Raw genomic sequence first — 86,250 nt, 5'->3', positions numbered from 1 at the left:
TCAGACCCAAGCGCCCATCCCGGTTGCCCTGGCCGTCCCCGATCGCGTAGTCGTCATAATTCGATCGCGCCGCATAGTTGGGCAGCTTTTCACCGTCCTGGGTAAGGGTGAAATGCCCCTGGATTTCAGCCTTGTACTGATGCTCTGGAACCTGCGGGGGACAGAACCAGTGCGCAGCAATCGTCGCGTAGACCGCCCTGAAGATATGGGTGTAGAGGTTATCTTTATCGCTCCGGTTAGGCACCAGACCGCTGTAATACTCATCGCATTTCTGAGCGATCGCGAGGCTGTAGCGACGATTCACTGCCTGCTTGAGCTGCCGGGAAGACGCCCCCTGCTGTTTCAGGTCAGCGATCGCCTGTCCCGATTGCAGCTTTTTGATCGCCGTCAACACCTTCTTTGCTGGGGCTAGCGTAGGAATTTCTATAGTGATATCGACATCGTCAGCCTTCTTCGCCATCTGGCTAAAATTCAGGCTCCACGGCGACTTAAGCGAGAACTTTGAGAGTAAGATTTCACTGATGCGGCGACCGATGAGTACCGCCAAACCAGCTCCGACATCAGACCACTCATCGCTCTCTAGCAGGTTTTCAGCAATTTTGACCAGATGGTTAACCGCATCGGGATGCAGGTATTGCGTTTCTCGCCGCGCCACCCGACCCCGCTGCTGATCATTCAGCCTTCTATAGTCATCGGTCGAGAGGGCGACTAGCTCGATAGCGGGATGATTCGGCTCTAATACCTTTAACGCTTGGACGACATTAGAGCGATAATTTTTCTGCCTGGCTGGCGTATTCAGCATGCGTGAGGCGAACTCCTCTTCCAGTTCGCTGGCAAGTTCATGTGGCGTGATTTGCCCTTGCTCCAGCAGTGCTAGGTAGCGGCGGATAAATTGCTCTAGCCACTTGGTTGACGCTTTTCCAGCGGCGACAGCCAGCCAGTTCTCGGGAGGGGTAGTCGTCATCACGGAGAATGGAGTGAAGGGAGTAAATACTAACTAAAGGAATGTGAAGAGAAGCAGACCGATCAGCCACATGACTCCGACTTTGACACCGACCGCAACTCCAGCTTTAAGGCCATCCATCGCATCTAAATCGCGCCTGCCTTGAAAGTGTCAAAGTGTCGTTGAAGGGCCAAGAAGCCCTCTCTGAATAAAGTTAAGCATGACACTTCTGGGGCAACACTCCTCTACTATATCTTTTTTATCGAAATTGCGGCTTCCATATCCAAAAAAGATAATGCAAAATCAAACGGCGATGACGACTAGAAGCCCTACCCCGTTCGCCTCAAGTGTTAGGGAATAAAATAACACCCAATTCCCTTGACTCATTCCCTAACAAATCGAAGATTCAGAAGCCCTCGAACAGGCTTAACTGCACGGGCTTGGGGGGAGAAATGATGTCAATCCCTCCAGGGCGGGTAGAGCCAGCAAAATGCCAATCTCATCAGCGATCGCTTCCTTCAGCGCATCATCAATCGCGCCAAATTGCTGCAACCGATACCAGCGGCCTTTTGTGCCTTCAAAGTGATGCAACAAATCCTTCAAGCGCTTGTCCACTTCTTTTTCTTTGCCTTGCGCGGTCGAACTTCGGCCTGTGGATTAGGAGTGGTCGTGAACTTCACAACAGGGGTTTCGGGAGCAAACAAGTCCGGCTGCACGACTTGATCTGATTTCACGCCGTCATCCTTGCCTCTGGCGTTGGCGAAGCCTCTCGGAACGAGAATCGCACGGCTCTACAAGCCGCTAATTTTTGGCGAATCTCCGCTCGTGCGGCCAGTGCTTCAGGCGTATGGGGGTCGTAGACCGTAGTATCGGGCTGAAATTCTTCCAACTCCGCCCGACGCTCACCCGTGGTCCTTGCCAGTTCGATGATGCGATCAAGGGGCGGAAACCGAGGCTCACGCCGCATGCATAGCCGCACTCCACGCTCAAACTGAGCATCACTCAGATGCTCGAATTCGCCGTAGTAGCACTCGGCGAGATCATCGCTAATGCCCCGCCCGTAGTGCTCGCCCAGCAAATCAATCCATTTTCCGAAGAATTCTAAATCAAGCATTTTGCGCCTCCTGCTGTGCTTGTTTTTGTCGCATCCGTTTCACAAATGCCTGCCTGTCGATGCCATACTTCTTGCGCCGAACAGGTATCTCGCCCACCCCGGCGCGATCGCGCTTCCGTTGCAGCGCCAGCCAGCAATAGGGCGTCGGATGGTCAGAGTCCTCGGCCTTGCCCGTGAAGAACCGAATCCCATCGGGCGGAGATGTCGGTTGCTGCCCTGCCTGCACCTGGGCTAACTTGCTCTCGACGTAGTAAATCAGCCCTTCCTCCACCTCGGCGGGAGACATCTGGTGTTCCCCAGCCCACTCGCTAATCAGCCACGCATAACCGCGTCTGAATGCTTGCGGGTCGCAGTAGTGCCCCCGCAGTTGCACAATGAACGGTGCCCAGCGCTCTCGCAGGCGATCGCACCGCGACTCGAATTCCGGGTCCAGTTCCAGCCGCCGCTCGTAGGCGTCTGCTGCCTGCTTAGTCTTGCCCTTGGGCTTGCGTTTCTTGCGCTGAGACACGCCGTGCCTGGAACTTTTGCCCTCTCCCGAACCTTTAGGTTCTCCAGTCGGATTGCTGTGAAACGGTCTCGGGGAATCCGGCGTTGGCAAGCAATCTTCTGTTCGTCCGGCTTGCCCGATTGGAATAACTTTTTGAACAGGCGAAGGAGACAAGGTTCCCCCTTGGGGGGCTTGGGGGGTCTTTGGTTCTATTGATGGTTCTATTGATGGTTTAAATGACGGATTGGGTGATCCATCGATCACCCCTGAGATGATCTCCTGATCACCCCTGGGGTGATCCCCATTGCTCCCCTGGGGTGATCCATCGATCACCCCTAAAGCACCATCAGGGGTGTAATCTTTGCACCCCCGGATTGCATCTCCATCTTCGTCGGGGGTGTAATCTTTGCACCCCTGGTTTGTGCCTCCATCTTCGTTAGGGGTGTAATCTTTGCACCCCTGTTCAAGTTTCTGTTCTTTACCCGCTTTGTAGGCTTCGTAGCTTTGCTTGGGCTGTGCCTTACTCCAGTCAAACTTCAGGTGGGCGGGTTCGTTGTGAGTTGCAGGCTTCGTTTCGACAACAACGCCAGAGGCTTTAAGCCGTTTCAAGATGAGTTGCACGTTGCGTCGGGCATATCCGGTTTTCCAGGCAATGCGGTCAAGGGCGGGACGAATGCCCTCGCCATCGTCATGGGCATGGTCGGCCAAGGCCAGCATCACGGCCTGCTCTGGATGCGGAAACTCATGTTCCCAAACCTTCACCATCTGCAAAATACTCATTGCAATTTCGTTCCTTACTGTCGCTGCGAGCAGCGATCGCCCCCCACAAGAGAGAGATCGCCTGTGGTCATGCCAAACGGCGTCGGTCGAGGGGAGCAATCGAGAACCCCCGATCGCTCAAGAATTTGTGGCAGTCCCGACCGCCAGAAAACAGGCGGGACTGCCAAGGCGCTCCATTGACCCAGATATTGGCCCGACTGATGAGCAACTTGGCAGGATACTGAACGCCCGCATGTTCAACGGCCCACTTCAGCGGTCGATGATTGGGAGCGTACTGCCACCCGTAGGCGTTGGCAACGCCTACGGTGGCGGCAAACTTGCCATTGTCGAGGGCATAGGACAAATGCGGGTAGACGGTGATGGTGCCCTCTGGCGACCAAAGATGGCCCAGGCGTTCCGGGTAGCGGCCAGCCCAGTAGTGGATCAGCCACTTTTTCCAGTTAGCAGGAAGAACTTTCATTGTGCTCTCCCTGCTGCTTGGTGGGACTCACAACGACCAGATCCCAAGAAGCATTGGGCAACTGCTTAATCCGTTCAGAGATGGCCGTCAAATCAGCCGCGCCATCCAGCGTCAGATGCTCACGGATTCTTGCATCCGCCAGCAGCAGTTCATCACCTTTAGTCGCCAGGATGCCCACGGCAAGACCTTTTAAGGGATCAGGCAAGAAATCGTCAGTCGGCAAGATCATGACGAAGTAGCCTCGGCGTTGATATTCTCTCGCCAGTCTCTCTAGCCATTGTGTTTCCAGATCTGTGTGAAAAGTCGAGGTTTCCATTGACCACCTCTCCATAAAAAGGTCGCAGCATCAAAGCGAAAGCGATCAAGACAGGAGCCTCAATCGTCGTCATCGGCGAGGAGCGAGGCTAGCACCAACAGCGCCAGCACGACCTCACTCGTGTCGTCATCCATCAGTGCAACAAACATCTGATAGCGATCCAAAACGATTGCCACACCCACCGGGACAGTGATTCTCATGGCGCTCTCCTCAACAAATGCAAGGCTTCTAAGTTGGCGTCGGTGCGACGCTTCTGGTCTTCCCTAACGTTAGGCATAGAGTTGCCCAGACCAGGGGCATTCAGCGCCCCCGTGGTTGGTTCAATAAAGCTCTCGGCACGCGCCTCAATGATTTGCACCGGTGTCGGGTCTGGCGTGGGCAGTAACCGGACAAAATCCTGACCCGCCAGCGGTGCTTGGTTCCACAGATCGAGGGCCGTTAGCAATGCGGCCTCTGAAAGCGGTTGCCCAAACTTGCCCACCGCCTGCGCCTGGATTTCCCGCTCTGCATTCCGCAGCCGTTGCAACTGCTTTTGGTCAGCCTCCTGGGGGGAGTTGGCCCCGTGCTGATAGCTAAAGAAGCCTAAGTTGTTGGCCCCATTGCCGGGGTCAATGTGCCCGTGGTAGTCGGCATCGGGGTTTAGCTTGCGATCGACGGTGCCTTCCGCCTTGCCAATCGCCTTCATCAGCACCTCATCGCTGAGGGTAGGTTCTGTCAGGGCTACAGGTTCTGGGGCGGCGAGTCCGGTTTCCCACAGCGCCATAATTTCTCTTATGATGGGTAGCGTCTGGTCGCGGTTGGTACTTTCGCCGCCCTTGGGGGTGATCTCGACATGGAGATGTTCACCTGTACTGTTGCCCGTGCTGCCCTGCTCAGCAATGGGCTGACCCAACTTCACCGCATCCCCCGTCGCCACATAGACCTGGGCGAAATGGGCAATGAAGATTTCTGTGCCGTTGTGGCATTGGATATCGACGATGTTTCCATAGCCCCCATGCCAGCCGGTATCGATTACCGTTCCCCCGCAAGGCGCAGGGACATCCACCTGCACTGAATCAGTCGCCGGGTCCATCAGGGTGAGGTCATAGCTGCCCGGTGGCGATTCATCGAGAAAGTACGGGGTCACAATCCTCAACGGCACAAAGGCGAAGTGATCCCCCGGTGGCTGTAGCAGTGGCTCTATCTCAAAAATCGTCCAACTGGGAACGATAGTGCGACCGAAGGCCCTGATCTCCGGCGTAGCGAGGCGCATCCCCTCATGGAGCCAGACATCACTGACCTGATTGACCGGCGACACCAGCATGAAGGCAATGGGGGGCGCGACCGCCACGCCCACCAGTAGCCACCCCACCAGCCCGCTGTTCTGCTTGGCGGCCTGAAACGCCATGGGCGCAACTACCACGGCTTGACCTCCTGCAAGTCGAGTGTCTGGTCTAGAAAAAAGACTTTGTAGGTGAATTGACCTGGTGCCAGCGCATCCGAGACGGCTAGCACCCAAGCCAACGCAATCACGAAGAGCTTGAGTGCCATAGCGGTTACGGCTCCTCGGTTGACCATTCCCGCGTGTGGACGACCACCGGCATCTGACGGCCATCGGTGCCGACGATGGTGGCAGCGACATTCTCCGTCGGCTGGCGCGCGACATCAGCAGCGGCACGGCCCCAAGAACCGACATCTCCGGTTCGGACTTCGGCACTTCCCGGAGTGCCGACCAAAAGATGAGCAGCCCCGGAAATCAGGAACCAACTCGCGGCCATGCCACCGACCACGCCTAGTCCCCGCAAAATCGTTTTAGTGGGATGAGTCAGTGCCCACCAAACGCCATAGAAGCCCGTTGATATTTCACCCACAAAGGATTGCCGTTGATAGGTCACATTCTCCATTGGAATCGTTTGATATGGGTCGTTTCGTCTACCCATGAGTTCACCTCGTATGGTTAAGTTTGCAGTAGTTCCCAATCAGTCCCCAAGGGCTGGGGACTAGCTGGGGACTTGGGGACCATCGGGGACTCAGCCCAATCGCTAGAGTCCAATAAAATCAATAGTCCCCAGGTCCCCAGTCCCCAGCATTATTCGAGCCAGTCGGGAAAATCCTCCCAATCAGGCAGTACCCTGAAACCTTGCTTATCTGTGTCTGTCCATTCCGCGATAGCGGCGGCTACCAGTTCAGACAAAATGGAGCGAACATCCTCACGGGAATTGAAATCATTCTTGCGTCCCCAGTTCTGTTTGAGGGAATTAACGTCGCTTTGCCGATAGCCTTTTCGTCTTAGATAAGCAAGCAAATTAGCGGCGTCTTCATTACTTCTTAATTCGTCCCATTTGGGGTCGGGGTAACTGTTGTCATCTTCCTCAGAACTCGGTGCAGTTGGCCCTTCATAAAGCTGGTTCAGAGCGTCGATAAATTCTGGCGAGTCAAAGCGACGGGCAATCTGATCCCGCAGCTCTGCCAGCCTGCCTTTGACAATCACCTCATCCAGCGGGTCGTCATCCAAACCGAGGCCCAGATAGTCGAGCAGGTCGCTGATGTCTTGCTGCAATCGACCGGGGCTAATGGAATCTGGGATCGAGACCCGCTGAAAGTTTTCTTTAGTCGGCTCCGCCCCCGGCACTTTGAATTTGCCTTTCCCGCTCCAGGTCAGCTCGCCAAATTCATCAGCCTCACCTTTGACCTGTAGGACGGCGGCGGTTTTCATCAGTGAGGCCAGCGCCCCGGTTTCCAGATTCCCCCCGGCAGTTCCTTTTTTATCGCCGTGCAGCAGCAGGATAATGGCATTGCCACATTTGCGAGCCTGTCGGATCGCGTGGGAAGCGATGGGGGCGGTCAGCACTCTCAGCTCATCCGGTTCGGAGGGGTCAGACCAACCAGTAAATTCATCCACGATGATGGTTTGGCGCTGCCGCTTGTCGCTCTGGTAGGGGGCGTAGCCTACCTTGAGTTTTTCCCACGCGATCGCGATTTGCTCCCCCGGTGCCACTTTGGTCAACGTGGTGGAGCCGTAGAGCTTGCCCGTGCTCCAGGTGCCCTGACTCAGGTTGTTGTCTCCATGGGGGTCAAGAATCGCCACCGGCCAACTCCAGAGTAGGAGGCGCATGACGGCGATCGCGTTGGCAATGGTGCTCTTGCCCGACCCACTGGGACCAATGATGACGACTGAGAAGGCTTGCATACAGGACTTGAGCCACGGGCAAGCAGAGAGCAGCGTCAGGATTTTTTGCTGGACGCTAGCCAGCACTTCATCTTCCGGGGGGAACAGCGCTAAGGTCTTGCCGCCAGGCAAGGCGGCTTGCACGACCGACTCCGGTTTGACGCCACGGGGTTCTGAGTCGCTGAGCCAGAGCCCTAAGCCCGATGTCGTCAGGCCAGCGACAAACAGCCCTAGCCCCAAGCCCCGCCCCATCAGGCCGTCTTGGGGCACGATGACCGCCTGCTGCAAGGAGCCATATCGATGAATGGCCCTGAGTTGGTCGGCTTGCTGAAACTGGGGGTTCTGATAAGCCATGACGCCCCCGCCAACCATCAGCGACAGCCCCAAACCGGACAGGCTGCGGGCCGTCCAGCGCTGGTGTGAAGTCGATAAGTATTTCATCAGTTGGCATCCTCCTCCAGGTTGGCGGCATCGCCCGGTTGGGTCGCTGGTGCTGCCTGGAGCTTTTGCAGTTCCAACTGCGCGGACGGCATCATCTGCTTCAGCAGATAGACGGCATAGCGCTGATTGGTTAGCCCTTGCAGCGTTTCGGTGCCGTTGGTGCGGGTGTATTGAACGGGAAACAAGGCTCGCATCGCGGCGTGGTAGCGCACCGTGCCCTCTAGCATCTGCATCGGGTCGTCTTCAGTCACCCCAGCCCGGTACATCTCGACGGCATCCCCGGCGTAGCGCAGGATCACGCATTCCCAGTCAGCCAGCACCGCTAAGCAGCCCTTCAGGTCAATATCAGCAGCCGGGTCGTTGAGTTCGACATTGCCCTCTGCCGCTTCCTTTTTGGCAAACTCAGTCAGCCGTTCGGACTCGCGGGCAATCGGGTAATCCAGGTCTTTCGAGATCTGGAGCTGGAGCCAGCGGTCATACTCGGGCAGGATGTCTCGCATCTTGACAGCGGCGATTGCGGGGTCGGTGCTCTCGTCGATGCCTGCCAGGGCCAGCGGGTCAAACGTGACCATGTTGTAGTCAGACACGTTAGACTCGACGGATTCTGGCTCAGCGGTTCTGAAACCACTGGCGACGATCAGGCCGATTCCCACCAGGGCAGCGATCGCGATGGGAACTCCCAAAACCAACCGCTGAGGGGCATTCTGGATTTTTTTGTAAGCGAGGGCAATTGGCCCCGGTGCGGCTTTCTGGAGGGCGATGGGGGAGAGGGAATCAACGGGTTCTTGTGACATGATGTGGATGCTCCTGAGAGAGAAGAATCAGCGATCTCGGCGATTATTCACGGCTTTAACTGCCGCCAGCGCCAGCAGCGTGAGGCAGTAAGCCCAGGCGAGGGCGTGAATCACGGGCGCGAGCCAGTTCAGCACCACCAGGCCAGCCGAGATCAGCACCGCAGCGGCGATACCCTGTCCGGCAATCAGGGTTGGGGAAGCGTCGTAGAGATAACGAACCCACCAGGTCCAGCCGTCCCAGCCATCGAGGGCACGGTGCTTGAGGTCGATCCACTTGCGCCCAAGCCAGTGCTTGAAGCTGATTCGTTTAATGCGCCAGGAAAGGGGGAGTCGCATGATGGTTAAAGCTCCGGTTGTTCGCCTCGAACGGGGGACTCGTCCGCGATCGCTCGGATGAGTTGCTGTCCGATGTCCAGCAAGGTTCTGCCTTGATACTCCAGACCGCGATAACTGGCCTCATAGATAGAGAGATGGTCATTGCGCTCGACGGCAATGCCCGCCTCGGCAAAGAGGGCGTTCAGCCCGTCAAGCGTGAGTGAGCGGTTCTGAGTTGTCGGCATCATTACTCCAAGTGCTCATTGAGACAGTCAATTGCGGTATCGATGCTGGCAGCAGCGGTCTCTAGGTAAGCGTCCTGAAGGTCTCCGGCCAGACAGTATTCGAGATAACCCAGTTCGATGACCAGGCGTTTAGCCATCGCTCTTAGGCGACGTTGATTAACGGTGGAACGAGGGATAGATGCAGAAATTGTTGGCATGAGAAGTCTCCTTTCTGGGAGAAGTTGACGGTAGATCGAGGGCGGCTCTAGGCAGAGAAAACAGCAGGCTCAGGCAAACTCAGGTCCTGCAGCAGACTGTCGGCTTTCTCGCCCAGAAAATGAGGCACATGGCCGTGCCTCAGAAGTTGCTGAAAATCAGCGATCGCTTCGTTTAGCTCTGAGCTGTCGTAGATGCGCGGGACCAGGGATTCTGTCATGATCCAGAAGCGCTGATAGTCCTGGAGGGCGGGAGCTAACGTCGTAGCGGTTGAGGCATTGGTGGGCATCGTTTGAGTTCCTAAAGTTTTCGTCCGTTTTTCCGGCCTTTAAGTTGGCGCTCAAGCTGCCGGGCTTCTTGTTCTGAATCGCAGAGCCAGAGACGGACTACGGTAAATGCGATTCTTCGGTCCTTGGCAACCTTCAGCAGCTTGGGTTCTGGATTGCTCTGGTGTCGTTTCAGGCGTTCTAGAAGGTTGGCGGCGCTGCCGAGATAGTGCTGGCAGGTATGCCTTGGACTGATGGGTCACTCGAAGTGGAGCAGATAGCAGCCCGGTCGGGATACAGCATCGCCGCGATCGCTGCCGTGCGCCCGTGCTTCTCGACTAATGCGTTTCCCACGGCACCGAGGCCGTGTTGGTCAACCAGTGTGTTCAGGGTGGCCTCAAGGTCGAGCGTTGCGGTGGATTGGGGGTTGAGGGTCGTTGTGGTCATAGATTTTGGGGGTAGAGAGCAGGAAGGGAAGGGCGATCGCAAGGGCGATCGCTCCCAGAAAAAGGGGGAAGCTTACGAAGCGCTTGCGGTTTGGGCGGCGGCTTGGGGCTTTCCCAGGTCTTGCAATAGCTCCATCGACTCTTTCAATTCAGTGGCTTGCTCGCTCTGCTGGTAGGCCATCTCACGAGACTTGCGGCGATAATGCTGAGCTTGGGCCTTCAGGTCATCAACCTTTTCTGTAACCTTTTCGTGGGCCTTCTTTGACTGTCTGAGCTTCTGTTGGCGGCGGACAATGTCAGCATTCATGCCTTCAATCAATCGATCGACATGGTCGATGAATTGATCGACAACAGCCATAGGGTCATCAATGTCAATGCAAGTCACCGAGTTGTCCCTGAAATTTTCCAGGGAGTAAGACTGCTGGCTGAGGTCAGGAAGAATGAGAGGCGTACTGTGGTTACCAACCTCGACAGAAACGGGTACCGAAACGGCCTCTTCAAAAAGATCAGGAACTTTTGCTTGTGAAGCCCTGTTACGAGGTTCGCCTGCATACCGAAGAAGAATGTCGCGCTCCTCGTCGTTGAAGTAACGGGTCTTGCCAATAATTTCGCCAACTTCTCCACCTTCGGCTTGCTTTGCCTGACGCAGCCATTCTTGGACAGCCCTTTTATTGACTCCATGAGCCGCAGCAATGGAGGCCAAAGTGTGTGGTTTGAGTACGTTTTGCATATGTCTCACTTATGAAAACACCAATGTGTTGCATACGTTCTTTGCATGCGATTTCTGTTCTTTGAATGTGAATCTAGCACACTTTTCATAGATGTGTGCTATTTTTGTGGTGCTAGTTCCAAAAAACATATGCCTATGACAAAATTGTTCGCATGTATACACGCGAATGACATGCCTGAAACGCTTCGGATCAATTTCATATATATGAGACCTGAGATCATGGAGCGCTTCAACAGTGCCTCAGAGCATGTTGGATGGCCTTACAGAACGCTCGTTCAGCAAGTCATCCATGCTTTTTTTGGAAAACATAGGGCCTTTTACATTGAAGCTGCCATCAAAGATGCCGAAGCACGGGGCATGCAGGAGTCCGACTACTATCGAATTTTGAGAGATGAGTCGGAGGATGAGTTGAACCGCTACATATCTGGTCGTCCGGGTTTTGGGCCTGCTCCCCTTGATCCTATTGAACCAATATCTACAAGTAGTGAGTTCAAGCAAAAGTACAACACAATCACTTTGAGCAACTACAACTATGTCTTGCTTCGGGTTGCTCGAATTGTGGATACAGGTCCACTCACACAGGTGGTTTCTCGTATAGTCGATTATCACTTCTCAAATTATTGGGAGTCGAATTATCTCTTCCAAATTGAAAGGGATCAAGCTTGCAAGTTTAAGTAGCAGAGACAGTCACAAGTCAAATTGCCAAAGATCTCTTGAAAGAAGCCATCGCAACTTTAGATAGGAGAGACATCATGAATGAATCCGCTGTCAACAAAGCGCTATCAGCCATATTGAGTACCTTGGGGGTACCTGACACGACATTGCATCAAGAAGCACTTGAGGCTTACCAATCCGGTGATGCCGATAAGCTGCGATTACTCGCTGCAACTAATCTAGGGGATCACTTTTGCCGCAGCTTGGGTTATGCCGTCTCTGCTAAAACCAAACCGGGACTGCCGACGGTAGCCGTCGTATTGGCTGAAGCCGCTAGGGCCGCTGCCGACTTTACACGGGAAAGGGAGATGCAGAAGTTGAGCAAAGCGATCGCAGACGCCTTGGAATCTCAACCCGATATGGCAACCGTTTAACAGAGCAGATGTGGTGCATATGTAGTGCGCGCTTGCAGCATAGTGTCTCTCATATGCAACGCATACCATGAAACATATGGTGATGTTGTAAATGACGGATTGGTCCATATCAAACCTGCCTGCATAGGGGCAGCAGACAGATTAATATCTTGACCGCATGGGCGATCGCATCGAGCAGATAGCCGCTGGTTTGCCAGTGGAACGGATGCAGAAAATCGAAGACTTCTGCAAGTTGGGAAACGAGATCGCAGCCGTTAACCGAGCTTTTGAAACGACAACTCGCGGTCGGATCGTCGTGAGATACAGCGTCTACAGGAAGCCAATCAGCGCGGCCCTGGTGAGTTTTGAGCCGCAGACCGAATTTTCTTAAACGAACGTCTTCAGGACGAATGCGATTGTTGATCGGCATTTGACCGCTCAGTAAGACGACAAGATTTAGAGCCAGTAACCATATTTCGCCTTGCCATCACCCAGACAGGGGTGGGGCTCGTGTTGTCGTGCCAATTTTCATTCCCCTTCAAGTCGCCAGCGGCGGCTCACTCTTTGACCTACCTATCCAGAAAGGAGTTGTATTCATGAACATCACCCAGCTAATCTTTTTGCGTCCCCGACGAGAGACACCACAGTCTTATAAAGACGAGGGCCATTCCCTCGAAATCGGCCTGATTCCTTTGCAGGCAGGGGATACTCGCCGCTGGGACGACGAGGTGTGGCAGGTTGCTCACATCGAAACCTATGCCCCCTCCATCGTGACCAATAACCGCTTCCATGTAGCGGTATTGACGCCTGATGGCACCATTGCCAAGCCCAATCCGCTGCGAGTCGGCGACCATCGCTTGATGTATCTGTGCATCAGCAACGAAGACTTTGCTTTGGCTTGGCCTGAGCCTAACGAATGCTTGCCCGAAGTTGGTTGTGAAGCTCCTCCGTTGGAAGGCTGGCAGGTAGAGCGGATGCAGGAGTTTGTGAGCGATCGCCCCGAAGCTCTCTATGATCGCGTCCTCGTGTGTTGGTGCATTCCGATCCAGGCAACAGCCAACTCCACTGCAGCTTAATTTGGGTTTCCATAGTGTTAGGGAATATATTTATCCTCTGAGATGTCGTTTGTTCCCTAACACTTTTGGAATACGCAGCGCGATTGCGATTCGAAGATTAATTCAGCGTTAGGATGGAGCGGCGGCTGAGCGACTTCAGCACACAGATTTCGGTAAGGTGGCAACCTCGATCCAGCATCCAGCAGGAGGGCGATCTGAATGATTCAGGGACTCGAAAAACCCAAAGCTTCAGAAGACAAGGTCACTTTTTACTGTGATCGCACCTGGGAGCAGTTCAAGTATCTTCAGAAGGGTTTAGAGGGCTCTCCCGGTGTGCGTCTATTCTTTTACGAGGGAGTGGTTGAAGTCCTCATGCCAGGGCAGCTCCATGAGATTTTCAAGAGAGTCATTAGCTCTCTACTAGACGCTTTTTTCTTACCCTTCAATATCAATGTGACGCCGACCGGATCAGTCACTCAAGAGCAAGAAGGGGTCGCTGCTGCACAGGCAGATGATTCATTCTGTTTTGGAGACGTTAAACCGATTCCAGACCTATCGATTGAGGTGATTTTCACCAGTGGCTCCATCGCTAAATTGAAGCGTTACCAAGCGTTAGGAGTACCTGAAGTGTGGTTCTGGGAAGATGGGCTTTTCACCCTACATCGCTTGGGTGAAAATGGGTACATCAGAATCGATAAGAGCCAGATTCCTCAACTGGAGCAGTTGGACATCGCTCTGTTATCCCGCTGTGTCTTAGTGGGCGAAACAGACTGGCTGGCAGCCGTTCGGACATTCCGAGAAGAGATTGAAAATGACGCAAGCACTCGATAAGCCAATTAAACGCATCACCTGGACGCGCGATCGCTACATTGCGGCTTATCGTGCTGGCTTACTACCGGAGCCAACTGAACTCATTGCCGGGGATATCGTCGAAGTGCCAACGCCCGACCCAGTCCACGAAACTGCCATTCGATTGCTGATAAAGCTACTCCAGCAGGCGCTATCGGAGCAGCGTGAACTAACCTGCGAAAAAGGTACGCCTATTGCGCTATCACCGAATGACCAACCAGCCGCCGATTTGGTGATTATCCCAGATGCCCCCCTGCGGTTTATCGAAGATCACCCCACGCCTGATGACGTCTACCTGGTGGTCGAAGTCGCCAACTCACATCCAGAGCGCGATCGCAAAATCAAGCTTCCCCAATATGCTGCGGGCAACATTCAGGACTATTGGGTTGCCGACTTGCAACGCCGCGAATTATTGGTGTGCCGTCATCCAGTAAGTCGTGACTATACCCTCAAGCAGGTCTGGCAAGGCGAACAAATTAGCCTGTTGCGATTGCCTGAGATTCACATTAACCTGAAGCCGTTTCAGGATTGGTTGGCGGGGTTAGACAGCTAAAAAATGACTTACAACAACGAACGACTCGACCGAATTGAAGCCCAGCAAGAAATAAATGCTTAGACAATCGCAAGGATCTCTGAGCAGCAAGAGGCCAACATCCAGGCGATCGCTGCTCTCGCTGAACAATTAACTATCTGGCGGCTTCCACCGATCAAACCAAGAGTGCTCGTCTAGCCAGTAACTACCGGGCCGTTTACGACTGGTGCGACAAGGAGAACGAAACCATTACGGATGAGGCCCGCAAGTATCGCCCCGCCCTATTCGTGAACAAGGGCAAGCGGGAGGTGATTGAGCTGCCGCCGTTGGGTGAATTTGGTTTTGACAAGTTGGAGCCCAGCCAGCCCTACGACTTCGAGGAATTCAAAGCTTATGAGTATGCCGGGGCCAGAAGCCTCGATCAGGCGCTGCTGATGGCCTCCAAAGAGCAGGTAGAGCGCACCAGCCTGTTGCCAAGGCGATCGCCAAATGCGGCCCAAACTGCCATCAACAATGGCTTGGGCTGAGGCGCGATCCAAACCTACCAAAGCAATGGGAATGTGGCTGTCGCCGTCGATCCAAAGGTTTTGCCCAAAACCGAAGGAGCACCGACTTGCCCGATTTGCGGGGATACGCTTAAGCCCAACGGCAAGGGTCGGGGCAAGTAAACCGGCCTGAAGCAGTTCGCCTGCCGCAGACAGGATCACACTTCCCAGATGAGTGAAAAGACCTACTATCAGAGTTGCTAAGAGGCTACTGCAGGAGTGAGAGACCCCTTGTTATGGAATCTAACACCGTACTCTAAGCGTGATAGTTGTGGTCTTGGTGCAACTCTACCCCTACTTCTGAGAGATGTCAGGGAATTTACATTTGACCTGCACTTCGAAGCTGCCTTCAGCGGAACCTTCAGCAAGAATCGGGAAACCACTTTTGCCAGAAACTTTGAGGTTGAACTTTAAGCAAATTTCTTCAACTTGTGCATCCCCTAAATCCTTAAATGCCCCTAATGCATACTTGGCATAGCCGCGAATTGTATCATGAACGTCTTTTAACTTAACCGTGATCTCATCTTGCAATCCATAAGATTCTCTATCATCATCTATTGGTTCCGGGAGAGATAGCTCGGAATATTCAGAATACTCGACAATCATTGAGTAGCGTGTTCCATCTTCTTCTTCGAGTATGAATGGCTTTAAATCAGACATAGAAAGGCAGCCTCAATCATTTGTACTGGCATCCAAGTGTAAAACTTTATACGATGGAACGTAATATTCGCAATTTACATCAATGCCTAGATATGCACTCATCATTGGAATCTCTGACTACTCGCCCCCTTTTACAAGGTTAAGCAAGACTGAAGGGGACGCTGAAACTCTAGCTGAAACATTAACGAAATATGGAGACTTCCAAGATGTAAAACTATTAAAAGGAAAGGTTACGTACCAGCAACTATGTCAGGAAATCAAGACTTTTGGGCAGCGTGCTGATGGCACTGAGGCACTGCTCTATTTCACAGGTCATGGCTTCCCTGTATCTAGAGGGCTCGGAGGTGTAGAAGTTCACCTAGCTGCTTCTGACTGTCTGGTAAAGCTTGATAGTAATAGGGATATAGTTTCTCAAGAAAGAGGTCTCTCCCTCAGCGAATTAAACAATTTTATTCAAGATACTAGTTTGAGTAGCCTGGCTATATTTCTTGACTGCTGCCATGGTGGCTCTGCTATAGAGGATAGCTGGATAATATCTGCACTAAGTGCAATACAAAAAAGAAATTATTTTTTACTCGCTGCTTGTAGAGAATTTGAGCAAGCTTGGGCATCTAAAAGTTCACAGCATAGCGTGTTCTCTGGTGCTTTATTTCAAGGACTTTCTCAAGATAATGCTGATAAAAGCAGTGGGGAAATTAGCTGTGATTCATTATTTTCTTTTGTCAAAAAAGCCTTAAGGGGCTCGGGTCAAGAACCTATTAGCCTTGCGGTAGGTGGACATCTCAGAATTGTCACTTATCCATGTGAACAAGATATAGATAAGCATATGCTGCTACGACATCAGAATTCTGCAGACATCTCCGATGTTTCCAAAGGTACAAAGATTATGGAATTAAAGATGCAAGCTGGAGAAATTTTTAGCCAGAATATAGACCATACTAAAGACTGTGTAGCATCTGCGGAGGCAATTGGTATTGCTTGGCTTCAAAAGCATAAATCAGACAGGGCAACAGCTCAATATGAACACATTAGAATGCTAGTAAGAACCGAGTGCATAGAAGCTTTTAATGCAACCAATAAGGATGATGAAGAGTTTGGAGAAGAGATGTTTAACTATGTTTGGAATAAGCTCAAAACACTTTATCAGATAGATGAAAAGAATCTATTCGGCTGTAGATTTGAACATTTACTTGGCTTTGCTGGAATTTTGACTGAGGAATGCAAGGTCTGGTGGAGTAAAACTTTTGATATCCGAGAAAATTTATAGAAATGGAGCTTTTTTATTCACTTTTAGAACTTGACGAAAATGACGATCTTCATCTGAGCAGATTGTTAATTTTGATTAGGGCATTTTCAGGAAGAAATAATCTAAAAACTATTGATGGTCTTACCAAGTTAGCTAAACTCGATTTTCTCCTTAGATATCCTGTTTACCTTGATCGTGCGATTGAAAAATGGATTAAGAAAGACCGTCCGGACGTCAATATTCAAGACTATGAGCGTAAAAGCATTGAGTCAAGCATGGTTAGATTTCGCTATGGGCCGTGGGATTTTAGATATAGACGACTGCTGAATATACTGGTAGCAAAAGGATTAGTGCGTGTTAACAGTGATGGAAAAACAATTCAAATAGGGTTGACCAGCTCAGGTTTAGAGATGGCTAATGAGCTTGCTTCTAGTGATATATTTAGCGACTTTTCAGAAAGAGCAAGTATCTTAAAGAAACATTTTGACTGGAAAGCTAGAACACTCATGGAGCGTATATACGAGACTTTTCCGGAAATTGCGACCCTTCGCTATGGAGAGCCTATAGAATGATGGAAATAAAAGTCTTAAGCTTAACTTTACAGTGCCGGAGAAGGCCTATTGTTATTGATTTCAGCGATCATATAACTTTTTTTCATGGTCCTACTTCTGTAGGGAAATCTTCGATCGGAAAATTTATAAGCTTCTGCTTTGGCGGAGACTATGTTTCTGGTCATGCATTTGACCAGGAGCTAGTTTCTGTCATGCTTTCTGCTCGTATTAATAATAATGAGGTTTATTTTGAAAGAGCTGCAAGAAGATCGAGACAAGTACAGGTAACCTGGCGAACACCTTCGGATGAAGTTATAAGTGTCTTAGCTCCAATTGACCCGGAATCCACCCCAATAATTGAGAATTCTGTTTATAACCTGAGTGACTTATTGTTTTTCTTAGTTGGTTCTGAACCGATTATGGTCAAGCGGAGTAAATTTGATGAAGGGTCTCCACTTATTCGCCTAAGTTTTAGAGATATTTTCTGGTACTGCCATCTTGTCCAAACAGATTTGGACTCATCCTTTTTTAATTTAGAACATCCATTTAAAAGGCTTAAGAGCCGCGATGTAATGCGTTTCTTTGTAGGACTTTATAGTGATAAATTAAACGGGCTGGAGATTGAAATAGAGGAAGTTAGAAAACAAAGAATTGGACGATTAGAAGCAGCCAAGCAAGTAACGGAATTCCTACGACAATTCGGTTATTCATCGACAAACTTAATTAGTGAAGAGGTTGACAGCCTTCAACAAGAATTAGATGAATCAAAATCATCTCTGACATCCTCTAGGCAAAGCTATCTAAGTGAAACTCATTTTGCTGATGAGCTTAGAAGTCAACTCAGAGAGTTATCGAGACAAATATCTAACGAAGAAATATCTTCACAAGATTTATTGGATAAAATCGCTGATCAAGAATCATTAAAGGCTGAACTAATTTCAACTAAAGTCAAACTCACGCGCGTAGATATTGCCTCGCCTGTGCTCTCCAAAGTGACATTTGAACTATGCCCATGCTGCGGAACTAGTGTAAATAGCCCTAGCTATCCTGAAGAAGGAAGATGTACGCTTTGTGGACGCTATCCTACTTTTCATGAAGAAGCTTCTACCAATATCCAGGCCCGAAATAATCTCACTCTCAGTGACATAAACTTACGTATTTCTGAACTAGACAGATCTATTAGTAAGCACCGAGAAGCGTTACTAAATCAAGAGGATTTAATAGCTCACTACAAATCAGAAAAAGCCATTTTGGATCGAAGGCTAAGTGAAGAGCTTACACAGTATGATTCGGCTTATTTATCCCAAACTCGCGAAATAGAACGGCATATAGCAACCTTAGAAGAAAAAATACGAAATTTAGAGAAAGTCTCCCAATTGCCAGAGGCAATTTCAAACTTAGAGAGAGAAATAGCAGATCTATCCAATAAAGAAGACGAATTAATAGAAGAGATAAAACAAGAAAAAAATAGTTTAACGGAGGTAGACAGAAGAGTTTCTAAGATTGAAAGTTATTTTCTAGAAGCCTTGATTGAAACTGACATTCCATATATTGATCAAAATGATAGGGTTGAAATCAATCGAACGACTTGGATTCCCTCTATTATCAAAAGTGAATCTCCGGAAGAGAAGCAGGATTTCTACAGCGTCTCAGATGGGATTAGACCTCTTTGGAACATTGATTATGCCCTAGCTGTCCACAGAGTCTCTGAAGAATTTCATCTTCCGTTGCCAACACTCTTGATTATTGATAGCCCTATGAAGAACATAGGAAATCGTTTAGACAGAGATATCGTTATAAACTTTTACAAGTATTTATATCAGCTTTCAGAGGGGCCACTAGCAAACACTCAGTTTTTGATCATGGATCAAGAGTTTATTGAGCCAGATGATCAAGATCTTGATCTTTCTGAAAGACTCATGACACGTGATGACCCTAGTTACCCACCCTTGATTCCATATTATCAAGAACCTCAGTGAGGCCAATACACTCAGTTGCGTCGAAACTAATACAAGCTCGTATTTCTTGATGTTGGCAAAGCGCCTTAGCCCAGTACCACCCTGTAGATTTTTAGTCCCTAGCCTGATTAAGCTCAAGAAACTTTAACCACTGTTCCGCCAATACTTTTAATAACCCATCGCATCTCATAAAAGCCATTCCTCGAATTCAACTGCAAAAAAAGTCGCATGTCCACGTTCTAAAGTCTTCGGGTATTACTTTGTTGCCGATATAAGCTCAAATACATGGATTCTCTATATCACGGCAGCCTGAACCACCTCTTGCTGCCGAACTTGCAAAATACCTTTCGCGGTCTCTTCAGCCGCTGTTTGGGCTAGCACTTGCCAATCATCCTCAGTGAACATTTTCGCCAACATGGAGATCGCTTGCGATCGCACAGTTTTCTGCTCAGGAGCAATCTGCTGGGCATCTTCTGCCAGTAAAGCCTCCAGCCAGGTGGCTTGTTCGGGGGTGGGCTGCTGAAGATGCTCAAACAGTCGTCGTTGAGCTTCGATGTAGACGGCCTCGAAGCTCAAGCCCAATTTCCAAGATTGCAGCCATGCTTTCAGCTTTGGCAACAAAATCGATAGCAGCTGCACCTGACGGCGCTGCTGACGAAAAGCGGCTGGGGTCACAGTGGCTAACTGTTCAACGTAGCCTTTTAAGCCCAGACCGGCTTCAACCTGCCCGCCGCACTCGGCTTCAATCGCCTCCGTTTCTCGCACCCAGGCGTCATCGTTGAGCAAATCCAGTAAGTTGCCCGTTTTTTCGAGGTGCTGAGCCAAAATCTCGTCGTTCATGGAAGCTGCCTAACGTTGTAATGCCGGGTATTCGAAGTATACCAATCCGTCTTTATCCGGGTCGGGGCCATAGTCGGCCATATTGTTGAGGTGATAAAAGGCTTCAGTTCCAGGGAGTGAGTGCAGGCCGACGCGCCCCCCGTATCCAAGTTCTACGCTGCGCTGACGGGCCAGCAAAAGGAGTGTTCGCCCCACGCCTGCCAGGTAGGGGGGATCTTCAATGGGCCGACGATTCCACGGGGCCGAAGCCAGGTACTCAACGTAGACCAGGGGCGATCGCGCTGACAACCACAATCGGTGCCACTGGGTTTCCAGTAGCATGACGCCCTGCACCAGCTCCTCCCACTCAATGGCGTAGGCTTCGTAGCAGCTATCGTTCACAGCTAAGCGCAGTTTGTAGGCCCAATCCCAACTGATAACGGGTTCCTGAGCGGCTTGGAGAATGGCTCGCCAAAAGATATCAATTTGCTCCACATGTGCCAGCGCGAGGGTACAGAAGGTGGCGGTTACGGTTTCGTTGGGCGACTTTTGGAGCGAAACAGGGCGGAACATAGAGGCCGTAATGCTGACGTTTCATAGCCTATCAAGGTCTAGTCTGGACACAGCGGCGGATAACAAAGAAAAACTTTCAGTAAAAATAACTCTTATGATTGAGCAAAACCGCCTGTTTTCAGTCGTGGAATCCCATCCTTTCTGCTTAGAGGATACTTGCTCAAGGACTGAAGATCTCCTCATCCATTATGAGGATTAGTACTCAACGTGATTGATAAAGCTGACATCGAACACCGCGATCGCGTGCTGCGAGCTTACTTTGAAGGGCGCGATTGGGACGGGAACAACGAACACGCGCTCAAACGTAAATTGGTGATGAATAGCCCTGAGCTTTTGCCTGACTATGCCTTCATCATTGATGACGAATGGGAGGCTGAGCAAAATCGAGGAGAACAAGGCAAAGGCGATTTGATTTTCACCAATGGTGAAGGCTGCTTTGCTGTAGTGGAGGTGAAGTGGATTGATCTAGAACGTACCGGCAAACAAGTTCGCACTCGACGAAATGAGAAACGCCAGAATGTAACAGCGCAGGCGGAAAGGTATCGCAATGTCTTGGCCACAAAGCTAGGTTCAAATTTTCACGTTGAAGGGTACTACTTCACGAGTGATGATGAAACGCAAGTCTTCAAAATCTGAAGCCTGGAAGCTGTCTAATTTAAGCAGCATTTTCCTCTAGGAAGCCGGAAAGTATTGCTGATATTGAAGTGCGACGTTATTTGCGAAGCGATCGCGGACCTCCTCTGGCCCCAAAATTGCGCAATTAGCCCCATAGCGGCGCACTTCCCGAAAGAACCAGAACGTAGAGTGGATGCGCCTGACCACCTGGCGCACTTGCTGGTCAGGCAACCACTCGTTCACCAAATCAGTATCTGTACGGGTGCGATAGCCAAATGCGAGTTGGTTCAGCAGGTGAAATTCAACTTCTATGTGGCCCAGTTCTGGTTGCCAGTGGCCTTCAGCAGGAGAAATGGTGGCCTCACTGGGAATGCGGTCAATGCAGAGCGACCAGTTGTGTTGCAAAGGTGCTATGTCGTGGTTACCTTCGGTTTCATCGCACCAGCGATCCAGATACTGCCGGTCTTCATGGCGCTCAATTTTGGCATAGCGAATGGTTAAGGTCATTAATTCGATCTGCAGCGTCCTGATAAGTCAGGCAAAAAGGGCGCTGCCGCCGAATAAAGTCATCGAGATGGACTCGCCAGGGAGCACTGGGTTGCTCTAACCATTGCTCAATTTTCTGGCGAAGCGGAATGTTCAGTTCACTCCGTTCAACGAGCAATTGAGCAATTTCTGTAGCTTTGCTGAGTTCACCTAAATCTTTGAGGAGGTTGAGGGCACTATTGAGGGTGTCAATACGATCGCGGCTCCAGTCGTGGTTAGCAGCGAGGCGCAGCTTGCCCTGGGAGATCGCCTTGAGTAGTGCTAACTGTGAGTTCTATTGATGACTGCTGTTGAAGACATTGCTTTGGCTACCCATCAGCAAGCACTGAGATTGAAACCTGGGCAAATTGTACAGGTGCGATCGCGCCAATATCTGGTCGAGGAAGTCACTCCCCCAAAAGAAGCGGAGGGCGACCATATTGTGAGCCTGGCTTGCCTAGAGGACGATGCCCAGGGCAAGGCGCTGGAGGTATTTTGGGAGCGGGAAATTGATGCTCAGGTGCTCGAAACGGATTCCTGGGAGTCGGTGGCGAGTAAAGGCTTTGACGACCCACGCTACTTTTCGGCCTATCTCCATGCTTTACGGTGGAACTGCGTTACCTCGACCCAGCCGAAGCTCTTTCAGGCACCTTATCGGGCGGGCATTGAGGTCAAGACTTATCAGTTAGAACCCCTGCGAAAGGCCCTGCGGATGCCCCGGGTGAACCTGTTCATTGCCGACGATGTGGGCTTGGGCAAAACCATTGAAGCCGGACTGATTCTGCGGGAAATGCTGATGCGCCAGAAGATCAAGCGCGTTGTGATTTCCTGTCCGCCGTCGGTGGTGCGCCAGTGGCAGGAGGAAATGGAGAGCCGCTTTGGCCTCACCTTCGTGATTTTCGATCGCGACTTCATGGCGGCTAAGCGGCGGCAGCGGGGCTATGGCATCAATCCCTGGAAGACCCATACCCGCTTCATCATTTCCCATTCCCTGCTGCGCGATGAGACCTATGCGGCTCCCTTGCGGGACTGGCTGGGGGACTTCTCTGCTGGGGGGCTGTTCATCTTAGATGAGGCCCACAACGCCGCTCCCGCTAGTGGATCGCGCTATGCCATTGACTCGCAGCTCACCAAAGTCGTGCGGGACTTAGCCACCCGGTTTGAGCATCGGCTGTTCCTATCGGCGACGCCCCACAACGGACACTCCAATAGCTTTGCGGCGCTACTGGAAATCCTGGACCCGCAGCGATTTTGTCGCGGGGTGCCGGTGCGGAGTAAGAAGCTGCTGGATGCGGTGATGGTGCGGCGGCTGAAGCAGGATTTGCGGGAGATTAACGAACCGGACTTTCCGAAGCGGGAAGTAGTGCCCGTCGTGATTGATGGACTGCCAGAGGATGCGCCAGAGCTGAAACTGTCTCGCCTACTGCAACGGTATCGCCAGCTCCGGGAGCAGCGGCTCAAGGAGATGCCGCGCTCGACTCAGACAGCGGCGATGCTGGTAATGACCAACCTACAAAAGCGGTTGCTCTCTTCCATCGAAGCTTTCGCGCGGACGCTGCGGGTACATTGGCAGGCTGTTGAGCGACAGGCGGAGCAACAACAGGTGGTAATGAGCCGCACCTTGTCACTGCTGCAAGAGTCGGCAGGATCCGATGACGATCGCGCTGACCTCAATGAAGACGAGGTGATGGCGGAAGAAGATACCCAGATGGAGAAGGCGACTTATGCTGCCGGGGCAGGTATTGCTCAGGAGGAGTTGGAGCTGCTGGCGGCGATGAGTCAGATTGCGGAGCAGGCCAAGCATCAGCCTGACAGCCGCATTCGCAAGCTAGAAACCTGGATTCAAGAAAATCTCTGTCCTGATTTGGGGGAGTCTGACGCTCAATGGCTGAATCGGCGGGTGCTGATCTTCACGGAGTACACCGACACCAAGCGCTATCTGGAGCAGCAGCTTAAGACCATCATTGCCGGGTCGGATCAGGAGCACGATCGCATCGGTACGTTCCACGGGGGCATGGGGGACGATCGCCGCGAGGAAATCAAGGCGGCCTTTAACGCCGACCCAGCTCAGCATCCCCTGCGGATTCTGATTGCGACGGATGCAGCGCGGGAGGGCGTTAACCTGCAGAACTACTGCGCGGATTTATTCCATTTTGATGTGCCGTGGAATCCCAGCCGCATGGAACAGCGCAACGGACGTATCGACCGGAAGTTGCAACGATCTCACATGGTGCATTGTCACTATTTCGTGCTGCTCCAGCGCCCGGAGGATCGGGTGATTGATGTGCTGGTGCAGAAAACCCAGCGCATCCATGAGGAATTGGGCAGCCTCTCTCCAGTGATTGCAAAAAATGTCAACAAACTGCTGGAGACGGGAATCAGGGAAGCTGAGGAGGAAGCATTAAAGGGCTCCATTAACCAAGCGGATACTGCCGATGAAACTTCCCAGGTCGGAGGTCGCGCGATTAAGGAGGAGTTAGAGGCGGTTCGGCTACGCCAGGATAAGCTGCGGCAGCAGCAGGTGGAGCTGGAAACCATTCTGCAGGACTCGCGGGATTGGTTGGGCCTCAGCGATCGCCATTTCCGGGATGCGCTCTCAGTGTCGCTGGAGTTGATGGGGGCAACGGGACTGCAGCCCTTGTCAGCCGAGGAGGCGGTGGACAACGAAGAACGTAGTCGCTGGAAGGTACCGGCGCTGGACCAAAGAATGGGAGCCGATCCGACCTGGGCAAACACGCTGGACACCCTGCGGGCACCGCGACAGCGGGGGCAAAAACTTTGGGAATGGCGTAAAGAAGCCCCAATTCGTCCGATTGTGTTCCGCGATCCGGGGTCGCTGGATGGCGAGGTGGTGCATCTGCACCTAGAGCACCGGATGGTGCAACGGCTCTTGGGGCGATTTCTGTCCCAGGGCTTCCTCCATGATGAGCTGACGCGGGCCTGTGTGGTGCGTACCGATGATCCGATTCCTCGGGTGCTAGTGCTGGGGCGGTTGTCGCTGTATGGCGATCGCGCGGCGCGACTCCACGATGAAATTATCACCATTGCGGCGGAGTGGATGGATCCGGAAGCCCGTGGCCGCAGTAAGTTGCGACCGCTGACGGAGGGAGAAAAGCGGGATGTGCTGAAAATCCTGGAAGATTCCCTGGCCAGTCGACGCTTGCAGGAGGTGCCGCCGAACCGCTTGGCGCAGATGAAGCAGTACACCGCTCAGGATGTGGAGGAGTTGTTACCTCACCTAGAGCGGCGATCGCAGCAGCTTACCGAAAGTGCCAAGCGCAAGCTGGAGAAGCGGGGAGAGCGGGAAGCGGCAGAGATGACACAATTGCTGGAGGAACAGCGTAATCGCATTCTCCAACAGTTTCAGCAGTACGAAACGCAGCAGCTCAATCTGTTTAACCCGGAGGAGCGGCGGCAGATCGACAGCGATCGCCGCCACTGGGAAAGCCGGGTAGCGCAGTTGGAGCAGGAGATTTTGACAGAGCCGGAACGGATTCAGCAGACCTATCAGGTCAAGGCGGAGCGGGTAGAGCCGGTGGGGGTTGTGTATTTGTGGCCAGTATCTAGCTAAGGGGGCACAAAACGATGGAAGTGGCCAGATCCATATATCTAGGTAAGAAGATTCGTGCTGATGACTCCAGAGTAAATTCCCGCTCTTATCGAGAGATGGGACTTAGATGTATCTACTGTGGAGAGCCAGTTTTTTATAGAGCTGGAGATCAAAGAAGGTCTCACTTCGCACACTTTCCCAGCATTGATCCTCAGAAATACGAGGAATGTTTGCTCAGGCAACAAAATAAGGGGGGTGGACCTTCCTTTAAGGAACCGTGGTGGCAAGAGAAGGGGGGAGAGCAAAGATTCTATTTATTTCAAGAACACTTTATATATATTCTTCGGACAGCTATTCCCGATTTGGACATCAGTCCTCTAAAAGTAGAACCACAAGAAACCGAGTTGAATGAGTTACAATCTAGAGCACTTCAACATGCGAGAGATAATCTAGAGGCGTTTTTAAGGTATGAACGCATTTTTGGCAGAAAGCGAACAATTTTAGAGAGAGAAATTGTTGGCGAGGCATTTGACTACTTGACAGTAAGTTCATCTAGAAACCTATTCAAGGTCATCACGAATCATATTTTAAACAGAACTTACAACAGCAGATTTCTGTTCGATGAAGATATACTTTGCTGTCATGTATTGGGATCTCTAGAAGCAATTAACTGGCTCAAGCTCTTTGAGCAAATTCATCCTCCCTCTAACAACGATATTTTACATTCTCTAAAGCATTCAAAGAGTTTTGTTAGACAAGTCAACGGTTCATCTATCCAGTCAATTTATCTCGACAAAGGCAACCTTTGGTTGTCGTCGGGCAAGTGCTCAGGCATAAGCCATGAAACCAGAATCGGCAAAATCAATCACTTAAAGCTAATCAAAGCTGGATGGATATCTAGAATTACATATAAAAGAGTCGAAATTCCTCATCGAAATCGAATTAGCGTTTCAGGAATACATGATCTTTATGAATCTTACAAAAAGTATCTAGAGTGTGATTTTGTTCCGGGCTGGAAGATTTCCCTCGGACGATATCTTGTTGACAATCAAGATGAGAAGTTCAGTCAAGAACCCTCTGAAGGCGATCTTCTGATTGTAGATAGGAACAATAGCTCTTGTGTACGGACAAGAGAAGCGAGGATTGTGCTGATGCGGACAGCTAAAAGCAGCTATCTCAACCTTGCAAAGATAGACTTTATTTCATTGAAATCATCTTTTGAAGACAGAAAAATATATGAATTCAATGATTTCTTGATTTTTTCTGATACTTATAAAGTCGAGCTGATAAAAAATCCATCTATTGCAGTTTCTATCAATGACTTAGTGCATGAAATACATCGCTTAATCAAAACATAAAAATGCGCTTCAAATGCATAGTAAAAGCAAATTTTCCTATTGATTGATCCTGGACTCAGGCAAACCACTTTCACAGATAAAAGTCGTAATAATGCCCTCTAAAGACCTCGACATACTTAGACACCAAGAATGGCTCGGCCTGCTGCAGCCGGTGGGCTTAGTGGTATCGCCGCCAGCACTGATTAAAGCTCAGGCGGTAATTGATCGGGGGCGGCTGGTGGACCTTCAGGAGCGATTGCGGGAGGTGCTCTCTACGGAGGTCTTGCACCGTCGTAAGGATGACGGACTGGCCTGGATTGAGAACTTCTCGGCCTTTACCGAAAAGGTGCTGGGCTGGTACCCAGAGGATTTGGTGCCAGCGGCGGACTTGCCGGACAGTCTTTCAGCGGTGTTGCCCAGCTATGGCGAGACCCTGCGGCCCACCTACGGCGTCAAAGACCCGGACAGTGACGAGTGGGTTCTGCTGATTCAGGAGATGGCACCGGGACTGCCCTTGGATGAGGATGACCCGGCAGCAGTGGCGGGGCAGGGGTGGAAGGCGAGTTTTCAGGCGAAGTTTGAGCGGTTGCTGCGGGAGACGGGCATTGCGGCGGGGCTACTGGTGAATGGCACAGACATTCGGCTGGTGTATGCCCCCAGTGGTGAGTCATCGGGGTATCTGACCTTTCCGGTACAGGCGATGTCGGAGGTGCCGGGGCGACTGATTCTGGGGGCGCTGGACTTGCTCCTGGGGGCAGACCGCCTGTTTAACGTGCCGGAAAATCAGCGGTTGAATCGTCTGCTGGTGGAGAGCCGCAACTATCAAGCGGAAGTTTCCACCAAGTTGGCAGAGCAGGTGCTCGATGCCCTGTGGGAGCTGCTGCGGGGCTTCCAGGCGGCGGATGCGGCAGTTAACGGCAGCTTAGTGCGGGAGCTATCAGAAACGGACTCCCAACATATCTACGGCGGCCTCATCACAACTCTGATGCGTCTGGTGTTCCTCCTGTATGCCGAAGACGAGGGGCTGATGCCCGATGACCCGGTGTATCAGCAGAACTATGCGGTCTCCGGCCTCTATGAAAAGCTGCGGGAAGACGCGGGCAGCTATCCGGACACGATGGATCAGCGCTATGGCGCTTGGGCGACGTTGCTGAGCTTGTTTCGGCTGGTGTACGACGGTGGGGGAGCCTATGAAGAATATCTCCCTGCCCGCCACGGGCAACTGTTTGACCCCGACGAGTATCCGTTTTTAGAAGGGCGACCTCAGGGCAGCCAGTATCAGGTCTATGGCCGGGTGGAAGCGCCTCGCATCCCCGACGGCACCATCTACCGGATGCTCGACAAGCTGCTGATGCTGGATGGGGAACGGCTCTCTTACCGTGCCCTGGATGTGGAGCAGATTGGCTCAGTGTATGAGGCGATCATGGGCTACGAGGTGGAGGTAGCCGAGGGGCGGTCCATTGCGGTGAAGCCCAAGGATGTGGTGGTCAATGTAGAGGCACTGCTGGCTACCCCGGCGAAGGATCGGGCCAAGGGACTAAAGGATGAGGCGGAGTGCAAGGTCACAGGCAAGGGGCTGACAGCGCTGAAGCAGGCTGAAACCGTGGAAGACATTGTGGCGGCACTGGAGCGGCGGGTATCGTCTCGGACGCCGAACCTGTTGTCCCCCGGCAGCCTGTACCTGCAACCAGGGGAAGAACGCCGCCGCACGGGCTCGCACTACACTCCACGAAAGCTGACCCAGCCGATTGTGGAAACTACCCTGCGGCCAGTGCGGGAGGCGTTGGGGCCACACCCCACCCCTGATCAGATTTTGGCGCTGAAGGTGTGCGACCTGGCGATGGGGTCAGCAGCGTTTTTGGTAGAAGCCTGTCGGCAACTGGCGGAAACGCTAGTGGCAGCCTGGGACATCCACGGTCAGCCTGCCGACCTGCCGGATGCGGTGGAGCCGGTAGTCTATGCCCGTCGTCTCGTGGCCCAACGCTGCCTCTACGGGGTAGACAAGAACCCCTTTGCCGTGAACTTGGCAAAGCTGTCACTGTGGCTGGTGACCCTAGCGAAGGATTTACCATTCACTTTTGTGGACCATGCGCTCAAGTGTGGAGATTCATTGGTAGGCATATCCAGAAAAGAAATTAACTCCTTCGTGAACAATGCAGTCTATAGACCAACTTTTGATGATTACCAGAAACGGGATCAGGTTGATCAACCTGTTGCCAAAGTACGTCAATTTCGCGAGCTAATTCAGGCGTCTGACGCATTAACAGACGAAGATGATGCTCAAAAGCGGAAGAATCAACAGGCCGCAGAGGCAGCATGCGTAGGGGTTCGACTGGCAGCAGACTTGATGGTGGCAGCGTTTCTTGAAGGTACCACCAAGAAAGACCGCAAGGAGAAACTAGAGGACTTTGCCACCAAGCTATTACTTTTTGAGCAGGAGTTTTCCGAAGAAAATCTAGCAAGTCAACGTCTCTCAGCAGATTTGGCTATTGCCGCACACATTGAGGGAAGAACTTCTAGGCAGCGTGATGAAAGGCGGAGAGAGTTTGCAGGAAAACTGGTTGCTTTCAAAGAGCATCAGATACCGGCCTATGAAGTTCTCGAAATTTCGGAGAGATTGAGGACAGGTTCAAAGGGGATACTTCCGTTTAACTGGGAAATTGAATTTCCAGAGGTGTTTGATCGGGAGAATCCTGGGTTTGATGCGATCGTTGGAAATCCGCCGTTTATGGGTGGCTCTAAAGTATCTGAGAAATATGGAAAATCTTATTTGACATATCTTTTGGAAATCACACCTGAATCAAGGGGAAAAGGAGATTTAGTAGCTTTTTTCTTGAGAAAGGCATTTACCCTTGTTCGAGAAAAAGGGTGCTTAGGCTTAATAACAACAAAAACCATTGCCCAAGGAGACACAAGATTTACGGGGTTGAGATGGGTTCGTATTAATGGCGGAAAAATCTACAATGCAACAAAAAGACTACGATGGCCTGGAAAGGCTGCTGTAGTCGTCAGCGTGATTCATGTGACAAAGGACATTCATCCGAGAGTCACAAACTGCATGGATGGAAAATCTACTAAAGTTATATCTGCTTATCTTTGCGAAGTTGACATCGACGAAAATCCCACGCCTCTAAAGGAAAACAAAAATAGAGTTTTTAGCGGCAGCAACATAAATGGAAAAGGGTTTGTTTTATCTCCTGAGCAAGCCGAAGAATTCATTAATTTAAACGCTCAAAATTCTCAAAAAATAAAACCCTATATTGGAGGCGATGAACTAAACACCAATCCTAAGCTTTTGCATTCAAGATATGTAATTGATTTTGGAGATGACGAAATCGAGCAGGTTGAGGTTCATCCCGAGCTATTTGAGCACTTGAATCAAACTGTCAGAATTCAAAGGCAAAGCAGTTCAGAGAATCGGTTGAAGGAGTATTGGTGGCGTCACTCTAGACCAGCGCGTGAGCTTTACACACGCTGCAAGAATATGCGCCAAATTCTAGCAAGTTCCAGGCATAGTCCTTACATCTGTTTTGGCTTTCAGAACTCAGACCGTGTTTTCTCTGATGCGCTTACCCTTTTTGCCTTTGACCAATATTCTGGCTTTTCTGTATTGCAGTCTCAAGTTCACGATATATGGGCTATTTTCTTTGGTTCATCAATTGGTGATACTTTCCGATATATTCCAGAAGATTGCTTTGAAACCTTCCCCTTCCCCGAAAACTGGGAAACCGCCCCTACCCTCGAAGCAGTTGGCAAAACCTACTACGAATACCGCGCCGACCTCATGGTGCGTAACAACCAGGGCCTCACCGACACCTACAACTGCTTCCACGACCCCGAAGAACGCCACCCCCACATCCTCAAACTCCGCGACCTGCATAACCAAATGGATCGCGCCGTCCTCAACGCCTACGGCTGGCCCGACATCGACACTACCTGCGGCTTCGCCCTTGACTACCTCGACACCGACCCCGACGACCTCCCTCCCGAGGCACAAGACCGCATTGTCTCCGGGGACCTCTTTTTTCCCACCCCCGACGAAGCCGCCGCCTTCGACAGCCTGGTGCGCACCGGCAAGCGCAAACTCCCCTGGCGCTACCGCTGGCCCGAAGTCACCCATGACGAAGTTCTCGCCCGCCTCCTCGATTTAAATCAACAACGATACCTAGAGGAGGTGCGCGGCCATAAGGCAGCGGGTACCCTGAAAAAGGGGGAAAAACAATCTGCTCGCTCCAAACAGAAATCCCCCAGACTCCAAGCCAATGCCCCCACCATCCCCGGCCTTGAAATCTAAGTTATGGAACCACCTCTGTTAGTCAGCCATTCCACTCAAAGACCAATGCAAGTTGATTTTTCATGGCGACGGTTTTCTGCGTTGAGGCAGAGAATAACGGGTGTATTAACGACACTGTTGATGATCAACTGGGCAGCTTTTCTGAGCATCTATACCTTTGAGGTGCAATATTCCTGCAAACCGCTAGTTGGCGCTTCTGCCTGCAGTCCCTGTGCTGAAGTGGATGCTCCTCATTCTTTTTGGCAAGACATCAATATCTTTGTGAAGGAAGAGAGCCTACCAACCTGCCCCAAGCAGTTGAGATCAACTCAATCAGGAGATGAAATTAACATTACTGGTTCTGGTGGCAAAAGCACCCCCGATACTTCTGAAACCAATCGTGCAGACGGCGGTGGTAGCAGCAATGGAGATGACTTTCGGCCACTTATTCCGCCACAAAAGATGATTGAAGGCTCTTTGGCTGGCTCCGTTGTAGCTGTAGGTGCAGTTGTTGCTGGGGCTCCGGCGATGATTGCCATTGGTGTTGGTGTGGCTGTCTGGCTTGCCGCTAGCGCGTTACTGGCCTCTAACTCCTAAAACAGTTTAATTTGAGGTAGTCCTAAAAAGGTAAGGATGGCTGTAATTCTCTTTCTGAAAGAGTTTCGACGAGTGAAGCTAGCTCCTGAGTGCTGAATTATCCTGGTTATTCACAGGATTTCCACCGAAAATCCACGGGAGAATGAGTGTCCTAGCCTTCAACGAGTATATATACTTGGCACCTTTGAGCGGGATGTAAATCTTGATATCCCTTGCTGCATATAAGATTTAGCCATCCTTACCTGTAGGGCACTACCTAATTTGAGACTTCGAGCTGATCAACAAACCTAAGCAAACCAAAAACATGACCCATTCCTCATCCGATGCTTCGCAAAATATCATCCGCTTTAGCTGGCCGATTTTTGTCCAGCGACTGACGCAGGCCAGTCTAATTATTTTTTGTATCGGAGCTGTACTCATTCTGCTTTGGCACTTCAATGGCAGCGTGGATGCAGTCTTTCCTGACGGTGCTGATCCCCTAGCATTCCTGGGTGGAGCAATTGCCCTAGTGGTTCTCACTTTGATGGGGGTTCCTGTAATGGCAGCGACCGCTGCTGGGGTGGCTATTTGGCTGGCAATTCAAAACTTTCTCTAATGCCGCAGTAAATGATATACGGCATCTAAAACTTATGAACTTAATCGAAGTTAAGCAAGTATCTAAAAGCTTTCCAGAGGGCATGTTTGGTAAGCGCACCATCTTAAATGACGTAGATTTGACCGTCCGTCAGGGTGACTTTGTTGTGCTGCGCGGTGCGAATGGCGCTGGCAAAAGCACCCTCATCAAAATTATTCTCGGTTTACAAGAACCCGACAGTGGTAGCGTGGAACTGTTTGGGAGATCGCCCAAAACACCAGAATCCAAGCTGCGTGTAGGAACCATCTTTCAGGAAGTGACGCCTCCGAACAGTCTGAAGGTCAAAGAACTCATTAATCTGATTCGTAGTTATTATCCCGACCCTAAACCCACTCAAGAGATCCTGAGAACCGTTGGCTTGGAAGATAAACAAAATGCCTTTCCGAGTGATTTATCAGGAGGGCAAAAGCAGCGACTTTACTTTGCGATCGCCTTGGTGGGTAATCCCCAACTACTGATTCTGGATGAGCCTACTCGAAATTTAGATGATGAAGGCCAAAAAACGTTTTGGGAACAAGTGCAGCGCTGCCAGAAAGACGGTGTCACGATTCTGATGGTGACTCACATTAAGGCTGAGCAAAGCGTATTGCAGAACTCTGCGACACATATTCTCACCTTGGCTGATGGAAAACTAAGCTATGACAAGCGTCCCAATTTGGCTTCGGCAAACCAGCCGACCTGCGTGCCAGTGACGACCAAACAGGCCAACCCAGTGGGCGTTTTATTCATGCAGACTAAAGCAGAAATTTTGCAACTCATCAGAACGCCTATTTATCTAGTTGGAGTGTTGCTTTTTTCTGGTATGGCTAGTCTCTTTCCAGCCGATGATTCCCATACATTGAAGCTTTTGCTCGTATTGTTTGGTGCAATCAGCCTGTTAATGTTCTCAGTTGATCGCCTGGGCAAACGGATTGCCATTGAACGAGTGGAGGGCTGGCTAAAACTTCTAAAAGTCACACCGCTACAACCTAGCTTGTATCTAGTTGCCAAGTTATTCATGACAATGGTGGTTTTGATGACCAGCCTGGCCACGATTTTTGGTATCGGTATTTATAAGTTTGGCATTGTTCAGTCAGTCGCTGAATGGAGTCTCTTGAGTTCTAGTTTGCTGTTGGGCATTATCCCGTTTGCAATGGCTGGAATTGCCCTCGGCTACATCGTGCCACCCAAAGCCTTAGACGCAATTACCGGCTTATTAATTCCGGTTGCGCTGATTAGTAGTGGACTATTTGCAGACCAAATGCCGACTTCGCTGAATGATGTGATCGTGCTCTTGCCGTTTGTCCACTACAAAGGGTTGATCGAATTTGCGGCGGGTATTGCTAACGACCATCAATTGATGCTCCACATTCTGTGGCTTGCGTTTTACAGCGTTTTGGGTGGCCTCATTGCTAAACAAGCCTATCAGCGAGACGCTCTAGCCCAGTAAAACGTAACTTCATCTACTTATACAATTATCGAAATTTCCATTCCTTATCATGCCTACCAGAATCCATGGTGCTGAATATCCCATCGAGAAGGTCTTCTGTGATGACTTTGTTTTCTCGATCCCGCTTTACCAGCGCCCCTACGCCTGGGAAACAGAGCAGGCCGAAGCTTTGTTAGATGATTTGCTTGGCTTTTTAGGAGAGAGCGAGATTCCCATCGAAGAGCTAAACCCTTACTTTCTGGGCAGTATCGTTTTAATCAAATCAGATGGGTCAGCAGAAGCAGAAGTGGTTGATGGGCAGCAACGTCTAACCACACTGACTATTCTTTTATCAGTTCTGCGAGAAGTTGTACCCGACGAAGTGGCGCTAGAGTTGACCGCTTATCTGTATGAAAAAGGGAGCCGAGTACGGCGGACTCCTAATCGTTACAGGTTGACCCTGCGAGAACGGGATATTAAGTTTTTCCGTACCTGTATTCAGGATGAGGGTGGCATCAGCAAGCTCATCGAGATCAAAGATGCATTTCTCCCCGATAGCCAAGCTCACATACGCGATAACGCCTTACACCTGCTTAAGAGATTGCAAGAACTCTCTGAGGAGCAGTGTTTAAGGCTTACCCAATTTGTGGTCACAGGGTGCCTATTGGTAGTGGTTTCGACGCCAGATATGGAATCGGCATACCGGATCTTCTCCGTCCTCAATGATCGCGGCTTGGACCTCTCCCATACCGATATTCTCAAGTCAGAAATCATTGGCAAAATTCCCGAAGCCCGGCAGGAGCAATACAACAAGCTGTGGGAAGACACCGAAGAAAAACTAGGGCGAGACACCTTCCGTGACTTGTTCTCACATATTCGGATGATGTATCGCAAAGCCAAATCGCAGGACACTGTGCTCAAAGAGATTCGGCAATATGTCAAACCGACTGAGCATCCTACACATTTCATTGATGATGTCTTGTACCCGGCAGCCCAAGCCTATGCCGATATTCGGGATTGTGCTTACGAAAGTCATCAACACGCGGAGGCGATCAATACCTGTTTTCGATACCTCAACCGAGTGGACAACGTAGATTGGCTCCCCCCTGCGATCGCCTACCTTTCTCGCCACCCAAATCAGCCTGCCCAATTGCTGTGGTTTTTCACCCAACTTGATCGCTTAGCATCGGGCCTAATGATTCGCCGGGCCAACATTAACGAACGGATGCGGCGCTATGCCACGTTGCTTACTTGGATTGAAGAAGACAAAGATCTCCAAAGTCCAGAGTCACCGCTCCATTTGACTGAAGAAGAATGCCGTAACGTGATTCAACGCCTCGATGGCCCGCTGTATCTAGAGAGTAAAATCCGCCTGTATGTCTTGCTGCGTTTAGATACTTATCTGTCTGGCGGCGAAGCTGTTTACAACTTTCCCCGCATCACCGTCGAGCATGTCTTACCTCAAAAACCTAAGCCTAATAGTGAGTGGCTGGAATGGTTTGGCGACGAGGAAAGCCGCCAAAGCTATGTTCATCGTTTGGGCAATTTGGTGTTGCTATCCCGCTACAAAAATAGCAGTGCGAGTAACTACGACTTTGAAACTAAGAAGCAAAGGTATTTTGGCGGTAAAGACGGTGTGTCGCCTTTCGTGATCACAACCCAGGTACTCAAGGAAACCGAGTGGACGCCTGGTGTGGTTGAGCGACGGCAAGAAGAACTCATTGGTTATTTGGCTAAACTTTGGCGATTGGATGAACACGTTCCGGTGATGGCACTGCAAGCTTAGCGTCCTGGTCTTCGCAAACGAGGTGTAAACGTTAGATTTTAAGCACAGTCAGCTTTTCCAGCCCCCGACCATGAATACCAAACTCGTAGAATCCCTCGTCGAAGCGGTGCAGTCCTTACCCCCAGAGGACTATGCCCTCTTTCAAACCACCCTCAGCGATCGCATGGTGAGCAAAACCCCTGGCGTTGCGGGCAGCCTCGCCTGCATTCGCAACACCCGCATCGCCGTATGGACACTCATCTCCTTACAGAAACAGGGAGCTGACGATGCGGAACTGCTGCACAACTTTCCCGGCCTTACTCCCCTCGATTTGATCGCCGCCCGAGCCTACTACGCAGCGCACTCCGACGAAATTGATCAAGAGATTGCTGACGACACCGACGAGGACGGTGGGCATGGCTAGGTTTTACTCCAACGAAAATCTGCCCATCGACCTGGTCAACGCTCTACGCGCACTCGACCATGACGTGCTCACCTCCTATGAAGCGGAACAAGCCAACCAGAGAATTCCTGATGCCGACGTTTTGACCTATGCCACCACGAAAAACCGCATTGTCATCACCCTCAACCGCAAAGACTTCATTGCCTTACATCAGAGCGGTCTGCACCATAGCGGCATCATCATCTGCAAAGAAGACCGCGACTATGTTGGACAAGCCCAAGCGCTGCATGACTACCTTGTGAATTCTGGGGATGAATTAAGCGATCGCCTCTTGCGGGTGCAAAAGCAAAATCGTCCCCAAGCCGACCAACAAATTTTCGTCATCCGGGAATACTCCCAATAGCGCCATTTACCATCGCTCGTCGCCATGAGGTCTTACTATGACCACGTCCGCTGACATTCGCGCCACCCTCGTCGATGCCCTCAATATCGACCTCGTCGGCCCCGCCCCCAACAACTCAACCCACGCTGAGGAAGTGCTCAACCAGGCTCCTTCCAAGTGGTATCTCACCGGCTTTTTGGCTCCCTTTGGCGCACCGCCCGACCTCCGCTCCGACGACGACAGCGACGACGCCCTCCCCGAAGAAGTTACCCAAACCGACACCAGCGAAGACAGCAAAAACCCGGATAAACCCGCTGCCCGCAAAGTCCTCTTTCCCTCATCTATGGGGCTGAGCTTTCTCATCTCCGCCGCCACCCAGACCGTTGAAGCGACGATGACCTGGGGCGACTATCTGCCCATCGAACCGAGCCTTGAGGAAGCCTTTGAAGACGATCAGCAAGAGCGGAGCAAGCGCAAGAAAAAGCCTGAACACTGGCAGCGAGTACCTCAGCGAGTCGTCCTACCCGTCAAGATTGAAGCCAGCCCAGAACCCTACGCCATTGATATTCCCGGCGGCAGCGGTCTCAACCTGGTGGTCACCTGCCGCCCCGTCTGCGGCGACCAGTTTCCCCTCGGCACTCAATCTGTCTCCGTCTTTTTGGTGAACTATCGGCAGGCCGCGAAAGGCGATCGCGACGCGACCTTTGCCTTCCAAACCCACCTCTGTCTCAAGTGTGCCGAAGGCTTTGTACCCCGCTCCGACCCGCGTGGCTACAACACCACTGACCCAGACGAGGCCATTGCCGCCCTGCAATATCGCGAAGATTACGAGTTTGCCGTGGGTCACAATGTATCCGCGATCGCCAATGGCGTCGAAGGGGATCACTGCACCGAAGTCTGCACCACCTGGATTCCCACTGCCGAAGTGCCCCGAGTCGCACCCACCCCTCTCCCCAATGTGAAGCTGGGCATGGAAGCGCTCGCCGCTGTGCCCGATTACATCACTTTACGCGGCATGATTGGCCCTCTAGTGACCCAATATCGTGCCTGGATCGAGACTCAACGCACCATCGCCATCCAGCCCCAAGCGGCTGCCGATGTGTCCAAGCATCTGATGGATCAGGCTAGCCACGCTTGCGATCGCATCGAAGCCGGACTGAAATCCCTCGAAAATCCCCAGGAGCTAGAAGCCTTCAAGCTAATGAATCGGGTGATCGCGATCGGGCGACGACGACAGCTCAGTCAAGAGTTAGGACACCCACCAGAGAGCTTTGAGCCGCCAGCGTGGCGTCCGTTCCAACTCGCTTTTATTTTGCTTAATCTGACGGGCATTGCCGAACCAGAGCACCGCGATCGAGAAACCGTCGATCTCCTATTCTTCCCCACAGGGGGTGGTAAAACCGAAGCCTATCTGGGTCTAGCAGCGTTCACGCTGGTGTTACGACGGCTCCATAATCCCGCCATTCAATCTGGTGGGGTCAGTGTGCTGATGCGCTATACCCTCCGCCTGCTTACCCTCGACCAGCTAGAGCGGGCCTCCCGACTCATTTGTGCTCTAGAGCTGGAACGCCAAAAAGATCCTGACAAGCTGGGCAAGTGGCCTTTTGAAATCGGTCTGTGGGTCGGCCAGAGCGCCACGCCCAACCGGATGGGTAAACGCGGTGACAAAGACGACTATTCTGCCCGCACCCGCACCCTCGCCTTCAAAAGTGACAGCAAGAGCAAGCCATCGCCCATTCCCCTAGAGCGGTGTCCCTGGTGCGGGGAGACGTTTACAACCAACTCCTTCCAACTATTGCCCAACGAAGACGCTCCGAAAAACCTGAAGGTTATGTGCGTCAATCGTGGTTGTGACTTCCGCAGCCGCAATCCCCTGCCCATTTTGGCAGTGGACGAACCCATCTATCGCCGTCTGCCCTGCTTCATCATCGCTACCGTCGATAAATTTGCAGGCCTGCCCTGGTTTGGGCAAACGGGGAACTTATTTGGCCGTGTCACCCATTATCAGGAGCAAGAAGGTTTCTACGGTCCCGGTGATGCCACTAAAGCGGGTCGCCCCCTCGAAGGCTTCCTGCCTCCCCCTGATCTGATCATTCAGGACGAGTTGCACCTGATTTCGGGACCACTCGGCACAATGGTGGGACTGTATGAGACGGCGATCGACGCCCTGTGCTGTCGTGATGGGGATAACGGCCAAGCCATCCGCCCTAAGGTCATTGCTTCTACGGCTACCGTTCGTCGTGCTAGCCGTCAAATTCAGGCCCTCTTTAGTCGTAGCCATGTCGATATCTTCCCGCCTCCTGGCCCTGATCGCCACAACTCCTTCTTCGCGAAAACCGACTTTGAATCACCAGGACGCTTATATCTGGGGGTTGCGGCCCAGGGACGCAGCCTTAAGGTAGTGCTCCTCAAGTCTTATCTGCCGTTACTTGCTGCCGCACAAAAGCAGTGGGACATCGCGCGCGCGCAGAAACTCAAACCGAATCCTGCCGATCCGTATATGACGCTGATGGGTTACTTCAACTCCCTGCGAGAACTGGGCGGTAGTCGTCGCATTGTGGAAGACGAAGTCAATTCCCGATTGACGCGATACCATGAGCACCTGCGCGAAGGTGAGCTAGTCGGTCCCTTCCACGGGCGCAAAATCGACGAAGAACCGGAAGAACTGACCTCACGGGTCGGGACTGATAAGATTGCCAATACCAAACGCCGCCTTGCCTTACCCTTTAGCGATAAAGAGCGAGTCGATGTCGCACTGGCCACCAACATGATTTCTGTGGGTCTCGATATCGTGCGATTGGGGCTGATGGTGGTGCTGGGGCAGCCCAAGACTGCCGCCGAGTACATTCAGTCCACCAGCCGGGTGGGTCGTGATCCTAGTCGTCCCGGTCTGGTGGTGACGCTGATGAATATTCATCGACCGCGCGATCGCTCCCACTACGAACGCTTCCAAACCTGGCACAACAGCTTTTACCGCGCCGTCGAGGCGACCAGTGTAACGCCCTTTTCGCCTCGCGCTCTCGATCGGGGCCTCGCCGGTGTCACTGTCGCCCTCGCTCGCCTCGGCATTCAGGAGATGACGACCCCTTTGGGCGCATCCAACATCACGGACCAGCGAGCCGCTGTTGAAGCCATGGTTGAGACCATCGCCCGTCGTGCTGAAGGTCACAGCCCCGACTTGGATGCCGAAACCTCCAATGCGCTGAGAACCAGCGTGCGATCACAGGTTATCGACCTGCTCGACAATTGGGAGCGCATCTACCAGCGGAATCAACGGCTGCAATACCACACAGAAACTGACCTGGCAGCCCCCTTGCTAGTGGATCCCTTTGCTCCAGACGCCGATCAAAAACCGGCTGATGAGCAAAAGTTCAAGACCCAGCGCAGCATGCGCGACGTAGAGGCCACCGTCAATCTCTGGATTCGTGACCCATACAGCCTTGAAGACGTGGAGGCCGAAAACTAATGGCAAAGTCGAAAAAGTCCCAGAAAAAGCCCAGCGGCGAACTCCGCCAAAGCCAAATGCTCACTACCTTTGGCCCCGGTGCCATGGTGGATTTGCCTCAGCGATCAGTCATCATCTCTGGTCTTAGCTTCTGGAAAGGCGACAAACAGTATATCCGAGAAGAACGTCTCGCTTATAAAGTCGCGAAAAGCCTCCAGGACAAATTACCAGAAGGCCAAGAAATTCACCTCTTCACACCACCGAGGCAGTCTAATGATCCGCAGGCGGGACATACAGGCGTTGATGCTTTCGTTTTCCCAACTTGGTTTCTCGCCCAGGTTGATCGCACCTTTGAGCGCGAAGGCAAAATCTACCGCACTCGTCCACTCGTCCCCTGGGGAGCCGTGAAGGGAGGCTTGAATTTTGAAGGTAAACGGATTCCCGCTGTTCCCGTCCGCTTCGTCCAAGCCTGCACCAACGGGCATCTCAGCGATATCAACTGGAATGCCTTTGCCCATGATGACTTTGATGCCAAGTGTCGAGGGCAACTTTGGCTGGATGAAGCGGGCTCCGGCAACGACTTCGAGGAAATCTTTGTCCGCTGCGAACAGTGCGGTCAGCGCCGTCCACTATCTCAAGCGAAGGTGCCAAACTCCAAAGTTCTGGGAGCCTGTAGCGGCCACCGGCCCTGGTTAGGCCCAAGGGGAAACGAACCCTGCCGTCGTAGTCAGATCTCGGCTGAGACGGGCGATCGCATCGAAACTGATCAGCCAGAATATAATCGCCTGCTGGTGCGATCAGCCAGTAATGCATATTTCAGCCAAATTCTCAGCGTCATCTCCATGCCGGATAAAGAGGCGGAGCTGAAAAAGGCCGTGGATCGCTTTTTCCTGGAAGACCTGCAGTTTGCTGAGGACATCAGCGACGTCAAAAAGGAACTGAAGAAACCGAAGTTTGTCGACTTGGTTGAGTTCGGTGCGGAAGCTGTCTGGGCTGAAGTCCAGCGCCGCAAAGCCAATCAACATGCGCCTGAGAAAAGTATCAAACAGGTTGAACTAGAAGCGCTCTTATCCTGCCCTCAGGAGAAAGGCAAAGAAGCGCCCTCGGATGACAAGGTCTTTCAGGGCTATGCCCGATGTCCGAGCTCGTTAGCGCCCCAATGGCAGAGCGTGATTGATCAAGTCGTACTGGTCCATCGCTTGCGAGAGGTGGTAGCGCTGATTGGCTTCACTCGCTTTGAGGCCGCCATGCCTAACATCGAGGGTGAAATTGACGATCTAGAAATTGGTGTCCGTCGTGCCACTCTGGATTTTGAGCCGAAATGGGTACCCGCGATCGAGAACTTGGGCGAGGGCGTCTTCATCAGCTTCAAATCCGACCTCATCACAACCTGGCTTGACAAACCTGCCGTTCAGTTGCGAGCCAAAGAGCTTGAGCAAGGCTATCGGAAATGGGCGGAAAGCCATGGCATTCCTAGCGAAAAAATGAAGTTCCCAGGCGTTGCTTACATCATGCTCCACTCGCTTTCCCATCTCCTGATCACTTCAGTTTCTTTAGAGTGTGGCTACGCTTCTAGCGCGATTCGAGAGCGCATCTATGCCTTTCCCGATATCGGTTATGGCATCTTGCTGCACACCGGCACCTCCGGCTCGGAAGGTACGCTAGGCGGTTTAGTCGAAGTGGGCAGACGGATTGAACACCACTTATCTAAAGCGTTAGAACAGGGACGCCTTTGCTCTAACGATCCCGTTTGTGCTCAGCACAAACCCGATAGTCCTCAGGAAGATCGCTTCCTGCATGGTGCAGCCTGCCATGGATGCTTGCTCATCGCTGAAACATCCTGTGAGCGGCGTAACGAAATGCTGGATCGGGCTTTGGTCACGAGTACCGTGGAGGGTCTGGGGGCCGAATTTTTCCCAGATAGTCTTCTGTGAAGTCCTCTTTTCTGAAGCTCAGTCGTCCGGCTCTCGACGGTATCGCCGATGCTCTCGATGCTGGTCGGCTCAGTCTGCCAGTAACACCCGTAGCAATTTGTAGCTATGTGATTGATGGCAGCCTGCCAGAAGTCATGACCGAGCTCAATCAGCTTTATGAGCAAGGAATGGCGATCGGTCACATTGCTTACATGCTCAGGCTATTGGCGTCAGAACGTGCCCAGTCCCAAGCCCAACAAGACCGGGTTGATTTAGTGTGGACAGGACCAGAGGTGCCCGGTACCGAAAGCCGTGATACCGGCATTGTCGTCCGCGAACTCTTCAGCAGTGCCCAATCGAATATATTGATTTCTAGCTTCTCTGTCGATCAAGGTCCTAAGGGACATGCCCTTTTCCGCCCACTTGCTCAGCGCATGGATGCTAATCCTGATCTCCGAGTCCGGATGTTTCTCAACGTGCAACGGAAGTACCAAGATACGACTCCTGCAACCGTTCTGCTGCAGCGATTTACAGAAATCTTCCGCAACCATGTCTGGCCTGGCCAACGTCTTCCCGAAGTCTTTCACGATCCTCGTACAATGCTGATGACGGAGCGATCTAACGCCTGTCTACATGCTAAATGTGTAGTCGTTGACGAAGAACGCTTCCTCATCACTTCTGCCAATTTCTCTGAAGCTGCCCATGAGCGCAATATCGAAGCTGGGATTCTGATGACTGATAAAGTTGTTGCCCGTGCCATACGCTCTCAATTTGAAATGCTGGTTGCCTGTGAAGCCCTGAAGCGGGTTCCCGGACTCTGAAAAATCACATGCGACGACGGTAGCTAACATAGCTAGGATATTTGGCCCCCTGAAAGCCTTTCCAGGAGAAGTTTCTCGTTTTTCTTTCTTCGTTCTCCCGTCTTTGGTTATGTCTAGACTTAGAAATTCTTTCTTTGGAAAAAAGATGAGACTGGTGCAATTTTCAGTGATCGCCCTTGTTACACCATGCCCCCCTCTGCAACACCTTAACTGTTGAGATTTCAGGGCTAGCTGCAACAAGCCGAGGTGCGATATCACTGCGGTATCGCCCAACCTCCGAGGATTGCTGCCATGAACAACACTACACTCACCACTACTCATCCAGCCGCTCGCCAGCGTCGTCTTCGAGCGATCGTCAAACGCCTGGTCGTTGAACTGGGCTATCTCGAACACTGTCTCGCCGAAGGCCTGCAAGATACCAACGTACAGACTGCTGCTGCTGGCATTGATACCGCGATCGACTGCCTGAACGAGCATTTGTCTCGCTAGTCGCTAAACTGACTACCACTATCTGCCAACAGCGTCCCCTTGCCCCGTGGTGAGGGACTTTTTTACGGGTTATGAAGCCGCTGCGTGACCTGCCTCACCGGCACTCAGGTCTTCCTGCGATCACCCTCAGCTTTCTCAGAAAGCGATTAACTCAGGCTTATTTTCAGGTCAGGCAGGGCTCAGGGGCGGACTCCACTATAGAACTCAAGATGATTGAAACGCTAAATCACCCCCAAACAAAGGAGTTCAAATCATGAAACGCATTGCATTCGCCCTCACTGCTCTGACCGCTGTTACCATTGCCATCGCCCCCGCTAGCTACGCTGCCCCTGATTTCGACGAACTACGCCGCGAAAACCTCGACGAAGACGCCGTCAACTTTGACGAGTTACGTCGTGAGAACCTCGACAAGGATGCGGTTGAAACGGTTCAAGTCAAAGCGATTGACTTCGATGAACTACGCCGCGAAAACTTAGATAAAGACGCGGTTGACTTCGATGAACTACGCCGCGAAAACCTCGACAAAGATGCCGTCCACGAAGTTGTGGCCGCCGTTGACTTTGATGAGTTGCGTCGTGAGAACCTGGACAAAGACGCGATTGATTTCGACGAACTGCGCCGCGAAAATCTAGAAAAAGACGCCATCGCCACCGTTTAGACGGTAGACTCTCTCCTCCTTGCCAACGACGTTCCGTCCCACACACACCTTTGCCCCCTCAATGTCACCATTCAGGGGGCTTTATTGAAGCTTGGTGCCCGAACTCCATGAGAGTCAATCATCTAGCACCAAAAGGCTCTGATCGCCCATGCGATCAGAGCCTTTCTTCATTGGAAGAGAGATCACTTTTACCGAGATCAAAATTATGCTGAGACGAAATATTCAGAATAATTTTGTTGAGGATAAATGAATTAAGTAAGAGTTGAGAACTCAAGAATAATATTTAAAAGAATAACAGCACCCAGAACGGTTCTTTTGAGTGACCTCCTCACCGAGGTCGAGCTTTCTTAGAGCGGTGGCGGTAATCGCTTTTTCAAGGCTGGGCCTTGCGATACCCACATCCTAGCTCTCTGCTGTCAATTCGAGGAAATATCAAATACCTGATTGGATGCTGTTATTGTTGATGACGTTTCAGACGTTAAATCGATATCAAACCTCCTCTTTAACGTGAACTGAACGGTCATTTGATGTCGAAGCGCTTCGCTTCTTGACTATTAGAATAAACCTGCTGAAGCGTCATTCTTTCAGACTGCAAACAAAGTTCATTCTTTCATTTGATGACGTCGTCTCCCCTGGTTGGGGTGATCTCGCCTGAGTGTGCTGCATGGCCCGCGATCGCTCCGGAAACTGGTCTCACGAGGCTGCAGACCGCTGACGATATAACTGAAGCATCTGATTGATTTGTTGGCACGCTTCAGCATAAGAGCAGCCTTGATGCTGTTGTCGCCAAGCCACCAGGGCTGAGTAGCTGGTTTGCTGACGCATCAGGTCATGAAATTCATCGGGAAGAGGAGTCATCGAATCCCTACTTGTGAAAGCCCTGTAGCTGCGGGTCAAGGCCCGGTGTCTCTCCATTGTGCGGGCACCGAGTGTGTAAAGCCGGACAATGTTAGCGATCTGGGGGAGCTAAGCTCGCTTCGGTGAGGGTGGTGGGCGCAAGCCCTGGCCTTCTGCGGGGGCGGTGCCGTGTCGTGGTACGCTGAAAGGCGCGACCGCCTGAGGTAAAAGGGAAAGCTGTAAGCCTTCCGGCCAAGCATCATCAATCGAGAGTTGTCCGAAGAATTCCGCTTTGAGCCGCCGCTGCTTGGCTCGAAACTGACTATCGAATTGGAGATGACAGACCGTACAAAGGGCCTTGAGATTGCTGGGGTCTTGATTGCTAGGCTGCTGATCGAGATGGGCGACTGTGAGCAGGTAGCGCCGGGGAGCCGCTTCAAACTTTGCCGAAAGTGGTGTTTGCTGCTGCCGCCACCGCTTCACCCGCTCCAGAAAATCGGCCAACAGTTCACTGGGCTGACGACAAGGCCGCTGACACTGCTGACAACACCACTGGGCCTGATGCTTAATCTGGAGCGCCAGGCTTTCCCAATTGTCTGGATACCTGGCCCGAATGATTGGCATGGCAACCGACGTCACTCACCGCCCGTAGGATAGCTGACTCAGGAGAAGATAGAGCATTTGATCTAAGACATGCAACATATCCAAAAAGGATGCTCGGCGTTGGCGGAGCCGCTCCTGCGGAGTATCGTTGGCGAAAAGCTTTAGCGCTGCCTAATCGAGGACATTTCGCCAGCCAACCTTTAAAACAAAAAGTCGGGTTGAAGAGTTCCCAAGGAAGCCTTCAGCCCGACTGGTGCTCAAAGAGCACACGCGAGTCTACAGGATGTTTTTAGAATGGCTCAGACAATTCATCCCCACCATAGGGATAAGTTCAGATTTATTCAGGTATCACTCAAAAACCAGTATTTATACGCAATTTCAACTCAAATAACAACATAGCGACAGTTCCAAATCAAACACCCCCAATGCCTAGTGCATCAGGGGTGTTTGCTGTAGCGGGCTCTGTATATTCGCGGTGTGGTCTGAGCACCAGGTGAATTCATCATGACCGAGCATGGTCACCACGGTAAAGAGGAAGCCCATAGATTTATGGAAACGAGATAAAAACCGATGCTGGTATGAAGTTTGTCGCTGAGCTTGACGATGGCGGCGACTGCAGCGACCGGCCAACGAAACCTCAAGCACCCGTCAACTCATCGCCTGGGGATTGAGCCGCCCCTGCGTCTGATCGTGGTAAACCAGTCATCCGCGCTCACATCCAATCCCGTCATCATCCCCATCAAAGCCATGCGGGTCAAAATCGGTTAACTCCTCAGGTTTATCAGCATCAGTCGGCAGGTAAACGCGAAAACGCCTATCGGCAATGTCTCCACAGTCTAAATCTGGTGGTGCTGGCGGAATGCAAACTTCGGCATAAGCTGGGTCACAGTCCGGCTCCGTCGCGTTCGGTTGAGCGATCGCGACAATTGATAATTGCATTGAAGCAGTCAGGCTGGCGAGCACTAATTCCATGTAGATGGGCAAACTGTTTTCGACATGACTATGGTTCCCCTTTTCAGGGAGGTGCAACTCATATGCTGGTGCGACATGGGCTGACAGTCCTGTTAATGGTGATCGCAGCGACTGGCTGTCAGCCTCACGAATCAGCGCCTGAGCCGGTCGCGGTGAGAGCGGTCGTCGATGGCGACACGCTGGAAGTTTACTTTGGTGAAACGCCTAAAACCGTAGACCTGTGCGGCATAAACGCACCCGAGCTAGAAGCACCGCTGGGGATAGAGGCAAAAGCGGCTCTGGAGTCCCTCGTTTACCGCGAAGGTGGGCAAGTTCACCTTGTGGTGACTGGACGCGGAAAAGACGGCGTCACAGTTGCGGAAGCCTGGTTTTTGAGCATGCCAGGGGAAATCGAAATCCACCTCAATTCAGAAATGCTGCTTCAGGGACTAGCGGTGGTGAATCCTGACGACGTCGAGACCTGCCCGAACTCGAACATTTACGTGGGGGCAGAAAACCGGGCGCAAGAGAACGCGGTCGGCATCTGGGAACGGTAGACAGCAAATCGCGCTGAGCCCACCTGAGGCAAGAGGGTGGCAACTAACGACTTTGTTTAGGCTGCCAGATGCGAACCGTAGGAATCTCATCCCAATGGGTAGTGTAGCGCTGCGAAAAATACTCCGATCGCATCTGCCACGACGGATTGAGGCCCATCGCCCCGAACTTCACCGCATCCGGCTGTAGCTTACGGTTCAAACCGTCAATGGTGGCCATCAAGCGATCTCGCTTTTCGGTGTTAACCGGAGCGCTAAAGAGATTGCCCTGGACTGCCCCAGCCGGGGATAACTCAGTGGCAATCACTTTTGCCTTGAGATATTCATATCCCGGCTTAAACGCTGCCTCGGCCAACTGCATCGCCATTGGTATCAAGACAGCGGTGTCATTAGTGGGTGGGTCTAGTTCCACCGAGCGGGCAGCGGCATACTGATTTTGCTCACGGTAATAGCTGGTGCGCATCGACACGGCAAACTGACGAGCCACCAACCCATCATCCCGCAGCTTTTCCGCACAGCGAGTGGTGTAAGTCGCCACCGCCTCTTTGATGTCTGACAATTCAGTGACCAAATGACCGAAGGAACGCGACACAATCCGCATCGTCTTCGGGGCCGCTACCGGCTCCATTGGAAAGCAGGGAACGCCGCGTAGTTCCATAACCGTCCGCCGCGTTAAGATGCCAAACTTCTTCTTGATCAGCTTTTCGTTAGCCTGTTTGAGATCCAGCACCTGCTTGATGCCGAGGGCATTGAGTTTGGCCCGTAGGTTCTTGCCGATGCCCCAGACCTCACCGATGTCGATCACGGCCAAGACAGCATCAATATCCTCTAACGTCTCGAAGTCGAGCACGCCCTCGATATCTGGGTTGCGCTTCGCCACCTGCGCCGCCAACTTGGCTAACGTCTTCGTCTTAGCGATGCCCACTGAAACCGGAATGCCGGTCCACTGCTGCACTGTAGTACGCATCTGCTGACCGTAGTCCGTCAGGTCACGATTAACAAAACCCTGTAGCCCCAGAAAAGCCTCATCAATGGAGTACTGCTCGACTTCAGGACTGAAGTGCTGCAGGGTCTCAATAACCCGCCTGGACATGTCTTTGTAAAGCACCGGATTGGATGAGAACACATGCAATTCTCCCCGCTCCACCAAGTCCTTGATCGAGAAGAGCGTCGCCTGCATTTTGACAATCTGCTTGGCCTCGGGCGATCGCGCGACGACACAGCCGTCATTGTTGGAGAGCACTGCGACTGGCTGACCTTCGAGATCAGGCCGAAAGACCTTTTCACAGGAGGCAAAAAACGAATTGCAGTCCACCAAAGCAAACATGTTGGGTTAGACCTGGCGAATGATATGGGTCACGACTCCCCAGACTTCCAGCGAGGTGACAGTACCCTGATGAAAATCCTCTACTGGCACCCAATGAGCGCCGTGCTGCTGCACTCGCAGCACCTGCATCTGGCCATCGATGATTCCGACAACCAAGGAGTGATTCTGAACCGTTAAAGACCGATCAACCACCAGCAGATCGCCGGGTAAGACTGCCGCATCCGCTGCGGCATCGCCATCCACGCGCATGAAGAAAATGGCTGCGGGGTTGTGGATTAAATGACGATTGAGATCGAGGCTCTGTTCGATGGCATCGCCGGGGACGGGAAAGCCCATTGACCTGGTCCATTGAGTGAATCGTGTATCCGTCGGCATCCAAGCTAGACTCGCGGGCGACTGCTACCCCTTGCCCTATTCTGCCCTTTCCTGACGGCTTTGATACCTAACTTTCGTACTCACCCCCTGCCCTGTGACAACAAGCGCGTCAGAATCTTCCTCTTGCATCCGATAAGGACAAGTTCTCAAGTTCCTAGCTTCTTCAACCACTTCTGAAGCGCTACAGCCACCAGCTCATTGAGCGTCACCCTGGTTTGTGGACCGCCCAAGACTGCTCGGTAGTATCCCTCAATCCTCACCGGTGTCATCGAGCGATGGCTCGCATTCGAAATTAAATACTTCCTAGGCCATTTGCTCTTGGGAGTAGCTTCCCACTCTGCCTGCAGACGCATGTTCCCCAAGCCCTTGGGAACATGACCGACGTACGTGACCATGCTGTCTTGCAGCCAAAGCCTTAAGCGACCAGTACGCTCCGGCTTACGTGGAGATATGACATGAGTCGGCAACGTTAGCCAGAGAAAGACCACTGGCTGCTGCTGGCTGCGGTGAAAACAGATTTCTGCACAGAGCTTTGTCTTGCCCGTGCCATACTGAATGGTCGTCTTGCTGACCATTTCCTGCATTCGGGAATGAAAACTTAGGATCTGCTCCCGTGCCGCTAAAATCGCCTGCTGATCCGCCGCGGAACAGCCTCCTAACCACTTCATTAATAAATCTGGTACTAACGGTAAATCGCTTCGCTGCGGCCCCAACTCAACTTCTCGAAACGGCAGCGTCATCCTTGTAGAAGGACGCTCAGCATCCTCAAACTGGAGCTCAAGAAAGAACGATTCCTCTTTAACTACCCTGACGCGAATGAACTCAAAAGATAAACGACTGTATTGCCGGTCAATCTCATTGTGGCGGTGAAAAGTCGGCGCGATCGCAATCAGCCGAAGCGGTTGGGTGTAATCAATATGCTCTGAAAGTGGCCTCTCTTCAAGCAGATTGGCGTAATACCGAGTCAGCTGTTGAACGATGTAGCGGTCTTCAGTGTTCTTCAACTCTAGAATGGCTAGCTGCCCTGTAGGTGAGAGTGCCAAAATGTCGCAGATTTCACCCATCACTGCATATTGCCGTCGAAAGGGCTTGAGCTGAAGTAGAGTTTCTAGGCGTTCCCAAATCAAGTCTTCGAGGGCTAACTCACTGGTAAATTCCCAACTTTTCCCCACTGGTTGAAGCGAGACGTTGCTTAGTTCTATACCCATCAGTCTGCCAGCTTAATCTCCCTCAGCTTAGAAAACCCACCAACAAAGCTAAACCTAACGCAGTTGGGCATCCTAAAAGCAAAGCCGCAACCCCACTCTATGGCAACTCTGATTCCGGCCTATGGCAGCTGCGCCACCCGCATGACCGCTGGAGAGCGTCGGTTAGCCCAATGCCTCAGAGCCAAACTCGATGACGACTATTTGCTCTGGTACGACGTTCCCGTTGGCCCCCAATACCGGCATCCTGATTTTATTCTGCTGCACCCGTGCCGAGGTCTCTTTGTTCTGGAAGTCAAAGACTGGAAGCTAGAAACCATTCGCAAAGTCAACCCGGAGCAATTTCTAATCGCTCCTCATGGGCAGCCCAAGCACGTTCAAAATCCCCTACAGCAAGCCCGTGATTACGTCTTGGAGATGTGTTCGCTGCTAGAGCAAGACTCGCAGCTCGTGCAGCCTCAAGGTCGTTACCAAGGCAAACTTCTCTGCCCCTATGCCTATGGAGTCGTTCTGCCTCAGATCACACGCCGCCAGTTTGACTCCCAACCAGTCTTGGCCGAAGTCATTCCGTCTCATCTCGTGATTTGTAAAGACGAAATGACCGAGAGCGTCGATCCAGGACACTTTCAGCAGCGGCTTTGGACTATGAGCCACTACGACTTTGGCAACACCCTTACCAATGAGCAGATTGACCGCATCCGCTGGCACCTCTACCCTGATCTGCGCATCTCAGCCAAGCAGCTCTCTTTCTTCGACGATGAACCTACCGAAACCCTCCAAACTGCGATTCCACAGATCCTCAAGGTAATGGACTTGCAGCAAGAACAACTCGCTCGCAGCCTCGGGGAAGGGCATCGGGTGATTCATGGGGTGGCCGGTTCGGGCAAGACCTTGATTCTGGCTTATCGCTGTCAGCACCTGGCGGAAACCCTACAGTCGGTTTTGGTGCTGTGCTTTAACGTGGCTCTGGCTTCCAGACTGCGAATGCTGATGGAAGAAAAGGGTCTCGACCGCATCGTCACAGTGCGCCACTTCCATGGCTGGTGCATGGATCAGCTCAAGCAGCATCGGCTACCGCGTCCCGACGGAAACAAGTACAGGGGAGGCGCTTTCATTGAGCAATTGGAAAAGTCCGTGGTGGCCGCCGTCGATGCCGGACAGATTCCAGCGGGGCAATATGGCGCGGTCATGGTGGATGAAGGCCATGATTTTGAACCAGAATGGCTGAAACTGGTGGCTCAAATGGTGAGCCCTTCCACTGATTCCTTGCTAGTGCTCTATGACGACGCCCAGAATCTCTACGGGCAACGCGCGAGCCGTCAGTTCAGCTTTAAAAGTGTCGGCATCAAGGCCCAGGGCCGCACTACGATTCTGAAGCTCAACTATCGGAATACGGCTCAAGTGTTGATGCTGGCCTATGAGTTTGCTAGAGAGGTGATGGAACCGCTGAATGTCGCCGATGAGGATATGCCACCGCTGATTATGCCCAACAGTGCCGGACGAGAGGGGCCAGTACCCGAGTTGATGAAATGTTCGGGGTTTGGGCAGGAGATTATGCGGATTCGCGATCGCGCCCAGCAGTTGCAAGAGCGGGGCATTCCCTGGAATGAGATGGCGATTCTCTACCGCAGCAAATGGATGGGGGAGCGGATCTTTCGGGAGTTAACGAAGGCGGAGCTGCCGGTGGCCTGGATCAACAAGGATCGCGACAGCCGCAACTTTGACCCCTCAGAGCGAAGCATTAAGCTGATGACGATGCACGCGAGCAAGGGGCTGGAGTTTCCGGTAGTGTTTATTCCAGGGTTAGGATATTTGCCGAACCCGCATCAAGCGATGTCCCTCCGGGACGGCTCCGCCAACGCGGAAGAGGCACGATTGCTCTATGTGGCGATGACGAGGGCAATTGAGGTGTTGGTGTTGACGTGCGATCGCCGGTCAAGGTTTGTCGAGCGGATTGAGGGGGCTTTGAAGAAGGTGGTATAGGTAGATGTGTCACTCCCTCTATCTGTCTATTAGTCTGCTTTTGGCTTATCTGCTAATGGGATGCCCTGGTCCCCTCAGCCAAAATCTTCATAGCTAACCTGAGTTCGGGATAAGGAATCGCTCAAACCGTTGCATTATGTTGGCTTCTAGAAAATCAACTGTCCCAAGCTTTCTCAATAAGCCCCAGTATTGAGAATATTCTCGTTAGTGACTCTTATTGCAAAAATGGTGAAGAAGGAGTTTCTGGTAAGTTCTTGCACTGCCTGGCTTTTGGGGCTTTACTTAACCCGAACTGACGTTAGCTAAAAGGAAATGATGAGCATTAGGGCTTGAGCTAGCATTGAGGCATCGTCGCCGATGGTGGATACCATGTCCAACCCCCCTTCTTCCCAATCCATCAATATTCATGGCAGTCACGTTTCTGGAGCACAAATTGGGCAGGCTGAACGGGATGTCACCCAAGTACAAACTGATCACTCCGTGGCGAAAGGTGTTGCAAATACCCAGGCCGAGGCAATTGATCTCTTGGCAGTGCTAGAAGCTCACATACAAAAAAGTCTCCTTCCTGTTGAGCAGCGTGATAAAGCCCTGAGCTATCTCAGTGCCGCTAAAACGGAAGCCGCTAGTGAGTCTCCTGATAAGGACTTTGCCGCCATGAGCTTGAAAAAGCTCGCAGGCGTGCTCCAGGATGCAAACGAATCCATCGAAACCAGTCAAAGTATCTGGGCAAATGTGAAACCTTTGCTCGAAAAGCTACTGCCATGGCTTGGGGTAGCAGCAAGCTTCTTCGTCTAGCTTTTTCGTCTCACTGCATTCCATGCATTTCGGATTCAGAAACTGTGGTTCTCGAACAGTTCCCCCTGAAACGCCTGACAAAAAGAGCACATGATGAATGACCCTACACCACCGGAATCTGATCAGGATCTCAACATTCGGGATAGCTCAGTAGAGGATGCTCAAGTCGGTCAGGCTCGCGGGAACCTGACGCAAATAAAAAATTCAGTCATCCACTTTGTCCAAAAACCAGTCAGTATAGCGGTTTCTGCCCTGATAGCGATCGTGGGTAGTATTGGCATTATTGTGGCCGGACGGCAAAACAATGTCATCAACATTGAGGGCGGTGTGGGGGAAGGAGCTACCGTTGCCAATCAGCTCCAGATTTTTCAGGGCGATTCTCCCGAAGAGAAGCGGCGCAAGATCAATCAAGCCAAAGCCCTCATAGCAGAGGAGGTCTTCACTAATATCACAAACCTGGATGCACGGCTGAATCTATTGCCTGTTGCCTTGACGGGGGACAGTAGCGATGACTTTGATGCACGACTCGGGACAGTCCGGGAGCAAGTCGCCCCAGCATTGAGTCAAACATTTGAAGGGAGTTATCAGCAATTAATTCAAAAGCAGGCGATCGCCGCCCTGCGGAGTGCCTTTGCCAGTTATCCCCTCTATGAGGTGCGGGAACCCCTCATCCAGGTACTGCTAGATGGCAACGTTAACGCCTCACGGGTCGAAGCCTTCTACAGCCGCTTGACAGAGGTCCGAGACGCTTCAGAGTCGCTGTTACAAGAGTTGTCAGAGGCTGCCGAGGTCAAGCACTCAAATAATCCAGACTTAGTAACCCACCATGAAAAACGGGTAAAGCTGGCGATCCGCAAGCTGGAGAATCGATCACAACTCGCCCACCTATCAGCGTTAATGCTGTTAGACAATTTGGAGAGTCCTCTCGCCGATGCCAAAGCCAAGCTCAGCACTCTCAAGGTGCTGGCACCTCGTGAACTGCTCCCCCAGCAGGAGGTAGCTCCCCTCATGGCAACCGCCGTATCGGAGGGCGAACAGTTAGTGGTACAACGCGCTGCCCTACTGGAAGAAGCGAAAAAACTGCGAGATGCCGCCCTAGACGATTATGCTCAGGTCAATGAATCACTTGTAATTCAAGACTCTGATCCCTGGAATATTGTGGTGGCTAAGGCGATCAGTTTACGGCAGCTAGGCCGCACATCGGAGGCGATCGCAGCATTTTCTCGCTATGCCGATATGTTTGCCGACAGCGATCCAACTGCTCGCCAGTATGTTCGCACGGCACAGCAACTGACACTGCAACTGGAACAGCTAGCAATCACGGGCGGTGTCTATCTCTATGAAATAGTTCCCAATGGAGCAGCAGATCGAATTGGACTGCAAACGGGGGACATTATCGTGCGCTACGGTGATCGCCCCATCGCTACCATGCCAGATCTCGTTAATGCCTTGCAAACTGCCACTCCCCGTGAGCCAATCTCACTCACCTGGCTACGGATGGCGGAAACTGGCACCTTTCAACGCCAGACTCATCAGGTGCCGAGCGGACCGTTAGGGGCAGGCATGATGCCCATTTAGGGTGCTATGCCTGCCCTATCCTGGTACCGATAGCTGACGACCATTGTCCTGCGGCTGAATGCCGAGAATGTAGGGCACTGCTGACTTTGCCCACGCTGACAGAGACGTATAGGTGGCGGCGGCTTCACCAAAGCAGGTTTCCAGCATTTCAGTATGGATGATGCCTGGGTTTAGCGCCACCGCTGCCATGCCGTCCGGCAGTTCCTGAGCAATCGCCTGAGTTAACCCTTCCACGGCCCATTTGGTGGCGCAGTAGGGAGCCACTCCTGGCGAGGTAGAGCGTCCCCAACCGGAGCTGAAGTTGATGATGAGGCCCGATCGCTGCTCCAGCATCGGCGGCACAAAATGGCGAATAACGTTAATCATGCCGTTGAGATTGACCTTAATCACCGCCTCACAGTCGGCTACGGGCACGGCCCATAGCGGAGCCGGGGTATTGATTAGCCCCGCATTGTTGATCACCAGATCAGGTACACCATTGTGGTTTAGAACCTGCTGACACCATTGACTAACACTGGCATCATCGGCGATGTCAATAGCCGCAAACTGGTGTGGTAACGGGTAGGCTTGCGTGAGTTCATCCATTTTGGCGGCATTGCGGGCACAGCCCGAGACCCGATGCCCTTGGGCGATGAAGGCTTCTGTCATCACCCGCCCTAGCCCCTGGCTGACCCCGGTAATGACAATATGTTTATTCATGGCTCGCTGGGCTGGGATTGATGGAGTGCCCAATGATCCTAACGGATGTTGCCATCATGCTCCTACATCCTTATCCTCACTAAAGTCTTGCAGAATCACCTCGGCCACGGCCTCAGGTGCATCAATGTGAGGCGCATGGTCAGCCCCGGCGATCCACTCCAAACGACTGCGAGCGATCGCTTGTTTAAACTTCCAGGCATCTTCAGTGCCGAGTGTGTTGTCGCGCGTGCCCCAAAGGATCAAGGTGGGCTGTTGGATAGCAGCAATATGCTGAGTCAAGTAGCCATAGCCACCACTCTGGGTAAATGAAACGATGGCTTGCTTCCAGCCGGGCATCGCTTGATGGAGCATGGCACACAGAATTTTGTCCGTTTGGCTTGAGCTGGTAAACGGCAGCATTGCCGTTGCCTGAAACGCCATGCTTTTACGCAACCGCAGCCAGTCGGCTCCCCAGTTCAGCAGCGAGGCATCCAGATACTGACCCAGCGGAAAACTGCCAGAAAAGCCGACACTATCCACCAGAATGAGTCGCTCTACACAGTCCGGATGCCTCAGCGCAAAGTCAATGGCGATCGCCCCGCCCAGCGAAGCCCCCAGCAGTAAGACCGGACGGTTAATTAACTGCTGCCAAGTGGCGTAAAGATGCTGGCGAATCGTGCTGGGTGCGATCGCGATAGACGGCAGAGAGGCTGTGAAGCCAAATCCCAACACATCAAGTGCATAGGTGGCTTTGTGGGGAGCCAGGTAAGGAATCAAGTGGCGAAATTCTAAGGCAGAGCTGTCAAACACAGGGAGCAGGATCAGAGGCGCTGAGTCGTCTGGTGTAGGCTTGCCGGTCGCCATCACGGCGGTCGGTACCGGCACCGGAGGAGCGCCAGTCACCAGATCAGAGACCGTGATGGGTTGGCGTTGCAGGTGATTGAGGAAGGCAATGGCATCGCCGTTCTGAATCTGCTGAGCCAGGAGCGGCAGAAACGGTTCGAGGTCAGACTTCGGAATGATGCGGTTAAAGGACATATCCAAATACACTCACCAGCTGACGTCGCTTGAACATCTTCCTGCTTTTGAGCGAGAGAAACATCAATGCTGCTTTATCGAACGGTCCCTATACCAGTCTGATCATCATTGATTCAGCAACGCTCAATTTGGTATTGCATCCATCACTACACCGCAGCCTTACAGTTTTAGGACTCCTCTTGTGCTCACTCTTCAAGCAATCGAGCCTGTTGTCTCCTCCTCAGCCGCTAGTGTCTGACTAACAACGATCTCTCGTCGCAACAGAATTAACAGCGCCAAGGCAATCACCGCGCTTAAAACGAAGTACAGCCAGAGCTTTGCGCCAACTGCCGTGGGATGGTCCAATGCCCACCCGCCGAGACTAGGCCCAATCAGGAAGCCGATCGCCCAGCATTGCGACTCTAGCGAGAAGTAAATGCCCCGCAGAGAGGCGGGCGCTAACTCACCGACTAAAGCCGATGCGGACGGGCCATACAGGACATCAGCGATCGCTAAACAGGCCATGGCGCTCACAACGGCCACTAGTGCTACTTGGGGGACGGCATGAGGCAGCCAAATCATGACAAATCCCAAGCACCACACGATCAGGGCAGCGATCAACAAACTGCTATGCGATCGCGAGCGGAATACGCGAGTTAGCGGTAATTGCAGGCAGATTTTAAGGATCACATGCCAAACGAAAAAGTAGCTAATAAACTGCCCTGAGAACCCGGTCTCAGTGTTGCCCCCCGGCATAAAATTAGCTAAATAAAGCGGTAAGGTGCTGCTGGATTGCGCGGCATAGATGGGAAAGAACAGGTTGGCGAGGAGATAGATTGCAAATGCGCGATCGCGTAAAGCTTTTCCCCAATCGGCCCAGGCAGTCAAAGGTGCGTCTGTGTGACGGGTTTCCGCAATTGTGAACCAGATGACGGCGCTAAATAAGAGATAGAGTACTCCTTTAGCGATGAAGAGAACCGGATAACTGCCAGCAGCAGCAATATACTGCCCCGCCATTAACGCGCCTACCGCCAGGCCCAAATGATCCGCAAGACGGGCCAGGGCCATCGCTTCAGTAAGATGTTCTGGCTCGGTCAAATCAGTGGTGACCGTCAAGGTGGCGGGCCAATAGAGGCTAATGCCTAAGCCCAACAGTAAATTGCCCGCTACCAATACAGCGAACGTGTGGGCAGAGGCTAGGAGGAAGCTGCCTAAAGCAGCAATGACAGCTGACAACAGTAGCGTGCCGCGACGCCCCAATTTAGGCGAGTTTAGAGCATTGCCGGCAAAAAATCGGCCAACGAGACCTGAGACCCCGATACTGCCCTGAGCCAGGCCCACTTGGGTCGGTGAAAAGCCTAATTCGTTTACGAAGTAAATTGAGGCATAGACTAGCGTGAAGCCCTGACCAATGAACAGCATCAGTTGACCGAAAGAGAGAATCCAAATTTCTCGTTTGAGGGGAGGCAGCCATGCTCTCAGCTGTTGTAAAGGCTGAGATAGGGCGGAAAGATTCTCCATAAGTGTTTTTTAGTTAGGGCTTGGACATGGGGGTGGTTATTAGCCTAACGTGAGCGAGCCTACGGGCTTTTTCCTGACAGTATATGGACTCTGGGAAGCACGTTCGATCGCATCGACTGATAAATCTGGTGGATCAACTCAATCGTCGGTTTGGCCCTGAGACAGTGCGAAGCGCGGCGGCAGGAAGGGAGCAAGGGTGGCAGACACGATTCTCCTTCGGAGACGTTGCACGAACGCCCCAGGACACAACTCGTTGGGATGAGTTGATGAAGGCTGATTGAAATTTAGTGTAATTTGTAGTGTAATTCCTTTCCTTTACCGAGATAGGTCGTTTGCACTAATTCAAGGTTTACGCTAAAACTTACACTAAATATTGAGGTTGATGTTGTGCCCCGACGCATTGATCCTAAATGTCTGGACTGCGCTCAGTTATCCGTAGCTGAGGCACGCCAACAACACGGTCCAGAGGGAGACGGTTGCTGGGACGAGAGCCGTTGCCACCGCAGGCGATCGCACTATCGCAATCGTCGGGATAACAATGCCTCACGGCGGAGTCTCTATCAGCAGAGGCAATGCACAAGAAAGCCGGAGACGCTGGTAGTGCCTGTCGCTTTAAAGCCTGTGGCCTACTTGTATCTATATCGCCAGAAGCGGCAGGATGCCCCACTCCACGCCATCGCTGTTTCGGTATGGAAAGGCGACCAGCAGGTTTTGCAGGTAAAGCCGATTCATTGCGCGGGGATGCGGAATCAGCAGATTCAGGGATACTTGACGGATGTCCTCAAAACCCTTCGTGAGCAGTTTGGTATTACGAAGTTTGAGCCGGAAATCCGAATGGAGCCCACGGAATGTCCCATCAGACCCTGCCCATTGAAGCCAAAGACGACGGCAGAGTTAGCTCATGACCCATCCGCCTGAACAGCTAGAACTGGCACTTGAAGATGCCGCTGAAACCCCTGCCATAGCTAACTTGAAAGCTCTTTGCCAGCAGTTTGAAGTAGCCTCATCTCAATTGTCTATTCAGGAGCAGTTGACTTTGGGGAGTCAGGTGTTCGAGCGTCTAGCCGAGATTTATCAAGCCAAGGCTGAATGGCTTTTGGAGGAATGGGAGAATACCCATGACCCCCAAGACCCTAACGTACCGGGAGACTGGCTCCAGGGCTTTGTGCGGCAGTCACAACACGTTGACCTGTCAGACCTAACGGCCCCTGTCCAACGGCGTCCTCGCACAGCCTCTAGCAAGACGAAGAAGGCATCAGGAACGGTGGTGGGCGAAGTGCCTAAAGAAAACGTCCTGAAGATGTTGGACGAGGTGGAACTGGCAGAGCAAAAAGCAGCCGCGATCGCCGTTGCCCATGAAGAACGAATTGAGGAATGGGTAGCGGACATCCACGCCTGGTTTCAGGTTCACCCTCACCCAATTCCGCTACTAGACCTCCGACAGGCTTTAGATTGGCCGTTGGTGCAGCTCTGGCTCAGCCTACTGCTGGGGGGATTTGAGCTGGAAGCAATAGAGCCGTCTTTCTATAGTCTCCAAATCCTCGTATCGACCTGTCCGCAATAGGTCAAGAACCTGGCTGCGCCTTGCCCAGGTACTTCGACCGCAGCTTGCCGCCCTGCCAGTACCGCAAATAGAGATAGGGGCCGTGCTGCTTATTGCCACGAGGAATGTACTTCGCTTCGATATGCCCTCTCGCTCCCTTTGTCCTTGCCTGCTCAAATTCATCTTTCCCACCGCCATCATCATCCGCAGCATCTTTGGGATTCACCTGGGAAGGTTCCAGCGCTTCAATCAATCCTGCGAGCGCTGCCTGTAGCGCTCGCAGGTCGGATGACTTCCAAGTTGAGAGAGAGGGGAGAAGCTTGTCGGTCGGGGACTTAGGGGACATAATTTGTTAGGGAACATTCTTAATCATTATACTCCCAGATATTCCCTAACACTTCACTAACGTGAAGTCTTAGATTGTCCTCACCACTGAATCACCTTCCGATCAACTGTGCTTCGACTCAACATACTTACCAAGCTTGTTTAGCCTTTCATAGATGTCGAGAAACATGCGTCGGGCACGAGTATCTTCTTGAACAAGAGGCGACTGACTCAATTCTTGCATTCTTGTGATGGACTGCTCATAAATTGAATTAGGATTTTGTGTAAAAGCGTTTTCCAGCTCAACACCTGTGGACTTATCCTCTTTGGTAAGTTTGACAATAAGCGCTTGCAAGTCCTTCTTACTGAGGAGACTCCCTTCTTTCAACAAGCGATTGTGAAAGCGACTATCAACTTTATTGATCAAGAGAGCATTGGTCGGGCTGATCTGTCCAGCTTCTAATGCCCTGCGAATCTTTTGGGCTAGATCTAGAAATTTCAAACGGCTGTTAACCATCGTTCCCAGTGTGACACCGATAGAGTTAAGGACGCCGTGAGCGACCTGCGCCTTTTGATGATGCACTTCATCACGGTCATCAGGATTTGTTTTGCCGATCGCATCATTCTGCATAGCAAATAGCAGACTCTTTACTCCGGCTTCACTCAGATTCAATTTCAGACACAGTAGATCAACAACCGATATCGCCTGCTCTAGAGGACTAATTTTCTCCTTCAAGGCATCTGTCGTCAGGGCATAGGCCAGGGCCTCATCATCCGAGATATTCTGCCTCACATAAGCTTTGATTTTGGATAATCCGGCGACTTTGTGAGCCTCATGCCGCCTAGCCCCATCCATGATTTCGTAGCCATCAGGGGTATGTCGCACAACAATGGGCTCTTTTAATCCATCTTCCTTAATGGACTCAGCCAAATCTTGAAGTGCAACTGGCTCAAAATATTTTCGCGGTTGATCAACTGATTGGTTGCCGGAACGAATTGATAGCGGTTTGATAGCATCAACGGGGAGCTCAGCCCAGCCATCACCACCTCCATTACTATTGGCCAGCCCTTCAAGCTGAGCCTTTAATGTTTCAATTTCGGTATCCTTTTCCTGCAAAAGAGTTTGCGTTTGAGAGCCTACAGCTCCAGCGACCAAAGTAGAAATCTTCCTTTTCTCTCGCACCATCCTAATTTTCTCCCGCAAGGTTGTTGGCAATCTCTTGAGCAATCGACGCAAAAACCGTGTTTATCCCCTCTCCTGGTCGATAAATTCCCAGAGGTAAACCATAATCTGCCGCATTGCCAAGCAGTCTGGTTTCTCGAATGGGATCAAACAACTTAATCGGATCGGGTAGGCTCTGCAAAATACTTGGCAAAGTTTCCGACTCGTCTGCAACACCTTCACCCATATGGTTGCGGTGCATAGCTGCATCCTTCTGATAGGCATTCGGGACAATGCCCAAGATCTGAGGGGGTGGGTTTAACCTGAGCTTACTGCGATATTGATACACCCAATCAATCAACTTAAATCCAGCATTAATTGCTTTGGTATTTGGATGCAGGACAATCAAAACATGAGTACAGGCAGCCAAAGCCAACTCATGATATCGCTCGATTGTTCCTGGGCAGTCGAAAATCAGAACATCATGCTTTAGTGGATAGTCTTCGAGCGCATCCGATAGCAGATACACCCCTCTCGGCTCCTGATCAATACGCTTAACGGCCTCGTATAGAGGCAATCCCCCTAAGCAGGCAGAGACCCCAGCAATCTTATCCTCCCAAATAGGAAGCAATGGCCAATCCCCCTTGAATTCTGAAGGAGCCAGGACATGGGCTAAAGTTTGTTCTGCCGAGGGATCTTCCAATCCTGTAAACAATGCCAAAGAACCATTCGGATCGCAGTCCACAAGTACCGTCGCCATCTCCATTCGCGCCAGCTGGTAAGCCGTGTTCACTGCTACTGTGCTCTTCCCTGTGCCGCCAGCACTGCTCATAATCGCAACTCTAAGTTGTTTTCGCTTCATTCCAACTCACCTAGCGTATAAATCCAGATTTTCACAGGCAGCAATCTCCCTGGATTCACAACGTATAAATCCAGATTTATACAGAATTATAGGTTCAACTTGCAAAGTATAAATCCAGATTTATACAAACTCACAAAATTGCTATCGCATCACGACTTGGTAAGTTACGAGCAGAGAAAATTCAGCGTTGGCGATCACTTATCGCTAAGTCGGCATGAGCACCTCCATAATCTGAGCGATGGACCGCCCTTGAGCTAGAAGCCTCTGCGTCATCTCTAGGAGTTGCTGCAAGGCTTCTCGACCCAAGGTGTAGAGCCGTTGGCCGATGGTTTGCTCGTGGTTTGGAGCAAAGTCAAACCGTTCCGATGATTGCCCAGAGGCCGGTGTGGCTTGGAGCAACGACTGCGCCACGCAACTCAGACAGAAGTGGCGTTTCACCGCTTCCTCCTTGCGTAGCTGAGCCGCCTCAAAGCCCACAATTTGCTTGGCAAACTCATGAAAGGTCTCAATCGGCCAGCGATAACTCCAGGTGGCAAAGGTGCGACTGCTGTCCCAATGCAGGGCATCGGTCAACAAAAATCGCGGGGTATCGCTCAGTTCAGCGGTTTCATGCACGATAACGAGCCGTTTCGAGCCATACTTTTTCAACCGCACGGTCTTGGTAAAAGCCCAAATTTCTCGTTTCCGGCCGTTGCGGCAAGTGACCACTTTGGGGCGAAAGCTCTCGGGATGTTCGAGACGCAACCGCTGGGCGACCCCATCCACCCGCTGCCACTGCCCTTGCCAGAGAATCAGGCGAGAGCTTTCAATCTCACTCACCCAGTGCTTGCCAGAGGCTTCAATCAATTCAGTTAACGGCCTTGAGAGCACCCCACAATCGAAGGCATAGTCCGCTTGCGGAAACTCGCCTTCGGCTTCCAACTGTCGCACCATATCAACGGCCATCTCGGTGCGCTTGCGGTAAGCTAAGCGGTTCTTTTGATAGTGCAGCAGTTCCTCTAGGCGCTGATGCACTTGCTCCATCTGCTCATAGCTTTCTTGAGCGGTCATCTCTAAGTACGCCAACTCTTCTCGCTGGTAGTTCGGAAACTGCACCTCAACGGCGACCCCATCGACCCGATGCGGATTGGCAATCGCCGCTGTCACCACCGTTTGATACCGACTCCAGCAACGATTGACGTAATCATAAGCCGCTTTCGCGCCGTAGATGTTCTTGCTGTAGGGATGATGGGCAAAGGTCCAATCCAGGCTCAGCACCGCCCTGCCGCGACCCCGATGCGCGGGAGCGACGACCTGACGATGCCGTTGCATCAAGTCCTCGCAATTCCATCCCGCGGACTCAAACACTGCCGCATGCATCGCCCGACGCTGAACCCCCTCGCCCTCAGGCCACACCCACTGGGCATGGATCCCTTGCAACGTCTTATTTGGACTCAACAATAGACCCGTCAGATAACGGCTCACTTGGGCAAAGCCAGCGATGCGGCAGAACACCGCACGATACGGTTGTAAGTGCTTTCTCAGCGTTTGAGGAATCTGAACCAACGGCAGCATGGAGACAACCCCACTCGGATACTGGTGCTGATTTCCTAACACAGCAATGCTCTCGCTTTTTTCTTTCTTCAGAACATGCCAAGTCGTGTCGCATTGCATCTCTAGGATTTTTTCTAGAGATGCACCACGCTTATTCGCATTACTCCGCCCACTCTCGACCTAGGAACTGTGCGAGGAGTTGAGGTAGATGCTGTGCTTGCGTCCCAGATCCAGTACTGCTGTGCTGTCGCCTTGAGGCTCTAGAAAATTTTTCTGGAGAAAACTTATGGTTATCTCAAGGGAGAAACTGCCACCACTGCACTTTCTCCATGAAGCGGAAGAAAACGCTTTCTTCCAAATGGCGCAAGAGCTAGCACCTCGATTCAAGCCTCATGTGCTTTCCAGTGGCGCGGGCGTTGATAGCAATGCTCTGCTGGTTCGCTACTGCGAAATGTCGGATGCAGAGCGAGGATTCCCACTCTGTAATCTGGTCGTCATCCACGCCGTCGTGGGTGGGGAGTCTGTCGAGACAAAGCGGATCATGGAGGAAACTATCTTCCCGCTATGTCGTGAGCACAATATCTGGTTTATCCAAGCCCACCGCAACGGTGAGTTTGAACGACACGGCATCACGGTGCTGTCCTCCACGCGGCAACCCGTCGAATACTTTCAGCGGGGCTCCTACAGCTTGCTACTGGAGCTGATCATGTCGGGTACTGTGCCGCAGCGAAATGGTTCAAAGCGGCTCTGTACATTGAAATTCAAGGGGTGGGTGATTGACGAGATCGCTTCCTATCTGTTTGGGGATAGTCCCCGTGAGCGGTTCATCGGGTTTAACGCGGATGAGGCAAAGCGGGCAGCAAAGGATCAAAGCGTCACAGTGCAGACACCCATTTACGAGGTGGGGTTTAATGCGGACGAGGTGAGTCGCCTCAAGGAAAAGAACTTTGGTGATCAGCCTTACGACTATTCCATCGCTTTCAATGCCAATGAAGCCAGTCGGATCAAGGAAAGCCCTGAACGCCAACAGGTGTTTCGATTTCCGCTGATCGAGATGGGGTTGGGGCGAAAGTGGTGTGAAGATTATCTAGATGCTTTCCTGGTGCGCCAAACTTCAGGTCGCATCACCCGAGGCAAAAAGTCCTACTGCGTCAATTCCTGTCCATTCTCCGAGTGCAATGGCAAGAAACGCCTGAAGGGGAATAACACCCATTCTGACCTCCGTGAGGATTGGCTAAACGAGCCGGAGTATGGCGGTGAAGCTGCATTCATCGAGCATATTTCACTGGGCTTGAACGTGAATCAACCTCTCTACGGACGTAAGACGGTTATTGAGGCGCTGTTGGAGAGCAATAACGGTAAGGCTGTCGAGCACTATTACCACCTGCTTGACGGTAACGATTGGCCCGCCTGGGTGGCCGAGCGACTGACTGACGAAATCGGCATCCAGCGCGAATATGGCGGTGAGCTAGCAGCTCGTCAGGCTCAGTATCTTCTGGAGGGTAAAACCTGGGCTGTCTATTGCGTGCGAAGAATCTTTGACGGCAAAGCCAAGGCTCCCTACCGCCAAACTCGGATTCTTCATCAAGGGACGCAGCAGAGCAGCCAGGAATATCTACGTGAGCTAAGCGATCGCTACGGCAAACGTCCGGTTCACGAGAAGTTATCCCTGCGGCTTTGGACAATTCCCCGACCCGAGCCAATTATCACAGTCAGTGTCGGGCGAAATGGCAAACCCAGGAAGAAGGTGGAAAAGCCCAAGCCGCCTTTCGTTGAAGAACAGTTTGTCGTACTGCCAGCCGCGCCATACGAAAAGCAGCGCATTTTAGACGAAGCCTATGACCTGAAGTGGGCAATGATCACCGGCCAAGTTCCCAACGTTTTAGGAGAAAATCATGACGATCGCAATCCCGGTTTCCGAATCTCTCGCAAAGCTCGTTCAGCTAAGCGGCGAAAAGCGAATTGAGCTGCCCGTTGTTCAAGGGTGGCAGTCCGGCAACTTTTACTGGATGACTAACATTCGTATGTCTGAGCTTGCCGAATACTTTCGCCCGTTCTTTGAGCGTGAGCGAGACGGCAAAAAGCGGCCCCTTACTCTGGCCCAGAGAACGCTCAATCCATCGAGAGTCAAGAAGGTAGCTCAATACATCTTGAAAGGGTGCTTGCCTCATGAGAGCTATGTCCTTCCCCCGGTAACTGTGACCGTAGATATTTCACAGAATGAAACCTTTGAGTTTTGTGGAGTGGAGTTTGAGGATGACGTTGGGATCTCATCGTTAGAAGCCTTTACCCCGGAGTTTGGTACTCTGTCACTGCCAGCTTCAGCCACGCTTTGGCTGGCAGATGGACAGCATCGCATAAGGGGGGCTATTGAAGCCCATTTAAGGGGGGAGCCCCTCGTACAGCAGGAGACGCTCGGGGTGATGCTGATCCCTGATGCGGACGGACGGCGGCGTAAACAGATGTTCTTGGACATCAATAAACATGCCGCGAAACCATCACAGAGTATCATCGCCCTCTTTGATAGTGGAGATCCCTACTGTGAGATTGCCCGAGCCGTCTTGATGGGGGTTCCCATCTTTGAGGGGCGGACAGCGCTAGAGGCGACGAATGCCAAAGGCGATGACCTCTTTACGATGAATACCTTGAAAGAGTGCTCGAAGTTGCTTTGCAAGGGGCTGGAAGGGGACTTATCCAAGTTGGCTGTGTCCTTCTGGAAGGCCGTCAGTAAGCATCACCCCGATTGGCAAACCGTTGATGCGAATACTAACGCCGAAACCTTAAGAGCAGAGACCATGAGTTTCCATGCGATTTCTCTGAATGCCCTGAGCGTTCTAGGGAATCATCAGCATCGAAAAGGATGTGGCCTAACCTGGCTGAAACGTCTCAATCAGGTGAATTGGAGTGCTTATAATCCAGACCTGGAGAGGGTGTGTCGCTTCGGTGGTCGCATCACCAAGAACACGCGGACGGCGGCTGCCCTGGCTGCCTACTTTGCCCAACAGATGAATATCGAGCTGGATTAATCCGCGTTCGCGTAGCCGTTTCGACCTTAATTCGGAACGGCTATGTTTTTATACGAAACCCCTCCAAAACAATCAACTCAGCAGATTATGCCGAGTCGAGTCGAGCTGCGATCGCTGCATGAGAAACTGGAAGCGATCGCAGCAGCGCTGGAGCTGTCCCCCACGGCCCAACGGATGTTGACCGATCCGCAGACCAACTTTCAGTGTCGGCTTCGGCGGAGCCTGATGCGCCTAAGAACGGCGAGACTCGAAGTTGAACACGCCGCCGCGATCGTAAAGAGCCTACTTTCCTGAAGTGGCGCTATCGCTCTGAGGCTCTAGACCGAAGGGCCAGGGATGCTCTCTGCCGCTGCTCAGATCTCCCCATCAGGTAAAAGTGCCTTGTGCCGCCCGAAGTGCTGACGGTCACCCACCAGGGTGCAGTGCTCTCACTCTCAACAGCAACGCTCCTAACAACATCACCATCTCTGATCTGCATCTCTTCGCGAGGTGCAGATATTTTTGGCTGTCGCCACGCTGCTCTGATGTCTCGCATAAGAGTTCATAGCTATGACTAATGCAATTGTTCGCCTGCCTCAGACCAGTATTGAGCAAATCAATACGGCGGTTGACCATTACAACACCCTTGTCCTGTTTATCCAGCGCTCTCTGCGGGAAGGGCTTGATTACGGAACAATTAAAGGCTGCGGTGACAAACCCGTCCTGTTTAAGCCAGGGGCAGAAAAGATTGCCACCCTGTTTGGGTTACGTGAGTCGTTTGAGCGACTTGAGGCGATTAAAGACTGGACTGGGCAACAATTCAAAGAGCCCTTTTTTAACTTTGAATACAAATGCACTCTCAGAGACCGTTTAGGCGATGTGGTGGCAGAGTGTGTTGCCAGTTGTAACTCATGGGAGGAGAAGTATCGCTACCGTACATCTGGGCGGACTTGCCCAAAATGTGGAGCGGCAGCCATTAAGCGCAGTAACTACCCCGATAAGCAAACTGGCGATAAAGGTTGGTACTGCCACACAAAGTCTGGTGGATGCAACGCCAAGTTCCAGAGCGATGACCCTCAAATCATCTCGCAGCAACAGGGCAAAGTGCCCAACGATCGTGTCTTCGATCAGGTCAACACCATCGACAAAATGGCCCAAAAGCGGTCCTTCGTCGGATCGGTGATACTGGCCGCAAATGCCAGCAATTTCTTTGCGGTCGAACATAGCGAAATTCAGACCCTTGACGCAGACTTCGAGCCTTTGGAAGACGTCAGTAGCGCGGCTCGTCTAGAGCGGATGCCCATCGAGGGCGAAGAGATGGATCAGGGGCAGCTCAATCGAGATCGCATCCGACTGGTCATTGAGAGGACTGGACACACGCTGGCACAGGTCAAACAGATGGCGGGCAAGACCGCCGATCAGCTCAACGATGAGGAGATGCAGAGCTTGATTGAGCAACTCCTAATTGAGTGGGGGCGAACCCGGCACCATGTCTCAGTTCAGATTGCCCGACAACTGATTAATAAGATTAGAGCCGAACAGCCAAGAATCACTGACAACAACCTGATTCATCGCTTTGCCCTGCGCTGTAGTGAAGCCCTATCCGAGCAAGTCCCTGTCCGGCGTCAAGCCACGACTGTTAACGGAGTCGGCATTGACTGACGACATCAAAGCATGAAACGGCATCTCTGATTTTCAGGGATGCCGTTTTCTGTGCGCTTAGGCGCAGCGGGCATGAAATCTCTTTCGCATATTTAAGGACACTATGAACACCCACACTACCCATACTCTCCTTGCAGAGACTATTCAAATTGGCAAAATCCTCTTTGCTAGTGGTTTATTCAAGGAATTGGAAAATGAGGAGCAGGCTGTTGCCATAATCTTGCGAGGCCAGGAACTCGGTATTCAACCAGTTGCCTCACTGATGAAAGGGAAAACCCTTGTCGCAGCTCCCTGTCACGATGCCACATCGCCCAAATCCAACGCCCAGCACATCAGCGACTTGCTGAATGAACTTGGGGTTGTCGAACTGGCTGCTCGCAGGTCCGTGGCAACCCAGTATCTTGGTGCCCGCAAAGCTGCCGACCTTTCTCAAAAGGAACTAGAGGAGGCTCTAGCCGCCATTCGTGAGGCATACACTCCGGAAGAGGAAGCAGCCGAAGAAGTCGAAACCGTTGTGGTTGAAGACGATACTGAACCTATTCAGACCCCGGAATCTGCTGCAATTCCTTCTACGATCAAAGCCTCTGACGAAGATGAACCGACCACCGCGAGAGCCGCTATCTCAGTCGCACTCGACAGAGCAGGCATCACTGATGCTGATTGTCGTCAATCCATCGTCAAGAAACAGCTTCTTGCTGTCCGACGCCGCAAGGTGGAAAGTCTCACACCTGAAGAACTGGCAACAGTCGTCGAAGGCATCGCAGCAGCGGCATAAGCCTCATTATCAATAGTTTTGCTTCTATTCAGCCATCCGTCTGGGTGGCTGTTTTTTGGGCTATCGCCGTGCAGGGCTGACCTATAAAGGCGAAAGATTATGCCTAAAGTAAAAACCTCCTGCGGCCCCCGTGACAAGCTGTTGCGGCTGGAGCAGGAATTAAACCAAATCTTCCTAGAGAGAGCAGACCTTATCCGCATCATCCTGCTCTCACTGCTGACTTGCCAGCACTGCTTAATCTTTGGCAAACCGGGCGCGGCTAAAAGTAGCCTGGTTCGCGCCATTGCTTCAGCCATTTCAGGCGGTTGCTTTCAAGTGCAACTGGGCAAGGACACGACTACGGATCAGCTCTTTGGGCCGATTAGAGTGTCTGAACTGCCCAACGACCGACTGTGCCGAGCCTTCGAGAACTTCATGCCAGGGAAGCCGTTGGCTTTTCTGGATGAAATTGACAAGGCCAACAGCGTGATCCTCAACGCCCTCTACACGGCGATGGAGGAACGGCTGTTTCTCAACGATGGTGAGATGTGCGACATGCCCCTCATTAGCCTGTTTGGGGCGGCAAACAGTATCTCCCAGCTTCAAACCGAAGCCCTCGCGCCACTGCTAGACCGCTTCCTGTTCCGCATTGAGGTGGACTGGATGCAGTCAGACTCCAATTTTCTGGAGTTTGTCCGGCGTCGTGCCACGGGTGACAGTCCATTCATCACGACTGTCCTCAGCATCACTGAACTTCAGCAGATGCAGGCAGCGGCCAGCAATACTGACTTTCCTCCCGACATGCAGGAGGCGATCGCTCGCCTTCGCAAAGAACTTGCTGTTGAGGATATTCATGCCTCGGATCGGCGGTGGGGTAGCTGCGTCGATTTACTGCAAGCAACGGCGTTCCTCAACGGCAACAGCGCAGTGACCGGCGCAGACTTCGCCGTCCTCAAGCATGTGCTCTGGACGGACAAAAAGCAAATTTTAGTCATCGAGAGAACGCTGAAGCCTTTGCTGAAGCTGCGGCCCTTAAAAGCGAAATCGCAGTTCAAGCAAGCGCTTGATCCGGTGATCGATAGGGCAACCCAGGCCATGCAGAACTTTGATATCGACACTGCAATAGGTCAAGCCGCGATCGCGCTGACCGATTTGCAGGGACTCAAGGATGGCCTGGCCCAGGTGCCGCAGACCCAGGAAATTTGCCAAGCGTTGACGGTGATTGACCAGAAGATCACCCAGCTCGAAACGCATCGCCAAATGATCACTCACTAAGGAGCAAACCATGACTTTGCAGATTCAACCAATCCCTTCTAACTGGACATCCCAGGTAGCATCACTGTGCTATGTCTTGTCCCAATGGGATCGGGACACCTGGAAGGACTACTTGCAGGCTTTCCCCGATTTTGCAGCCGCTATCGACATTGGTGAGCAACGGATAAAGGGCTGGGAACTATTCGCAGAGGAGATGTTTCACCGCCTCTACACAGCACCCCAACCGATTCCCCACGATCAACTCCGACCCGAAGCGCTCTGGGGGCATGTCCTCCACCAGCTCATCAATGAGTCTGTGGACATCGGCGAACTTCAGATTGCCTGCCGAAATAACAAACTGGCAGCCGGGGAAGCTACTTGTAAGCTCTGTGAGTGGGCGATTGAGAAACTGCCCCAACCGCCCCGTAGCTTTAACCCGCAAAAGGCTGAAGAACTAGAGGCGGAGTTTGTGCGTCTCCAGACTGAGCTCACAGCACGGGAGGAAGCTCACAAGCGTCTCAAGCTGGAACGACAAGCGGAAACCGACTCGCAAAGGTTAGCAGCTTTGCAACAGCAGCTTGAACAGCTCGACTTTGACGTCGCTGGCCTCAAGAAAGCGGTTCAGAAGATCAAAACCAAGATGGGGCGAGTCGATAAAGCGGCCCAAGCCTTCGCTGAGAAGATTGGCGAGGCAATGGCCGAGGAAATCGCCAATGCAGTGTATCAAGCCCTGAACAGGGTGTATGAGCAACGCATGGCTCTGATTGGCTTTGGCTGGGGAGATGGCCTGGGCACCCTCAAGTGTCCTGGTACGGCCCAACAGAAAGAGCGAGTCGCCCAACGCCTGATGAGCAATCAGCGGTTCCGTCAAATCGCTGAAGCTGCGGGTCGCTTCCAGGCGATCGCGGCCCTCCGGCAGGGGGTAAAGCGCTCCAAACAAGTGCCCGACCAGATTGCTGATACCAGCACGGGCAACGATCTCGCCAAGCTAGCTCCCTCTGAGTTAGTCCGAGTCGCCCTCGATGCGGCCCGCACCCATTTCATGAAAGACTTCGCCGAGGAGTCCCTGATGCAACAGGAGTTCGATGGCAGTAGTGATGACGGTCAACAAGGCCCCGTCGTCATCTGTCTCGACAAGTCTGGTTCGATGGATGGGCCGAATGAGGTTGAATCAACCGGCTTGATGCTGGCCTTGGTGGGTATCGCCCAGAGCCAGAACCGAAAAGCACGGGTCATTCTCTATGACTCGCAGGTGCGGCACGTCAAGGACATTGACCCATTAACGGCCTCTCCAGCTGATCGGCTCGATCTGGCAGATCGGCAGTACGGGGGCGGCACCGACTTCATGAAACCGCTTTCTGAAGCTCTCGACGCCCTGGATAAACACGCGGACCTGAAAGAGGCCGATGTCGTGTTCATTACGGATGGCGAGGCCGATGTGACCGAAAGCTTCTCCCAGAAATGGCGAGAAGCCCAGCAGCGCTTGAACTTCAAGGTCTATACGCTGCTCGTCGGCAGCTATGTCAACACTGAAGTTTTAGATCGCTTCAGCGACATAAATATCCATGTCAGAGATTTGAGCGACCCTCAAGTTCATCAGGTCTTTGACATCTGAATTCGACCACTAATCGGGAGTGCAGCAGGGCCACACTCCCGATTTTTCGCATGAGGACATTCCAGTGAAACCCTTAGTTATTTTGCTAACGAACATTCTGAACCGCCCTGAAATTCCTGAACGACTGGGACTCTACGAAGATCGGGTAGAAGTGGCCGTTTTAGACGCTCAAGGCAACCTCTCTATCGAGGAGCGCCTATCCAAAAGCATCAACTTAATGGCAATCTTGCCAATCTCCCATTTCCTGATCTCCGGTAGCCCCGTGGGTTATGCCTACTGGCTGAGCCAATCAGAGAGCGGTTTTCCGACTCTCCGAAAACTCAAAGCCACGCGGTTCCCGTGGGGGAATTTACTGGAAGAGGGGTACTGGGAAGAAGTGGATGTGCCAGGCTTCAATAAGCCCTATGCCCACCTGATTGAGGGGCTAATGCAAGAGCTTCAGCCATTCCATACGCTGCTAGTTTGCGACAGTGACTTAGATCGGGAAACGTCCAAAGACTTGGGCTTTGCTCATCAGGGAGGCGTCTGCGAACAGTCTAGCGACGAGTGGCTAGAGCGCAAGACCCCTGAGCCGTGGCAACAACAGACTACACAAGCCGTACAAAATACTCCGGTAGCTTCAGGTTCAGCCTCTCGCTATTTCGAGTGTGTCAACTATTCCGAAAACGCTTCCAAGTTTTGGGAAATAACGATGCGTTCTGATGGGCTGGGCTTCCAAACCCGATATGGACGGATTGGCACGAAAGGCCAATCTAGACTGAAGGTCTTCGCCAACCAGTTCGCCTGTCAAGCGGCATATGACGACATCATCAAGGCGAAACTCCGCAAAGGCTATGTCGAATCGTGATTGTCACCGACGCCCTGACCAACGCTTCTCATCTGGGAAGCGTCTTTTTTTGCGCGGCTGGGCTATCTGAGCGACCTTCCTTCAGGCAGAAGCAACATGAAGTATGTCTTTCGGGCATCGGCTCCACCGAGGAGCGCGACATACTCATCAAGGCTGGGGTGACACGCATCCTAGTTGACCCCACCGATTTGCACAACGCCAAGGGCATGAATGCCCAAGCCGCTCTCGACTCTGGGGCCTATCGCGCCTCAAAAACGGAACAACAATTGATGTCGATCGCGATCGTTCGAGTTTGTCGTCGCACCTGATGAACTTGGCGACATGGACGAAACCCTTGCCAACTGGAACCGCTGCAAAAACTGCGGTCTACCCCTGGTCCCGGTTTGGCAATGGGGCGCGGATATCGCCGTTTTGCATCAGTTTCTCGAAGAATCCGCCCTTGCCGGAATTGGGGCTTGCGTCCCGTGGTTGCATATCGATCAGAGTCGGAAACGGTCAAAAAAGGATATCGACATAGATTATAAGTATCGAGGCAATCCAGAGCCATCTAGACGAGCACGGATTCGCCCTCTCCAAGTCCGCGATCGCCGAAGCCCATCAATTCATCGAGTAAAATTTTGGCCCTTTCGCTTACGCCTGGAAGGGATGACAAGCAATTCAGCTAGCACTATGGATATTCATGATTTGGTTCAGACCCAGGATCATCAAATTGGCGAGGTCGTAGGTTTTACGGGACTTCCCAAGGGTTTCGTCTTGGTTAGAGTTGAGGGCCGCAGACATAAGCTTGCGCCTCGTCAACTACGCGCAGTCCAGTGCTGTTAAACGGCACACGATTCCCATCTCAGCTATGCCTTTCTGAGCAGTCGTCCGTGAAGACGACTGCTTCTTTTTTGGCTATCGCCGCGCAGGGGCGACCCTTCATAGGCGAATCATTATGCTACTTCAACAACAACATGAGCCCACTTGTGATGCGGCTCAGGAAAACGGAATTTTAGACCTCGTGCGGCAGTTGGGCCGCATCTTTTGGCGGAACTGTAAACTTCACCGCAGTCACGCCCGGAAATTAATGCAAACAGCCTTTGGCGGTTCCGACGCTGAGGGCCTGTGGTCATGGAAAGAGGTCTATGACCTTCAAGAATCGGCCTTTGTTTTCATGCTCCCCTACTTCGCAGAGGACATGAAAACTCAAGGCACCTCGGCGATCGCCGCCCTGCAGCAGTTCGCCCGACTAGAAGCGTTGGGTCTGACTCATACGCGACGCAACGAAGAAGCGATCGCCCTGCAACAGTTCTCAACACCGCTGCAACTGGCGTATGTAGCCTCTCACTGTGCGCGGGTTACACCAACCGATCTAGTTCTAGAACCCTCAGCCGGAACGGGCATCTTAGCCCAGTTCTGCGCCGTGCGCGGGGCTCAAGTGGTTCTGAATGAGTTGAGCGATCGCCGATTTGAACTATTGCGCCTGTTGTTTCCACAAACGGCGGTGCATCAGTTCAATGCTGAGCATATCCACGACCTGATGCCGGGGCATGTTCAACCTTCCGTAGTGGTCATGAACCCACCGTTTTCTGCCTCTCCCAGACAAGATCGGCGTAATCCTGATGCCACCGGCAACCATGTACGTTCTGCGTTTCTGCGGTTAGTACCGGGTGGTCGCCTGGTGTTGGTTTCGGGACGTTGGTTTTCGCCGGACTCCAAATTCTGGAGAACTGCGTTTTCTGGTTTAGAGGATCAGGTCTGCGTCCGCGCCACTGTGGTCTTCTCTGGGGATACCTATCTCAAGCACGGTACCTCCATCGAAACTCGCTTAACCGTTATCGATAAAGTAGCTCCCATCGGAACCCCAATGTCCCTAGACATCGGAACCGAGTGGATGATTACTCAGATCGACAGCAAAACTGCCAAGGTGCGATCGCTGGAACTGGCGAAAGTGGCTCATCTACTCCGGTCACTCCCGCCCCGCAGTGAGCTGCAACTCCGGTCATTGCCTCTCCGCGATGAGCCGCAGCCAGCCAAACCTCAAGCGGCTAAAGCCAAGGCCAAAGCACAGCCGAAACCAACTCCACAACCCACTGAAGTGAATCCTGGCCCGTTCTGGGATGACGTGATCGACGTGGAGTATGAGGAAGTGCCCCCGACCACCACACAAACTCAGGCAGTTTTGTATGAGGTCTATCAACCTCAGCGCATCTCTATCCAGGGGGCGCAGAAGCATCCTACGACCTTGTGTGAGTCAGTCGCGCTCTCCGCAGTGCGGCCACCGATGCCTAGCTATCGGCCTAAGTTGCCAAAAGCGGTGGTTGAGGGCCTGCTCTCAGAAGCACAGCTAGAGAGCGTCGTCTATGCAGGCGAAGCCCACAGCCAGCTTCTTGGCGGCTGTTACAAAGTTGACGAAACGCTGGACAAGATCGAGGTTGCCAGCAGTGGCGACCCGGATGCCGTGCAATTTCGGTGCGGTTGGTTCCTCGGTGACGGCACGGGTTCCGGCAAAGGCCGTCAGGTGGCTGGTATCGTTCTGGACAACTGGCTCCAGGGGCGCACGAAAGCCCTATGGTTGTCTAAGTCCGACAAGCTGATTGAAGATGCGCGGCGGGATTGGAAAGCCCTTGGTGGTGACGAGTCCAAGGTCGTCTCACTCTCGAAGTTCAAGCTGGGTGCTGACATCCCCATTAGCGAAGGCATCTTGTTCACGACCTATGCAACCCTGCGGGGTGGCAGTCGGGGCGGCAAGAAGTCTCGGTTAGAGCAAATCACTGACTGGCTGGGTGCTGACTTTGAGGGTGTCATTGCCTTTGATGAGGCGCACTCGATGGGGAACGCGATCGCCCAAGAAGGGAGTCGCGGCATCCAGGAAGCCTCCCAACAGGGGCTCACAGGTCTGCGTCTACAAAATGCACTGCCCGATGCGCGGGTGGTCTACGTGTCAGCGACAGGTGCCTCTAAGGTGTCCAACCTCGCTTACGCTTCCCGCCTGGGCCTGTGGCAAACTGGCGACTTTCCGTTTCCTAACCGCTCTGACTTTATCTCGGCCATTGAGTCCGGTGGGGTGGCCGCAATGGAAGTGGTGTGTCGCGACCTGAAGGCGTTGGGCCTGTACTTCGCTCGAAACATCAGTTTCGAGGGCGTGGAGTATGATGCCCTGGCCGTTCCCCTGACGCCTGATCAAATCAAGATCTACGACACCTATTCCGAAGTGTTCCAGGTGATTCACACCCACCTGGAAGAGGCGCTGGCGGTCAGCGGCGCAAACTTGAACCGCTCGGCTAAAGGCGCGGCGCGGTCGGCCTTCGAGTCGAACAAGCAGCGGTTCTTCAACCACCTGCTGACCTCAATGAAATGCCCCAGCCTGCTTCAGGCAATGGAGGCAGATCTAGCAGAGGGGTTGGCCCCAGTGATCCAATTGGTTTCGACCAATGAGGAGATGATCAAACGCCGTCTATCAGAGGTGCCCACCGAGGAGTGGGATGACCTCAACATTGATGTGACCCCACGAGAGAACATCATGACCTACTTGTTCAATGCGTTCCCTGTGTATCTCTATGAGGCATACACAACCGAAGATGGTCAGGTGCGTTCCAGTTTGGTGCAAGACGCTGACGGCAATCCCGTGATCTGCCGTGAAGCGGAAGACCAGCGAGACGCCCTAGTTGGCAAAGTGGCGTCATTGCCAGCCCTATCCGGTGCATTAGAGCAAATTCTGCACCATTTTGGTCATGATCGGGTCGCAGAAGTCACCGGGCGTTCCGTGCGGATTCTCAGTGATCCAGATGGGCGACAGTATGTGGCGAAGCGTCCGGCATCGGCGAATCTCTCAGAAACCCAATCCTTCATGGATGGAGAGAAGGATGTCCTGATCTTCAGCGGGGCCGGGAATACCGGACGCTCTTACCATGCCGACTTGGGCTGTCAGAATACGCGCAGGCGGGTGCATTACCTGCTTGAAGCGGGATGGCAGGCCGATGGCGCGATCCAAGGGCTCGGTCGGTCTCACCGTACCAACCAAGCTACAGCGCCGATCTTTCGGCCTGTGGTGACAGACGTACGCGGCGAGCGGCGATTCATCTCGACAATTGCCAGGCGACTCGATGCACTAGGGGCACTCACCCGAGGGCAGCGGCAGACCGGAGGACAGGGACTCTTTGACTCCAAAGACAACCTGGAATCTCTCTATGCCCAATCCGCACTACGGGAACTGTTCCGACTGCTGTATGCCGAGCAAGTAGACTGTTGCTCCCTGGCACAGTTTGAAAGGGCTACAGGGCTAACCCTGACCTCCAAAGAAGGGGGATTGCGGGAGGACTTGCCCAGTATGGCGCAGTTCCTGAACCGCATCCTGGCCTTGCCAATTCAGCTCCAGAATGACCTCTTTGAAGTCTTCGAGATGCTGGTCGAAACACGGGTGGAAGCGGCGATCGCTACTGGCACCTTCGAGAGTGGCGTTGAAACCATCCAGGCGGACAAGCTGGCGGTGGTGGATCGCAACGTGGTCTACACTCATGTCTCCGGCAGCGAAACCTTCTGCGTGGAGGTCGAGCGAAGCTGGCGGACGGAGTATACCAGCGTTCAAGAAGCCCTGGAGCTGCAGAAGAGATGGGAAGGCCGCTTGATGGTCAACCAGAAGTCTGGACGGGCGGCAGTCGTCATCCCAACCTCATCGGCGATGAGTGATTCGGGGGCGGTCATCCCTCGCGCGGCGCTGGTGCGTCCCATCATCCGTACCAAGCTGACTGTGGCCGAACTAGAAAACAGCACCTGGGAAGATGCTTCTGCATCTGAATGGCAGCGCTGCTGGCAGGACGAAGTGAGCCGAATTCCTGAATTCACCAGCGATCGGATCTTCCTGATCTGTGGCTTACTGCTGCCGATCTGGAACTCGCTAGACCGGGAAAACATGCGGGTCTACCGCTTGCAAACCGATGATGGCGAACGCCTCCTCGGTCGGGTGGTGGAGTTGCACAAGATGCAGGCGATCGCCAAGTCTCTGGGCGTTCATCAGGTCGAACTCACGGCTTCCGAGATGTTCGACACGGTGCTGAATCAGAAGCAACACCTACCTCTGCCGGGCGGGTTGTCGCTGAAATCCTCGTTGCTCATGGACGAGCGGCGACTGGAAATCACCGGCACCGTCTCGGATGGGCTGTGCGAACAGCTCAAGGCCGCAGGCTGCTTCACCGAGATCATCTCCTGGCGGCGACGGGTCTTTGTCCCAACCGACGAGACTCGCGGCCCGGAAGTTCTGGAGGCAGTGGTCAAGCTACTGAGTTAATTCACCTGCAATCGTTACATGGCAGTCATCCCTCGGGGTGGCCGCTTTCTTTTGGGCTATCGCCGCGCATGGCTGAAACTTCTATCAATTAAAAGCCATGCGTAAACAAACCGCTAAATCCAAAGCCTGTGACAAATTTCAAATCGTTGCCGACAACCTGCTGGCTCTTATGCAATCAGGCACCATACCCTGGCGCAAACCGTGGAGCACTGTTCCCACCTGCAACGCAGTGACCGGGCATCAGTATGAGGGACTTAACCCGCTGTTGGCCCAGGTTGATGTACTCGCACATGGGTATCAATACCCTCTGTTCGCTGGGTTCAAACAAGCCCAGGAAAAGGGTTGGAAGCTCCGCAAAGGCAGCAAAGCCACCTGGCTCCGCTGGGGCGGTACCGTTCGTAAGGAAGAGGAAGATCCGGTAACGGGGGAAACAGAGGAAAAATTCTTCACCACGATCAAGTGGCTCCAGGTCTTTAACCTGGACTGCTTCGACGATAGTGAATCCTCTCATCCGATCTCTGAGGTGATCGATCGCTATCGAGGCCCAGAGAACCCTGACCCCCGAATTGATGATGCAGAATGGCTCATCTTCTCCCAAGATGCCGACATTCAGCATGGTGGGAGCAAAGCCTGCTACTCGCCCAGCCGCGATCAAATTCGCTTACCTCGCTTCGCGGATTTCTCCAGTGCTGAACTGTACTACAGTACAGCGATTCACGAGTTGATCCACCGAACAGGGCACGAATCCCGCCTCAATCGGGACATTCGCAATAAGTTCGGTACCTCGGAGTATGCCTTTGAGGAAATGGTTGCAGAGCTGGGTGCTTCTTTCATCTGCAACGAACTGGATATCACCCCAGCGCTGGAGCACCATGCCAGCTTTCTCGAAGACTGGATGGAGCTAATCGGCACAGACAATAAGGCGTTCTTCAGGGCCACGACCCTCGCGCAGAAGGCCGCAAACCTGCTGCTAGAGAATGCTGCTGTCGATCTCGAAGTGGCTTGATGCCCTATTCCCGATGCCCCACGTGGGGCATCCCTTTTTGCTTTCGCTTTGCGGTTGGGACGTTTAAGAAGAGGTCAGGTTATGGCTGATCTGGAAAGCCGCATTGTCGAAGCCGCTAGGGATTTAATTCGCGCCCAAAAGCGTGAGCTACATCTAGAGCCATTTTTCAATGTGCTGGAGAATGCCGTTTCTCAAGCTAGTGATGACGAGTTTGACGAATGGTGCGCCCAGGTTGATGAGATCGTCTCGAAGTGCATGGGCGATCGCGGCATCGATGAGGAAAGACGAATGGAGTGGGACTACAGCGCTCATTTCAATGAAGGGCTAACTCGCGCTGAGGGGGCAGACCGGCTTTATCAGTTCCTCCTAGAGGCTGAGCAATGAGGTATTTCGTTGTGATTTCCCATAATGATGTGATGTCCTACAAGGGGACGGTACTGGTTCACGCAGCCGATATGGTGGATGCTGGTGAGATTGCGGCTGGCATTGATCCCGACGCAACTAAGATCATGACCTTCGAGCTGTTCATGACCTAGACATTTCCTCATTCAGCCTGCTCTAGCCGGGGAGTGCTGCTGAATGAGGATTTTTCATGGCTCAGGCTAAATTTACAGCAGGGCAACTGGTTCGCGTCACCGACATCAGCAGTCTTGCCTATGGGCGAATTGCAATGGTGATGGGCGGCGGGCAGCCCACCCAGGCCAAGGTTCGGTTTGTTGATCTGCCAAGGATAGTTGAACCGACCGACGATCCGTTAATTGCGGTTATGGCCATAGAGACCTTCAACAATGGGCAATTAGAGGCGGTTGAGGATGTCCCCATTGCCGATTTCTACGCTGCTGGAGAAATTTACGAACAGAATGGGGAGCGAGAATACGCTTGCTATTGCCTGGCTCATGGAAAGGCTGGGCAGCTAGATGCAGTTGCTGATGAGATCGCCAGGGGATGGTACACAAGCGGCGGCGAATGGAAGGAGCCCGAAGACGCTTATGTCTTCGATGACTTCACTCAGACGTATCCTCAGGGCTGGAGAGAAATCTCGTTGGCTGAGTACATTCGATTTCGTCAGGTTTTGCCCGATTGCACTCCCGGTTGTTAACCATAAGCTCTCGCCCTGGTGCCAGAAAGCTTTCTCACAAAGGTTTCTAGTTATTTTTAGGGGAGACTTGTCGATGGCAGCCATCAGAGAACTGGATTGGTCTGCTCATCTTGGCAAGCAGACCCGCATATATCGAAATTTGCAAAATGGGCGCATGTCCATCCAAGCCAAATCGCCCAAAAGCTGGAAAGTCGTTGGGCATGTGCTCGACTGCGTTCTAGGGGATGTCAAATTCCATGTGGTCGAATCAACCCGCCAGCGGGTGCTTACGCAGCAGCGGCGAACGGTTCACGCCTGGGGTCAGGGGACACTGATTGGAGTGAGCGACCTCGATATCTATGCGCCGATTGACCTGACCTACAACCCGTTTCTTAGCGATCGCTTCCTGGAGCGCGGTACTCAGAACCGTATCATCTATTGCAAATATCTGGTGATGAGAAATAACCAAGTTTGGCTCACGCCGGATGCGGTTGATGATGCCCGTTGTTGCCCCCTGCTGCGGCTTGTATGGAATCGTCCGAGAGGGTAGCGTGAAGAAAGTGTTAGGGAACAGGCAAGGGGACAATTAGCCCTTCTATTCCCTAACACTTTGAGGCGATCGCTCAGTCGCTTTCGCGGCGCTGAACTGCTATTCGATTAGGAGTTCAGCATGTATTTCGACTATGCCCTGGAACAAGAACGCACTGAAGCTAATGACGCGGCCCGGTGCGAAGCTGAGGAGGCAGGCATTCAAGCTGCACGGAATCTGGGAGCGGCTGATGCCACTTTCGTCCGAGAACTCCCTACATACGCTAATGGAGCCCTTATCCACCACAGTCCTCACAGACACTTTTGCTGGAGCGATGTGGATACCCCCGAACAGTCCCGTGCCTCCAACGAATTCTAGATTTTCACACCTTCCCCCTGGCTTCCGAAAGGAGGCCAGCTCTCTTTTCGCTGTTGCGCTGCATGGCTGACCTATCAATCCATACAAGTCATGCGTGTAAAAGACTGCGCTGCCCCTTACAGGCCAGCAGCCCAAACCACAACTTTATCAGCCCTGATCGATACCGTCCTGGGGTATTCCTTGGGGCAAGAAATCCTCGCTAATCTAATCGACGAGGATGAGCAAGTCTCACCGCAAAACCTGCGCGATCGCTTGCGGGTTGCCATCCGAGCTGGAGCGCTACCCCGGTTGACCCCGAAGCGGCTAGAGAAACTCCAGGCTGCGCTAGAGTTGGGCCGACAGCTCTACGTCGAAGAGACTCCGCTGGGAGAAGCCCTCGATACTCCCGATAAAGCGGTAGCCGTTTTCAACTGCATCGCCTGGGAACCGACCGAGAAATTCGCGATCGCTTGTTTGGATATCAAGCATCGCCTTCTCTGTTGCCGCATTCTCTCGTCGGGAACGGCGACTCAGACGATCGTTCATCCGAGGGAAATCTTTTCAGTCGTCATGCAGGCAGGGGGGACACGGTGCGTCATCGCGCACAACCATCCCAGCGGCAGCACTGAACCCTCGCAAGATGACATCGAACTCACGAGGCAACTTCTGGACGCTGCCAAGGTGATGGACATCCCCATCCTGGATCATTTAGTTGTTTCGCACGGAGACTATATGTCCCTGCGAGCAACGACTGGTCTGTGGACGGACTAATCAAACCGCCACCCTCAAGCAATCTTAAGGGTGGCGGTTCTTTCGTTAATCGACCGATAAGCGTAAAGAATCATTGCATGGGACAACTGAGAGATATCTCCCCGATAGGTTTGGCGGGCTCTGAGAAAGGCGATCGCCCCTTGCTGGTGACTGCATGTAGGGCCGGTCCCGTTATCGGCAAAGGAGACGGCTAACGCCTAGCAGCAATGGAAATTCCAAAAGGAAATTGGCTATGTCTATCAACAACGCTACGATTATTGGTCATCTCGGTGGCGACCCTGAAGTTAAGTACTTCGAGTCCGGTTCTTGCACTGCTCGCCTGACGGTATACGTCAATGAAAAATTCACGAAGAACGGCGAAACTCAAGAACAAACCCATCGCATTCCCGTAGAAGCTTGGGGTAAGACCGCTGAGTTCTGTGCTGACTATCTGCGCCAGGGAGCGCATGTGGCTGTCACTGGCTCATTGGCAGAAAATCGTTGGACTGATCAGGCGACTGGCGACAACCGCTCGCGGCTCGTAGTCAAAGCCCAGCGCGTCGAAAACCTGACGCCGAAAGCTAAAGACCAAGACGACGACGGCGAACCGGAGTTTTAGACTCCCACTTTCCCTGCTCTCAACTCAGATTGAGGTTGGGGAATTTTTTGTTCCTCGGAGTATGGACTCCAGGACAGAACTGAAAAGTTGGTCTCACAATAGAGTCAAGATTTAATGCAGGCAACAAACCATGGCCACTCCAGATCACCTTTCTGACCGCGAGATTTATTTAACTGAACTTGGCAGCAGTAATGAAGACGTAGAAGCCCTGCTGTCCGGTGGCGCTGACATTGATGAACTGATCGCTGCTGGGGTGCTCAATGATAATGAGCCATCCTCCCAGGATGATGAAAAGGAAGGGAACGAAGCTGAGTCATCTACGTTCACCCGTGAAGAAGTCCTAGCTGAAATGGCATACGAGCAGAAATTTATCGGCTCTCATGGGCATGGCTATCGCCCAATCAGCCTCTAATCTACCTATCGCATAGAGGAATATGGTCAGCTTTCAGATCGGCCAGATTGACACAAAGACAGGTCAAGACCTGTACGACACGATTGGCGGAACGCAACAACGCCAATTCAAAGAGGTTGAGCACTCTTACCTGGAGCATTGGCTTGAGACGAACGGAATTGAAGCCGAGTTCTTTACCGGGAAGTTTTACGGCAGTGTAAATGATGCGGATCGCCAGCGCCTTGAGAGCGAGGGCAAGGTCTTAGCCTTTACCAACGGCAAGTCTGGATACTTCACTGACCCAGAAACTGCCCGACTAATGACCGAGGGCGATACCGAACGAGGCATTGCACCAATCTACGCTGCCGATAAAAACTCACCTCATAATTTTGTTGCCTATGGCAGCTTGGTGGCTTCAGATGGCATCGCTTCAACCGCGATTCCACAGGCGCGAATTCTAATCATTGACGACGAGCAGCGATCTCACGGGGATACGCAGCTACTCGACAAGCACGGCCACCCCATACCCCAAGCAGCGATCGAAAAGCTCTATGACAAGATGGGCGACGGCACCATGCTGGTGCCCCACCAAACCATGAAGGCCCTCATCACGGATGCAGAGCGCGACACCATCACCGCTAAAGCCTTTGAGAAAGCCGGGGTAGACCCGAACATCATCGCCATTGGGCAAGACCTGGATCAAGTAGATGCGGCCACCGCCACTGTAGAGCAGCAAATCAATGGACTGGCCGAACGCACAGTATCGCAGTTTCGAGCGGCAACGCCCGATCTTCCCGGCATCGCTAAGGGCACCATGGGCGCTAGTCGCTGGTGTAATCGCTTAGGGGTAGACGCGATCATCTCCACCAATGACATCAAAGGCGATGATGGTAGGCTCTCAACTCCGGGCATTCAGGAGGTTTCGCAGCTTTGGGTGAATCGCAAGTCGGACGGGGAATACGGCCAACAGGCAGTGGGGCCGCAGGTGAAAGGCTGTATCCCAGAAGCGACCCTGCGCGAGTTCAACCCGCGCATTAAAGCTCAGGTCACAGAACTGGCAGCGATCGCAGATGATCTGGCTCAACTCAAGCAGCATTATGTAGAGCGAAAAGATCGGCAACAAGAACGTTCCCAGTCTGCTGATGATCTGAGCGAGGACGCCCCCAAAGCCAAATCAGAGTGGCTATACGAAACCCTCAAAGCGGATAAGTATGGGCAGCTCACTGGCTTCAAACGGATCAATACAGCCCTCGAACGAGATATTAAGGGGGAGTGGCAGGAAAGCGCGGTCAGAGGTATCTCCGTCCCCTCCGCAATGGCTCAACATCATTCACAAGTGAAACCGTGGGAAGTGTGCAATAAAGACCTGCCCCACGGCGCGGTGGTAGCTTACTATCGCTCCCCCTTCCCGAACGTGGGCGCAGCGGCGATCGCGATTAACAACACTGAAGACTTAAAAGATCAGGACAGAGAAGCCTTTTCTAAAATGGGAGTGGCCTACCTCAATCCCTGGACAGCAAAGCACATTGCCATTACTGACTTCGACCGAGATGCCAATGGCTATTTTGTCGGCTACGAAGCGACGGTGGCCGACCTCCCCCAGCAGCTCCGCCAGCAGTTAGCGGAAACCAAAAGCTTACCTCCAGCAGAACAATACGAAGCGGGGCGGGCCGCGATCGGACAATTTATTGAGCGCATGGAGCAGGGGCAGGAAAACCGCCTCATCCCGGCTGAGTACCCCTTAGCGGTAAAAGAGTTCGTGGAGCGCACGGCACCGGACAAGAAGCCTCCGGAGATTGAGAAGCAGAAGAAGGTAAAGCACCCGTGGTATGAAAGCGAATCACATTCGACAGCCACCTGGAGAGCCTGGGAGATCACCGCCGATAATCAGACGGGGAAAGTTGCCAACGCCGGGATGACCTTGCAAAGCTTTGCCCTGGAGATGACTTACACTCCTCCTGATCAACAAGAGGAACTACTCCGGCAGGTCGCGACTTCATTTGCCAAGCAACTGCGGCAGGCCAATGCTGGGAAACTGACCATTCCAGATGACGAGCAATTGCAAGCAAAGGGGTTTCCTGCATATCACTTCAAAGAACGAATGGAGCGGGTGGCAAAAGCTCACAACCAATTAGCAACCCTCTCGAATCCTCAAGAACGGCAAGCGTTTGTTAGGCAAAAGCTCAGCTATGCTGCCGACCTTCTCTCCAATGCTGTAGACGGACCCAATGCGGTAAACCTGCAAACGGCTGTAGACACGGCGAAAAGCTCCAGAGGCATCGACGAATCCCACCATACTTTTATCCGAGGGTTGGCCTATAAGGATCACGAACTCCGGCAGCATCAGAAAGACCCAAATACTTACACTAATGGGCAGTTGATGCCCACCAACACCCAGGAGCCAATTGGGTGGAATGTCGAAGCCGTCAACGCCGTCTACAAAGATGTTCACTTACCGGAGCTGCGGCATGAAGCTTTCCGCGATCTCTTTCCCAAGACCGCGACACCGGAGCAGGAAGAGAAAGCCCTAAAGATCGCTCGCACCTACAACGATCGCATCGCCAACTACCAGACGGCCAAAGACCGCCTACGGGAAAAACGCGCTGAAGATGAGCAACCCACGTTGCTAGTCACCTCCTCTAGCGGGAAAAGCCTTACCCTTCAAAACATCAAAGACAAAGATGGAGAGCTACCCATCTGGAGAGCTAATGGCCCCCAACCAGACTGGGAAATTGCCATCAGACCAAACCACCTGAGTAAATCAGAGCAGTTTGTCGCTTCACTGACCTACACCGCCGCTGGTGGCGATCGCGTGACCTCTCCCCTCGGCACGGTAGCCCCTGAGTCGGTCCGTGAGCATCACTTGCCCGAACGCCTACAACAACGGCCCAACCACACCCTGACCATCCCGCAGCCCACGGCCCAGATTCAGGCTCCTTACGCCCAGCAGAATGACCTTGACGAAATGATGGAGCGGGCGACTCAGTATGTGGATAATGCGATCGCCGAGATTCCTAAAGCGGAGCGGCAAGACTACCTCTCATCGCTATGGCGACATAGCGAAGGCATGGGACTGGCCCTCAAGAAATTCACGCCGGAGATTGTCGATCGCCTCTCTACCGTCCCCGAAATTACCCTGACGGGCCTTCAGCACAGCAGTAATGAAGCCGGACAGATTCCCCCCGGCGAGTACACGGCTCGCTTCAGTAAGTACAGCTACAAAAAGAACGGCGAAACGCGCACGACTTCATCGGTGGCGATCGTCACGGAAGACGGCGAAGAAAAGCAGTTTGGGGCACTCTCGGCTCGCTCCATGCACCTACCCATCAGCACCACAGTCAGGGCCAATATCCAGATAGCCCCCTCCGGCAAGATTGCCAAGATGCAGGTGCTTGACTTAGCCCCAGAACCCGAACCACAGACAGTAGAACCACTACGAGCCTTGGGATCCCCGATGGAGGTGCCAGCGATCGCAACCACTAGCTTCCCCGACCCGGCATCGATGGCCGCAGAGTCACAGGGTAATTATCAGCCCACTTCTGCGAAGCCAGCGCACAAGCCAGCCGACTTGACTCAACCGGGGGATGATGGCATCACGCCAACTGGCAAACCGATTAAGATGGCCTTCCCGCTCATGCTGCACGGGGAGAAGAACCCCTTGCCTGTCAATACCTGCCTTGAAGCGATGCGCGGTTATGGGCGCACTCATACCACTCGCAGCTACGAACCCTACAAAGCCTATGGCTTCAAAGAGGGCAACATTGCGATCGCCTATTCTGGCGATAAACAGGTAGCGTTTCGAGTGGGGCCGCAATACCGCATCACTCCAGCGATGATGGATGATCCGACTTACCAGCAGCAGTGGGCCGCACAGGAGAAGCACAGTCCTAAGGTGCTGCGAACCTTCAAGGGAAAAACCGCATGGGGCCTCAAGATGGCACCGTTGGGCGACTACCAGGACGGACAAATCACACCCTTCCCGGATCGCTCCGGTGAAATTTACTCACCTTCCCGTGAAGAACTCCGGCAATGGTGTGCGGTCGAGATCGCTAGCGGCAACGAACCTTTGACCGCTGAAATCATGACGAAGGGCAAGCAGCTCAATGCTCTCTACACCCAGGAAACGGGCAGCAGAGAAAAACCGCCGATGGACTACCGCAATGCTTCACTGGTGATTAGCCAGAGCGATCGGCAGCACATGCAGGATTCGATCGCAGCGGGAAAACAAACGCTGGAAGTAGCAGGGAGATCGCGGCAAGCTTGCAAGGTATCGGCAGAACTGGCGTAGCGATCGCCGAAAGTGTTAGAGAATATTTGAGGAAAAGTACATCGATTTATACCCTAACGACTCAAAATCTAATGGCAAAATGTAGCGGCAGTAGGTAATCTTTGCAACTCCACCTGCAGATTTCATCCGTCCGCGGCCATACCGTGTTAGCTGACAGGCCTCTCCTTGACTTGGTGTGGAACAAGGCTAGAGAAAAGTCCGAGGCTCCTGGTTCGGCGTTCCAGCAAAGCTTAATCTCACACGAACTCAGAGAGAGCCGCTGACAGTAAATCCAAATGTTTAAGGCCAATAGCACGCAGTTATAAAAATTTCCAGATGATTTATGCCCTTTTGGGCCGAACTGCTTGTAGTCTCAGATTAACCGCATTCCCCACAATTGCTTCCAGTCGCTCACTCTTTAGCTCCCACACTGCTTCAGGCTCTGTAATACCTGATTGATGTAAAGCAAGATAACTTCCTCTCTCAAGACGAATAGGAAGGTTGAGTAAGCCTAGTACCTGACGGCAGAAATAAAGGAACTATTCATGAGGTGAGTGGTTTGCCCGTGTAATTCCACTTAAAAGGCTTGGCCATGGTGCGATTGAAGTAATCGACAAAGGCCAGAATCTTCTTCTTGAGATGAGCTTGACTC

90 protein-coding genes are annotated in these 86,250 nt (G+C 52.5%); 51 read left to right on the top strand and 39 right to left on the bottom strand.

The annotated features are described in order from the left end of the window. From PN498_RS26800 to PN498_RS26710, 20 genes are all read right to left on the bottom strand, one after another. Window positions 1–964 (bottom strand): protelomerase family protein (locus PN498_RS26800; RefSeq protein WP_272066531.1); only part of this gene is annotated, 964 nt, incomplete at its 3' end. Window positions 965–1,369: 405 nt separating this feature from the next. After that, window positions 1,370–1,558 carry a hypothetical protein gene (locus PN498_RS26795; protein ID WP_272066530.1) on the bottom strand — a complete coding sequence of 63 codons (189 nt, stop codon included), beginning with the start codon at window positions 1,556–1,558 and terminating at the stop codon, window positions 1,370–1,372. Continuing rightward, on the bottom strand, window positions 1,543–1,677 hold the full coding sequence (locus tag PN498_RS26790; RefSeq protein ID WP_272066529.1) for a hypothetical protein: 135 nt from the start codon (window positions 1,675–1,677) through the stop codon (window positions 1,543–1,545). The genes PN498_RS26795 and PN498_RS26790 overlap by 16 nt, the downstream gene beginning before the upstream one ends. Next, window positions 1,674–2,057 (bottom strand): hypothetical protein, encoded by a 384-nt coding sequence (locus PN498_RS26785; protein ID WP_272066528.1) that lies wholly within the window; start codon window positions 2,055–2,057, stop codon window positions 1,674–1,676. Before PN498_RS26785 ends, PN498_RS26790 begins: the two co-directional genes overlap by 4 nt. Further along, window positions 2,050–3,324 (bottom strand): hypothetical protein, encoded by a 1,275-nt coding sequence (locus PN498_RS26780; protein ID WP_272066527.1) that lies wholly within the window; start codon window positions 3,322–3,324, stop codon window positions 2,050–2,052. The genes PN498_RS26785 and PN498_RS26780 overlap by 8 nt, the downstream gene beginning before the upstream one ends. A gap of 67 nt (window positions 3,325–3,391) precedes the next feature. Beyond that, entirely contained in the window at window positions 3,392–3,784 is a 393-nt protein-coding gene (locus tag PN498_RS26775) for a hypothetical protein (protein ID WP_272066526.1), read from the bottom strand. Continuing rightward, window positions 3,765–4,100: a hypothetical protein gene (locus tag PN498_RS26770; protein WP_272066525.1), complete on the bottom strand. Its 336-nt coding sequence runs from the start codon at window positions 4,098–4,100 to the stop codon at window positions 3,765–3,767. The genes PN498_RS26775 and PN498_RS26770 overlap by 20 nt, the downstream gene beginning before the upstream one ends. 59 nt (window positions 4,101–4,159) lie before the next feature. Continuing rightward, window positions 4,160–4,300 carry a hypothetical protein gene (locus PN498_RS26765; protein WP_272066524.1) on the bottom strand — a complete coding sequence of 47 codons (141 nt, stop codon included), beginning with the start codon at window positions 4,298–4,300 and terminating at the stop codon, window positions 4,160–4,162. Next, on the bottom strand, window positions 4,297–5,502 hold the full coding sequence (locus PN498_RS26760; RefSeq protein ID WP_272066523.1) for a M23 family metallopeptidase: 1,206 nt from the start codon (window positions 5,500–5,502) through the stop codon (window positions 4,297–4,299). The genes PN498_RS26765 and PN498_RS26760 overlap by 4 nt, the downstream gene beginning before the upstream one ends. Continuing rightward, window positions 5,496–5,630, bottom strand: a complete 135-nt coding sequence (locus tag PN498_RS26755; protein WP_272066522.1) for a hypothetical protein — start codon at window positions 5,628–5,630, stop codon at window positions 5,496–5,498. The genes PN498_RS26760 and PN498_RS26755 overlap by 7 nt, the downstream gene beginning before the upstream one ends. Window positions 5,631–5,635: 5 nt before the next feature. Beyond that, complete coding sequence (locus tag PN498_RS26750; RefSeq protein WP_272066521.1) at window positions 5,636–6,019, bottom strand: hypothetical protein; 384 nt, start codon at window positions 6,017–6,019, stop codon at window positions 5,636–5,638. A 149-nt stretch (window positions 6,020–6,168) separates the two neighbouring features. Next, window positions 6,169–7,689, bottom strand: coding sequence for a hypothetical protein (locus PN498_RS26745; RefSeq protein WP_272066520.1), 1,521 nt, complete (start codon window positions 7,687–7,689; stop codon window positions 6,169–6,171). Beyond that, window positions 7,689–8,483, bottom strand: coding sequence for a hypothetical protein (locus PN498_RS26740; protein WP_272066519.1), 795 nt, complete (start codon window positions 8,481–8,483; stop codon window positions 7,689–7,691). The genes PN498_RS26745 and PN498_RS26740 overlap by 1 nt, the downstream gene beginning before the upstream one ends. Window positions 8,484–8,510: 27 nt before the next feature. Next, window positions 8,511–8,819 (bottom strand): hypothetical protein, encoded by a 309-nt coding sequence (locus PN498_RS26735; RefSeq protein ID WP_272066518.1) that lies wholly within the window; start codon window positions 8,817–8,819, stop codon window positions 8,511–8,513. 5 nt (window positions 8,820–8,824) lie between these two features. Next, window positions 8,825–9,046: a hypothetical protein gene (locus PN498_RS26730; RefSeq protein ID WP_272066517.1), complete on the bottom strand. Its 222-nt coding sequence runs from the start codon at window positions 9,044–9,046 to the stop codon at window positions 8,825–8,827. Continuing rightward, on the bottom strand, window positions 9,046–9,240 hold the full coding sequence (locus PN498_RS26725) for a hypothetical protein (RefSeq protein WP_272066516.1): 195 nt from the start codon (window positions 9,238–9,240) through the stop codon (window positions 9,046–9,048). The genes PN498_RS26730 and PN498_RS26725 overlap by 1 nt, the downstream gene beginning before the upstream one ends. A 47-nt stretch (window positions 9,241–9,287) precedes the next feature. Then, window positions 9,288–9,527: a hypothetical protein gene (locus tag PN498_RS26720; protein ID WP_272066515.1), complete on the bottom strand. Its 240-nt coding sequence runs from the start codon at window positions 9,525–9,527 to the stop codon at window positions 9,288–9,290. Window positions 9,528–9,538: 11 nt separating this feature from the next. Continuing rightward, window positions 9,539–9,700, bottom strand: coding sequence for a hypothetical protein (locus PN498_RS28690; RefSeq protein WP_442951452.1), 162 nt, complete (start codon window positions 9,698–9,700; stop codon window positions 9,539–9,541). A 5-nt stretch (window positions 9,701–9,705) separates the two neighbouring features. Then, entirely contained in the window at window positions 9,706–9,951 is a 246-nt protein-coding gene (locus PN498_RS26715) for a hypothetical protein (RefSeq protein ID WP_272066514.1), read from the bottom strand. A gap of 72 nt (window positions 9,952–10,023) precedes the next feature. After that, window positions 10,024–10,680 carry a hypothetical protein gene (locus PN498_RS26710; protein ID WP_272066513.1) on the bottom strand — a complete coding sequence of 219 codons (657 nt, stop codon included), beginning with the start codon at window positions 10,678–10,680 and terminating at the stop codon, window positions 10,024–10,026. 219 nt (window positions 10,681–10,899) lie between these two features. Here PN498_RS26710 and PN498_RS26705 point away from each other — a divergent pair, with 219 nt between their 5' ends. Next, complete coding sequence (locus tag PN498_RS26705) at window positions 10,900–11,358, top strand: hypothetical protein (RefSeq protein WP_272066512.1); 459 nt, start codon at window positions 10,900–10,902, stop codon at window positions 11,356–11,358. A gap of 74 nt (window positions 11,359–11,432) precedes the next feature. After that, a complete protein-coding gene (locus tag PN498_RS26700) occupies window positions 11,433–11,768 on the top strand; it encodes a hypothetical protein (RefSeq protein ID WP_272066511.1) in 336 nt (111 codons plus the stop codon). 109 nt (window positions 11,769–11,877) lie between these two features. Here PN498_RS26700 and PN498_RS26695 read toward each other — a convergent pair whose 3' ends face one another. Beyond that, window positions 11,878–12,177 carry a hypothetical protein gene (locus PN498_RS26695; RefSeq protein ID WP_272066510.1) on the bottom strand — a complete coding sequence of 100 codons (300 nt, stop codon included), beginning with the start codon at window positions 12,175–12,177 and terminating at the stop codon, window positions 11,878–11,880. 166 nt (window positions 12,178–12,343) lie between these two features. Between PN498_RS26695 and PN498_RS26690 the strand changes: the two genes are divergently transcribed. The 3 genes from PN498_RS26690 to PN498_RS26680 all read left to right on the top strand — a co-directional run bounded on the left by PN498_RS26690 (window position 12,344) and on the right by PN498_RS26680 (window position 14,204). Beyond that, window positions 12,344–12,823: a hypothetical protein gene (locus PN498_RS26690; RefSeq protein WP_272066509.1), complete on the top strand. Its 480-nt coding sequence runs from the start codon at window positions 12,344–12,346 to the stop codon at window positions 12,821–12,823. A 198-nt stretch (window positions 12,824–13,021) separates the two neighbouring features. Then, window positions 13,022–13,633 (top strand): Uma2 family endonuclease, encoded by a 612-nt coding sequence (locus tag PN498_RS26685; RefSeq protein ID WP_272066508.1) that lies wholly within the window; start codon window positions 13,022–13,024, stop codon window positions 13,631–13,633. Continuing rightward, window positions 13,614–14,204 (top strand): Uma2 family endonuclease, encoded by a 591-nt coding sequence (locus PN498_RS26680; RefSeq protein WP_272066507.1) that lies wholly within the window; start codon window positions 13,614–13,616, stop codon window positions 14,202–14,204. The genes PN498_RS26685 and PN498_RS26680 overlap by 20 nt, the downstream gene beginning before the upstream one ends. 260 nt (window positions 14,205–14,464) lie before the next feature. Here the strand turns inward: PN498_RS26680 and PN498_RS26675 are convergent, their stop codons facing one another. Further along, complete coding sequence (locus tag PN498_RS26675; protein ID WP_272066506.1) at window positions 14,465–14,890, bottom strand: hypothetical protein; 426 nt, start codon at window positions 14,888–14,890, stop codon at window positions 14,465–14,467. A 132-nt stretch (window positions 14,891–15,022) separates the two neighbouring features. After that, window positions 15,023–15,388, bottom strand: a complete 366-nt coding sequence (locus PN498_RS26670) for a CU044_2847 family protein (RefSeq protein ID WP_272066505.1) — start codon at window positions 15,386–15,388, stop codon at window positions 15,023–15,025. 82 nt (window positions 15,389–15,470) lie between these two features. Between PN498_RS26670 and PN498_RS26665 the strand changes: the two genes are divergently transcribed. From PN498_RS26665 to PN498_RS26655, 3 genes are read left to right on the top strand one after another with little or no spacing between them, the layout of a single operon-like run. After that, the gene (locus tag PN498_RS26665; protein WP_272066504.1) at window positions 15,471–16,655 is read left to right on the top strand and encodes a caspase family protein; all 1,185 of its coding nucleotides are present in this window, start codon (window positions 15,471–15,473) and stop codon (window positions 16,653–16,655) included. Window positions 16,656–16,657: 2 nt separating this feature from the next. Next, window positions 16,658–17,206: a hypothetical protein gene (locus tag PN498_RS26660; RefSeq protein ID WP_272066503.1), complete on the top strand. Its 549-nt coding sequence runs from the start codon at window positions 16,658–16,660 to the stop codon at window positions 17,204–17,206. Continuing rightward, window positions 17,203–19,164 carry an AAA family ATPase gene (locus PN498_RS26655; RefSeq protein ID WP_272066502.1) on the top strand — a complete coding sequence of 654 codons (1,962 nt, stop codon included), beginning with the start codon at window positions 17,203–17,205 and terminating at the stop codon, window positions 19,162–19,164. Before PN498_RS26660 ends, PN498_RS26655 begins: the two co-directional genes overlap by 4 nt. A gap of 273 nt (window positions 19,165–19,437) precedes the next feature. Here the strand turns inward: PN498_RS26655 and PN498_RS26650 are convergent, their stop codons facing one another. Together PN498_RS26650 and PN498_RS26645 are read right to left on the bottom strand one after the other, a co-directional pair. After that, a complete protein-coding gene (locus PN498_RS26650) occupies window positions 19,438–19,983 on the bottom strand; it encodes a hypothetical protein (RefSeq protein ID WP_272066501.1) in 546 nt (181 codons plus the stop codon). A gap of 9 nt (window positions 19,984–19,992) precedes the next feature. Then, entirely contained in the window at window positions 19,993–20,535 is a 543-nt protein-coding gene (locus tag PN498_RS26645) for a GNAT family N-acetyltransferase (RefSeq protein WP_272066500.1), read from the bottom strand. A gap of 207 nt (window positions 20,536–20,742) precedes the next feature. On the opposite strand from PN498_RS26645, the gene PN498_RS26640 reads away from it, so the two are divergent. Further along, window positions 20,743–21,171, top strand: coding sequence for a hypothetical protein (locus tag PN498_RS26640; RefSeq protein WP_272066499.1), 429 nt, complete (start codon window positions 20,743–20,745; stop codon window positions 21,169–21,171). Window positions 21,172–21,207: 36 nt separating this feature from the next. Here the strand turns inward: PN498_RS26640 and PN498_RS26635 are convergent, their stop codons facing one another. Further along, complete coding sequence (locus tag PN498_RS26635) at window positions 21,208–21,657, bottom strand: hypothetical protein (protein WP_272066498.1); 450 nt, start codon at window positions 21,655–21,657, stop codon at window positions 21,208–21,210. 319 nt (window positions 21,658–21,976) lie between these two features. Between PN498_RS26635 and drmD the strand changes: the two genes are divergently transcribed. The 14 genes from drmD (at window position 21,977) to PN498_RS26565 (ending at window position 43,350) form a co-directional block, all read left to right on the top strand. Further along, a complete protein-coding gene (gene drmD / locus PN498_RS26630; protein ID WP_272066497.1) occupies window positions 21,977–25,246 on the top strand; it encodes a DISARM system SNF2-like helicase DrmD in 3,270 nt (1,089 codons plus the stop codon). A 14-nt stretch (window positions 25,247–25,260) separates the two neighbouring features. Continuing rightward, window positions 25,261–26,583 carry a competence protein CoiA family protein gene (locus PN498_RS26625; RefSeq protein WP_272066496.1) on the top strand — a complete coding sequence of 441 codons (1,323 nt, stop codon included), beginning with the start codon at window positions 25,261–25,263 and terminating at the stop codon, window positions 26,581–26,583. 91 nt (window positions 26,584–26,674) lie between these two features. Then, complete coding sequence (locus tag PN498_RS26620; protein WP_272066495.1) at window positions 26,675–30,856, top strand: Eco57I restriction-modification methylase domain-containing protein; 4,182 nt, start codon at window positions 26,675–26,677, stop codon at window positions 30,854–30,856. 3 nt (window positions 30,857–30,859) lie between these two features. Then, window positions 30,860–31,432, top strand: a complete 573-nt coding sequence (locus PN498_RS26615; RefSeq protein WP_272066494.1) for a hypothetical protein — start codon at window positions 30,860–30,862, stop codon at window positions 31,430–31,432. A gap of 304 nt (window positions 31,433–31,736) precedes the next feature. Then, window positions 31,737–32,027, top strand: a complete 291-nt coding sequence (locus PN498_RS26610) for a hypothetical protein (protein WP_272066493.1) — start codon at window positions 31,737–31,739, stop codon at window positions 32,025–32,027. Between the two features lie 34 nt (window positions 32,028–32,061). Beyond that, entirely contained in the window at window positions 32,062–33,495 is a 1,434-nt protein-coding gene (locus PN498_RS26605; RefSeq protein WP_272066492.1) for an ABC transporter ATP-binding protein/permease, read from the top strand. Window positions 33,496–33,544: 49 nt separating this feature from the next. Then, window positions 33,545–35,260 carry a DUF262 domain-containing protein gene (locus PN498_RS26600; RefSeq protein ID WP_272066491.1) on the top strand — a complete coding sequence of 572 codons (1,716 nt, stop codon included), beginning with the start codon at window positions 33,545–33,547 and terminating at the stop codon, window positions 35,258–35,260. Window positions 35,261–35,330: 70 nt separating this feature from the next. Further along, window positions 35,331–35,663 carry a DUF433 domain-containing protein gene (locus PN498_RS26595; protein WP_272066490.1) on the top strand — a complete coding sequence of 111 codons (333 nt, stop codon included), beginning with the start codon at window positions 35,331–35,333 and terminating at the stop codon, window positions 35,661–35,663. Continuing rightward, window positions 35,656–36,045: a DUF5615 family PIN-like protein gene (locus PN498_RS26590; RefSeq protein WP_272066489.1), complete on the top strand. Its 390-nt coding sequence runs from the start codon at window positions 35,656–35,658 to the stop codon at window positions 36,043–36,045. The genes PN498_RS26595 and PN498_RS26590 overlap by 8 nt, the downstream gene beginning before the upstream one ends. A 37-nt stretch (window positions 36,046–36,082) precedes the next feature. Continuing rightward, a complete protein-coding gene (gene drmA, locus PN498_RS26585) occupies window positions 36,083–39,490 on the top strand; it encodes a DISARM system helicase DrmA (protein ID WP_272066488.1) in 3,408 nt (1,135 codons plus the stop codon). Next, window positions 39,490–41,403, top strand: coding sequence for a DUF1998 domain-containing protein (gene drmB / locus PN498_RS26580; RefSeq protein ID WP_272066487.1), 1,914 nt, complete (start codon window positions 39,490–39,492; stop codon window positions 41,401–41,403). Before drmA ends, drmB begins: the two co-directional genes overlap by 1 nt. Further along, window positions 41,400–42,203 (top strand): DISARM system phospholipase D-like protein DrmC, encoded by an 804-nt coding sequence (gene drmC / locus PN498_RS26575; RefSeq protein ID WP_272066486.1) that lies wholly within the window; start codon window positions 41,400–41,402, stop codon window positions 42,201–42,203. Before drmB ends, drmC begins: the two co-directional genes overlap by 4 nt. A 291-nt stretch (window positions 42,204–42,494) precedes the next feature. Then, window positions 42,495–42,692, top strand: a complete 198-nt coding sequence (locus PN498_RS26570) for a hypothetical protein (RefSeq protein ID WP_272066485.1) — start codon at window positions 42,495–42,497, stop codon at window positions 42,690–42,692. Window positions 42,693–42,945: 253 nt separating this feature from the next. Then, complete coding sequence (locus tag PN498_RS26565; RefSeq protein WP_272066484.1) at window positions 42,946–43,350, top strand: hypothetical protein; 405 nt, start codon at window positions 42,946–42,948, stop codon at window positions 43,348–43,350. 693 nt (window positions 43,351–44,043) lie between these two features. Here the strand turns inward: PN498_RS26565 and PN498_RS26560 are convergent. From PN498_RS26560 to PN498_RS26550, 3 genes are all read right to left on the bottom strand, one after another. Continuing rightward, window positions 44,044–44,208 (bottom strand): hypothetical protein, encoded by a 165-nt coding sequence (locus PN498_RS26560; RefSeq protein ID WP_272066483.1) that lies wholly within the window; start codon window positions 44,206–44,208, stop codon window positions 44,044–44,046. Between the two features lie 108 nt (window positions 44,209–44,316). Next, window positions 44,317–44,811: a hypothetical protein gene (locus PN498_RS26555; protein WP_272066482.1), complete on the bottom strand. Its 495-nt coding sequence runs from the start codon at window positions 44,809–44,811 to the stop codon at window positions 44,317–44,319. A 681-nt stretch (window positions 44,812–45,492) separates the two neighbouring features. Continuing rightward, a complete protein-coding gene (locus tag PN498_RS26550; RefSeq protein WP_272066481.1) occupies window positions 45,493–45,729 on the bottom strand; it encodes a hypothetical protein in 237 nt (78 codons plus the stop codon). Between the two features lie 95 nt (window positions 45,730–45,824). On the opposite strand from PN498_RS26550, the gene PN498_RS26545 reads away from it, so the two are divergent. After that, window positions 45,825–46,298 carry a thermonuclease family protein gene (locus PN498_RS26545; protein ID WP_272066480.1) on the top strand — a complete coding sequence of 158 codons (474 nt, stop codon included), beginning with the start codon at window positions 45,825–45,827 and terminating at the stop codon, window positions 46,296–46,298. 43 nt (window positions 46,299–46,341) lie between these two features. Here the strand turns inward: PN498_RS26545 and PN498_RS26540 are convergent, their stop codons facing one another. From PN498_RS26540 to PN498_RS26530, 3 genes are all read right to left on the bottom strand, one after another. Next, on the bottom strand, window positions 46,342–47,622 hold the full coding sequence (locus tag PN498_RS26540; RefSeq protein ID WP_272066479.1) for a Y-family DNA polymerase: 1,281 nt from the start codon (window positions 47,620–47,622) through the stop codon (window positions 46,342–46,344). Between the two features lie 6 nt (window positions 47,623–47,628). After that, window positions 47,629–47,958 (bottom strand): S24 family peptidase, encoded by a 330-nt coding sequence (locus tag PN498_RS26535; protein ID WP_272066478.1) that lies wholly within the window; start codon window positions 47,956–47,958, stop codon window positions 47,629–47,631. A 185-nt stretch (window positions 47,959–48,143) separates the two neighbouring features. Next, window positions 48,144–49,205, bottom strand: coding sequence for an endonuclease NucS domain-containing protein (locus tag PN498_RS26530; RefSeq protein WP_272066477.1), 1,062 nt, complete (start codon window positions 49,203–49,205; stop codon window positions 48,144–48,146). A 99-nt stretch (window positions 49,206–49,304) separates the two neighbouring features. Here PN498_RS26530 and PN498_RS26525 point away from each other — a divergent pair, with 99 nt between their 5' ends. From PN498_RS26525 to PN498_RS26515, 3 genes are all read left to right on the top strand, one after another. Further along, window positions 49,305–51,185, top strand: coding sequence for a DEAD/DEAH box helicase (locus PN498_RS26525; RefSeq protein WP_272066476.1), 1,881 nt, complete (start codon window positions 49,305–49,307; stop codon window positions 51,183–51,185). A gap of 369 nt (window positions 51,186–51,554) precedes the next feature. Next, window positions 51,555–51,980 carry a hypothetical protein gene (locus tag PN498_RS26520; RefSeq protein ID WP_272066475.1) on the top strand — a complete coding sequence of 142 codons (426 nt, stop codon included), beginning with the start codon at window positions 51,555–51,557 and terminating at the stop codon, window positions 51,978–51,980. Between the two features lie 90 nt (window positions 51,981–52,070). Next, entirely contained in the window at window positions 52,071–53,558 is a 1,488-nt protein-coding gene (locus PN498_RS26515) for a PDZ domain-containing protein (RefSeq protein WP_272066474.1), read from the top strand. Window positions 53,559–53,573: 15 nt separating this feature from the next. On the opposite strand, the gene PN498_RS26510 is transcribed toward PN498_RS26515, so the two are convergent. The 3 genes from PN498_RS26510 to PN498_RS26500 all read right to left on the bottom strand — a co-directional run bounded on the left by PN498_RS26510 (window position 53,574) and on the right by PN498_RS26500 (window position 56,774). Next, window positions 53,574–54,257 (bottom strand): SDR family oxidoreductase, encoded by a 684-nt coding sequence (locus PN498_RS26510; RefSeq protein WP_272066473.1) that lies wholly within the window; start codon window positions 54,255–54,257, stop codon window positions 53,574–53,576. A 54-nt stretch (window positions 54,258–54,311) separates the two neighbouring features. Continuing rightward, window positions 54,312–55,274: an alpha/beta fold hydrolase gene (locus PN498_RS26505; RefSeq protein ID WP_272066472.1), complete on the bottom strand. Its 963-nt coding sequence runs from the start codon at window positions 55,272–55,274 to the stop codon at window positions 54,312–54,314. A gap of 192 nt (window positions 55,275–55,466) precedes the next feature. After that, window positions 55,467–56,774 carry an MFS transporter gene (locus tag PN498_RS26500; protein ID WP_272066471.1) on the bottom strand — a complete coding sequence of 436 codons (1,308 nt, stop codon included), beginning with the start codon at window positions 56,772–56,774 and terminating at the stop codon, window positions 55,467–55,469. An 83-nt stretch (window positions 56,775–56,857) separates the two neighbouring features. Here PN498_RS26500 and PN498_RS26495 point away from each other — a divergent pair, with 83 nt between their 5' ends. The 3 genes from PN498_RS26495 to PN498_RS26485 all read left to right on the top strand — a co-directional run bounded on the left by PN498_RS26495 (window position 56,858) and on the right by PN498_RS26485 (window position 58,338). Continuing rightward, window positions 56,858–57,055, top strand: coding sequence for a DUF4113 domain-containing protein (locus PN498_RS26495; RefSeq protein ID WP_272066470.1), 198 nt, complete (start codon window positions 56,858–56,860; stop codon window positions 57,053–57,055). 106 nt (window positions 57,056–57,161) lie between these two features. Beyond that, window positions 57,162–57,692: a hypothetical protein gene (locus PN498_RS26490; protein WP_272066469.1), complete on the top strand. Its 531-nt coding sequence runs from the start codon at window positions 57,162–57,164 to the stop codon at window positions 57,690–57,692. Further along, window positions 57,676–58,338, top strand: a complete 663-nt coding sequence (locus PN498_RS26485; RefSeq protein ID WP_272066468.1) for a hypothetical protein — start codon at window positions 57,676–57,678, stop codon at window positions 58,336–58,338. Before PN498_RS26490 ends, PN498_RS26485 begins: the two co-directional genes overlap by 17 nt. Before the next feature lies 1 nt (window position 58,339). Here PN498_RS26485 and PN498_RS26480 read toward each other — a convergent pair whose 3' ends face one another. From PN498_RS26480 to PN498_RS26465, 4 genes are all read right to left on the bottom strand, one after another. Further along, window positions 58,340–58,663, bottom strand: coding sequence for a hypothetical protein (locus PN498_RS26480; RefSeq protein ID WP_272066467.1), 324 nt, complete (start codon window positions 58,661–58,663; stop codon window positions 58,340–58,342). 102 nt (window positions 58,664–58,765) lie between these two features. After that, window positions 58,766–59,827 (bottom strand): ParB/RepB/Spo0J family partition protein, encoded by a 1,062-nt coding sequence (locus PN498_RS26475; RefSeq protein WP_272066466.1) that lies wholly within the window; start codon window positions 59,825–59,827, stop codon window positions 58,766–58,768. 1 nt (window position 59,828) lies between these two features. Then, entirely contained in the window at window positions 59,829–60,665 is an 837-nt protein-coding gene (locus tag PN498_RS26470) for a ParA family protein (RefSeq protein WP_272066465.1), read from the bottom strand. 204 nt (window positions 60,666–60,869) lie between these two features. Further along, window positions 60,870–62,318 (bottom strand): hypothetical protein, encoded by a 1,449-nt coding sequence (locus tag PN498_RS26465; protein ID WP_272066464.1) that lies wholly within the window; start codon window positions 62,316–62,318, stop codon window positions 60,870–60,872. A 166-nt stretch (window positions 62,319–62,484) separates the two neighbouring features. Between PN498_RS26465 and PN498_RS26460 the strand changes: the two genes are divergently transcribed. From PN498_RS26460 to PN498_RS26360, 21 genes are all read left to right on the top strand, one after another. Beyond that, on the top strand, window positions 62,485–64,164 hold the full coding sequence (locus PN498_RS26460; protein WP_272066463.1) for a hypothetical protein: 1,680 nt from the start codon (window positions 62,485–62,487) through the stop codon (window positions 64,162–64,164). Beyond that, entirely contained in the window at window positions 64,094–65,224 is a 1,131-nt protein-coding gene (locus tag PN498_RS26455) for a DNA sulfur modification protein DndB (RefSeq protein ID WP_272066462.1), read from the top strand. The genes PN498_RS26460 and PN498_RS26455 overlap by 71 nt, the downstream gene beginning before the upstream one ends. Window positions 65,225–65,266: 42 nt before the next feature. Then, on the top strand, window positions 65,267–65,518 hold the full coding sequence (locus PN498_RS26450) for a hypothetical protein (RefSeq protein ID WP_272066461.1): 252 nt from the start codon (window positions 65,267–65,269) through the stop codon (window positions 65,516–65,518). Window positions 65,519–65,773: 255 nt separating this feature from the next. Beyond that, the gene (locus tag PN498_RS26445; RefSeq protein ID WP_272066460.1) at window positions 65,774–66,865 is read left to right on the top strand and encodes a hypothetical protein; all 1,092 of its coding nucleotides are present in this window, start codon (window positions 65,774–65,776) and stop codon (window positions 66,863–66,865) included. Between the two features lie 103 nt (window positions 66,866–66,968). Continuing rightward, the gene (locus PN498_RS26440; RefSeq protein ID WP_272066459.1) at window positions 66,969–67,640 is read left to right on the top strand and encodes a hypothetical protein; all 672 of its coding nucleotides are present in this window, start codon (window positions 66,969–66,971) and stop codon (window positions 67,638–67,640) included. Between the two features lie 99 nt (window positions 67,641–67,739). Beyond that, a complete protein-coding gene (locus PN498_RS26435) occupies window positions 67,740–68,894 on the top strand; it encodes an AAA family ATPase (protein ID WP_272066458.1) in 1,155 nt (384 codons plus the stop codon). Window positions 68,895–68,904: 10 nt separating this feature from the next. Continuing rightward, a complete protein-coding gene (locus PN498_RS26430; protein ID WP_272066457.1) occupies window positions 68,905–70,488 on the top strand; it encodes a VWA domain-containing protein in 1,584 nt (527 codons plus the stop codon). A gap of 64 nt (window positions 70,489–70,552) precedes the next feature. Further along, entirely contained in the window at window positions 70,553–71,335 is a 783-nt protein-coding gene (locus tag PN498_RS26425; RefSeq protein WP_272066456.1) for a WGR domain-containing protein, read from the top strand. After that, window positions 71,332–71,643 carry a hypothetical protein gene (locus PN498_RS26420; protein ID WP_272066455.1) on the top strand — a complete coding sequence of 104 codons (312 nt, stop codon included), beginning with the start codon at window positions 71,332–71,334 and terminating at the stop codon, window positions 71,641–71,643. Before PN498_RS26425 ends, PN498_RS26420 begins: the two co-directional genes overlap by 4 nt. 13 nt (window positions 71,644–71,656) lie before the next feature. Further along, on the top strand, window positions 71,657–72,157 hold the full coding sequence (locus PN498_RS26415; RefSeq protein WP_272066454.1) for a hypothetical protein: 501 nt from the start codon (window positions 71,657–71,659) through the stop codon (window positions 72,155–72,157). A 112-nt stretch (window positions 72,158–72,269) separates the two neighbouring features. Then, complete coding sequence (locus tag PN498_RS26410) at window positions 72,270–76,601, top strand: strawberry notch family protein (protein WP_272066453.1); 4,332 nt, start codon at window positions 72,270–72,272, stop codon at window positions 76,599–76,601. 97 nt (window positions 76,602–76,698) lie between these two features. Then, window positions 76,699–77,607 (top strand): ArdC family protein, encoded by a 909-nt coding sequence (locus tag PN498_RS26405; RefSeq protein ID WP_272066452.1) that lies wholly within the window; start codon window positions 76,699–76,701, stop codon window positions 77,605–77,607. An 81-nt stretch (window positions 77,608–77,688) separates the two neighbouring features. Continuing rightward, window positions 77,689–77,991, top strand: a complete 303-nt coding sequence (locus PN498_RS26400) for a hypothetical protein (RefSeq protein WP_272066451.1) — start codon at window positions 77,689–77,691, stop codon at window positions 77,989–77,991. Continuing rightward, window positions 77,988–78,143 (top strand): hypothetical protein, encoded by a 156-nt coding sequence (locus PN498_RS26395; protein WP_272066450.1) that lies wholly within the window; start codon window positions 77,988–77,990, stop codon window positions 78,141–78,143. The genes PN498_RS26400 and PN498_RS26395 overlap by 4 nt, the downstream gene beginning before the upstream one ends. A 56-nt stretch (window positions 78,144–78,199) precedes the next feature. Then, window positions 78,200–78,706 carry a hypothetical protein gene (locus PN498_RS26390; RefSeq protein ID WP_272066449.1) on the top strand — a complete coding sequence of 169 codons (507 nt, stop codon included), beginning with the start codon at window positions 78,200–78,202 and terminating at the stop codon, window positions 78,704–78,706. Window positions 78,707–78,779: 73 nt separating this feature from the next. After that, complete coding sequence (locus tag PN498_RS26385; protein ID WP_272066448.1) at window positions 78,780–79,235, top strand: hypothetical protein; 456 nt, start codon at window positions 78,780–78,782, stop codon at window positions 79,233–79,235. Between the two features lie 120 nt (window positions 79,236–79,355). Beyond that, window positions 79,356–79,592 carry a hypothetical protein gene (locus PN498_RS26380; protein ID WP_272066447.1) on the top strand — a complete coding sequence of 79 codons (237 nt, stop codon included), beginning with the start codon at window positions 79,356–79,358 and terminating at the stop codon, window positions 79,590–79,592. A 90-nt stretch (window positions 79,593–79,682) separates the two neighbouring features. Beyond that, complete coding sequence (locus PN498_RS26375) at window positions 79,683–80,342, top strand: JAB domain-containing protein (protein ID WP_272066446.1); 660 nt, start codon at window positions 79,683–79,685, stop codon at window positions 80,340–80,342. Between the two features lie 232 nt (window positions 80,343–80,574). Beyond that, the gene (locus PN498_RS26370) at window positions 80,575–80,940 is read left to right on the top strand and encodes a single-stranded DNA-binding protein (RefSeq protein WP_272066445.1); all 366 of its coding nucleotides are present in this window, start codon (window positions 80,575–80,577) and stop codon (window positions 80,938–80,940) included. 130 nt (window positions 80,941–81,070) lie between these two features. Further along, window positions 81,071–81,352 (top strand): hypothetical protein, encoded by a 282-nt coding sequence (locus PN498_RS26365; RefSeq protein ID WP_272066444.1) that lies wholly within the window; start codon window positions 81,071–81,073, stop codon window positions 81,350–81,352. Window positions 81,353–81,374: 22 nt separating this feature from the next. Next, on the top strand, window positions 81,375–85,619 hold the full coding sequence (locus PN498_RS26360) for a hypothetical protein (protein WP_272066443.1): 4,245 nt from the start codon (window positions 81,375–81,377) through the stop codon (window positions 85,617–85,619). Window positions 85,620–86,250 lie beyond the last annotated feature (631 nt).

The sequence above is a fragment of the Oscillatoria sp. CS-180 genome (genome assembly GCF_028330965.1).
Classification (GTDB): domain Bacteria; phylum Cyanobacteriota; class Cyanobacteriia; order Phormidesmidales; family Phormidesmidaceae; genus Halomicronema.
This window is presented reverse-complemented; position numbering and strand designations above follow the sequence as displayed.

Coding starts and splice junctions, on each gene's coding strand:
- PN498_RS26785 (WP_272066528.1), bottom strand. CDS start 2,057: ATGCTTGATTTAGAATTCTTCGGAAAATGGATTGATTTGCTGGGCGAG.
- PN498_RS26780 (WP_272066527.1), bottom strand. CDS start 3,324: ATGAGTATTTTGCAGATGGTGAAGGTTTGGGAACATGAGTTTCCGCAT.
- PN498_RS26775 (WP_272066526.1), bottom strand. CDS start 3,784: ATGAAAGTTCTTCCTGCTAACTGGAAAAAGTGGCTGATCCACTACTGG.
- PN498_RS26770 (WP_272066525.1), bottom strand. CDS start 4,100: ATGGAAACCTCGACTTTTCACACAGATCTGGAAACACAATGGCTAGAG.
- PN498_RS26765 (WP_272066524.1), bottom strand. CDS start 4,300: ATGAGAATCACTGTCCCGGTGGGTGTGGCAATCGTTTTGGATCGCTAT.
- PN498_RS26755 (WP_272066522.1), bottom strand. CDS start 5,630: ATGGCACTCAAGCTCTTCGTGATTGCGTTGGCTTGGGTGCTAGCCGTC.
- PN498_RS26750 (WP_272066521.1), bottom strand. CDS start 6,019: ATGGGTAGACGAAACGACCCATATCAAACGATTCCAATGGAGAATGTG.
- PN498_RS26745 (WP_272066520.1), bottom strand. CDS start 7,689: ATGAAATACTTATCGACTTCACACCAGCGCTGGACGGCCCGCAGCCTG.
- PN498_RS26740 (WP_272066519.1), bottom strand. CDS start 8,483: ATGTCACAAGAACCCGTTGATTCCCTCTCCCCCATCGCCCTCCAGAAA.
- PN498_RS26735 (WP_272066518.1), bottom strand. CDS start 8,819: ATGCGACTCCCCCTTTCCTGGCGCATTAAACGAATCAGCTTCAAGCAC.
- PN498_RS26730 (WP_272066517.1), bottom strand. CDS start 9,046: ATGATGCCGACAACTCAGAACCGCTCACTCACGCTTGACGGGCTGAAC.
- PN498_RS26725 (WP_272066516.1), bottom strand. CDS start 9,240: ATGCCAACAATTTCTGCATCTATCCCTCGTTCCACCGTTAATCAACGT.
- PN498_RS26720 (WP_272066515.1), bottom strand. CDS start 9,527: ATGCCCACCAATGCCTCAACCGCTACGACGTTAGCTCCCGCCCTCCAG.
- PN498_RS26715 (WP_272066514.1), bottom strand. CDS start 9,951: ATGACCACAACGACCCTCAACCCCCAATCCACCGCAACGCTCGACCTT.
- PN498_RS26710 (WP_272066513.1), bottom strand. CDS start 10,680: ATGCAAAACGTACTCAAACCACACACTTTGGCCTCCATTGCTGCGGCT.
- PN498_RS26705 (WP_272066512.1), top strand. CDS start 10,900: ATGGAGCGCTTCAACAGTGCCTCAGAGCATGTTGGATGGCCTTACAGA.
- PN498_RS26700 (WP_272066511.1), top strand. CDS start 11,433: ATGAATGAATCCGCTGTCAACAAAGCGCTATCAGCCATATTGAGTACC.
- PN498_RS26695 (WP_272066510.1), bottom strand. CDS start 12,177: ATGCCGATCAACAATCGCATTCGTCCTGAAGACGTTCGTTTAAGAAAA.
- PN498_RS26690 (WP_272066509.1), top strand. CDS start 12,344: ATGAACATCACCCAGCTAATCTTTTTGCGTCCCCGACGAGAGACACCA.
- PN498_RS26685 (WP_272066508.1), top strand. CDS start 13,022: ATGATTCAGGGACTCGAAAAACCCAAAGCTTCAGAAGACAAGGTCACT.
- PN498_RS26680 (WP_272066507.1), top strand. CDS start 13,614: ATGACGCAAGCACTCGATAAGCCAATTAAACGCATCACCTGGACGCGC.
- PN498_RS26670 (WP_272066505.1), bottom strand. CDS start 15,388: ATGTCTGATTTAAAGCCATTCATACTCGAAGAAGAAGATGGAACACGC.
- PN498_RS26665 (WP_272066504.1), top strand. CDS start 15,471: ATGCCTAGATATGCACTCATCATTGGAATCTCTGACTACTCGCCCCCT.
- PN498_RS26660 (WP_272066503.1), top strand. CDS start 16,658: ATGGAGCTTTTTTATTCACTTTTAGAACTTGACGAAAATGACGATCTT.
- PN498_RS26655 (WP_272066502.1), top strand. CDS start 17,203: ATGATGGAAATAAAAGTCTTAAGCTTAACTTTACAGTGCCGGAGAAGG.
- PN498_RS26650 (WP_272066501.1), bottom strand. CDS start 19,983: ATGAACGACGAGATTTTGGCTCAGCACCTCGAAAAAACGGGCAACTTA.
- PN498_RS26645 (WP_272066500.1), bottom strand. CDS start 20,535: ATGTTCCGCCCTGTTTCGCTCCAAAAGTCGCCCAACGAAACCGTAACC.
- PN498_RS26635 (WP_272066498.1), bottom strand. CDS start 21,657: ATGACCTTAACCATTCGCTATGCCAAAATTGAGCGCCATGAAGACCGG.
- drmD (WP_272066497.1), top strand. CDS start 21,977: ATGACTGCTGTTGAAGACATTGCTTTGGCTACCCATCAGCAAGCACTG.
- PN498_RS26625 (WP_272066496.1), top strand. CDS start 25,261: ATGGAAGTGGCCAGATCCATATATCTAGGTAAGAAGATTCGTGCTGAT.
- PN498_RS26620 (WP_272066495.1), top strand. CDS start 26,675: ATGCCCTCTAAAGACCTCGACATACTTAGACACCAAGAATGGCTCGGC.
- PN498_RS26615 (WP_272066494.1), top strand. CDS start 30,860: ATGGAACCACCTCTGTTAGTCAGCCATTCCACTCAAAGACCAATGCAA.
- PN498_RS26610 (WP_272066493.1), top strand. CDS start 31,737: ATGACCCATTCCTCATCCGATGCTTCGCAAAATATCATCCGCTTTAGC.
- PN498_RS26605 (WP_272066492.1), top strand. CDS start 32,062: ATGAACTTAATCGAAGTTAAGCAAGTATCTAAAAGCTTTCCAGAGGGC.
- PN498_RS26600 (WP_272066491.1), top strand. CDS start 33,545: ATGCCTACCAGAATCCATGGTGCTGAATATCCCATCGAGAAGGTCTTC.
- PN498_RS26595 (WP_272066490.1), top strand. CDS start 35,331: ATGAATACCAAACTCGTAGAATCCCTCGTCGAAGCGGTGCAGTCCTTA.
- PN498_RS26590 (WP_272066489.1), top strand. CDS start 35,656: ATGGCTAGGTTTTACTCCAACGAAAATCTGCCCATCGACCTGGTCAAC.
- drmA (WP_272066488.1), top strand. CDS start 36,083: ATGACCACGTCCGCTGACATTCGCGCCACCCTCGTCGATGCCCTCAAT.
- drmB (WP_272066487.1), top strand. CDS start 39,490: ATGGCAAAGTCGAAAAAGTCCCAGAAAAAGCCCAGCGGCGAACTCCGC.
- PN498_RS26570 (WP_272066485.1), top strand. CDS start 42,495: ATGAACAACACTACACTCACCACTACTCATCCAGCCGCTCGCCAGCGT.
- PN498_RS26565 (WP_272066484.1), top strand. CDS start 42,946: ATGAAACGCATTGCATTCGCCCTCACTGCTCTGACCGCTGTTACCATT.
- PN498_RS26560 (WP_272066483.1), bottom strand. CDS start 44,208: ATGACTCCTCTTCCCGATGAATTTCATGACCTGATGCGTCAGCAAACC.
- PN498_RS26555 (WP_272066482.1), bottom strand. CDS start 44,811: ATGCCAATCATTCGGGCCAGGTATCCAGACAATTGGGAAAGCCTGGCG.
- PN498_RS26550 (WP_272066481.1), bottom strand. CDS start 45,729: ATGCAATTATCAATTGTCGCGATCGCTCAACCGAACGCGACGGAGCCG.
- PN498_RS26545 (WP_272066480.1), top strand. CDS start 45,825: ATGCTGGTGCGACATGGGCTGACAGTCCTGTTAATGGTGATCGCAGCG.
- PN498_RS26540 (WP_272066479.1), bottom strand. CDS start 47,622: ATGTTTGCTTTGGTGGACTGCAATTCGTTTTTTGCCTCCTGTGAAAAG.
- PN498_RS26535 (WP_272066478.1), bottom strand. CDS start 47,958: ATGGGCTTTCCCGTCCCCGGCGATGCCATCGAACAGAGCCTCGATCTC.
- PN498_RS26530 (WP_272066477.1), bottom strand. CDS start 49,205: ATGGGTATAGAACTAAGCAACGTCTCGCTTCAACCAGTGGGGAAAAGT.
- PN498_RS26525 (WP_272066476.1), top strand. CDS start 49,305: ATGGCAACTCTGATTCCGGCCTATGGCAGCTGCGCCACCCGCATGACC.
- PN498_RS26520 (WP_272066475.1), top strand. CDS start 51,555: ATGTCCAACCCCCCTTCTTCCCAATCCATCAATATTCATGGCAGTCAC.
- PN498_RS26515 (WP_272066474.1), top strand. CDS start 52,071: ATGATGAATGACCCTACACCACCGGAATCTGATCAGGATCTCAACATT.
- PN498_RS26510 (WP_272066473.1), bottom strand. CDS start 54,257: ATGAATAAACATATTGTCATTACCGGGGTCAGCCAGGGGCTAGGGCGG.
- PN498_RS26505 (WP_272066472.1), bottom strand. CDS start 55,274: ATGTCCTTTAACCGCATCATTCCGAAGTCTGACCTCGAACCGTTTCTG.
- PN498_RS26500 (WP_272066471.1), bottom strand. CDS start 56,774: ATGGAGAATCTTTCCGCCCTATCTCAGCCTTTACAACAGCTGAGAGCA.
- PN498_RS26495 (WP_272066470.1), top strand. CDS start 56,858: ATGGACTCTGGGAAGCACGTTCGATCGCATCGACTGATAAATCTGGTG.
- PN498_RS26485 (WP_272066468.1), top strand. CDS start 57,676: ATGACCCATCCGCCTGAACAGCTAGAACTGGCACTTGAAGATGCCGCT.
- PN498_RS26480 (WP_272066467.1), bottom strand. CDS start 58,663: ATGTCCCCTAAGTCCCCGACCGACAAGCTTCTCCCCTCTCTCTCAACT.
- PN498_RS26475 (WP_272066466.1), bottom strand. CDS start 59,827: ATGGTGCGAGAGAAAAGGAAGATTTCTACTTTGGTCGCTGGAGCTGTA.
- PN498_RS26470 (WP_272066465.1), bottom strand. CDS start 60,665: ATGAAGCGAAAACAACTTAGAGTTGCGATTATGAGCAGTGCTGGCGGC.
- PN498_RS26465 (WP_272066464.1), bottom strand. CDS start 62,318: ATGCAATGCGACACGACTTGGCATGTTCTGAAGAAAGAAAAAAGCGAG.
- PN498_RS26460 (WP_272066463.1), top strand. CDS start 62,485: ATGGTTATCTCAAGGGAGAAACTGCCACCACTGCACTTTCTCCATGAA.
- PN498_RS26455 (WP_272066462.1), top strand. CDS start 64,094: ATGACGATCGCAATCCCGGTTTCCGAATCTCTCGCAAAGCTCGTTCAG.
- PN498_RS26450 (WP_272066461.1), top strand. CDS start 65,267: ATGTTTTTATACGAAACCCCTCCAAAACAATCAACTCAGCAGATTATG.
- PN498_RS26445 (WP_272066460.1), top strand. CDS start 65,774: ATGACTAATGCAATTGTTCGCCTGCCTCAGACCAGTATTGAGCAAATC.
- PN498_RS26440 (WP_272066459.1), top strand. CDS start 66,969: ATGAACACCCACACTACCCATACTCTCCTTGCAGAGACTATTCAAATT.
- PN498_RS26435 (WP_272066458.1), top strand. CDS start 67,740: ATGCCTAAAGTAAAAACCTCCTGCGGCCCCCGTGACAAGCTGTTGCGG.
- PN498_RS26430 (WP_272066457.1), top strand. CDS start 68,905: ATGACTTTGCAGATTCAACCAATCCCTTCTAACTGGACATCCCAGGTA.
- PN498_RS26415 (WP_272066454.1), top strand. CDS start 71,657: ATGGACGAAACCCTTGCCAACTGGAACCGCTGCAAAAACTGCGGTCTA.
- PN498_RS26410 (WP_272066453.1), top strand. CDS start 72,270: ATGCTACTTCAACAACAACATGAGCCCACTTGTGATGCGGCTCAGGAA.
- PN498_RS26405 (WP_272066452.1), top strand. CDS start 76,699: ATGCGTAAACAAACCGCTAAATCCAAAGCCTGTGACAAATTTCAAATC.
- PN498_RS26400 (WP_272066451.1), top strand. CDS start 77,689: ATGGCTGATCTGGAAAGCCGCATTGTCGAAGCCGCTAGGGATTTAATT.
- PN498_RS26395 (WP_272066450.1), top strand. CDS start 77,988: ATGAGGTATTTCGTTGTGATTTCCCATAATGATGTGATGTCCTACAAG.
- PN498_RS26390 (WP_272066449.1), top strand. CDS start 78,200: ATGGCTCAGGCTAAATTTACAGCAGGGCAACTGGTTCGCGTCACCGAC.
- PN498_RS26385 (WP_272066448.1), top strand. CDS start 78,780: ATGGCAGCCATCAGAGAACTGGATTGGTCTGCTCATCTTGGCAAGCAG.
- PN498_RS26380 (WP_272066447.1), top strand. CDS start 79,356: ATGTATTTCGACTATGCCCTGGAACAAGAACGCACTGAAGCTAATGAC.
- PN498_RS26375 (WP_272066446.1), top strand. CDS start 79,683: ATGCGTGTAAAAGACTGCGCTGCCCCTTACAGGCCAGCAGCCCAAACC.
- PN498_RS26370 (WP_272066445.1), top strand. CDS start 80,575: ATGTCTATCAACAACGCTACGATTATTGGTCATCTCGGTGGCGACCCT.
- PN498_RS26365 (WP_272066444.1), top strand. CDS start 81,071: ATGGCCACTCCAGATCACCTTTCTGACCGCGAGATTTATTTAACTGAA.
- PN498_RS26360 (WP_272066443.1), top strand. CDS start 81,375: ATGGTCAGCTTTCAGATCGGCCAGATTGACACAAAGACAGGTCAAGAC.